Origin of the sequence: Bradyrhizobium sp. SZCCHNR1017 (assembly GCF_032381375.1) — a bacterium.
Taxonomy (GTDB): Bacteria; Pseudomonadota; Alphaproteobacteria; order Rhizobiales; family Xanthobacteraceae; genus Bradyrhizobium.
Window position 1 is genome coordinate 1 of the sequence record NZ_JAUHIR010000020.1, and the last position, 113,359, is coordinate 113,359.

Annotated in this window: 103 protein-coding genes, 2 tRNA genes and 3 pseudogenes; 57 read left to right on the plus strand and 51 right to left on the minus strand. The window is 66.5% G+C overall.

The genetic code is table 11. From position 1 onward, the window contains the following. Positions 1-203: 203 nt before the first annotated feature. Entirely contained in the window at positions 204-965 is a 762-nt protein-coding gene (locus tag QW863_RS31640; protein WP_315717954.1) for a carbonic anhydrase family protein, read from the minus strand. Positions 966-1,218: 253 nt separating this feature from the next. Here QW863_RS31640 and QW863_RS31645 point away from each other — a divergent pair, with 253 nt between their 5' ends. Both QW863_RS31645 and QW863_RS31650 read left to right on the plus strand, forming a co-directional pair. Beyond that, the gene (locus tag QW863_RS31645; protein WP_315717953.1) at positions 1,219-1,563 is read left to right on the plus strand and encodes a DUF952 domain-containing protein; all 345 of its coding nucleotides are present in this window, start codon (positions 1,219-1,221) and stop codon (positions 1,561-1,563) included. Further along, on the plus strand, positions 1,560-2,654 hold the full coding sequence (locus QW863_RS31650; protein ID WP_315717952.1) for a quinone-dependent dihydroorotate dehydrogenase: 1,095 nt from the start codon (positions 1,560-1,562) through the stop codon (positions 2,652-2,654). The genes QW863_RS31645 and QW863_RS31650 overlap by 4 nt, the downstream gene beginning before the upstream one ends. A 71-nt stretch (positions 2,655-2,725) precedes the next feature. Here QW863_RS31650 and QW863_RS31655 read toward each other — a convergent pair whose 3' ends face one another. The 5 genes from QW863_RS31655 to QW863_RS31675 form a co-directional block, all read right to left on the minus strand. Then, positions 2,726-4,021 (minus strand): MATE family efflux transporter, encoded by a 1,296-nt coding sequence (locus QW863_RS31655; protein ID WP_315717965.1) that lies wholly within the window; start codon positions 4,019-4,021, stop codon positions 2,726-2,728. Between the two features lie 107 nt (positions 4,022-4,128). Then, a complete protein-coding gene (locus QW863_RS31660; protein ID WP_315717951.1) occupies positions 4,129-4,863 on the minus strand; it encodes an MBL fold metallo-hydrolase in 735 nt (244 codons plus the stop codon). Positions 4,864-4,876: 13 nt separating this feature from the next. After that, a complete protein-coding gene (locus QW863_RS31665; protein ID WP_315717950.1) occupies positions 4,877-5,185 on the minus strand; it encodes a DUF6460 domain-containing protein in 309 nt (102 codons plus the stop codon). A 121-nt stretch (positions 5,186-5,306) separates the two neighbouring features. Further along, a complete protein-coding gene (locus QW863_RS31670) occupies positions 5,307-7,181 on the minus strand; it encodes an ATP-dependent DNA ligase (RefSeq protein WP_315717949.1) in 1,875 nt (624 codons plus the stop codon). Continuing rightward, positions 7,178-8,224: a ligase-associated DNA damage response exonuclease gene (locus QW863_RS31675; RefSeq protein ID WP_315717964.1), complete on the minus strand. Its 1,047-nt coding sequence runs from the start codon at positions 8,222-8,224 to the stop codon at positions 7,178-7,180. Before QW863_RS31675 ends, QW863_RS31670 begins: the two co-directional genes overlap by 4 nt. A gap of 115 nt (positions 8,225-8,339) precedes the next feature. On the opposite strand from QW863_RS31675, the gene QW863_RS31680 reads away from it, so the two are divergent. The 4 genes from QW863_RS31680 to pdeM all read left to right on the plus strand — a co-directional run bounded on the left by QW863_RS31680 (position 8,340) and on the right by pdeM (position 14,305). After that, positions 8,340-9,266, plus strand: coding sequence for a class I SAM-dependent DNA methyltransferase (locus tag QW863_RS31680; protein WP_315717948.1), 927 nt, complete (start codon positions 8,340-8,342; stop codon positions 9,264-9,266). 108 nt (positions 9,267-9,374) lie between these two features. Further along, a complete protein-coding gene (locus QW863_RS31685; protein ID WP_315717947.1) occupies positions 9,375-10,604 on the plus strand; it encodes an ABC transporter substrate-binding protein in 1,230 nt (409 codons plus the stop codon). 292 nt (positions 10,605-10,896) lie between these two features. Continuing rightward, positions 10,897-13,602 carry a ligase-associated DNA damage response DEXH box helicase gene (locus QW863_RS31690; RefSeq protein WP_315717963.1) on the plus strand — a complete coding sequence of 902 codons (2,706 nt, stop codon included), beginning with the start codon at positions 10,897-10,899 and terminating at the stop codon, positions 13,600-13,602. A 49-nt stretch (positions 13,603-13,651) separates the two neighbouring features. Next, the gene (gene pdeM, locus QW863_RS31695) at positions 13,652-14,305 is read left to right on the plus strand and encodes a ligase-associated DNA damage response endonuclease PdeM (RefSeq protein ID WP_315769738.1); all 654 of its coding nucleotides are present in this window, start codon (positions 13,652-13,654) and stop codon (positions 14,303-14,305) included. Between the two features lie 246 nt (positions 14,306-14,551). Here pdeM and QW863_RS31700 read toward each other — a convergent pair whose 3' ends face one another. Beyond that, entirely contained in the window at positions 14,552-15,418 is an 867-nt protein-coding gene (locus tag QW863_RS31700; protein WP_315717945.1) for a LysR family transcriptional regulator, read from the minus strand. Positions 15,419-15,515: 97 nt separating this feature from the next. Between QW863_RS31700 and QW863_RS31705 the strand changes: the two genes are divergently transcribed. Together QW863_RS31705 and QW863_RS31710 are read left to right on the plus strand one after the other, a co-directional pair. After that, positions 15,516-16,436, plus strand: a complete 921-nt coding sequence (locus QW863_RS31705) for a DMT family transporter (protein WP_315717944.1) — start codon at positions 15,516-15,518, stop codon at positions 16,434-16,436. Continuing rightward, the gene (locus QW863_RS31710; RefSeq protein ID WP_315717943.1) at positions 16,433-17,212 is read left to right on the plus strand and encodes an MBL fold metallo-hydrolase; all 780 of its coding nucleotides are present in this window, start codon (positions 16,433-16,435) and stop codon (positions 17,210-17,212) included. The genes QW863_RS31705 and QW863_RS31710 overlap by 4 nt, the downstream gene beginning before the upstream one ends. Before the next feature lie 11 nt (positions 17,213-17,223). Here the strand turns inward: QW863_RS31710 and QW863_RS31715 are convergent, their stop codons facing one another. The 5 genes from QW863_RS31715 to QW863_RS31735 form a co-directional block, all read right to left on the minus strand. Then, positions 17,224-18,003 (minus strand): TIGR02186 family protein, encoded by a 780-nt coding sequence (locus tag QW863_RS31715; RefSeq protein WP_315717942.1) that lies wholly within the window; start codon positions 18,001-18,003, stop codon positions 17,224-17,226. Next, the gene (locus tag QW863_RS31720) at positions 18,000-18,926 is read right to left on the minus strand and encodes a sulfite exporter TauE/SafE family protein (RefSeq protein WP_315717941.1); all 927 of its coding nucleotides are present in this window, start codon (positions 18,924-18,926) and stop codon (positions 18,000-18,002) included. Before QW863_RS31720 ends, QW863_RS31715 begins: the two co-directional genes overlap by 4 nt. Positions 18,927-19,085: 159 nt before the next feature. Next, positions 19,086-19,919 (minus strand): hypothetical protein, encoded by an 834-nt coding sequence (locus QW863_RS31725; RefSeq protein WP_315717940.1) that lies wholly within the window; start codon positions 19,917-19,919, stop codon positions 19,086-19,088. 156 nt (positions 19,920-20,075) lie between these two features. Beyond that, complete coding sequence (locus tag QW863_RS31730; protein WP_315717939.1) at positions 20,076-23,597, minus strand: hypothetical protein; 3,522 nt, start codon at positions 23,595-23,597, stop codon at positions 20,076-20,078. A gap of 188 nt (positions 23,598-23,785) precedes the next feature. After that, on the minus strand, positions 23,786-24,373 hold the full coding sequence (locus tag QW863_RS31735; RefSeq protein WP_315717938.1) for a PadR family transcriptional regulator: 588 nt from the start codon (positions 24,371-24,373) through the stop codon (positions 23,786-23,788). Positions 24,374-24,510: 137 nt separating this feature from the next. Here QW863_RS31735 and QW863_RS31740 point away from each other — a divergent pair, with 137 nt between their 5' ends. The 4 genes from QW863_RS31740 (at position 24,511) to QW863_RS31755 (ending at position 30,503) form a co-directional block, all read left to right on the plus strand. Then, on the plus strand, positions 24,511-24,909 hold the full coding sequence (locus QW863_RS31740; RefSeq protein WP_315717936.1) for a nuclear transport factor 2 family protein: 399 nt from the start codon (positions 24,511-24,513) through the stop codon (positions 24,907-24,909). Positions 24,910-25,038: 129 nt separating this feature from the next. Beyond that, positions 25,039-26,829: an acyl-CoA dehydrogenase C-terminal domain-containing protein gene (locus QW863_RS31745; protein WP_315717935.1), complete on the plus strand. Its 1,791-nt coding sequence runs from the start codon at positions 25,039-25,041 to the stop codon at positions 26,827-26,829. 83 nt (positions 26,830-26,912) lie between these two features. Then, positions 26,913-28,121 (plus strand): acetyl-CoA C-acetyltransferase, encoded by a 1,209-nt coding sequence (locus tag QW863_RS31750; protein ID WP_315717934.1) that lies wholly within the window; start codon positions 26,913-26,915, stop codon positions 28,119-28,121. A 168-nt stretch (positions 28,122-28,289) separates the two neighbouring features. Next, positions 28,290-30,503, plus strand: coding sequence for a 3-hydroxyacyl-CoA dehydrogenase NAD-binding domain-containing protein (locus QW863_RS31755; protein ID WP_315717933.1), 2,214 nt, complete (start codon positions 28,290-28,292; stop codon positions 30,501-30,503). A 188-nt stretch (positions 30,504-30,691) separates the two neighbouring features. Here QW863_RS31755 and gstA read toward each other — a convergent pair whose 3' ends face one another. Further along, positions 30,692-31,306, minus strand: coding sequence for a glutathione transferase GstA (gene gstA / locus QW863_RS31760; protein WP_315717932.1), 615 nt, complete (start codon positions 31,304-31,306; stop codon positions 30,692-30,694). Positions 31,307-31,453: 147 nt separating this feature from the next. Between gstA and QW863_RS31765 the strand changes: the two genes are divergently transcribed. The 3 genes from QW863_RS31765 to QW863_RS31775 all read left to right on the plus strand — a co-directional run bounded on the left by QW863_RS31765 (position 31,454) and on the right by QW863_RS31775 (position 34,285). Further along, positions 31,454-31,942 carry a helix-turn-helix domain-containing protein gene (locus QW863_RS31765; protein ID WP_315717931.1) on the plus strand — a complete coding sequence of 163 codons (489 nt, stop codon included), beginning with the start codon at positions 31,454-31,456 and terminating at the stop codon, positions 31,940-31,942. A gap of 96 nt (positions 31,943-32,038) precedes the next feature. Continuing rightward, a complete protein-coding gene (locus QW863_RS31770) occupies positions 32,039-33,409 on the plus strand; it encodes a glutamate--cysteine ligase (protein WP_315717930.1) in 1,371 nt (456 codons plus the stop codon). A gap of 234 nt (positions 33,410-33,643) precedes the next feature. After that, the gene (locus QW863_RS31775) at positions 33,644-34,285 is read left to right on the plus strand and encodes a PAN domain-containing protein (protein WP_315717962.1); all 642 of its coding nucleotides are present in this window, start codon (positions 33,644-33,646) and stop codon (positions 34,283-34,285) included. Between the two features lie 269 nt (positions 34,286-34,554). Here the strand turns inward: QW863_RS31775 and QW863_RS31780 are convergent, their stop codons facing one another. From QW863_RS31780 to tldD, 4 genes are all read right to left on the minus strand, one after another. Then, positions 34,555-35,124, minus strand: a complete 570-nt coding sequence (locus QW863_RS31780) for a nucleotidyltransferase family protein (RefSeq protein WP_315717961.1) — start codon at positions 35,122-35,124, stop codon at positions 34,555-34,557. A gap of 76 nt (positions 35,125-35,200) precedes the next feature. Beyond that, entirely contained in the window at positions 35,201-35,539 is a 339-nt protein-coding gene (locus QW863_RS31785) for an MmcQ/YjbR family DNA-binding protein (RefSeq protein WP_315717929.1), read from the minus strand. Between the two features lie 10 nt (positions 35,540-35,549). Next, on the minus strand, positions 35,550-36,338 hold the full coding sequence (lepB, locus tag QW863_RS31790) for a signal peptidase I (protein ID WP_409977988.1): 789 nt from the start codon (positions 36,336-36,338) through the stop codon (positions 35,550-35,552). 11 nt (positions 36,339-36,349) lie between these two features. After that, positions 36,350-37,774 (minus strand): metalloprotease TldD, encoded by a 1,425-nt coding sequence (gene tldD, locus QW863_RS31795; protein ID WP_315717927.1) that lies wholly within the window; start codon positions 37,772-37,774, stop codon positions 36,350-36,352. 84 nt (positions 37,775-37,858) lie between these two features. Here tldD and QW863_RS31800 point away from each other — a divergent pair, with 84 nt between their 5' ends. Then, a complete protein-coding gene (locus QW863_RS31800) occupies positions 37,859-38,359 on the plus strand; it encodes a GNAT family N-acetyltransferase (RefSeq protein ID WP_315717960.1) in 501 nt (166 codons plus the stop codon). 84 nt (positions 38,360-38,443) lie between these two features. Here the strand turns inward: QW863_RS31800 and QW863_RS31805 are convergent, their stop codons facing one another. Next, positions 38,444-39,070: an invasion associated locus B family protein gene (locus QW863_RS31805; RefSeq protein ID WP_315717926.1), complete on the minus strand. Its 627-nt coding sequence runs from the start codon at positions 39,068-39,070 to the stop codon at positions 38,444-38,446. 480 nt (positions 39,071-39,550) lie between these two features. Between QW863_RS31805 and coxB the strand changes: the two genes are divergently transcribed. The 10 genes from coxB (at position 39,551) to QW863_RS31855 (ending at position 47,394) form a co-directional block, all read left to right on the plus strand. Beyond that, entirely contained in the window at positions 39,551-40,387 is an 837-nt protein-coding gene (coxB, locus tag QW863_RS31810) for a cytochrome c oxidase subunit II (RefSeq protein ID WP_315717925.1), read from the plus strand. 68 nt (positions 40,388-40,455) lie between these two features. Further along, positions 40,456-42,069 carry a cytochrome c oxidase subunit I gene (ctaD, locus tag QW863_RS31815; protein ID WP_315717924.1) on the plus strand — a complete coding sequence of 538 codons (1,614 nt, stop codon included), beginning with the start codon at positions 40,456-40,458 and terminating at the stop codon, positions 42,067-42,069. 146 nt (positions 42,070-42,215) lie between these two features. Then, complete coding sequence (locus QW863_RS31820; protein WP_315717923.1) at positions 42,216-43,154, plus strand: heme o synthase; 939 nt, start codon at positions 42,216-42,218, stop codon at positions 43,152-43,154. Positions 43,155-43,174: 20 nt separating this feature from the next. Further along, a complete protein-coding gene (locus tag QW863_RS31825; protein WP_315717922.1) occupies positions 43,175-43,351 on the plus strand; it encodes a CoxF protein in 177 nt (58 codons plus the stop codon). Between the two features lie 8 nt (positions 43,352-43,359). Beyond that, entirely contained in the window at positions 43,360-44,019 is a 660-nt protein-coding gene (locus tag QW863_RS31830) for a cytochrome c oxidase assembly protein (RefSeq protein WP_409977986.1), read from the plus strand. A gap of 87 nt (positions 44,020-44,106) precedes the next feature. Continuing rightward, on the plus strand, positions 44,107-44,964 hold the full coding sequence (locus QW863_RS31835; RefSeq protein ID WP_315717921.1) for a cytochrome c oxidase subunit 3: 858 nt from the start codon (positions 44,107-44,109) through the stop codon (positions 44,962-44,964). Between the two features lie 166 nt (positions 44,965-45,130). Then, positions 45,131-45,520 (plus strand): DUF983 domain-containing protein, encoded by a 390-nt coding sequence (locus tag QW863_RS31840; RefSeq protein ID WP_315717920.1) that lies wholly within the window; start codon positions 45,131-45,133, stop codon positions 45,518-45,520. Positions 45,521-45,725: 205 nt separating this feature from the next. Further along, positions 45,726-46,487, plus strand: coding sequence for an SURF1 family protein (locus tag QW863_RS31845; RefSeq protein ID WP_315717919.1), 762 nt, complete (start codon positions 45,726-45,728; stop codon positions 46,485-46,487). An 84-nt stretch (positions 46,488-46,571) separates the two neighbouring features. Beyond that, on the plus strand, positions 46,572-47,051 hold the full coding sequence (locus QW863_RS31850; RefSeq protein ID WP_315717918.1) for a MerR family transcriptional regulator: 480 nt from the start codon (positions 46,572-46,574) through the stop codon (positions 47,049-47,051). Further along, the gene (locus QW863_RS31855; protein ID WP_315717917.1) at positions 46,990-47,394 is read left to right on the plus strand and encodes a carboxymuconolactone decarboxylase family protein; all 405 of its coding nucleotides are present in this window, start codon (positions 46,990-46,992) and stop codon (positions 47,392-47,394) included. The genes QW863_RS31850 and QW863_RS31855 overlap by 62 nt, the downstream gene beginning before the upstream one ends. Before the next feature lie 25 nt (positions 47,395-47,419). Here QW863_RS31855 and QW863_RS31860 read toward each other — a convergent pair whose 3' ends face one another. The 4 genes and pseudogenes from QW863_RS31860 to QW863_RS31875 form a co-directional block, all read right to left on the minus strand. After that, complete coding sequence (locus QW863_RS31860) at positions 47,420-48,001, minus strand: NADPH-dependent FMN reductase (protein ID WP_315717958.1); 582 nt, start codon at positions 47,999-48,001, stop codon at positions 47,420-47,422. A gap of 86 nt (positions 48,002-48,087) precedes the next feature. Further along, positions 48,088-48,920 (minus strand): annotated as a pseudogene (locus QW863_RS31865) (PhzF family phenazine biosynthesis protein). A 267-nt stretch (positions 48,921-49,187) separates the two neighbouring features. Then, positions 49,188-49,415, minus strand: a complete 228-nt coding sequence (locus QW863_RS31870) for a hypothetical protein (protein ID WP_315717916.1) — start codon at positions 49,413-49,415, stop codon at positions 49,188-49,190. Continuing rightward, a complete protein-coding gene (locus QW863_RS31875; RefSeq protein WP_315717915.1) occupies positions 49,412-49,735 on the minus strand; it encodes a heavy metal-binding domain-containing protein in 324 nt (107 codons plus the stop codon). The genes QW863_RS31870 and QW863_RS31875 overlap by 4 nt, the downstream gene beginning before the upstream one ends. A gap of 242 nt (positions 49,736-49,977) precedes the next feature. On the opposite strand from QW863_RS31875, the gene QW863_RS31880 reads away from it, so the two are divergent. The 5 genes from QW863_RS31880 (at position 49,978) to QW863_RS31900 (ending at position 56,041) form a co-directional block, all read left to right on the plus strand. Next, a complete protein-coding gene (locus tag QW863_RS31880; RefSeq protein ID WP_315717914.1) occupies positions 49,978-50,466 on the plus strand; it encodes a hypothetical protein in 489 nt (162 codons plus the stop codon). Positions 50,467-51,874: 1,408 nt separating this feature from the next. Then, positions 51,875-53,290, plus strand: a complete 1,416-nt coding sequence (gene thrC, locus QW863_RS31885; RefSeq protein ID WP_315717913.1) for a threonine synthase — start codon at positions 51,875-51,877, stop codon at positions 53,288-53,290. Beyond that, entirely contained in the window at positions 53,290-54,579 is a 1,290-nt protein-coding gene (locus tag QW863_RS31890) for a pitrilysin family protein (RefSeq protein WP_315717957.1), read from the plus strand. Before thrC ends, QW863_RS31890 begins: the two co-directional genes overlap by 1 nt. Before the next feature lie 114 nt (positions 54,580-54,693). Beyond that, positions 54,694-55,281, plus strand: coding sequence for a GNAT family protein (locus QW863_RS31895; RefSeq protein WP_315717912.1), 588 nt, complete (start codon positions 54,694-54,696; stop codon positions 55,279-55,281). 142 nt (positions 55,282-55,423) lie between these two features. Next, the gene (locus QW863_RS31900; RefSeq protein ID WP_315717956.1) at positions 55,424-56,041 is read left to right on the plus strand and encodes a hypothetical protein; all 618 of its coding nucleotides are present in this window, start codon (positions 55,424-55,426) and stop codon (positions 56,039-56,041) included. A 106-nt stretch (positions 56,042-56,147) separates the two neighbouring features. On the opposite strand, the gene QW863_RS31905 is transcribed toward QW863_RS31900, so the two are convergent. The 5 genes from QW863_RS31905 to QW863_RS31925 all read right to left on the minus strand — a co-directional run bounded on the left by QW863_RS31905 (position 56,148) and on the right by QW863_RS31925 (position 58,719). Continuing rightward, complete coding sequence (locus tag QW863_RS31905; RefSeq protein WP_315717911.1) at positions 56,148-56,639, minus strand: ATP F0F1 synthase subunit B; 492 nt, start codon at positions 56,637-56,639, stop codon at positions 56,148-56,150. Next, positions 56,639-57,214: a F0F1 ATP synthase subunit B' gene (locus tag QW863_RS31910; RefSeq protein WP_315717910.1), complete on the minus strand. Its 576-nt coding sequence runs from the start codon at positions 57,212-57,214 to the stop codon at positions 56,639-56,641. The genes QW863_RS31905 and QW863_RS31910 overlap by 1 nt, the downstream gene beginning before the upstream one ends. 28 nt (positions 57,215-57,242) lie before the next feature. Then, the gene (locus tag QW863_RS31915; RefSeq protein ID WP_006615622.1) at positions 57,243-57,470 is read right to left on the minus strand and encodes a F0F1 ATP synthase subunit C; all 228 of its coding nucleotides are present in this window, start codon (positions 57,468-57,470) and stop codon (positions 57,243-57,245) included. A 40-nt stretch (positions 57,471-57,510) separates the two neighbouring features. Then, positions 57,511-58,254 (minus strand): F0F1 ATP synthase subunit A, encoded by a 744-nt coding sequence (locus QW863_RS31920; RefSeq protein WP_315717909.1) that lies wholly within the window; start codon positions 58,252-58,254, stop codon positions 57,511-57,513. Positions 58,255-58,341: 87 nt separating this feature from the next. Next, positions 58,342-58,719 (minus strand): AtpZ/AtpI family protein, encoded by a 378-nt coding sequence (locus QW863_RS31925; protein ID WP_315717908.1) that lies wholly within the window; start codon positions 58,717-58,719, stop codon positions 58,342-58,344. Between the two features lie 286 nt (positions 58,720-59,005). Between QW863_RS31925 and QW863_RS31930 the strand changes: the two genes are divergently transcribed. The 3 genes from QW863_RS31930 to QW863_RS31940 all read left to right on the plus strand — a co-directional run bounded on the left by QW863_RS31930 (position 59,006) and on the right by QW863_RS31940 (position 60,790). After that, complete coding sequence (locus QW863_RS31930; RefSeq protein WP_315717907.1) at positions 59,006-59,629, plus strand: 2-hydroxychromene-2-carboxylate isomerase; 624 nt, start codon at positions 59,006-59,008, stop codon at positions 59,627-59,629. A 102-nt stretch (positions 59,630-59,731) separates the two neighbouring features. Next, positions 59,732-60,298 (plus strand): hypothetical protein, encoded by a 567-nt coding sequence (locus tag QW863_RS31935; protein ID WP_315717906.1) that lies wholly within the window; start codon positions 59,732-59,734, stop codon positions 60,296-60,298. Between the two features lie 24 nt (positions 60,299-60,322). Continuing rightward, positions 60,323-60,790: a secondary thiamine-phosphate synthase enzyme YjbQ gene (locus QW863_RS31940; protein ID WP_315717905.1), complete on the plus strand. Its 468-nt coding sequence runs from the start codon at positions 60,323-60,325 to the stop codon at positions 60,788-60,790. Positions 60,791-60,898: 108 nt separating this feature from the next. Here QW863_RS31940 and QW863_RS31945 read toward each other — a convergent pair whose 3' ends face one another. Then, positions 60,899-62,569, minus strand: a complete 1,671-nt coding sequence (locus QW863_RS31945; protein WP_315717904.1) for an MFS transporter — start codon at positions 62,567-62,569, stop codon at positions 60,899-60,901. Positions 62,570-62,921: 352 nt separating this feature from the next. Here QW863_RS31945 and QW863_RS31950 point away from each other — a divergent pair, with 352 nt between their 5' ends. Both QW863_RS31950 and QW863_RS31955 read left to right on the plus strand, forming a co-directional pair. Further along, positions 62,922-63,596 (plus strand): response regulator transcription factor, encoded by a 675-nt coding sequence (locus tag QW863_RS31950; protein WP_315717903.1) that lies wholly within the window; start codon positions 62,922-62,924, stop codon positions 63,594-63,596. A gap of 374 nt (positions 63,597-63,970) precedes the next feature. Further along, positions 63,971-65,347, plus strand: a complete 1,377-nt coding sequence (locus QW863_RS31955; RefSeq protein ID WP_315715219.1) for an IS30 family transposase — start codon at positions 63,971-63,973, stop codon at positions 65,345-65,347. 786 nt (positions 65,348-66,133) lie between these two features. Here QW863_RS31955 and QW863_RS31960 read toward each other — a convergent pair. Further along, entirely contained in the window at positions 66,134-66,508 is a 375-nt protein-coding gene (locus QW863_RS31960; RefSeq protein WP_315717902.1) for an alpha/beta fold hydrolase, read from the minus strand. A 26-nt stretch (positions 66,509-66,534) separates the two neighbouring features. Continuing rightward, the gene (locus QW863_RS31965) at positions 66,535-67,506 is read right to left on the minus strand and encodes an alpha/beta hydrolase (protein ID WP_315717901.1); all 972 of its coding nucleotides are present in this window, start codon (positions 67,504-67,506) and stop codon (positions 66,535-66,537) included. Positions 67,507-67,609: 103 nt separating this feature from the next. Between QW863_RS31965 and QW863_RS31970 the strand changes: the two genes are divergently transcribed. Further along, positions 67,610-68,542: a LysR family transcriptional regulator gene (locus tag QW863_RS31970; RefSeq protein WP_315717900.1), complete on the plus strand. Its 933-nt coding sequence runs from the start codon at positions 67,610-67,612 to the stop codon at positions 68,540-68,542. Between the two features lie 14 nt (positions 68,543-68,556). Here QW863_RS31970 and QW863_RS31975 read toward each other — a convergent pair whose 3' ends face one another. The 6 genes from QW863_RS31975 to QW863_RS32000 form a co-directional block, all read right to left on the minus strand. Continuing rightward, positions 68,557-72,075, minus strand: a complete 3,519-nt coding sequence (locus tag QW863_RS31975; protein WP_315717899.1) for a PAS domain-containing hybrid sensor histidine kinase/response regulator — start codon at positions 72,073-72,075, stop codon at positions 68,557-68,559. Positions 72,076-72,344: 269 nt separating this feature from the next. Further along, positions 72,345-73,574 carry a 5-aminolevulinate synthase gene (hemA, locus tag QW863_RS31980; RefSeq protein WP_315717898.1) on the minus strand — a complete coding sequence of 410 codons (1,230 nt, stop codon included), beginning with the start codon at positions 73,572-73,574 and terminating at the stop codon, positions 72,345-72,347. 209 nt (positions 73,575-73,783) lie between these two features. Continuing rightward, on the minus strand, positions 73,784-74,842 hold the full coding sequence (locus tag QW863_RS31985; RefSeq protein ID WP_315717897.1) for an MBL fold metallo-hydrolase: 1,059 nt from the start codon (positions 74,840-74,842) through the stop codon (positions 73,784-73,786). 274 nt (positions 74,843-75,116) lie between these two features. Next, positions 75,117-77,255, minus strand: a complete 2,139-nt coding sequence (locus QW863_RS31990) for a methyl-accepting chemotaxis protein (protein WP_315717896.1) — start codon at positions 77,253-77,255, stop codon at positions 75,117-75,119. A gap of 243 nt (positions 77,256-77,498) precedes the next feature. Continuing rightward, positions 77,499-78,233, minus strand: a complete 735-nt coding sequence (locus QW863_RS31995; protein ID WP_315717895.1) for a porin family protein — start codon at positions 78,231-78,233, stop codon at positions 77,499-77,501. Positions 78,234-78,452: 219 nt separating this feature from the next. Continuing rightward, positions 78,453-78,764 (minus strand): hypothetical protein, encoded by a 312-nt coding sequence (locus QW863_RS32000; protein ID WP_315717894.1) that lies wholly within the window; start codon positions 78,762-78,764, stop codon positions 78,453-78,455. Positions 78,765-79,050: 286 nt separating this feature from the next. On the opposite strand from QW863_RS32000, the gene QW863_RS32005 reads away from it, so the two are divergent. Next, on the plus strand, positions 79,051-81,039 hold the full coding sequence (locus tag QW863_RS32005) for a methyl-accepting chemotaxis protein (RefSeq protein WP_315717893.1): 1,989 nt from the start codon (positions 79,051-79,053) through the stop codon (positions 81,037-81,039). An 80-nt stretch (positions 81,040-81,119) separates the two neighbouring features. On the opposite strand, the gene QW863_RS32010 is transcribed toward QW863_RS32005, so the two are convergent. Genes QW863_RS32010 through QW863_RS32020 form a run of 3 tightly spaced genes read right to left on the minus strand, consistent with a single transcriptional unit; the run spans position 81,120 to position 84,923 of the window. Continuing rightward, the gene (locus tag QW863_RS32010; RefSeq protein WP_315717892.1) at positions 81,120-83,384 is read right to left on the minus strand and encodes a xanthine dehydrogenase family protein molybdopterin-binding subunit; all 2,265 of its coding nucleotides are present in this window, start codon (positions 83,382-83,384) and stop codon (positions 81,120-81,122) included. After that, positions 83,374-84,432, minus strand: a complete 1,059-nt coding sequence (locus QW863_RS32015; protein WP_315717891.1) for a xanthine dehydrogenase family protein subunit M — start codon at positions 84,430-84,432, stop codon at positions 83,374-83,376. Before QW863_RS32015 ends, QW863_RS32010 begins: the two co-directional genes overlap by 11 nt. Further along, a complete protein-coding gene (locus QW863_RS32020) occupies positions 84,429-84,923 on the minus strand; it encodes a (2Fe-2S)-binding protein (RefSeq protein ID WP_315717890.1) in 495 nt (164 codons plus the stop codon). Before QW863_RS32020 ends, QW863_RS32015 begins: the two co-directional genes overlap by 4 nt. Before the next feature lie 196 nt (positions 84,924-85,119). On the opposite strand from QW863_RS32020, the gene QW863_RS32025 reads away from it, so the two are divergent. Next, on the plus strand, positions 85,120-85,710 hold the full coding sequence (locus tag QW863_RS32025; RefSeq protein WP_315717889.1) for a TetR/AcrR family transcriptional regulator: 591 nt from the start codon (positions 85,120-85,122) through the stop codon (positions 85,708-85,710). A 281-nt stretch (positions 85,711-85,991) separates the two neighbouring features. Here QW863_RS32025 and QW863_RS32030 read toward each other — a convergent pair whose 3' ends face one another. The 3 genes from QW863_RS32030 to QW863_RS32040 form a co-directional block, all read right to left on the minus strand. Then, positions 85,992-86,288 (minus strand): zinc-ribbon domain-containing protein, encoded by a 297-nt coding sequence (locus tag QW863_RS32030; protein ID WP_315717888.1) that lies wholly within the window; start codon positions 86,286-86,288, stop codon positions 85,992-85,994. Positions 86,289-86,334: 46 nt separating this feature from the next. Next, positions 86,335-87,036, minus strand: a complete 702-nt coding sequence (locus tag QW863_RS32035; RefSeq protein ID WP_315717887.1) for an alpha/beta hydrolase — start codon at positions 87,034-87,036, stop codon at positions 86,335-86,337. Between the two features lie 807 nt (positions 87,037-87,843). Further along, positions 87,844-88,644, minus strand: a complete 801-nt coding sequence (locus QW863_RS32040; protein WP_315717886.1) for an IclR family transcriptional regulator C-terminal domain-containing protein — start codon at positions 88,642-88,644, stop codon at positions 87,844-87,846. Positions 88,645-88,855: 211 nt separating this feature from the next. Between QW863_RS32040 and QW863_RS32045 the strand changes: the two genes are divergently transcribed. Both QW863_RS32045 and QW863_RS32050 read left to right on the plus strand, forming a co-directional pair. Continuing rightward, on the plus strand, positions 88,856-90,214 hold the full coding sequence (locus QW863_RS32045; RefSeq protein WP_315717885.1) for an aromatic ring-hydroxylating dioxygenase subunit alpha: 1,359 nt from the start codon (positions 88,856-88,858) through the stop codon (positions 90,212-90,214). A 193-nt stretch (positions 90,215-90,407) separates the two neighbouring features. Then, positions 90,408-91,847: a glutamine synthetase family protein gene (locus tag QW863_RS32050; protein WP_315717884.1), complete on the plus strand. Its 1,440-nt coding sequence runs from the start codon at positions 90,408-90,410 to the stop codon at positions 91,845-91,847. Between the two features lie 15 nt (positions 91,848-91,862). Here the strand turns inward: QW863_RS32050 and QW863_RS32055 are convergent, their stop codons facing one another. Further along, positions 91,863-92,567, minus strand: coding sequence for an SDR family oxidoreductase (locus tag QW863_RS32055; RefSeq protein ID WP_315717883.1), 705 nt, complete (start codon positions 92,565-92,567; stop codon positions 91,863-91,865). Between the two features lie 257 nt (positions 92,568-92,824). Between QW863_RS32055 and QW863_RS32060 the strand changes: the two genes are divergently transcribed. Beyond that, positions 92,825-93,862, plus strand: a complete 1,038-nt coding sequence (locus QW863_RS32060) for a magnesium and cobalt transport protein CorA (protein ID WP_315717882.1) — start codon at positions 92,825-92,827, stop codon at positions 93,860-93,862. A 207-nt stretch (positions 93,863-94,069) separates the two neighbouring features. On the opposite strand, the gene QW863_RS32065 is transcribed toward QW863_RS32060, so the two are convergent. Next, on the minus strand, positions 94,070-95,353 hold the full coding sequence (locus tag QW863_RS32065; protein WP_315717955.1) for a hypothetical protein: 1,284 nt from the start codon (positions 95,351-95,353) through the stop codon (positions 94,070-94,072). A 120-nt stretch (positions 95,354-95,473) separates the two neighbouring features. On the opposite strand from QW863_RS32065, the gene QW863_RS32070 reads away from it, so the two are divergent. The 3 genes from QW863_RS32070 to QW863_RS32080 all read left to right on the plus strand — a co-directional run bounded on the left by QW863_RS32070 (position 95,474) and on the right by QW863_RS32080 (position 98,772). Next, the gene (locus QW863_RS32070) at positions 95,474-96,202 is read left to right on the plus strand and encodes an SDR family oxidoreductase (protein ID WP_315717881.1); all 729 of its coding nucleotides are present in this window, start codon (positions 95,474-95,476) and stop codon (positions 96,200-96,202) included. A gap of 16 nt (positions 96,203-96,218) precedes the next feature. Next, a complete protein-coding gene (locus QW863_RS32075; protein WP_315717880.1) occupies positions 96,219-96,566 on the plus strand; it encodes a hypothetical protein in 348 nt (115 codons plus the stop codon). A 130-nt stretch (positions 96,567-96,696) separates the two neighbouring features. Further along, positions 96,697-98,772 carry a HAMP domain-containing methyl-accepting chemotaxis protein gene (locus QW863_RS32080; protein WP_315717879.1) on the plus strand — a complete coding sequence of 692 codons (2,076 nt, stop codon included), beginning with the start codon at positions 96,697-96,699 and terminating at the stop codon, positions 98,770-98,772. Positions 98,773-99,237: 465 nt separating this feature from the next. On the opposite strand, the pseudogene QW863_RS32085 reads toward QW863_RS32080, so the two are convergent. Then, positions 99,238-99,784: pseudogene (locus QW863_RS32085) on the minus strand (IS3 family transposase); the annotation flags it as partial. Positions 99,785-99,948: 164 nt separating this feature from the next. On the opposite strand from QW863_RS32085, the gene QW863_RS32090 reads away from it, so the two are divergent. Then, entirely contained in the window at positions 99,949-100,122 is a 174-nt protein-coding gene (locus QW863_RS32090; RefSeq protein ID WP_315717878.1) for a hypothetical protein, read from the plus strand. A 113-nt stretch (positions 100,123-100,235) separates the two neighbouring features. Here the strand turns inward: QW863_RS32090 and QW863_RS32095 are convergent, their stop codons facing one another. The 5 genes and pseudogenes from QW863_RS32095 to QW863_RS32110 form a co-directional block, all read right to left on the minus strand. Further along, positions 100,236-100,589, minus strand: a complete 354-nt coding sequence (locus tag QW863_RS32095) for a response regulator transcription factor (RefSeq protein ID WP_315717877.1) — start codon at positions 100,587-100,589, stop codon at positions 100,236-100,238. A 196-nt stretch (positions 100,590-100,785) separates the two neighbouring features. After that, positions 100,786-101,472, minus strand: a complete 687-nt coding sequence (locus QW863_RS32100; protein ID WP_315717876.1) for a response regulator transcription factor — start codon at positions 101,470-101,472, stop codon at positions 100,786-100,788. Then, the gene (locus tag QW863_RS32105; RefSeq protein WP_315717875.1) at positions 101,453-102,187 is read right to left on the minus strand and encodes a sensor histidine kinase; all 735 of its coding nucleotides are present in this window, start codon (positions 102,185-102,187) and stop codon (positions 101,453-101,455) included. The genes QW863_RS32100 and QW863_RS32105 overlap by 20 nt, the downstream gene beginning before the upstream one ends. Positions 102,188-102,676: 489 nt before the next feature. Next, positions 102,677-102,850, minus strand: a pseudogene (locus QW863_RS36055) (nuclear transport factor 2 family protein); the annotation flags it as partial. 636 nt (positions 102,851-103,486) lie between these two features. Then, positions 103,487-103,561, minus strand: a tRNA-Thr gene (locus tag QW863_RS32110). 352 nt (positions 103,562-103,913) lie between these two features. On the opposite strand from QW863_RS32110, the gene QW863_RS32115 reads away from it, so the two are divergent. From QW863_RS32115 to QW863_RS32165, 11 genes are all read left to right on the plus strand, one after another. After that, positions 103,914-104,096: a hypothetical protein gene (locus QW863_RS32115; protein ID WP_315717874.1), complete on the plus strand. Its 183-nt coding sequence runs from the start codon at positions 103,914-103,916 to the stop codon at positions 104,094-104,096. Positions 104,097-104,139: 43 nt separating this feature from the next. Then, on the plus strand, positions 104,140-105,840 hold the full coding sequence (locus QW863_RS32120) for an FAD-dependent oxidoreductase (protein ID WP_409977987.1): 1,701 nt from the start codon (positions 104,140-104,142) through the stop codon (positions 105,838-105,840). Positions 105,841-105,989: 149 nt separating this feature from the next. After that, positions 105,990-107,279 carry a UDP-N-acetylglucosamine 1-carboxyvinyltransferase gene (gene murA, locus QW863_RS32125; protein ID WP_315717872.1) on the plus strand — a complete coding sequence of 430 codons (1,290 nt, stop codon included), beginning with the start codon at positions 105,990-105,992 and terminating at the stop codon, positions 107,277-107,279. 24 nt (positions 107,280-107,303) lie between these two features. Next, positions 107,304-107,753 (plus strand): DUF2948 family protein, encoded by a 450-nt coding sequence (locus QW863_RS32130; protein WP_315717871.1) that lies wholly within the window; start codon positions 107,304-107,306, stop codon positions 107,751-107,753. A gap of 87 nt (positions 107,754-107,840) precedes the next feature. Continuing rightward, positions 107,841-109,136, plus strand: a complete 1,296-nt coding sequence (gene hisD / locus QW863_RS32135; RefSeq protein ID WP_315717870.1) for a histidinol dehydrogenase — start codon at positions 107,841-107,843, stop codon at positions 109,134-109,136. Beyond that, the gene (locus tag QW863_RS32140; protein ID WP_315717869.1) at positions 109,133-109,639 is read left to right on the plus strand and encodes a UPF0262 family protein; all 507 of its coding nucleotides are present in this window, start codon (positions 109,133-109,135) and stop codon (positions 109,637-109,639) included. Before hisD ends, QW863_RS32140 begins: the two co-directional genes overlap by 4 nt. 54 nt (positions 109,640-109,693) lie before the next feature. Beyond that, a complete protein-coding gene (locus QW863_RS32145) occupies positions 109,694-110,164 on the plus strand; it encodes an arsenate reductase ArsC (protein ID WP_315717868.1) in 471 nt (156 codons plus the stop codon). 181 nt (positions 110,165-110,345) lie between these two features. After that, positions 110,346-110,975: a Maf-like protein gene (locus tag QW863_RS32150; protein WP_006613056.1), complete on the plus strand. Its 630-nt coding sequence runs from the start codon at positions 110,346-110,348 to the stop codon at positions 110,973-110,975. A gap of 51 nt (positions 110,976-111,026) precedes the next feature. Next, the gene (yacG, locus tag QW863_RS32155; RefSeq protein WP_315717867.1) at positions 111,027-111,233 is read left to right on the plus strand and encodes a DNA gyrase inhibitor YacG; all 207 of its coding nucleotides are present in this window, start codon (positions 111,027-111,029) and stop codon (positions 111,231-111,233) included. Between the two features lie 174 nt (positions 111,234-111,407). Further along, positions 111,408-111,483: transfer RNA gene (locus QW863_RS32160), tRNA-Phe, on the plus strand. Between the two features lie 203 nt (positions 111,484-111,686). Next, on the plus strand, positions 111,687-112,976 hold the full coding sequence (locus QW863_RS32165) for a tyrosine-type recombinase/integrase (protein WP_315717866.1): 1,290 nt from the start codon (positions 111,687-111,689) through the stop codon (positions 112,974-112,976). On the opposite strand, the gene QW863_RS32170 is transcribed toward QW863_RS32165, so the two are convergent. Further along, on the minus strand, positions 112,973-113,323 hold the full coding sequence (locus tag QW863_RS32170; protein WP_315729377.1) for a hypothetical protein: 351 nt from the start codon (positions 113,321-113,323) through the stop codon (positions 112,973-112,975). The two genes, QW863_RS32165 and QW863_RS32170, sit on opposite strands and share 4 nt — an antisense overlap. Positions 113,324-113,359: the final 36 nt, after the last annotated feature.

Sequence of the window (113,359 nt, forward strand, 5' to 3'; positions counted from 1 at the left end):
GCGCCAAGGACCCAACGGCTTCCCGCCCACCATCATCATGGCAGACTTTCCAGACACAGGGACCCATAACCACCGGCCGTCGTGAGGCGGCTGATATCCGCCACCTTCCAAGACAATCAAGCTTCCGCGGCATGGGTCCCGGCGTTCGCCGAGACGACGGCGGAATGCGCGGCGGCGCCTTCGCCCGCTGCGCGGCCTGCGTCCTACGCCCCCTGCAGCACGAAGCGGCGGTCGAGCTTCTGCACCGGGCGGGCGTTCATCGGATACAGCTTGGCGAATTTCGCCACGTCCGCTTCCGCGACCGAGACCGGCTCGCTCAGCAGCAGCCATTCGACCACCTCTGAGCAGGGCGGCGTCGTCAGCGAGCCGGCATAGCGATAATAGGAGCGGCGCGCCGGCAGCATCATGTTGGGGTTGATACGCGGATCGGCCTTGACCGCGGGACCCTCCTTGTCCGGCATCGTCGCGACGATCTGAGCGAAGGCGGGGTTCGGACGCCCGGTGGTCATGAGAACACCGACGACGGCGAGGCCGCCGGAGGCGGCGCGGTGCACGAAATGCGCCTCCATCGGATAGTTCTTGCCGCCGATCTGATGCTCGCTCGGACGATGGAAATGCACCTGCAGCAGCTTGTAGGTGGTGCCCTCGAGCTTCATGGTGCTGCTGCCGTCGGCGAAGTTGAGCTGGATGGTGTGACCATTGTTGACGATGGTGTCGGCGGTCCTGGCCCAGCTCAGTCGGAAGTCGGGAAGCTGGGCCCGGGTCGAGTGCTCGATGTCGATGGGCGATTGCTGGGTGCCGACGCTGCAGACCTTGTTGGCCGCATCGAGATCGCCCCATTTGGCCGGCCCGGTCGCGCCCTCATAGCTCCAATGCGGGGCGCCTTCGGCGGCAAAGCCCGGGGTAGCGCAGACGGGGCACAGGGCGAGCCCCGCAAGGGCCTTCAAGACGTGGCGGCGGTCCATGACAATCTCCAAAGGTTCAAGCGCGGGCATGATCGGTTGCGAATCGCGCGCAACAGGAAAGCCGAATCAGGTTAACTCTTGCTGAGGAACCGGTTGCATCCCCGCGAGCTCGCATCACTCGGATACAACCTGAGCGGGTCGGCCGCCGGACTGTCCCGGGCAAACGATGCTTGAGTTCGCTGCCCCCTGCCGATACGGTCGGCCGCTCCCGAAAACATCAGCAAACTCAAGCTCAAGCCAGGACCGCGCAAAGGTGCCCAAAATCTACAAAATCTGCTCAGCTTCGGCCTGGCGCGAGGCGGAGCGGCTGGGCGTCTACCGCGGCAGCGCGGACGATCTGCGCGACGGGTTCATCCATTTTTCGACCGCCTCCCAGGTGCCGGAGACGGCGCGGAAGCACTTTTCAGGGCAGAGCGCGCTGTTCCTGGTCGAGGTCGAGGCGGACGCGCTCGGCCATGCGCTGCGTTGGGAGCGTTCGCGCAATGACGAGCTGTTCCCGCATCTGTATGGCGAGCTCGATCTCGGCGCCGTGACCGGCGTTCACCAGATGCACAGCCGTGCCGATGGCGGCCACGACATTCCGGACCTCAAGCCGTGATTCGCGCCTTCGACCAGCTTTCGCTGCCGCTGCTCCGCTGGCTCGACGCCGAGGATGCGCACCGGCTTGCCATCCAGGGCCTGAAGCTGCTGCCGGCGATCAAGCCGCGACCGGATGATGCCAAGCTCGCGGTGCGCGCCTTCGGCCTGAACTTCCCGAATCCGGTCGGCATGGCCGCCGGCTTCGACAAGAACGCCGAGGTGCCGGACGCGCTGCTCCGGCTCGGCTTCGGCTTCGTCGAGATCGGTTCGGTGACCCCGCGGCCGCAGAGCGGCAATCCGCGCCCGCGGCTGTTCCGGCTGGAGCGCGACGAGGCGGTCATCAACCGCATGGGTTTCAACAATGACGGCGCCGAGATCGTGCTGCGGCGCCTGGCCGGGCGCGCCCACCAGGGCGGCATCGTCGGCGTCAATGTCGGGGCCAACAAGGATTCGGTCGACCGTGTCGCCGACTACGTCCGGCTGATCGAGACCTTCGCGCCGGTGGCGAGCTATTTCACCGTCAACATCTCCTCGCCCAACACGCCGGGCCTGCGCAACCTGCAGCAGGCGTCTCAGCTCGACGAGCTGCTGTCCAAGGTGCTCGAGGCGCGCGACCGCGTGCGGCGGAAAGCTGGCGATACGCCGGTCCTGCTCAAGATCGCACCCGATCTCAGCCTCGCCGAGCTCGACGACGTCGTCCATGTCGCCCGCTCGCGCGGAGTCGACGGCATGATCGTGTCGAACACGACGCTCGCCCGGCCCAGCTCGCTGCGCGAGCAGTTGCGCGCCAAGGAGCAGGGCGGCCTGTCCGGGCGGCCGCTGTTCCGGCTGTCGACCCGCATGGTGGCCGAGACCTTCGTGCGCGTCGAAGGTGCGTTCCCGCTGATCGGCGTCGGCGGCATCGACACCGGCGGCGCCGCGCTCACCAAGATCCGCGCTGGCGCCAGCCTGATCCAGCTGTATTCCTCGCTGGTCTACAAGGGCCTCGGCCTGGTCGAGAGCATCAAGGCCGACCTGACCTCGACCCTGCTGCGCACGGGACGCGATTCGCTGTCGGAGATCGTCGGTGCGGACGCCGCGACGATCACCGCCGAGGATTGGCCGGTTTAGACGCGCTTGATCGTCGGCGAAGAGTGTAGGGCGAGCGAGATCGCAGAGCGAGCTGCGCGATACAGCGCCCTCTACAAACTCTCTTTGTTGCCGAACGACGCCCGCAGCAGCGCCGGATAGCGTGCGGCCTGGAAGCCGCCGCGCGCTGCGTAGAAGCCGAGCATCGCGATCCACAGGCCCGTATTGCCCAAGCCGCGCAGCGCCAGCCAGGTGCCGAGGAAGACGACCAGCGCCGCTACCATGAGGTTGCGCATGTCGCGCGCCCAGGTGGCGCCGATATAGACGCCGTCGAATGCGAAGGCGAATACCGACAGCAGCGGCGACGCCACCACGAACGGCAGATAGTCGCGCGCCGCGCGGCGCACCGCATCGCTTGCCGTCATCACGTCGATCAGCACCGGCCCGAACAGCGCGAAGATCGCGGCCACCGCGAGCGCGAAGCCGAAGCCCCAGGCGAGCACCAGCCTTGTGGCGCCGGTAAAGGCGTCGCGGTTGCGCGCGCCGAACGCATAGCCGCAGAGCTGCTCGGCGGCGTTGGCGAGGCCGTCGAGGAAGAACGCGGCCACCAGCAGGAAATTGTTCAGCACCGCGTTGGCGGCCAGCGTCGTGTCGCCGGCGCGCGCGCCCTGTGAGGTGAAGAACAGGAAGGCGACGATCATCGCCGCGGTGCGGATCATGATGTCGCGGTTGACGGCCATCATGTGCATCAGCTTGGCTCGGTCGAGCAGCGCCGCGCGCGACATCCGGGCGTCGGCCTTGACCAATCGGCGCGCCAGCACGAGGCCGATCGCGACACCGACCGTCTCCGCGATGACGGCGGCAATCGCCGCGCCGGCGATGCCGGCCTGCAGCACCTGGACGAACAGAATGGTCGCGGCCATGTTGATCAGGTTGATCGCGACCTGAATGCCCAGCGCCAGCCGTGCGCGTGCCAGTCCGACGAGCCAGCCGAGCAGCACGTAGTTGGCGAGCGCCAGCGGCGCCGACCAGATCCGGACCATGAAGTAGGTGCGGGCCGCGCCGAGCACGGCGTCGCTGCCGCCCATGAGGTCGAAGATGATTGCCCCCAGCGGCAGTTGCAGCGCGATCAGGCTGACGCCGATCAGCGCGGCCAGCGCCAGGCCGCGGATCAGGACCATCAGGATCTCGTCGGTCTCGCCGGCGCCGAGCGATTGCGCGGTGAAGGCGAGCGTGCTGGCGCGCAGGAATGCGAACAGCCAGAACAGGCAATCGAAGATCACCGAGGCCATGGCGACGCCGCCGAGCATGGCCGCTTCGCCGAGCCGGCCGATCGCCGTGGTCGAGACGATGCCGATCAGCGGCGTCGTCAGGTTGGCGATCATCGCGGGCCCCGCGATGTCGAACACCTGCGCAGTCGTGACTTTGGCTGAAGCGGTCAAGAATGGCCCGTTGATCGGCAGAGCGCGCGGCACGCGCGTCTCTGCCGTTCTTAGCGGCCTTTCGCGCCTCCCGGCTAGAGGTCGATGCTCATGCCGTCATGCGCGGCCACATGGCCGATGCGGTCCAGCCGGCCCAGCATGTCGTCGCTCATATGGGTGAGGACCAGCCGCTTCGGCCGGATAGCATCGAGATGCGCCTCCAGCACCGCGAGGCTGAGGTGGTTCTTCACCGCCTTGTCGTAGGTGTAGGCCTCGGCGATCAACAGGTCGGCGTCGCGGCCGAGCGGGATCAGGCTCTCCGTCCATTCGGTGTCCGCGGTGTAGGCGACGACCTTGCCCTCCGCCTCGATCCGGTAGCCGAGAAACGGCCCGCCCGAACTGCCGTGGACGACTGGAAACGGCGTCACGCAGACCTCGCCGAAGCGCGTCGTCTGCTCCGGTTCAAGCTCGATCACGGACAGTTCGAATTTCCGCGGCGTGCGCGACGAATGCTCGAACAGCGTTTCCATCACCTGCGTCAGCCGCGCCGCGATGCCGGCCGGACCGGCGATCACCAGCGGCTGCGTCCGCCTCGAGAACTGCGCATCGAGCAGCAGGAAGGGAAGCCCGGCGAAATGATCGCCATGGAAGTGCGTGATCAGGATCAGTTCGATGGCGTTGCTGGCGATGCCGAGCCGCTTCAGCGCCGGCAGCGACGAGGCGCCGCAATCGATCAGGAGATTGGTGCGCGAGCCGGTCAGATGGAAGCAGGTGTTGGACCTGCCGCCCGAGCCGAACGCGTCACCGCAGCCGACGAAGCGGAGCTGCATCGGCTGCGGCTCTCTACCGGCCGCGCGGGGCGAACAGCCGCGACAGGAGCCAGACCGGGATCACGATCACCGCGCCGAGCAGGAAGTAGCGCCACAGCCAGTTGAAGGCGTCGAAGCCGAGCTCGTAGAGCCGGATGAACAGCAGCCGGATGCTGTGCAGGATGTTCAGCGGATCGAAGCCGATCGCCGACAGCACGACGCCGACCAGGATCGACAGCAGCACCAGCCGGAACGCCACCGACAGCGGCGAGCCGCCGAGAAAACGGTACAGGCCATCCGAGCTGCGGGCGCGGGCCGGATAGTCCCTGACGTCGTTCGACATGGCATCGTCTCCAGGCGGGTTCGTCGGATTCGCGAGCCCGATTATAAGGCACGGCAGGGCAGGTGGGGAACCCGGCTCAGCGCCGCAAGCCGGTTACCGGCAATTAATGTTCCCGGCGCTGTCACGCCGGCGCCTCGCTCTTCAACATCCGCTCCAGGGTCTCCAGCCGGTCGGCCTCGCGCGGCGGCTTGTCCCAGCGCAGCCGGCTGATGCGCGGAAAGCGCATCGCGATGCCGGATTTGTGCCGCGGCGAGCGCTGCAGGCCCTCGAACGCCACTTCGAGCACAAGGCCCTGCTCGGGCTCGTGCACGACATGCCGCACGGGACCGAACTTCTCGGTGGTGTTGCGGCGGACGAAGCGGTCGATCTGCAAGAGCTCCTCGTCGGTGAAGCCGAAATAGGCCTTGCCGACCGGCACGAGCTGATCTCCGCCGTCTCCCGCCGTCCAGACACCGAACGTGTAGTCGGAGTAATAGGAGGAACGCTTGCCGTGGCCGCGCTGAGCATACATCAGCACGGCATCGATGATGTGCGGATCGTGCTTCCACTTCCACCATTGTCCCTTGGGCCGGCCGGGCAGATACAGCGCGTCGCGCCGCTTCAGCATCACGCCTTCCACCGCGTCGGCATCGTCTCCTGCGCCGGCAGATGCGGGATTGGCGCGCGCGGCCTTCAGCTCGTCCCAGGTGGAAAACGCGATGGTCGGCGACAAGTCGACACGCGGTTCGTCGAGTCGCTTGATGAAAGCCTCGAGCCGTTCACGCCGCTCGGCGAACGGCAGCTCACGCAGATCGTTCTCCTCGTCGCCGAGCAGGTCGTAGGCGCGCAGGTGGATCGGGTACTCCTTCATCAGCTTCGGCGACACCGTCTTGCGGTTCAGCCGCTGCTGCAGCACGTTGAAGCTCTGCACGCGGTGATCGCGCACCACCAGCAGCTCGCCGTCGAGCGCGCCGGGCAGATGCAGCGACGGCAGCAGGTCCGGGAAACTCGCCGTGATGTCCTCGCCGCTGCGCGAATACAGCCGTGTGACGACGCGGCCGTCGGCCTCGCGGCCGCTCACCGCCTGCACGCGGATGCCGTCCCATTTCCATTCCGCGATGTAGTCGGCCGCGTTCATGCCGGCGAAGTCGTCGTCCTCGACGGCATGTGCCAGCATCACCGGCCGGAACGGCGCGGGATCGCGATTGACCGGCTTGTCGCCGCGGCCTTCCAGCCAGGCGAACAGGTCGAGATAGGGCGGCGACAGCCCCGGCCAGATTAGCTCGACCTCGTGCGGGTCCTTGTTGCCGAGCGCGGCCGCTGCGGTCTTGGCCAGGCGCGCGGAGATGCCGATGCGCAAAGCGCCGGTGACCAGCTTCAGCAGTGCCCAGCGCCCGGTCTCGTCGAGCTCATCTAGCCACTGCGCGAGTTGCCGCGGCATCTCGGTCTTGCCGAGGGTGCGCAAGGTGGTGACAACCTCGGTCAGCGTCGGCGGTGGCGGGTTGTTGTGGCCGGGTGTGGGGTCCCTCGTGAGACCGCCCGTGGGGTACCCCCCTCCCTGCCCCTCCCCCACAAGGGGGGAGGGAACGGAGAGAGCGGCTGTGGGGAACGAGAGACGTGAAGGGGGAGCGATGCTCGATGCAGACCGAAACAGCAATTCCGAACGCGTCAGCGCTCCCTCCCCCCTTGTGGGGGAGGGGTGGGGAGGGGGGTACCCAGGAACGAGCTGCTGATGATGCGCCCTGTCCTTCGGCCACATCAGCGCGACGGTCTCCGAGAGATCCCCCACATAATCATACGACAGCGCGAACAGCACCGGATCGGTGCGCGCGGCGATCAGGTCGCGGATCAGCGCCGGCTTGGCGTGCTTGAACGACAGCGCGCCGGTGAGCGCACCCAGCGCGTAGCCGCGATCGGGATCCTCGACCTCGCGGAAATACGACGTCAGCAGGCGCAGCTTGTTGTTGCGGCCGGGCTCATAGGTGAGGCGGTCGAGCAGCTCGGCGAAGCGGTTCATGCCTCGGCGTCCTCCGTGGCCACCACCTCGCTTTCCTCCTCGTCGCCGTAGCCGACCAGATCGAGCGGCCGGGCCGCGAGTCCCTTGGCTTGGCACCAATGCACCAGCGCGTCCTCCTGCCCATGGGTGACCCACACCTCGCTTGCGCCGGTCGCGGCGATGGTGGTGGTGAGCCCGTCCCAGTCGGCATGATCCGAGATCACCAGCGGCAGCTCGATGCCGCGCTGCCGGGCCCGGGCGCGCACCCGCATCCAGCCCGAGGCGAAGGCGGTGACGGGATCGGGAAAGCGGCGGGTCCACAGGTCGGAGGTCGCACTCGGCGGCGCCAGGGTGATGGTGCCGGCAAGCTCGGCCTTCTTGACGCCCTTCACGGGCCGGAGCTCGCCGAGCGCGATTCCCTTGTCTTGATAGTAGCGCGTGATCTTGTCCATCGCGCCATGCAGGTAGATCGGCCGATCATAGCCGGCCTCGCGGATCAGCGCGATGACACGCTGCGCCTTGCCGAGCGAGTACGCGCCGACCAGGTGCGCGCGCTCGGGAAACAGCACCACCGAGGCCAGCAGCTTGTTCACCTCCAGCGCCGCGTCGCCGTGACGGAACACGGGCAGGCCGAACGTCGCCTCGGTGATGAGGACGTCGCATTGCACCAGCTCGAACGGTGCGCAGGTCGGATCGCGCGCATCCTTGTAGTCGCCGGAGGCGACGATGCAGGTGCCGCCGCAGGACACCTTGATTTGCGCCGAGCCCAGCACATGGCCCGCAGGGTGGAAACTGACGGTGACGTCACCCAGCCTGATCCGCTCGCCATAGCCGATCGCCTGCGTGGAGCCTGCAAAGTTGTCGCCATAGCGCAGCCGCATGATGTCGAGCGTTTCCTGGGTCGCCAGCACCGCGCCGTGGCCGGGGCGGGCGTGGTCGGAATGGCCATGGGTGATCAGCGCCCGCTCGACCGGGCGCACGGGATCGATGTGAAAGCCGCCGGCCTTGCAGCAGAGGCCGGACGGAACGGGCAGCAGAATGTCTTGCGGACGCATGTGGGTCATATAGGTCATGCAAGACGCGTTTTCAGGCCGTGCCCGTTTCCATCTCGTCAGGCGCGGGCTTGACCCGCGCATCCATCTCCTCGATGAGAAGTTCGCATTGACGACGATGGTTCCCATGCCCCACCGCCTGTTCCTGTCCTCCGGCGATCTGATCGCCGACCGCCGCTACGAGTTCGCCCGCGACCTGCAATTGAAGGGCGACCTGGTCGCGGCCGCCGAGGTGATGGAGCAGGCCATCGAGGTCGCCCCCAACTTCGCCTCGGCCTGGTTCGAGCTCGGCAAGATCCGTCTCGGTCTGGGCGAAACCGACAAGGCGATCTCGGCCTTCCAGAACGCCTGTGCCGCCGATCCGGATGATCGTCACGGCGCCGCCGTGCATCTGATGCAGCTCGGCGCCGCGCCGCTGTCGGACATGCCCAAGGCCTATGTGCAGTCGCTGTTCGATCAGTATGCGCCGCGCTTCGAGGCCGAACTGACCGAGCGGCTCAACTACCGCGCGCCGGCGATCCTGTTCAAGGCGGTGCTCGCGGCGCGCGCGGCCGAGCGCAAGCCGGCCTACTTCAAGCGCGCGATCGATCTCGGCTGCGGCACCGGGCTGGGCGCGGCGGCGTTCGCCAAGAACGTCGACAGCATCATCGGCATCGACCTGTCGGCCGGCATGATCGCGGAAGCGCGCGCCACCGGGCTCTACGCCGGGCTCGAGGTCGACGACATGACCGCAGGGCTGCAGCGCCAGGACGATGCGTCTGCGGATCTCATTCTTGCTGCCGATGCGATGGTCTATGTCGGCGACCTCGGCCCGGTGTTGCGCGAGGCGCAACGTGTGCTGAGGCCGGGCGGACTGCTGGCCTTGACCGTCGAGACCCATGACGGCGACGGTGTGATCATGGGCAAGGGGCTGCGCTATGCCCATGGCGCGGAATATGTCCGTGGCGTGATCGCAGCCGCGGGATTGAAGCTGGCCCATCTCGCGCCGGCGTCGCCGCGGACCGAGGAGCAGTTGCCGGTGCGCGGGCTGGCCGTGGTCGCGGCCAGGACTTGAGTCTAGACGCTATTGAATGCGCTGCACGCGGCGTCCAATGCGGCAACTTCGCTCTTGCCGCAGCTCTCCCGATGCAAAAAAATGTCGGCAGTCTAGGGAGAGACAAAAATGAAAAAACATCTGACGCGGCGCGATTTCTGCGCCACCGCGCTTGCGACCATCGGCGCCTCGACGATCGCTTCGCCCTATGTCTGGGCCGCCGAGAAGAAATATGATGCCGGCGCCAGCGATACCGAGATCAAGATCGGCCAGACCATTCCGCATTCCGGCCCCGGTTCGCTGTATGGCGTGCTCGGCCGTGTCGGCGAGGCCTATTTCCAGATGCTCAACGAGCAGGGCGGCATCAACGGGCGCAAGGTCAAGTTCCTGACGATGGACGATGCCTATAGCGCGCCGAAATGCGTCGAGGCGACGCGGCGGCTGGTCGAGCAGGACGAGGTGCTGGCGCTGTACGGCTCGCTCGGCACCGCGCCGCAGACCGCCGTGCACAAATACCTCAACTCCAAGGGCGTGCCGCAGCTCCTGCTCAACACCGGCGCCTCGAAGTGGAACGACCCCAAGAACTACAAATGGACCATGGCCGGCCTGCCGCTGTATCCGACGGAGGCGCGCATTCTCGCCAAGCATGTGCTGAGCGTGAAGCCGGAAGCCAAGATCGGCATCCTCTATCAGAACGACGATTTCGGCCGTGACTTCCTGGGGCCGTTCAAGAAGGTGCTGGCCGACGCCGGCGGCAAGGCGCAGGTGATCATGGAGCAGACCTACGATCTCACCGAGCCGACGGTGGACTCGCAGCTGATCAACCTGTCGAAGTCGGGCGCCGACGTGTTCTACAACATCAGCACGGGCAAGGCCTCGTCGCAGTCGATCCGCAAGGTGGCCGAGCTCGGCTGGAAGCCGCTGCAGCTGTTGTCGGCGGGCTCGACCGGCCGTTCGATCCTGTCTGCCGCCGGCCTCGAGAATGCCAAGGACATCGTCGCGATCCGCTATTCCAAGGACGCCGGCGTGCCGCAATGGAAGGACGATCCCGACGTCAAGGGCTTCGAGGCGCTGCGCGCCAAGTACCTGCCCAACATCGATCCCGACAACACCATCGCCTATGCCGGCTACGGCCAGGCGGTGTCGATGGGTGAGATCCTGCGCCGCTGCGGCGACACGCTGACCCGCGAGAACGTGCTCAAGCACGCCACGACACTCGCCGGCTTCCACTCGCCCTTCTTCCTCGATGGCGTCAATTACGCCTACACGCCGGACGACTATACGCCGATGAAGACGCTCTACATCTCGATCTTCGACGGCAAGGACTGGAGCATCTCCGAGAAGCCGATGACGGAGTAGGGATTTTCCCTCCATCGGATGATGACACCGGAGCTGTGGCCGCACTCTCCGGTGTCGTCCCTGCGAACGCAGGGAACCATACCGCGGAATCTATCGGTGAGGCGTCACTGCAAGTCATCGTCCCACAAAAGCCGGTGGCTATGGGTCCCTGCGTTCGCAGGGACGACAACGGAGTTTGCTGAGGCGCCGGTGCGCTCCAACATGGGCTGGGCCGACGGCGGAGGTGGTCGAGGCAGTCGCGTGTTATCGCCCGACCCTCGACGAACCGCGCGTGACTGCCTACCTTCCCCCGGTGCCGCCCCGCGTCTCACCAGTCCCACCCGACGACAGCGCCCCGCTGCCCGACCATTTCACCGAATGGTTCGCGGCGCGCGGCTGGGCGCCGCGCGCGCATCAGCTGGCGCTGCTGGAGAAGGCTCGCGCGCAACGCTCGGCGCTGCTGATCGCCCCGACCGGCGCCGGCAAGACGCTCGCCGGGTTCCTGCCGACCCTGGTGGAGCTCGGCTCCGCCGTCGCGCCGAAGCATCGTTCTGTTCTTGCCAAGCCATCCGCTCTCTCCGCTCCCTCCCCCCTTGTGGGGGAGCGGCGGGGAGGGGGGCCTCCGGCGGCGGTGTCGATGGTGACACCCGGCACTAAGCCGAATGCACTGGCCGAGCTCGCGAACACGGAAAAGAGCAAGCAGACGGCGAACCGCATCCCGCGACCCGCCGGCCTGCACACGCTCTACATCTCCCCGCTCAAGGCGCTCGCGGTCGACATCGCGCGCAATCTCGAGGCGCCGATCTCCGAGATGGGCCTGCCGATCAAGGTCGAGACCCGCACCGGCGACACGCCGGTGTCCCGCCGGCAGCGGCAGCGCCGCTATCCGCCGGATATCCTGCTGACCACGCCGGAGCAGATGGCGCTGCTGCTGTCGTCCGACGATGCGCCGTTCCTGTTTTCCTCGCTGAAGCGCGTCGTGCTCGACGAGCTGCATGCGCTGGTCACCTCCAAGCGCGGCGATCTCTTGTCGCTCGCGCTGGCGCGGCTGTGGCGGCTTGCGCCGGACATGCGCATGATCGGCCTGTCGGCGACCGTCGCCGAGCCGGAGCAACTCGCGCGCTTCCTGGTGCCGCAGCCGTGCGGCGGCATAGCCGCGGCCGACGTCGTGGTCGCCGGCGGCGCCGCGCCGCCGGTGGTCGAGATGCTCGATACACAGGAGCGGCTGCCGTGGGCCGGCCACAGCGCGCGCCATGCGCTGGCCGAGATGTACGAGCTGATCAAGCGAAACAAGACCACGCTCGTGTTCGTCAACACCCGCAGTCAGGCCGAGATGCTGTTCCAGGAGTTCTGGCGCATCAACGACGACAATCTCGCCATCGCCCTGCATCACGGCTCGCTCGACGTCGCGCAGCGCCGCAAGGTCGAGGATGCGATGTCGGCCGGCAGGCTGCGCGGCGTCGTCTGCACCTCCTCGCTCGATCTCGGCGTCGATTGGGGCGACGTCGATCTCGTGATCAATGTCGGCGCGCCCAAGGGCTGCTCGCGGCTGATGCAGCGCATCGGCCGTGCCAATCACCGGCTCGACGAGGCTTCGCGGGCGGTGCTGGTGCCGGCCAACCGCTTCGAGGTGCTGGAATGCTCGGTCGCGATCGATGCCATCGCCGACAATGCGCAGGACACGCCGCCTTTGCGTACTGGCGCGCTCGACGTGCTGGCGCAGCACGTGCTCGGCTGCGCTTGCGCCGAGCCGTTTCTCAGCGACGAGCTCTATGTGGAGGTCATCACGGCGGCCCCCTATGCGTCGCTGTCGCGCGCTGATTTCGACGATGTCGTCGACTTCGTCGCCACCGGCGGCTATGCGCTGAAGACTTATGAGCGGTTTGCCCGCATCAAGCAGGATGCGAGGGGACGCTGGCGCGTCGCCAATCCCAAGGTGCGGCAGAGCTATCGCCTGAACGTCGGCACCATCGTCGAGGAGGCGATGCTGAAGGTGCGGCTGGTGCGCTCGCGCGGCGGGGCCAAGGGCACGACCGGCGCGATCGCGCGCGGCGGACGGCTGCTCGGCGAGATCGAGGAGGCGTTCATCGAAGGCCTCACCCTCGGCGATACGTTCGTGTTCAGCGGCGAGATCGTGCGCTATGAGGCGCTGGCCGAGGACCAGGTCTATGTGTCGCGCGCCAATGATTCCGATCCGAAGGTGCCGTCCTACATGGGCGGCAAGTTTCCGCTGTCGACCTATCTCGCCGAGCGCGTGCGCGGCCTGCTCGACGACCGCACCGCCTGGAGCGCGTTGCCGGAGCAGGTGCGCGACTGGCTGTCCTTGCAGAAGGACGTGTCGCGCATCCCGGCCCGGCGCGAGCTTTTGGTCGAGACCTTCCCGCGCTCCAACAAGCACTACATCGTCTGCTATCCGTTCGAGGGCCGGCTCGCGCATCAGACGCTCGGCATGCTGCTGACGCGCCGGCTCGAGCGGGCGCGCGCCCGGCCGCTCGGCTTCGTCGCCAACGAATATGCGCTTGCGGTGTGGGGGCTCGGCGACATGTCGCTGATGGTCAAACAGGGGCGGCTCGATCTCGCCGCGTTGTTCGACCCGGATATGCTTGGCGACGATCTCGAGGCGTGGCTCGCCGAATCCGCGCTGATGAAGCGCACGTTCCGCTCGTGCGCCATCATCTCCGGCCTGATCGCGCGGCGGTCGACGACCGAGGAGAAGACGCGCCGCCAGGTGCTGTTCTCGACCGATCTGGTCTATGACGTCCTGCGCCGGCATCAGCCCGATCACATGCTGTTGCGCGCGGCGCGCGCCGATGCCGCCACCGGCCTGCTCGATCTGAAGCGGCTCGGTGATATGCTCCAGCGCATCGAGGGACGAATCACCCATCGGGAACTCGATCGCGTCTCGCCGCTGGCGGTGCCGGTGATGCTGGAAATCGGCCGCGAATCCGTCTATGGCGAGGCCGCCGACGAGCTCCTGGCCGAGGCTGCCGAGGAACTCGTGAAGGAAGCGATGGGGTAGATCGAGAAGCGAGGCGGACTTGCGGGGGACTTTCTGCGCATCGGGCATGATGGACGTCGCCGGCACCGCGCTGCGCGTCGATCTCTCCGGCGCGCTGGTGTGGGACGAGCAGCGTCTGCTCGTCGTCTCCGATCTGCATCTGGAAAAGGGCTCGAGCTACGCGTCGCGCGGCACCCTGCTGCCGCCGTTCGATACCGTGGCGACTCTCAATCGCCTCACAGCCGTGATCGCCCACTACAATCCGCGCGTCGTGATCGCGCTTGGCGACAGCTTTCACGATCGCGATGCGCATACGCGTCTCACCGGCGACGACCGCGCCTGCATCGCCAACCTGCAGGTCGGCCGCGACTGGGTCTGGATCACGGGCAACCACGATCCGGCCCCGCGCGGCATCGGCGGCGAACTGGCCGACGCGGTCACGCTCGGCGCGGTGACGTTCCGTCACGAGCCCTCCGGCGCGCGCGGCGAGATCGCCGGCCATCTGCATCCGAAGGCGCGCGTCGCGACACGAGCGCGCACGCTGGAGCGGCGCTGCTTCGTCTGCGATGGCGAGCGCGCCGTGATGCCGGCGTTCGGCGCCTATGCCGGGGGCCTGAGCGTGCGCGACGCGGCCTTCGCCAAGCTGTTTCCGAAGCGCGCCTTCATCGCGCATGTGCTGGGAGATAGACGCCTGCACAGCATCGCCGCGGCGCGGTGCTATTAGTTGGATGATGGAAATTCATTAGTTGGATGAGTGATCAGAGGTCGAACGGATCATTCGAAGTTGGACTGATCATGCCCGCCGCGCGCATCGCTGTGCTCTCTCCCTCGCTTGCGGGGGAGAGTTGGAGAGGGGGCGCCAAGCGCAGCGCCGTCGGAACGGCCCCTCCCTAGCCCTCCCCCGCAAGCGGGAGAGGGAACGCAGCGTCCTCGTGGCGTCATGGTCGCCGGAGCCGCGGACGAATGCCCGTCAGGCCGCCTTCGCCTGCACCTTCTCGCAGAACTCGGCCAGCCGGTCGGCCAGGCGCAGCGTCGCCGGGCTGGCGTCGGGCGAGGCGACCAGCGCGACCTCGGTGCGCTCGATCGGCGCAAAGCCCTCGCGGGCGGTCAGCACGCGGTGCTCCGACTGCACCGACATCTCGGACAGGATGCTCAGCCCCATGCCGGCGGCGACCGCGGCCTGGATGCCGGCGAGGCTCGACGAGGTGTAGGCCATGTGCCAGGCGCGTCCCTCGCTCTCCAGCGCATGGATCGCGCGGGTGCGATAGATGCAGCCGAGCGGGAAGCCGATCAGCGGCAGCGAGCGGGCCTCGAGGTTGACCGGATGGCTCTTGCTGGTCACCCAATAGACCTGCTCCGGCCATGCCGCGATCGCTGCGTGTGCGTCGTCGGCACCGCGCTTGAGCAGCGCCAGATCGAGATCGCCGCGCTCGATGTCGCGCTTGAGGTTGAGGCTCTGGTCGGCGCGCACGTCGAGCCGCAGATCGGGGTGGGCGCGCGAGAACGCGGCGAGCAGCTTGGCGAGCCGGTAGGCCGCGAAATCCTCGGGGATGCCGAGCTTCACCGCGCCGTCGGGTCCGGGCCGCGCCACGACGTCGCGGGCCTCCTCGGCGAGCGCGAGCAGGCGGCGGGCATAGGACAACAGCCGTTCGCCGGCCTCGGTCGGCGTGACCTCGCGGCCGTCGCGGTTGAGCAGCGTCTGGCCGAGGTCGTCCTCCAGCCGGCGAATCTGCTGGCTGATCGTCGACTGCGTGCGGTGGACGCGCTCGCCCGCGCGGGTGAAGCCGCCGGCCTCGACCACCGAGACGAAGCTGCGCAACAGGTCCAGATCGAGCACGCGGGACCTCCATTCGGAAAACCACTGAGTGTCAGTCTATCATTTAATTTCCAAATGGGAAAGAACAGCCCTACACCGGCGGCGAAGGAGACCTCCGATGTCGTCCGTATCCTCCGTTGCCGTGAGCCCCGAGAAGTCCAACCTGCTGCCGCTCGAAATCGGCCTGTTCTGCCTGTTGTGGAGCTTTGCCTTCGTTGCCGGCAAGATCGGGGTGACTTATTGTCCGCCGCTGCTGCTGCTCGCGGCGCGGTTCTCGCTCGCTGGTGTCCTCATTCTTGTGGTGCCGGCGGTCCGGGGCGAGCTGCGCATGAGCTGGCGCGATGCGGCCGTGTTCGCGATCATCGGCATCGCCAACAACGCGCTGTATCTCGGTCTCGGCTACACCGGGCTGCAGACCGTGTCGGCGGGGCTCGGCGGCCTGATCGTCTCGGCCAATCCGGTGTTCACCGCGGTGTTCGCGGCGCTGCTGCTGGGCGAGCCGCTGACCCTGCGCAAAATCTCAGGCCTCGCGCTTGGCACCATCGGCGTCGCCATGATCGTCTGGCACCGTATGTCCGTCGGCACCGACCAGCTCGAAGGCATTCTCTATACGCTGGCGGCGCTGGCCTCGATCGTGACCGGCACCATTCTGTTCAAGCAGCTCGCCCCGCAGGGCAGCCTGTGGGTCGGCAACGGCATCCAGAACCTCTCAGCCGGGCTGGTGTTATGGCCGGTCGCGCTCGGCGTGTCGCACGTGGGCGAGATCGTGCCGAATGCGCAATTGATCGGCGCGTTCGCCTTCCTCGTGCTCGGTGGCTCGATCCTGGCCTATGTGCTCTGGTTCCATCTCTTGAAAGTATGCGGCGCGACCGCGGCCAGCGCCTATCATTTCGTGATGCCGCCGCTCGCGATGATCTTCGCCTTCCTGGTGCTCGGCGAGCACGTGGCGCTGCAGGACCTGCTCGGCGTCGTTCCCGTCGCGCTCGGGATCTATCTGGTCACGCGGGCGCCGGCCCGTACCATTGGAGCATCGTCATGAGTGTTGCGATCACCCTGATCGGCGGCCCGACCGCCCTTATCGAAATCGATGGCTTCCGCCTGCTGACCGATCCCACATTCGATGCTCCCGGCCGCTATGAATTGCCGCATGTCGTACTGGAGAAGCTCACTGGACCAGCGATGACCGCTGAGGCGATCGGGGAGGTCGATGCGGTGCTGCTGAGCCATGATCAGCACTCCGACAATCTCGACCATGGCGGCCGCGCCTTCTTGAGACGCGCACCGCGCGTGCTCCCGACGGAAGTCGGCGCAAGCAGGCTCGGTGCGCTGGCGGAAGGATTGGCGCCGTGGCAGACGACGCAGCTCAGCAAAGGCGGCAGGACATTCACGGTCGCGGCGACGCCGGCGCGCCATGGTCCCGCCGGCATCGAGCCGCTCGCGGGCGATGTGATCGGCTTCGTCCTGATCCCGCAGCACGGCGCGCCCGTCTATGTCAGTGGCGACACGGTGTTCTATGACGGCGTGGCGGAGGTGGCGCGGCGTTTCAAGCCTGGTGTCGTGATGCCCTTTGCCGGAGCGGCGCAGACACGCGGGCCGTTCCACCTCACCATGGACACCAACGACACGATCGAGACCGCGCGCGTGTTTGCCGAGGCCGCCATCGTTCCGGTTCACACGGATGGCTGGGCGCATTTCCGCCAGAGCGCGCAGGACCTGCGCAAGACCTTCGATGCGCTCGGGTTCGGTGCGCGGCTGAAGCTTCTGGAGCCCGGTGTGCGGACGGTGATCGCCTCGCCACCCAGCTCCTCCCCCTGATGAGAAAAAGATCAATCCCGACGGAACACGATCGACGCCATCCATCCCGTCATCAGCGCCATCGCGGCGGTGACGAGGCCGTAGACGAAGCCGCTCTGCCGCGCCGAGTTCGCGACGAACTGCTCGAAGCCGACCTTGACGATCTCGAACGCGGTCTCCGTCTTGGTGACCAGCGCGCCGTCGGCGAGCAGCTTGATCTCGACCTCGTAGGTGCCGATCGGCACCGCAGCGGGGAGCGGAATGCCGGTGCGGAACAGCGTCGGCGTGAGGAAGGTCACCGCGGACGTATCCTCGCGGTACAGGCCGTGCTGCGATTGCAGCCGCACGAAGGCGCTGCGGAACGCGTCGTTCGGGACCACGTCGGCATAGTCGGGACCGACGCGCTGGGTCAGCAGCACGTTGTTGAGTCCGAGCTGCTGCCGGCGCAGCACCTCGGGCGCGGCCATCGCGTCGAACTGGCGGTTGGCGAACAGCGCCAGATAGCCGGGCACCTTGAGGAACTGGCGCGAGTCGGTGTTGATCCAGATGCCGAACTTGCGCTCCTTGCGCCGCGTCACCATGTCGGCCCGCGGGCCCCGGACGGTGACGACGAGGTCATAGGCGGTGCGACCCGGCGGGGTCTGGGTGTCCTTCTCGACCGAGCCGAACAGCACCAGCTCCTCCCCGGAATAGTTCGGCGTCACCGTCACGCGATGGTTGGAGACCGAGACGATCAGCCGCTCGGCGCGCGCCGATGCGGCGCCGGCAAGCAGCAGCATGAAGGTGAGGCTGGCGAGGCGGAGCGGCGTCATCTGCTGATCTCGGTCTCGCGGATCGTGAACAGGTCGTCGGGCTTGATCACGAGCTCGATCGCGAACCGGATGCCGACGGCGAGGATCAGCAGGCCGAGCAGCAGCCGCAGCTGCTCGCCGCGGATCATCTGGCCGGCGCGGGCCCCGAACTGCGCGCCGGTGACGCCGCCGACCATCAGGATCAGCGCCAGCACGGCGTCGACCAGATGATTGCTCATCGCGTGCAGCATGGTCGCGATCATCATGGTCGCGAGCGTCAGGACCATCGAGGTGCCGATGACGGTCGAGGTCGGCACGCGCAGCAGGTAGATCAGCAGGGGCACCAGAATGAAGCCGCCGCCGATGCCCATCACGGCGCCGAGGAAGCCGATGATGAGGCCGATGGCGATCACCGGAATGACGGAGACATAGATCTTCGAGCGCTTGAAGCGCATCTTCAGCGGCAGGCCATGGATCCAGACATGGCTGCCCGGACGCCGCACGGTCGCGACCGCGCCCTGGCGCGCGCGCATCATCGCCCGCAGACCCTCCCAGAACATCGTGCCGCCGACGCTCGTCAGCAGGACGACATAGGACAGCGCGATCATCAGGTCGAGCTGGCCGAGCGACCGCAACAGGGTGAAGGTGGCGACGCCGAGTCCGGTGCCGAGCGCGCCGCCGATCATCAACACCGCGGCCAGCGAGGGATCGATGGCGCGCCGTCGCCAATAGGACAGCGCCCCGGAGAACGAGGAGGCGGCGATGTGGCTGGAGACCGAGGCGACCGCGACCGCGGGGGTGATGCCGACGAAGATCAGGAGCGGCGTCATCAGGAACCCGCCGCCGATGCCGAACATGCCGGAGACGAAGCCGACGGCCGCGCCCATCGCCAGCAACAGGAAGATGTTGACCGGGATGTCGGCGATCGGAAGATAAATCTGCATCCGCGCGGCCTCTGCGATCCTTCGAGCGAGCATCCCGCGCATGCGACGCAGGATGCCAAGCTCCTGCATAACCGAAAATGGCAGCGAAGGGATCAGTCATTCCCGCCCGAAGTCGACGTCACATCCACCGACGCCGAACGTGGGGGTCTGGGCGCTCCGTCAAAGGGCCTTGAGCGGCGCGGTCACCAGCCTCATGGCCTCGGCATCGCCCGGATCGAGCCAGCGGATGTCGCGGGTCTGCGACATCGCCTCGATGACCTGCGACGATACGCCCATGCGCGTCATGTAGCCGAGGATGGCGCCGGTGACGCGCTGGGTGTCGGCGACCGCGTCGGCGCCACGGGCCTCCGACGTGAAGCGGTGCACGCCGAGCGCCGAACCATCGAGGCCGTAGCGGGTCTGCCCGCCGGCAAAGGCGAACACGCAGGCGCTGGCGCAGAAGCCCGGACGGATGCGGCCGGCATTGTCGGCCACGCCGACGGCGGTAGCGAGTCCATGGGCGCGGATGATCTCGCCCATCAGCACCCCCTGGTCGAGGTTGCCGCCGGGCGAGGACAGCAGGATCACGTCGCCCGGCTTGAGACGGGCCTCGCTGATCCGCTCGCGCAGCCAGCCGGCCGCCGCTGGCCCGATGGGGCCGCTGACGGCGAGCACGGTGCGCCTGCCGCCCAGCCCGGCAAGCGCGGGGTCGGCGACCAGCGCCGCCGACAGACTCGGCGAGATGTACTGATCCTTCCAGAACGACCAGGCGTCGGGTCGCGACAGGTCGCGGTAGGCGCGAATGCCTCCGCCGAGCACGATTGCAACGAAGAAGATGACGGAAGCCAGCCGGCGCCATCGGAACGCCGCAGGATAGCCGTCGGTCACTTGCTGCATTCGTTGGCGAGGAGGCGGAGCAGCGGCGACGTTCGCCGTAGTCCGCGGCGGCACGCGGGGGCCCGTCGGCGACTGCAGGAAGCGCGCGCCGTCCTGTTGGTCGTTCCCCGCTGACACCCGTCGATGCTCCCTCGCGGCGCTCGTGATGATCCGCCGCGACAACCTATATCGATCGACCGCGCGACACTATGGCGGCGCGATCGCAAGCCGGGAGGATTTTTCAGGCTGTGCGCGGACGCTCGTCCATGTCGAAAGAGGGGCGCTATGCCCGTGTCAGCGCGGCGCCGTCGCAGCCGCGCGCTTCGCCAGCGCCGCCTTGGCCGCGGCTGCCTTGGCGATCGCCTGCGTGCCATCCCAGCCGCCGACGGGCGCCGGCACGTTCACGGCGTCGTCGGGCTGCGGTTCGACCGTGAAGGTCTGGATCGCGAGCTTGGCCGCGGCGAGCGACTGGACATCGAGCCGCTTGGCGACATCGTCGCGCTTGCGCCCCGCGTCGACGTCACCCTGCGCTGCGGCCAGGGTGAACCATTTGTAGGATTCGGCGAGGTTCTGTTCGACGCCGATGCCACGGGCATAGAGGATGCCGAGGTTGAACTGGCTATCGGCGACGCCGCGCTCGGCGGCCTTGCGGAACCATTGCGAGGCGCTCTTGTAGTTCGCGCCCTTGCCGCCGCCGTCGGCGTCCAGCACGGCGAGATTGTGCATCGCCTTGGCGTTGCCGCGCTCGGCGGCGACCACGTAGTAGCGGCGGGCGATGTCGGCGTCCTTCTTCACGCCGAGACCCTTCTCGTAGAAGGTGCCGAGACGGAAGACCGCCGGGATCAGCCCCGCCTGCGCGGCGCGGTCATACCACTTCGCGGCTTCCTCATAGTTCGCCGCGACGCCCTTGCCCTCGGCAAAGCGCACGCCGACTTCGTAGGCGGCGGTCGGATCACCCTTCAGGGCGGCATTGCGCAGCGCCAGTCCGCCGATGGCATCGGGCAGCTTCTCGGAGGCGGGCACCTGCACCAAGCCGAGCTTCTGGCCGTTGGCAGCGGTTGGGATCGTGCCGGTGATATCAGTGGGGACGGCAGCAGGTAATGTGGCTGGCTTTTCGACGTCCTGCGGGATCGCGAGCATTGCGATCGTCTCCGCTTCGCTCGGCATGGCCCGATTGTAGGACTGACGGTCGATCGGCGTCGGCGACGTCAACGACGGCACGCTCTGGTCGGGCGTCGTCGGCCGCGGCGACAGGCTCGGCGAGGCCGACGGCATCTGCGCGCGCGGCGCCTCGCCCTGGGTTTCCATCGGCGAGATCGGTGGCGGCGTGCTGCCGCTGTCGAGCAGCGACATCGCGAATTTGAAAGTGCCGAGCACGATCACGACGACGCTGGCCCCGACCAGGAGCGAGCGGATCTTCGACCCAATGGTCGAGACTTCCTCGTCACCCTCGGCGGTGAGAGCGAACGTCGGCTTGTCCTTGGGTTTGGCCTTGGGCTTGACAGCGTCGCTGGCGACGTCCTTGGGGAGGTCTTTCGGCGGTTCCTTGGCCTTCTCCTTCGGCTTGTCCTTCTTCGCCTTCTTGGCGTCCACGGGCTGTGCAGCCGCCGCGGCCTGCGCCGCGCGGCGCGCAGCCGCGATGAAGCTCGACGTCGACACCGGCTCCCGCTTGCCGGCGGGAAGCTCGCTCAGCGCATCCTCGGACGCGGCGATCCGCTCGGCGGGCGATGCGGTCCGGCCAGGCGGACGGGTGCCGGGTTCGAGCGGATGATCCGGCGGCAGCTCGGGGACGATGACGGTCGGGCGGGGCGCCTGTGCTGTGTGCGGCTCGAGGATGTCGGCGATCGCCTTCGGCGGAATCGGCGGCGGCATGGTGGCCGCCGTCGCCTGCGCGGCGTGGAAGTCGCGCGAGGCGGCCGCGAACGCCTGTTGACCCGCGGCCGGAGCGACAATCTGTCCCGCTGGCTGCTCGGCCGCCGGATTGGGCAGCTCAGGCCGGTAGGCGGGCTCTGGCCTGGCCGGCTCGGCAAAGGCCTGGGGCGCCGGCGCGCGTGCGGCCGGCATCGGCGACTCGATTGGCGGTGCCAGCGGCGGCAGCGCGGCCGGCGGGCTCGCGGTGGCGCGCACATTGCGCAGGTCGCCTTCGATCATGGCGAGGCGGTCGACGACGTGCCCCAGCGTGTTGTGGACGGCCTCGAGCGAGTCCTGGGTGTTGCGGTCGGTCTCGGTCTGGCTGAAGCGGATGTCGGACAGCTCGCGCTTGACCATGTCGATCAGGCCGCCGTCCTGCGACGTTTCGCGCTGCGACCGGCTCTCCGCCAGCGCTGCGAAGGTCGCCTGCTGCCGTTCGAGATAGCGCAGGATGTCCTGCAGGCCGTCCTCGACGCGGGTCATGTTGCCGCCGCGCGGGTCGTTGGCGGCCTCGAGCCGCTCCAGCAGATAGCTGATCCGCTGTTCGAGATGGGTGATCGCCGATGAGCCGTCGTTGCCGACCTGCAGGCGGTCGATGCGGTCGGACAGGCCGCGCAGCGCGTCCTCGATCTGGGCAGTGTGGTCGGGCGCGGCCGCCGGCGGCTCGCGGCTTTCCAGGGTCGAGGTCAGCGCGGCAATGCGCTGTTCGAGCGCCGCAAACGACTCGTGGAACGAGTCGTGATTGTCGCGCGCCTGTGTGACCTGGTCGACCTTCGACGACAGCTGGCGGAGATCGTCCGACAGTCGTTCCAGCGCGTCGTTGGAGGCGACATTGGCGACGATCGCACGCAGCGCCGCGATGGCGCTTTCGAGCTGCTGCACGGTGCCAGGGTCGTCATTGGCGCGCAGGATCAGGTCGAGCTTGGCGCCGAGATTGCGGATCGCCTCGTCATAGACGGCGAGCTGCTCGGCAGGCTTCAGCGAGCCGACGACCTCGCGGATGTCGGTCAGCGCGCGCTCGATCCCGGCCAGTGCGTGGCCGTCGACGCCGGTGTTGCGGTTCTCGTCGATACGGCGCGACAGCGAGCGAATCTCGTTCTCGATCGACTCGATCGCCCGGCGCGGCATCGCCTCGGTGATGGCGTGACGAATTTCGGAGAGCTCGTTGCGGAAGCCGGCGATCGACTGCTCGATGCCGTCGTCGGGGCGATGCAGCGCCTCGATCTGGCTCGTGATCTTCAGCAGATGGCGTTCGAGCAGCGAGAAATCGGGAGTGGGGGCTGCCGGTTGCGGCGGCGTCAGCGGCGCGCTGATCGGAGTCATCAGCGGCGCTGCTGCGGATGCCATGGCAGGCGCGGTCGGCGGTGCCTGGTGCGGCGGCAGCGGGCGCGCATTGTCGAGCTCGCTCTGGCGGGCGCTGATCTCGGCCACGGCCACGTCGAACGAACCCGCGCTGAGCGGCTGGGCGGGCCGGTAGAGCTGCGCAGCGGCGCGCTCGACGCCGTCAGGACCACGATAGCGGTCCTCGGTGTCCGGCTTGCGCAGCGGCGTCGAGATCTGCGACAGGCGGGCGTCGAGCCGCGAGATCGCGTCGTTCAGCTGACGCGCGACGCCCTGCTCGTCGCGTGGCCCATCCTTGCGCGCGACGGGGCGCGACATTTGCTCGATCTGCCGTGCGATGGAGTCGAGCCGCTGATGGATGTCGGTCACCTCGCGGGCATCGCGGCTGACGGTCGGCGTGCTGCGTGGCGCGGGGCTGCCGCGGAAATCGGGCGGGGTCGATGCGCCGAGCGTGGAGTTGATCCAGTCGTTCAGCGTCATTCCGGCGCGTTGCGCCGCGGCCTCGGCCCTCTCGCGGACGGACGGGTCGATGCCTTCATTACTCCACGGTACGCGCGAATTCATGTCTCGTCCGGTTCCGCTTCCAGCGCTCCACCAAGCGCCTCCAGCCTCCCCACGCGTCCCGGACATGAACATGAACGGGTCCGCGCAGATCGTCTGCTCCAGGTCCCGACTTTTGACTTTTACGGTAAATAACGCGTTAAGTTTACCGCCGGCGCGGCCAGAAGTTTTGCCCTATCAAACGGCGGGTATCAGCCGGCATTTTCACGTGATGATGGGTCGAGCGGTCGCACGCTGCTCGCGCCGGATATCGTCGACAGCGCGGTGATCGCTTCCTCGCACCATTCCGCCACCATGCGTTCGTGGCGCAGGCCGAGACGCAGGTTGAGGAGCTTGCCCATATCGGCCGGGGCCACGTTGCCGTCCGCATAATGCTTCTTGAGGATGCGATCGTAACGCTCGGCGCGGTCGCGATGATGCTCGAGCCGCGCCATCAGGTCGGCCCGGATCGGCCCGATGTCGGCGGCGCCCAGTGCATAGAGCCGGACGAGAAGATCGTCCTTCGTCGAGGCCGGCGTGCTCGGCCGCGCCGCCCAGCTGCGAAACGCCGCGCGGCCCTCCGCGGTCAATGTGTAGACCAGCTTGTTGGGCTTGCCGGTCTGCACCACCTCGCGCCCCTGGATGTAGCCGCGGTCGCGCAGCCGCGACAGCTCGCGGTAGATCTGCTGGTGGTCCGTCTTCCAGAAGAAGCCGATCGAGGAGTCGAACGTCTTGGCGAGCTCGTAGCCCGTCATCGGATGTTCGGTGAGGCAGGCGAGGATGGCGTCGCCGAGGGCCATGGCCGGAAACTGCTCCCGTTTTTCTGATCGTGTTCTGCCCCGCTCCACGCTTGACATTATGCACACTGGCGCATATGCGTCAATGTGCATATGGGGTGGTTGTGGTGCTGGCCTGTTCCGCCCCGAGGAGACGCCCAATGACAATGACCGGCCTCGATGGATGGTACGGCTACATGAGGTCTCACGATCTCGGCGCTTTGCGGGAGCTGCTGCATCCCGACGCCGTGTTCGAAAGTCCCGTCGTGCACACGCCGCAACGCGGCCGCGACATTACCTTCAAATATCTCGCGAGTGCTGAGAAAGTCTTAGGCGGTCCCGGATTCAAGTATGTCGGGGAGTGGCGTAACGCCACGGGCGCCGTGCTCGAATTCGAGAACGAGATCGAAGGGATCAAGCTCAACGGCGTCGACATCATCAGCTTCGACGACGCCGGTCTGATCACACATTTCAAGGTCATGGTGCGCCCGCTCAAGGCGATCAATTTGCTGCACCGCCTGATGGGCGAACAGCTCGCCGCCATGAGCAAGCCGTCGTGACGCGACCGACAGTCGCAAACTAACGGCTGCCGCAAGCCTTGAGAAATCGCTACAGTCCGCGGCCTGCATTGCCTGCCGCGTCCGTGGAATTCCCCGTCTGAAACTTCAGCCTTCCTGCCGGAGACGCCAATGCCGATCTACAAAGCCCCCGTGGAAGATGTCACCTTCCTGCTCAACGACGTGTTCCAGATCGACCGCTACGACAATCTGCCGGGATTCTCCGATGCTTCGGCGGATGTCCGCGAGGCGATCCTCGGCGAAGCCGCCAAGCTCGCCGAAGAGGTGCTGCATCCGCTGAATCGCGTGGGTGATCTCGAAGGCTGCAAGCGCCATGACGACGGCAGCGTGACCACGCCGAAAGGCTTCAAGGACGCCTACAAGCAGATCGTCGAGGGCGGCTGGCTCGGCCTGTCGGCGCCAACCGAATATGGCGGGCAGGGCCTGCCGGTGACGCTCAGCCAGACCGTCAACGAATTCCAGTGCTCCGCCAACATGGCGTTCTCGATGTATGGCGGCCTCACCATGGGCGCCACCGCCGCACTCATCGTGCATGGCAGCGAGGAGCAGAAGAAGACCTACGTGCCGAAGATGGTCGCCGGCGAGTGGACCGGCACCATGAACCTCACCGAGCCGCATTGCGGCACCGACCTCGGCCTGCTCCGCACCAAGGCGGTGCGCCAGGCCGACGGCAGCTTCAGGATTTCCGGCACCAAGATCTTCATCTCGGCCGGCGAGCATGACTTGGCTCCCAACATCATCCACCTCGTGCTCGCCCGCATCGAGGGCGCGCCGGCCGGCATCAAGGGCGTGTCGCTGTTCGTGGTGCCCAAGTTCATGGTCAATCCCGACGGCACGGTGGGTGCGCGCAACGGCGTCACCTGTGGCTCGATCGAGCACAAGATGGGCATCCACGGCAATTCGACCTGTGTGATGAACTACGACAACGCCACCGGCTGGCTGATCGGCGAAGAGAACAAGGGCATGCAGGGCATGTTCGTGATGATGAACGAGGCCCGGCTCGGCGTCGCCGTGCAGGGTCTCGCGCAGTCCGAGGTGGCCTATCAGAACGCGGTCGCCTATGCGCGCGAGCGCATCCAGGGCCGCTCGCTGACTGGGCCCAAGGCGCCCGACAAGGCCGCCGATCCGATCATCGTGCATCCCGACGTGCGCCGGACCCTGCTGTCGATCCGCGCCTTCAACGAGGCCGCGCGCGCCATGGTGGTGTGGACCTCGCTGAAGAGCGACGTCGCGCACCGCTCGCAGGACCCGAAGGACCGCCAGGCCGCCGACGACCACATGGGCCTGATGACCCCGGTCATGAAGGGCTACATGACCGACATGGGCTTCGCCAACGCGGTCCAGGCGCAGCAGATGTATGGCGGCCACGGCTACATCGCCGAGTGGGGCATGGAGCAGTTCGTGCGCGATGCGCGCATCGCCATGATCTACGAAGGCGCCAACGGCATCCAGGCGCTGGATCTCGTCGGCCGCAAGCTGCCGCGCGACGGCGGCCGCGCCGTGATGGCCTTCTTCAACGAGGTCGGCTCGTTCGCCAAGGAGCAGGGCGGCAACGATGCGATGAAGCCGTTCGTAGCCCCGTTGTCGACCGCGCTCGGCCATCTGCAGCAGGCCACCACGTGGCTGATGCAGAACGCGATGACCAAGCCGGACAATGCCGGCGCCGCCGCGACCGACTACATGCATCTCTTTGCGCTGGTCACCTTCGGCTACATGTGGGCGAAGATGGCGAAGGTGGCGCAGGACAAGATTGCGGCCGGCGACGGCTCGACCTATCTCACCACCAAGCTGGTGACGGGTCGCTTCTTCATGGAGCGCGTGCTGCCCGAAACGGCGGCGCATCTCGCCCGCCTCCAGGCCGGTTGTGCGACCGTGATGGAACTGCCGGCGGAAGCCTTCTGAGGATCAGACGACAGCCGGTGCGCGCCGCGCGCGGGCTCCGTCGTCAATGCGAACAACAAATCTGACCAGATGAGGAGGGCGTGATGCCTGAGGCCTTTATCTACGACCACGTACGGACTCCCCGCGGCCGCGGCAAGGCCGACGGCAGCCTGCATGAGGTGACCGCGCTCGCGCTCGCCACCGTGCCTTTGAAGGCGCTGAAGGACCGCAACAACATCCCCGAGGACGCGGTCGACGACGTCGTGCTCGGCGTGGTCGATCCGGTCGGCGAGGCCGGCTCCGACATCGCGCGCTTCGCCGCGCTGAATGCGGGTCTCGGCGATGCCGTTCCGGGCATTCAGATCAGCCGCTTCTGCGCCTCCGGCCTCGACGCCGTGAACTTCGCCGCGGCGCAGATCATGAGCGGCCAGCATGAGCTGGTCATCGGTGGTGGTGCGGAATCGATGAGCCGCGTCGGCATCGGTGCGTCCGGCGGCGCCTGGCCGATGGATCCGTCGATGGCGGTGCCGTCCTACTTCATGCCGCAGGGCGTCTCGGCGGACCTGATCGCGACCAAATACGGCTTCTCGCGCGACGACGTCGACGCCTATGCGGTGCAGAGCCAGCAGCGCGCGGCGAAGTCCTGGGAGGAAGGCCGCTTCGACAAGTCGGTGGTGCCGGTCAAGGACATCAACGGCCTGACCATCCTCGCCAAGGACGAGCACATGCGTCCCTCGACGACGATGCAGTCGCTGGCGCAGTTGCAGCCGTCGTTCGTGCAGATGGCGCAGATGGGCGGCTTCGACGCGGTGGCGATCCAGTCGCATCCGGAGATCGAGCGCGTCAACTACGTGCATCACGCCGGCAACTCCTCGGGCATCGTCGACGGCGCCGGTGCGGTGCTGCTCGGCAGCAAGGAGGCAGGCGCGAAGTACGGCATGAAGCCGCGCGCGAAAATCCGCGCCTTCGCCAATATCGGCTCGGAGCCCGCGATGATGCTGACGGGCCCGGTCGACGTGACCGAGAAGCTGTTCGAGCGCTCGGGCATGAAGAAATCCGACATCGATCTGTTCGAGCTCAACGAGGCGTTCGCCTCGGTTGTGCTGCGCTACATGCAGGCGTTCGAGATCGACAAGGACAAGATCAACGTCAATGGCGGCGCGATCGCGCTCGGCCATCCGCTCGGCGCCACCGGCGCGATGATCCTCGGCACCGTGCTCGACGAGCTCGAGCGCACCGGCAAGGCGACCGCGCTGGTGACGCTGTGCATCGGCGGCGGCATGGGCACCGCGACCATCATCGAGCGGGTGTGACGGTGCGCTCCCTCCCCCCTTGCGGGGGAGGGTCGGGGAGGGGGGTGCCACGCGCTCCACTGCCCGTGAGGACCCCCACCCCCGACCCCTCCCCGCAAGGGGGAGGGGAGACGAAACATCGGGGCTGACGCAGCACAGACGCGCCCCTGCCAAATCTGGGAGCACCACATGGCCTACAAGAACTTCAAGCTCGAAACCGATGCCGACGGCATTGCGCTGATCACCTGGGACATTCCGGGCCGTTCGATGAACGTGCTCGACGAGACCTCGACCAACGAGCTCGAGGCCCTCGTCAAGGAGACCACTGCGGACGCCGCCATCAAGGGCGTCGTCATCACCTCGGCAAAGGAGGCGTTCTGCGCCGGCGCCGATCTGTCGATGCTCGAGGGCATGAACCGCATCTATCTGGACGTGCTGAAGAGCAAGGGCGAGGAAGCCGCCAACCAGATGCTGTTCGACACCAGCCGGCGGTTCTCGCTCATCAACCGGGCGATGGAAACCTCCGGCAAGCCGTGGGTCGCTGCGATCAACGGTCTTGCGCTCGGCGGCGGCTTCGAGATCACCCTGTCGTGCCACTACCGTGTCGCGGCCGAGAATCCGAAGACCCGGCTCGGCCTGCCCGAGATCAAGGTCGGCCTGTTCCCGGGCGCCGGCGGCACCCAGCGCGTGCCGCGCATCGTGCAGCCGCAGGACGCGATGAACCTGCTGTTGAAGGGCGAGGCGCTGACGCTCGACAAGGCCAAGGCCATGAAGCTGGTCGATGCGATCGTGCCGGCGGCCGACCTCATCAAGGCCGCGAAGGATTGGATCAAGGGCGGTGGCAAGGCCGTCGCACCGTGGGACGAGAAGGGCTTCAAGCTGCCCGGCGGCCCGGTGTTCTCGAAGAACGGCATGATGATGTTCCCGGCCGGCAACGCCATCTATCGCCGCGAGACCTACGACAACTACCCGGCCGCGCGCGCGATCATGAGCTGCGTCTATGAAGGCCTGCAGCTGCCGATCGATGCCGCGCTGCGCGTCGAATCGCGCTACTTCACCAAGATCCTGCGCTCGAAGGAAGCGGCGGCGATGATCCGCAGCCTGTTCCTGTCGATGCAGGAGCTCAACAAGGGTGCGCGCCGCCCGGCGGACGTGCCGGCGACCAAGATCAAGAAGATCGCCGTGATCGGCGCCGGCTTCATGGGCGCCAGCGTCGGCTACGTCTCGGCCCGCGGCGGCCTCGAGGTCGTGCTGATCGACCGCGATCAGGAGAGCGCCGACAAGGGCAAGGCGCATGCGCAGAGCGTGATCGACGGCCTGGTCAAGAAGGGCCGCGCCAAGCCGGGCGAGGCCGAGGCGATCATGGGCCGCATCACTGCGACCGCGGACTACGCGGCGCTGAAGGAATGCGATCTCGTCATCGAGGCCGTGTTCGAGGACCGCAAGGTCAAGGCCGAGACCTACGCCAAGGCGCAGGCCTATCTGAAGGACGGCGCGATCTTCGCGTCGAACACCTCGACCCTGCCGATCACCTCGCTGGCCGAGGAGTTCAAGGACCAGGGCCGCTTCATCGGCATCCACTTCTTCTCGCCGGTCGAGAAGATGATGCTGGTCGAGATCATCATGGGCAAGAACACCGGCGACGTCGCGCTGGCGACCGCGCTCGACTACGTCCGCGCCATCGGCAAGACGCCGATCGTGGTCAACGACTCCCGCGGCTTCTTCGCCAATCGCTGCGTGATGCGCTACATCGCGGAAGGCAACGAGATGTTCCTCGAAGGCGTGCCGCCGGCGATGATCGAGAACGCCGCCAAGATGGCCGGCATGCCGGTCGGCCCGCTGTCGCTGTCGGACGAAGTCGCGCTCGATCTCGGCCTCAAGATCATGAAGGCGACCGAGCATGATCTCGGCCCCAACGCGATCAACCAGGACCACAAGAAGCTGATGGTCGAGCTGGTCGAGAAGCAGGGCCGCTTCGGCCGCAAGAACGCCAAGGGCTTCTACGACTATCCCGAGAAGGGCAAGGGCCAGAAGAGCCTGTGGCCGGAGCTGCCGTCGTTGCAGCCGAAGCATCTCGATCCCGACACGCTCGATGTCGAGGAGCTGAAGCAGCGCTTCCTGGTGGTGCAGGCGGTGGAAGCCGCGCGCACCGTCGAGGACCACGTCATCACCGACGTGCGCGAGGCCGATGTCGGCTCGATCTTAGGGTTCGGCTTCGCGCCGTTCACCGGCGGCACGCTGTCCTACATCGACTTCATGGGGACGAAGAAGTTCGTCGAGCTGTGCCACAAGTTCACGGCGAAGTACGGCTCGCGCTTCGCCCCGCCGAAGCTCTTGGAGGAGATGGCCGCCAAGGGCGAAACCTTCTACGGCCGCTTCCCGCCGAAGAAGGCGGCGGCTTGAGACCGGAATGCTAGGCGGAAGCGAGCCGCGCTTGCTGTCCATTCCCTCCCCCCTTGTGGGGGAGGGTTAGGGAGGGGGGTAGCCACAGGCACCAGCGCTTGTGGCTACCCCCCTCTCTATCTCTCCCCCACAAGGGGGGAGAGAACACACTGCCCGAGAAGCAACAGCGAGTTCTTTCAAGATCTCGCTCACCCCGCCTTCATCAGCCCTTCCTTGGTCAGCGCCTCCTGCACCTTCGGCCGTGCGGCGACGCGGTTCTTGTAGGCCACGAGATTCGGCATCGCCGACAGGTCGAACTTCATCCGGTCCGCCCAGGTCAGGATGGTGAACAAATAGCCGTCGGCCACCGTGAATTGCTGGCCCATCAGGTAGTCGCGGCCGGCGAGCTGGCTGTCGATGTATTTGAACTTGCCCATCACGCGGTCCTTGAAGAACGCCTTGGCGTCGTCGGCGAGCACCGGTGAGAACATCGGGCCGAAATTCTTGTGCAGCTCGGAGGTGATGAAGTTCAGCCACTCCAGCAGCTTGTAGCGCTCGCCGCTGTCGCGCGCCGGGGCGAGGTTCTTGGTCGCCGCCTGGTCGGCGATCATCTGGACGATCACCGGGCCTTCGGTCACGATCTCCCCGCTCGGCAACCCCAGCGCCGGCACCTGGCCCTTCGGATTGATCTTCAGGTAATCGTCACCATTTTCCAGGGTCTTGGCGCGCAGATCGACCTTGACCAGGTCGTAGGGCAGGCCGGCCTCGAGCAGGGCGATATGGGGCGAGAGCGAGCAGGCGCCGGGTGAATAATAAAGCTTCATCTTGTATTCCCTCCGTGAGACCGTTTTTGTCCTTGGAACCTATCGAGCGGTCACACCCGCCCTTACATGCAGGTGCATGGAATAGTCAAGATTGATGCAGCTGCATCGAATGCGCTAGACTGCGCATCCGAGGATACGAGCCGGCCCATGAAACGCAAACCATCGACCGAGGCGACCGCCGCCTGGATCCGCCTGATGCGGGTCCAGAGCCGGGTGCTGGACTGCGTCGAGCAGGAGCTGAAGAAGGCCGGTTTTCCGCCGCTCGCCTGGTATGATGCGCTGTTGGAGCTGTCCCGGGCGCCCGCGGGCGAGCTGCGCCCGGTCGAGCTGGAGCGGCAGATGCTGATCCCGCAATATTCCACCTCCCGGCTGATCGACCGGCTGGTCGACGAAGGTCTGGTCGTCCGGCGCGAATGCAAGATGGACAAGCGCGGCCAGTTCGTCGAGATCACCGAGGCCGGACGCGAGCTGCAGAAGCGGATGTGGTCGGCCTATTCGGCCGCGATCGAGAAGCATGTCGGCTCCAAGCTGTCGGATACCGACGCTGCCAAGCTTTGCATGCTGCTGGATCGCCTTGGCTGCTCCTGTGGTCAGGCCGCTCCGTTGGCGGCTGGAGAGGGCGCGGCGACCCGATGAAGCATCCGTTCCCATTCACATCCGCGGCCCCCTGGGGTCCGCGGCCCTTCCTGTCACCCCGCGCGACCCTCGAAGCGCTTCTGAACCGAGACTCCCATGGCGCGTGACCAGATCGATATGACCCCGCTGCAGTCGCGCGACGAGCTGGTGGCGTGGATTGCGGCCGGCGTGAAGCCGCCGTCCGCCTTCCGCATCGGGACCGAGCACGAGAAGACGCCGTTCACGCTCGACGGTCACCGCCCCGTGCCCTACGAGGGCGCGCGCGGCATCGGCGCGCTGCTCGAAGGCATGAAGCTCCTGCTCGGCTGGGAGCCGATCATGGAGCGCGGCAACATCATCGGGCTCTATGACGTGACCGGCGGCGGCGCCATCTCGCTGGAGCCGGGCGGGCAGTTCGAGCTGTCCGGCGCGCCGGTCGAGACCGTGCACCAGACGCATGCGGAACTGATGGCGCATCTGGCGCAGGTCCGCGAGATCGCGACTCCGCTCGGCATCGGCTTTCTCGGCCTGGGCATGACGCCGTCCTGGTCGCGCGCCGAAATTCCCGTGATGCCCAAGGGCCGCTACAAGATCATGACCAGCTACATGCCGAAGGTCGGCCGCTACGGTCTCGACATGATGTACCGGACCTGCACCGTGCAGACCAATCTCGACTTCTCTTCCGAAGCCGACATGGTCAAGAAGCTCAGGGTCTCGGTGGCGCTGCAGCCGATCGCGACCGCACTGTTCGCCAATTCGCCGTTCACCGAAGGCAAGCCGAACGGCTTCCTGTCGTTCCGCTCCGAGATCTGGCGCGACACGGACAATCAGCGCTCGGGCATGATCCCGTGGGCGTTCGAGGATGGCATGGGTTTCGAGCGCTGGGTGGACTACGCGCTCGATGTTCCCATGTATTTCGTGAAACGCGAGGAGACCTATATCGACGTCTCCGGCACCTCGTTCCGCGACTTCTTCGCAGGCAAGAACCCGGCGATGCCGGGCGAGCGTCCGACGCTGTCGGACTGGGCCAATCACCTCTCGACGATCTTCCCGGAGGTGCGCTTGAAGCGCTACCTGGAAATGCGCGGTGCCGACGGTGTGCCATGGGGCCGGCTGCCGGCGCTGCCGGCGTTCTGGGTCGGCCTGCTCTACGACGACGTCAGCCTCGACGCGGCGTGGGACCTGGTCAAGACCTGGACCGCGTTCGAGCGCCAGAACCTGCGCGACGACGTGCCGCGCCTCGGCTTCAAGGCGCGTGTTCGCAACCGCTACGTGTTCGAGATCGCCAAGGAATGCCTGACCCTGGCGCATCTCGGCCTCCGCCGGCGCAGTCGCATCGACCATCTCGGCCGCGACGAGAGCCGCTTTCTCGAGCCGCTCGATCAGATCATCGATTGCGGCCGCTCGCCGGCCGAGGAGATGCTGGAGAAGTTCGACGGCCCGTGGGGCGGCTCGGTGGAGCCGGCCTACGACGAATATGCGTTCTGATCGGAACGGCCGAGCCTGCAGGTTCGCTGCGTCGCCTGTTCCGCGTTGAGGCGGCACGGGTCCGCTGTTTTTTGTTGCTATTTGTGTCCCAGGTTCGATTCAGCGCCTGGGCGCCGCTGCTTTGCCTTCCGCAGCTCCCGCCGGTCCGGGCCGTTCATCCGCCATACAGGTTCGTGGCGATCAAATGACTGCCTAAAAACTCGTAAGAAAACTCGAACATTAACAATGGGTCGGATGGTTCAGCGGCGGCGCGTGGGGCGCTTCATCGGGGCATGGCTGAGGGTACTGGCGTGCCTGTTCGCGGCTGCGTGCCTGACGCCGGCTTCAGCCCAGACCTATTCCGATCGTCCCGGCGGCGACTACATGAGCGCGCCGATCGCCTCCGGCGACCCGGCGGACTGCGCGCTGCTGTGCGAGCACGACCGGCGCTGCCGCGCCTGGAGCTTCAACTATCCGACCGTGATGGAAGCGGGCGCGGTGTGTTGGCTGAAGAACAGCGTGCCGGCGCGCGTGCCGGACAATTGCTGCGTTTCCGGCGTGCGCGGTGCGGGCGTCGTCGAAATCCGCAACGATGCGGTCGAGACGTCGATCGACCGTCCCGGCGGCGACTACCGCAGCTTCGACATCAAGACCACCGATCTGAAGGGCGGCGAGAAGGCCGCTGACAAGGGCAGCGACAAGGCGGCGGACAAGAAGGAAGAGAAGGCCGCCGACGCCGAGGACATCTGCAAGGCCGCATGCACCGGCGACAACAAATGCCGCGCCTGGACCTTTGCGCGGCCCGGCTATGCCGGCAAGGAAGCGCATTGCTTTCTGAAGAAGGAAATCAAGCCGCCGCGCCGGCGGGCGGGCTTTACGTCGGGCGTCGTGCGATAGTGCGCGACGATGAGTCTCGCTCCTTCTTGTCGATCGTCAGAGCCACCGTTATTGCGAGCTCTCGCAATGATGCCAACTGAAGATGCGATGTCGAAGAAGCATCGTGCACCGGTGGCGCGCCAAACTCAGTCGTCATTCCGGGACGTGACGCGCAGCGGCACGGGCCCGGAATCCATAATCACGATGGTGGTTATGGATTCCGGGCTCGCGCTGCGCGCGCCCCGGAATGACGGATGAGAGAGGGGGCTCCCGATCCTGTCTGGTCGCGCTCAATCCGCCGCGGCTATCACTGTGATCTCCGGCCACAGCGTCTTCCAGCGCGTCGCCTTGGCCGCATAGTTCGTCGCCGAAAAGTTGGCTGTATAGTTTGGCCGCACGATCATCTGCGCGATGTCAGCGAGGCCCCTGGGCGCATAGAGCTCGTATCCATCGGTAACGGGGCGGAGCCCGACCTGCGTGTTGACGGTGAGAAACCGGTCGATTCCATCGGTTGATCGCGACACGGCGGGGTAGGGACGACCGTGCTTGGCGGGATACCAGAGATGGACGCGGGCCTGGTTGCGCACCTCCACCTTGGCTTCGATGTCATGGAGGTAGGATGCGATGCGCCGGATGACGGCGTCCTCAGCATCCCACGACGTATCCGGATCGAAATAGAAGATGTCGTAGTCGTTGATGCCGTGGTCGATCGGACGGCCGGTCCGCACGTTCCAGACGCTCTGAGTCAGGCAGCCGGCGACGACCCAGGCATCGGGCACGGCCGTTTCACGCATCACGTGCATGATCGCGGCGTTGACGGGGTTGCGCAGCGCGGCTGCGATGAAATCGTCCTTGGTCATGATGGTCGAAGGCATCAGAACATGGGTGCCGTCGACACGTTCAATACACGAGATGGAGGACGGCGTGCAGCCCGTTTCAGCTGCGATCGAACACGGCGAGCGCCTTCTTCGAGGCCAATGCCCGCCACTGCCGGCGCAACAGCGGCTCTGCGTCGGCGCGCCTCGCCTTCGACAGGCGCAGCAGCACGATCGGATAGTCGCGGTAGTGATCGGTGACGTAGAACAGCTTCGGCCGGCTTTCCACCAGCATCGCGCGTTCGTCCGGCGGCACGCCTGGAAGGACGAGACTGTCCCCGTCCTCCTTCAGGCGCGCCAGCATCTTCTTGCGCACCTTCAGCGCGGGTGTCCCATAGGACGTGCCGGCCTCGACTTCCGGCCATGCCAGCGCAAGCGCCCTGACATCGTCGAAGGTCATCGGCGTTCGCTCAGCGCACCGCGGTGAAGAAGCGATCGAGCCGGAAGCCGGACAGCCAGGCCCAAACCGGCTGGTTCTTGAAGCCGAGGTCCCAGGAGCCGACCACGGCATCGGCGCGGCCGACGAGGTTGTCGATCGGCAGCAGGCCGACGCCGCCGTCGCGCAAGGCCACGCGGCTGTCGGCGGAGTTGTCTCTGTTATCGCCGAGCACGAACAGCTTGCCGGGCGGCACCGTCACCTCCGGCGTGTTGTCGAGCCGGCCGTTGTCGCGCATCTTGAAGATCAGGTGCGACACGCCATTCGGCAGCGTCTCGACGTAGCGATAGGCCGGCTCGTTGCGGCCAGTGTCGTCCTCGGCATCGCCGATGCCGTCGGGCTTGAGCGCCGCGGCCTGGCCGTTGATGTAGAGCTGGCCCTGGCGCATCTGGATGCGGTCGCCGGGCAGGCCGACGACGCGCTTGACCCAGGCCTGCGAGTTGTCGCCCGGCCAGCGGAACACGACGACGTCGCCGCGCTTCGGCGTCTCGCCGAACAGGCGGCCGGTCTCGGGCAGCGTAATCTGCATCGGCAGCGACGAGGTGCCGTAGCCATAGGGGAATTTCGACGCCAGCAGGGCGTCACCGATCATCAAGGTCGGCTCCATCGAGCCCGACGGCACGTAGAACGGCTCGGCGATGGCGCCCTTGGCGACGAACACCACCATGACGACCGCGACGAGCTGCGCGAGCTGGCCGCCCCAGGTGCTTTCCTTGCGGACGCCGCCCGCGCGCGTCGCCTTGGTGGTCTTGTCCGTGGACATCTTCTCAAGGCTCATCGGCCCGTGCCTCCCACCGTAATGCGATCCATGCGAAGCGTCGGCTGACCGACGCCGACCGGCACGCCCTGGCCGTTCTTGCCGCAGGTGCCGATGCCGGTATCGAGCGACAGATCGTTGCCGATCATGCTGATGCGGTTCAAATCCGTCGGGCCGTTGCCGATCAGCATCGCGCCCTTCACCGGCGCACCGACCTTGCCGTTCTCGATCCTGTAGGCCTCGGTGCACTGGAAGACGTATTTGCCCGAGGTGATGTCGACCTGGCCGCCGCCGAAATTGACGGCATAGATGCCGTTCTTGACCGAGGCGATGATCTCGGCCGGGTCGCGCTCGCCGGCCAGCATGTAGGTGTTGGTCATGCGCGGCATCGGCACGTGCGCGTAGCCCTGACGGCGGCCGTTGCCGGTCGGCGCCATGTTCATCAGCCGCGCGTTCTGGCGGTCCTGCATGTAGCCGACCAGGATGCCGTCCTCGATCAGCACGGTCCGGCTGGTCGGCGTGCCCTCGTCGTCGATCGACAGCGAGCCGCGGCGCGAGGCCATGGTGCCGTCATCGACCACGGTGACGCCCTTGGCGGCGACCGGCTTGCCCATCAGCCCGGCGAAGGCCGAGGTCTTCTTGCGGTTGAAGTCGCCCTCGAGGCCGTGACCGACGGCCTCGTGCAGCATCACGCCGGGCCAGCCGGCGCCGAGCACGACGTCCATCTCGCCGGCGGGAGCGGGGACCGATTCCAGATTGACCAGGGCCTCGCGCAGCGCGCCGTCGGCGGCCTCGCGCCACGCCTTGGTCTCGATGAAGCGGGCATAGGCCTCGCGGCCGCCATAACCCTTGCTGCCGGTCTCCTGGCGATCACCCTGGCCGGCGACCACCGAGACGTTCACGCGCACCAGCGGGCGGATGTCGCGATAGCTCTCGCCGTCGGGCCGCAGGATCTCCACGACCTGCCAGGTTGCGCCGAGGCTCACGGTCACCTGGCGCACGCGCGGATCCTTGTCGCGCAAGTAAGCGTCGATCTCGCCGAGCAGCTTGACCTTGCTTTCGAACCCCGGAGCATCCAGCGGATTATCGTCGCCATAGAGCCGGACGTTGGTGTGCGGCGGCGGGCTCGCGAACGTGCCGGAATAGCCGCCGCGCACGGCGCTGACGGCATCGGCTGCGCGCATCAGCGCCGGCAGCGAGACGTCGGAGGAATGGGCATAGCCGACTGCATCGTCCTTCACCGCGCGCAGGCCGAATCCCTGGCTGGTGTCATAGGTCGCCTGCTTCAGCCGGCCATTGTCGAAGGTCAGCGCTTCGGTCTGGCTGTATTCGAAGAACAATTCGCCGTCATCGGCGCCGGCCAGGCCACGCGCGACCTCGCTCCGGACCGCATCACGGTCCAGATTGGCGCGTTCGAGCAGGGAAGTGGTGGGAGCAGTCATGGGTCAATCCGTTGTCGGAGCGTTCATTCCAAGATAGTTGTTTTGACGCCGGGGCGCGAGGGGCTGGATGATTACCGAACTGACATGGTTGAGATCGTTCCCATCACGTCCGCTCACATCGAGAGCTTCCACCGCACGCTCGATTACGTCGCGCGCGAACGGCGCTATTTGTCGTTCGTGCAGGCGCCGCCGCTGGAGTCGACGCGCGCCTTCATTCTGAACAACATCCACGAGGGATATCCGCAATTCGTCGCTCTCTCGGCCGGGGAGGTGGTCGGCTGGTGCGATGTGACGCCCAAATCGGGGCCAATCGATGCCCGGATCGGGGTGCTCGGCATGGGCCTTATGCCGCAGTTCCGGCACCAGGGCCTGGGCAGACGACTGATGGCGGCGGCGCTCGAGGCGGCGCGGGCGGCCGGCTTCTCGCGTGTCGAGCTCACGGTTTACCGCAGCAACACCAACGCCATCAGGCTGTACCAGAAGGCCGGATTCCTGCTCAAGGCGGTGCAGCCGCGGGAGCCCGGCGATGACGGGTTCGACAAGACCCTGCTGGTGATGGCGCTGGCGCTCGACGGGCGGCGCTGAGGCCGCGGGCGCGCATTCAGACGCGCGAACTCACGGCTCGATCACGGCATCGTGCTGCGAAGGGTCTGTCAATCGCAGTCGACGTCAGGGCAGCTTGTCGAAGCCTTCGGCGAGGCCGTTGAGGCTCAGCGGGAAGCCGATGCCTTCCTCCGGCGTCTCGAAGATGATGAAGGTCGCGGTCTTCGCCGTCTTGAGCTGGCCGAGCAGCTTGTCCTCCAGCACCACCTCGGCGACGCAGCCATTGGGCAGGCAGCGCACGAAGCCGGCGCGGCCGACGTCCTGGTTGTCGAGCTTCAGGCCGAGGCCGGACGGCAGCAGCACGCCGAGTGGCGCCACCACGCGCATCAGCCGGCTCTTCTGGTCTGCGGTCTTCAGCATGATCACGGTGAGGCCGGCATTGGAACGGTCCTCGGCCACGACGCTCTGGATCAGCGCGCACTGCTCGCTCTGCGCGCCGGGCGGCGTGTCGCAGCGGATCTGCCAGTCGCCATGCACCGAGCGCACCGCGCCCTGCGCCAACGCCGCGTGCGGCGCGCCGATCACCGTCGCAGCGATCATCGCGACCGCGGTCGCCGCGGAGGTCATCGCGGCAACACGCGCGAGTCGCGCACGCACCGCGCTGAATCGGTACAAACGGCGCGAGTCATTCGCAGCTGGGGTCGACATGTCAGCTGTCCTGTCCGTTGAAACCCTGATCCGGGTCGGTGCCATGACAATTTCCTGTGGGTGATCTGCGCGTCCGACGCCATGATACGGCAATGATGGCGTCTTGAGGACAGCGTCACCGGCGTACGGCACGAAACGATACCAAATATGGCCGCACCCTGGTGGGCGCTGCCGCTGCGCCTCGCCGAATCAGCCTCGCAAACGGCCGTGTCCCGTTTGCCTACATCGCGCCGCACGCCTGTCAAGCGCCCGTTGCCCGCGAAATCACGGCATGCGGCAATCTCCCGGAAAATACGCTTGTCGCGACGAACAGCGCCGCGCGCGATATCCGGCGCAAGACTGCATTGCGATAGATCAAGAATTATGGTTTGAGAAGAAAGATTTCGTCATTCCAGTGAACTGGCCCAGGTGCTTTTCTATGCATCCGCCCGAAGGCCATTTGTCAGGAGAGCGGATCGAACGGCGCGCCGCTGCGTGAAGCGGGCGGTGCGCTGAGGGGGAAAGTTCTGAAGGGAGCGCGACGGCATGAAGATGTCGAGAGGCCAATTGAGCGCCTTGCTGGGGTTGGCTGTAACGGGCATGACGCTCGTGTCGGGTGGAGCGGCGTTTGCTGAAACGGGCCAGCCGGCGCCATGGGAAGTCAAGCTGCAGGAGGCTGCGACGCCGGTGATGGAGAACATCACCTGGTTCCACGGCCTGCTGCTGACGATCATCACCATCATCACGCTGTTCGTGCTGGCGCTGCTGGTCGCCGTGGTGGTCAAGTTCAACGCGCGCGCCAACCCGGTGCCGTCGCGGACGACGCACAACACGCTGATCGAGGTGGCTTGGACGCTGATCCCGGTGCTGATCCTGGTCATGATCGCGGTGCCGTCGTTCCGGCTGCTGTTCCTCGAGCTGGATGTGCCGAAGGCCGATATGACCATCAAGGCCACCGGCAAGCAGTGGTACTGGAGCTACGCCTATCCCGACAACGGCAAGTTCGAGTTCGACTCGCTGCTGGCGCAGGACAAGCAGCCGCGCTTGCTCGCCGTCGACAACGAGATGGTCGTGCCGGTCAACAAGGTGATTCGCGTCCAGACCACCGGCGCCGACGTGATCCACTCCTGGGCGATCCCGTCGTTCGGCGTCAAGATCGACGCCATTCCCGGCCGCCTCAACGAGACCTGGTTCAAGGCGACCAAGGTCGGCATGTATTACGGCCAGTGCTCGGAGCTGTGCGGCAAGGACCACGCCTACATGCCGATCGCGGTGCGCGTCGTGAGCGACCAGGAATTCACCGCCTGGGTCGAGGACGCCAAGAAGAAGTACGCCAGCGCGCCCACGAGCACCTATGCGTCGGCTGCGGGCGTGTCGCAGTAGCCGGGCGGGGATGAACGCTGAGATTGAGGGCCGCCTTGGCGGTCCACGGGGACACTGAGGATTGGACAATGGCGACGAACGCGACGACCCTGACCGGCCATGACGATCACGCGCACGACCATCCGACCGGATGGCGGCGCTGGATCTATTCGACCAACCACAAAGACATCGGCACGATGTATCTGATCTTCGCGGTGTGCGCCGGCATCATCGGCCTCGCCATGTCGGTCGCGATCCGCATCGAGCTGATGTATCCGGGTGTGCAGCTGTTCCACGAGAACCACACCTACAACGTGTTCGTGACCTCGCACGGCCTGATCATGATCTTCTTCATGGTCATGCCGGCGATGATCGGCGGCTTCGGCAACTGGATGGTGCCGCTGATGATCGGCGCGCCGGACATGGCGTTCCCGCGCATGAACAACATCTCGTTCTGGCTGCTGCCCGCCTCGTTCGCGCTGCTTTTGACCTCGACCTTCGTCGAGGGCGAGCCCGGCGCCAACGGCGTCGGCGCCGGCTGGACGATGTATGTGCCGCTGTCGACCTCGGGCCATCCCGGACCGGCGGTGGATTTCGCGATCCTGTCGCTGCACCTTGCCGGTGCGTCGTCGATCCTCGGCTCGATCAACTTCATCACCACCATCTTCAACATGCGCGCGCCGGGCATGACCCTGCACAAGATGCCGCTGTTCGTGTGGTCGATCCTGGTGACGGTCTTCCTGCTGCTGCTGTCGCTGCCGGTGCTCGCCGGCGCCATCACGATGATGCTGACCGACCGCAATTTCGGCACCACCTTCTTCGATCCGGCCGGCGGCGGTGACCCGGTGCTGTTCCAGCACCTGTTCTGGTTCTTCGGCCATCCGGAAGTGTATATCCTGATCCTGCCCGGCTTCGGCATGATCAGCCAGATCGTGTCGACCTTCTCGCGCAAGCCGGTGTTCGGCTATCTCGGCATGGCCTACGCCATGGTCGCGATCGGCGGCATCGGCTTCGTGGTGTGGGCGCACCACATGTACACGGTCGGCATGTCCTCGGCGACGCAGGCCTATTTCGTCGCCGCCACCATGGTGATCGCGGTGCCGACCGGCGTGAAGATCTTCTCCTGGATCGCCACGATGTGGGGCGGCTCGATCGAGTTCCGCGCGCCGATGCTGTGGGCCGTGGGCTTCATCTTCCTGTTCACGGTCGGCGGCGTCACCGGCGTCGTGCTGGCGAACGCCGGCGTCGACCGCGTGCTGCAGGACACCTATTACGTCGTCGCGCACTTCCACTACGTGCTGTCGCTCGGCGCCGTGTTCGCCATCTTCGCCGGCTGGTACTACTGGTTCCCGAAGATGTTCGGCTACATGTACAACGAGACGATCGCGAAGGCGCACTTCTGGGTCACCTTCGTCGGCGTCAACCTGGTGTTCTTCCCGCAGCACTTCCTCGGCCTGTCGGGCATGCCGCGCCGCTACATCGACTATCCCGATGCCTATGCCGGCTGGAACCTGGTCTCGTCGATCGGCTCCTACATCTCGGCCTTCGGCGTCCTGATCTTCATCTATGGGGTGGTCGACGCCTTCATGCGCAAGCAGCAGGCCGCGAACAATCCGTGGGGACCGGGTGCGACGACGCTGGAATGGACCCTGTCCTCACCGCCGCCGTTCCACCAGTTCGAGGTGCTGCCGAAGGTGCAGTGAGCCTGATCTCTCCGACGCGGCGCCATCCGGCGCCGCGTCGATCTCTGCCGGTGGCGCGCCTGGTGCCGCGCCGGAAGCGCGGTTTTGGCACTGCCTGTCCCAGAGCCTTTTGAATTGAAGTCTGTGAATTGAAGTCTGGATTCGCCGTGTCGGTCATCGATCAGAACGCCATTGCCGTCGGCCCGCGGATTTCCGAGGCCGATGTGGGCGATTATCTCGCGCTCCTGAAGCCGCGGGTGATGTCGCTCGTGATCTTCACGGCGCTGATCGGCCTGCTGATCGCTCCGGGCCATTTCCACCCGGTGCTCGCCATCACCTCGCTGCTGTGCATCGCGGTCGGGGCCGGCGCCTCCGGTGCGCTCAACATGGCGCTGGAAGGCGACATCGACGCGCTGATGTCGCGCACCGCCAACCGCCCGATCCCGCGCGGCCGCGTCACCCGCCAGGAGGCGCTCGCCTTCGGCATCACGCTGTCGTTCTTCTCGGTGCTGACGCTCGGCATCCTCGTCAACTGGTTCGCCGGCGCGCTGCTCGCCTTCACCATCTTCTTCTACGTCGTCATCTACACGCTGTGGCTGAAGCGCTGGACCGCGCAGAACATCGTCATCGGCGGCGCCGCCGGCGCCTTGCCGCCGGTGGTCGCCTGGGTGTCCGCCACCGGCTCGATCGCGCCGGAGCCGCTCTGGCTGTTCCTGATCATCTTCTTCTGGACCCCGCCGCATTTCTGGGCGCTGGCGCTGTTCCGCAGCGATGATTACGCCCGCGCCGGCGTGCCGATGCTGCCGGTGGTCGCCGGCCCCGATGCGACCCGGCTGCAGATCCTGCTCTACACCATCGTCCTGGTGGCGATCGCCGCCGCGCCGTGGCCGCTCGGCTATTTCGATGCCGTCTACGGTGTCGTCTCGCTGGCGCTCGGCACGGGCATGCTGTGGCTCGCGGTCGAGGTGTTCCGGAAGCGCGAGCGCAGCGCCTCGCTACGCGCCAACCGCAAGCTGTTCGCCTTCTCGATCCTTTATCTGTTCGTGCTGTTCGCTACGCTCGGACTCGAAGCGGTCGCGCGCATGATCGCGCCGCTGATCTGGTAAGAGGCGCGAGACTGGAAAACATGGCGACCACGATGGCAGATCCGAACGAGCAAGAGGGCATCGTCCTTACCGAGGCGCAGCTGCGCAGCCGCCGTCGCCGTTCGATCGCGATTGCGCTCGCGCTCGGCGTGCTGGTGGTGCTGTTCTTCGCGGTGACCATGGTGAAGGGTCCCGCGGTGCTGAATCGGCCGATGTAGAAGACGTGATGCAGGACGGGACGAAGCAGACCGCGATGGAGACAACCGACCAGATCGTTCCGGCGACCGCGCCGGCCGCGCCCCGCCGCGGCCTCAGCCGCGATGCGCTGGTCGGCGGCATCTGCGGCGCCGTCGTGGTGCTGATGGTCGGCGCGTCCTATGCTGCCGTGCCGTTCTACAACTGGTTCTGCCGCGCCACCGGCTTCAACGGCACCACGCAGGTGGCGACATCAGCGCCATCCTCGGCGCCGCTGGCGCGCCGGATCTCCGTGCGCTTCGACTCCAATGTCGCCGGCGGTTTGCCCTGGAAGTTCGAGCCGGAGAAGACCGAGATCGAGGTCGCGATCGGCGAGGTGGTCACGGTCTACTACACGGTCACCAACCAGTCGGCGCGCACCACCATGGCGCAGGCGGCCTACAATGTGTCGCCGCTGACATCGGGCGCCTACTTCCAGAAGATCAACTGCTTCTGCTTTACCGAGCAGACCATGGCGCCGGGCGAGACCCGCGAGATGCCGGTGGTGTTCTACGTCGATCCGGCGATAACAGCCGATCACGAGAACGACAGTTTGAAGACGATCACGCTGTCTTACACCTTCTATCCCGTCCGCGACGCACCGAAGCCGGTCGCGGCGGGCGAGCCGGACAAACCGCGGGGCAGCCTATGACCGCGCGGACGTCCGATATTCGGGGACCATCGCCGTTGAACGACACCGTGCCGGCGCGACCGGCATCGATCTGGGGAGAGACTTGCCATGGCTGAGGCGCACGCCAAGCATCACGACTACCATCTCGTCGATCCGAGCCCTTGGCCGTTCGTCGGCTCGGTTTCGGCCTTCATCATGGCGTTCGGTGCGATCGGCTGGATGCACAAGATGTTCGGCGCCGCGCCGATCGTGTTCGGCATCGGCACCATCGGCGTGCTCTACACCATGGCGAGCTGGTGGGGCGACGTCATCAAGGAAGCGCAATACAAGGGCGACCACACCCGCGTGGTGCAGCTCCATCACCGCTACGGCATGATCCTGTTCATCGCCTCCGAGGTGATGTTCTTCGTCGCCTGGTTCTGGGCCTATTTCAATGCCGCGCTGTATCCGAACTTCGAGGTGCAGGCCACCCGCGAGGCCCTGTTCGGCGGCGTCTGGCCGCCCAAGGGCATCGAGACCTTCGATCCCTGGCACCTGCCGCTGCTCAACACGCTGATCCTGCTGACCTCGGGCACCACGGTGACCTGGGCGCACCACGCGCTGCTCGAGGGCGACCGCAAGGGCCTGAAATATGGCCTGATCCTCACCATCCTCCTGGGGGCCACCTTCACCTGCGTGCAGGCCTATGAGTACAGCCACGCAACGTTCTCGTTCGCCGGCCACGTCTACGGCTCGACCTTCTTCATGGCGACCGGCTTCCACGGCTTCCACGTCCTGGTCGGCACGATCTTCCTGACCGTCTGCCTGGCGCGCGCCTATGCCGGCCACTTCACGCCCAAGCAGCATCTCGGCTTCGAGTTCGCCGCCTGGTACTGGCACTTCGTCGACGTGGTCTGGCTGTTCCTGTTCATCTGCATCTACGTCTGGGGCCACGGCGCCGAGACGATGGCCCACGGCGCGCACTGAAGCCGGCGCGCACCGGTTCCGTCGAACGTGCTAAGAAGGGGCGGCCGTCGGGCCGCCCTTTCTCGTTGCAGCGGCGCCCGGCGGTTGATCGAAATGTGATCCGCTCTCGTCGCCTCCGGTTGTATCACCATGAGGCGTCGCCCGGCCGCCCAGGGGGCAAGACACCATGACCACCCATCCGCCCGTCACTTTGGCCCAGACCGTCCTGCGCGGGCTCGCCTGCCGCTGCCCGCGCTGTGGCCAGGGCAAGCTGTTCGACGGCTTCCTCAACCTGCGCAAGCGCTGCGAAGCCTGCGATCTCGACTATGCCTTCATCGACACCGGCGACGGTCCGGCGATCTTCATCATGATGCTCGCCGGCGCCATCGTGGTCGGCGCCGCGCTGATCGTCGAGGTGAAGTATCAGCCGCCGTTCTGGGTCCATGCCGCGCTCTGGGGACCGCTGATCCTGGTGACGACGCTGCTGCCGTTGCGCGCGATGAAGTCGCTGCTGATCGCCCTGCAATTCCACCACAAGGCCGCCCCTGGCCGCCTAGTGGACAAGACGCCGCGATGAGCCGGCGCCTGCGCGTGCGAGTTGCACATCTGAGCGGCGCCGAAGGTGCGCTCCCTCCCCCCTTGTGGGGGAGGGCCGGGGAGGGGGGTAGCCCTAGTGGCAGTCTCTGTTGGGGTACCCCCACCCCCAACCCCTCCTCGCAAGGGGGGGGGGGGCGCACCGTTCGCTCCGGCAAAGCGTTCACCTCGCCGCGGACATCTCCGCAATGACGAGTGCGCCCAGCCGCAAGACGTCCTCCCGCGCCTTCGCCGCCTTCACCGTCGTCATGGTCGCGCTGTTCGCAGGCCTCGGCATCTGGCAATTGCAGCGCCGTGCGGAAAAGCATGCGCTGATCGCCGCGCTCACCGATCGCGTTGCTGCTGCGCCCGCACCGCTGCCGCCACAAGACGAATGGCGTATGCTCACTCCGGAACGCGACGAATTTCGTCGCGTCAGCTTCACCGCGACCTACGCCGGACTGCCCGATGCGATGGTCTACAGCGCCGGCTCTGCCGTGCGCGAGGACGTCTCGGGCCCCGGCACCTGGGCATTCCTGCCGGCGCGGCTGCCCTCCGGCGAGACCGTCGTGATCGACGCCGGCTTCGTCGCCAACACGATGCAGGAACGCGCGGTGCAGGACCGCGCCACCGCCAAGCTCGTCACCAGCGAGCCCGTGACCCTGACCGGCTATCTGCGCTTTCCCGAGGCTGCCGGTTTGCTCACCGCTGCCGAGAGCCGCGAAAAGCGGCTGTGGTTCACGCGCGACCATCGCGCGATGGCCAAGACGCTCGGCTGGGGCGAGGTCGCGCCGTTCTACATCGATCTGGAATCTCCGGTGCCCGACAATGGCATTCCCAAGCCCGGCCCGCTGTCGCCGCATCTGCGCGACGAGCACATGCAATACGCGATCACGTGGTTCTCTCTGGCCGCCGCGTTGATCGTCGCGTTCGCGGTGTGGGCGCGGGGCCGGCGCGCAGCGAACCGATGAGCCCGTAGCCCGCGAAACGTCGCTTGACTTAGAGCGCACTCGAACCCGTAGCCTGCGTGGCGTCGTGAATGGAGATAGGGGCGCATGAAGATCGGCGAACTGGCCAGGCAGTCGGGGCTGACGCCCCATACGATCCGCTACTACGAGCGGATCGGGCTGCTGCCCAGGGCCGATCGCGATCATGCCCGCCAGCGGGACTACGACGCATCGATCCTGACCTGGATCGAATTCCTCGGCCGTCTCAAGGCCACGGGAATGCCGATCCGGGACATGCTGCGCTACGCCGAGCTGCGTGCGGGCGGCGCTGCCACGGAGCCGGAACGACGCCGGCTCCTGGAGCGGCATCGCGACGCGGTCCGGGCGCGCGTCGCCAGCCTGCAGGACTCCCTTCTCGTTCTCGACGGCAAGATCGCCGGCTATGCCGGCAGCAGCGAGAGGACGAACGATGATGACGCGATCCACGCCCAACCAGGCCACGACGACGAGCCCGATGCCGGGCGGCATGCCATCCGGCGCCAACAACGATCAGGATCGGCTGGCGCGCGGCCGGCGCGCGCTCGATAGCATCGACGGCGAGGCCGGCCGCAATGTGATCGCGGCGCTCGCCGACATCGCGCCGGATTTCGCGACCTACGTGATCGAGTTTCCGTTCGGCGACATCTATTCGCGCCCCGGCCTCGATCTGCGCAGCCGCGAGATCGCGACCATCGCAGCGCTGACCGCGCTCGGCAACGCCACCCCTCAGCTCAAGGTGCACATCCATGCGGGTCTCAATGTCGGCCTCAGCCGCGACGAGATCACCGAGGTGATCATGCAGATGGCGGTCTATGCCGGCTTCCCCGCCGCGCTCAACGGCCTGTTCGCGGCCAAGGCGGTGTTCGCGGAAGCGGACGCGAAGCCCGCATGAATTCGGGCGCCCGCGGTGAGCCCAGTCATGACGATGTGTTCTCATCGCCTGCGGACGCGGCCAAGGCCAGTGCGGCGATCGCATCCGCGATGGCCGCACGCATGTCGGGGGCCGCGATGCGACCATCTGCGGTCATTGCCGTCGGCGGCACCGGTACGGCGACGCAAGCCTCATCGACGATCGTCGCGCCCGCGCGCTCCAGCACCCTGCGCAGGTCGGCATGGGCGTCGTGCGCGCCACCATGGGCCGAGCAGTTGATCCAGCCGATCGGCCGTTGATAGAGGCTGCCGGCACTGACGGTCCAATCGATCATGTTCTTGAAGCTGCCCGGCAGCGAGCCCGCATATTCCGGGGTCGACAGCATGACGGCGCGGGCGCCGCCGAGCAGCTTGCGCAAGCGAATGACCGGCTCGGGCAAGGGATCGCAATCGTGGTCGGGATTGAAGTGCGGCAGCTCGCTCAGCCCGACGTAGATCGCCGGCGTGACATCCGCTGGCGCCAGCTCGGCCGCGGCGACGATCGCTGCACGGCAGGCCGATCGGGCGCGCAGGCTGCCGCTGATCAGAACGATGAGCGATGTGTCCTGCTGCATCTCGGTCGACATCATCACGGCGTGCTCCGCTGGCGAACGAAGCGCTCGTTCTTGCAGCCCGCGCACTATGGCAGCCAAGCGCCCCGGGATTTCAAATCAAATCACGCGTGAATCAACCGGGCTCGCCCGGACACCCGGACCGGCGCGCCTGGAGGGCCGTCGAGATCGACCTGCAGGCAGCAGGGCACGCCCATGTCCTCGCCCTGGCGGATCACGATCGGCCGCTCGGTCGCCCAGGCGAGCTCGCGCAGATAGCCGGCCAGCGCCGCGGCCGCAGCGCCCGTCGCCGGATCCTCGTAGACCCCGCCGAACGGAAACGGGTTGCGGGCGTGAAACAGCTGCGGCGTCTCGGCGTGCACGAGGGCGAAGGTGCAGAAGCGCTCACGCTGTGCCAGCACCTGGCCTCGAGCGAAGTCGTAGCTGATGGCAGCCAGGCGGCTGCGGTCGCGCAGGGCAATCACTGGATGATCCATGCCGGCGTGAGCGATCACCGGCGGGATCCGCTCGTCGAGTTCGTCTTGCGACAGCCCGAACAGCGCCAGGATCTTGTCGAGCGCCGCAGATGGCAGGGCCCGGGTCAGCTCGGCGGCGATCGAAACGCCGCGCTCCAGTCGGTCGCCGAATGATGCCCGTCGACAGTGATTTCGGCATGGTTGAGCGTCAGTGCGAACGTGCCGGAGCGCTCGTGCCTCGCCAGCGCCGCGCCGAGCGCAATCGTCGCGTGGCCGCAGAAATCCACCTCGTCCTGCGGCGCGAAATAGCGCACCCGCCATTTGTCGCCGATGGGCGCCGCGAACGCCGTCTCCGAATAGCCGATCTCCGCCGCCGTCGCCTGCATGGTGGCGGCCTCGGGCAGCGCCTCGCAGATGACGACCCCGGCCGGATTGCCGCCGCGTGGGCCGTCGGTGAAGGCTGCGATGTGCTGGATGATCATGGAGGTCTCGCGCTCGATCTCTGTGTTGGCGATGCTAGGCTTTCAGCGCTCGCAAGTGAAGATGTGCAAGACGTGACTCCACGCACCGCTGTCGTCCCTGCGAACGCAGGGACCCATACCGCGGAATCTATCGGTGAAGCGCAACTGCCAGTCGTCGTCCCACCGAAGCCGGTGGTTATGGGTCCCTGCGTTCGCAGGGACGACGGCGGAATGTGACGCGGCTTCCCTGTGTCGTCGGTGCGATGGTCTCCCGCGTTCGACCGCGGTCTACACGGATCGGCCCGCCCTCACATACGCCCGCTCGCCGGTCCGCGGATGAAACCACACGTCCAGCGTCTCGCCGCTGGTGGGATCGACGAAGCGCTCCTCGGTCTTGATCCAGTCCGGGCCTGGCGGCGCCGCCAGCGCATCGCGCTTGTAGCCTCCCTGGCGGAAGACGAACCACACCAGGACGACCGCTGATATGACCGCGAGCCAGAGCACGAGATCGATCACGGCGCGGGTTCGATGACGGCGGCGGTGCCATAGGCGACGATCTCGCTCATGGTCTGGCCGATCTCGGCGCTATCGAAACGCATCATCAGAATGGCGTTGGCGCCCATCGACGTGGCGTTGGAGACGAGCCGGTCGAGCGCATGGCGCCGCGCCTCCTCCAGCATCTGCGTGTACTCGTGGATCTCGCCGCCGACGATCGAGCGCAGGCTGGCCACCAGATTGCCCCCGAGCCCGCGGCTGCGCACCACCACCCCAAAACACTGCCCCAGCATCCGCACCGTGCGGTGGCCGGTCACGTTTTCCGTCGTTACGACGATCATGGGGGGCTCCATCTGATACTGGCCCGCTCGGGCAGGGGCGCTTGGATTTGACAACCCAGCCACGGTTCCGGTTCAAGGGAGCCACAAGTCTTGCCAGGGCGCCACGGCCAGACGGTGTTACAGCCCATAAACTGTTGAGCTTTGTTAACACTGAGTTTGGGCGTATTCGTTCCGTCGAACGCAAGGCATGCAGGCCGCTAGGCTCTCACTGCCCTATTGGAATCGATGACGGATCATAGCTCATGCCGATGAAGATGATCGCGCTCGCCGGAGCCCTGTGCCTCCTGCTCTCCAGTTCGATGGCATGCCGCGCGAACTCTGGTCCGTGGTGCAGGCCTGACGCTGCAATCCTGAGCTTCAAGAACCAACAGGGGCACGATCTCGCAAGGATCGAGCTGCGCGCCCTCAAGCCCAACTGCAACCGAAATCCGGAGAAGCTTGGCGCAAGCGTGGAAAGATCGATGCGCATCGAGCATGGCGGAGGGTGGACAGATGTTCCGGCGGAGTGCGTAGCCGGTGTTTCCTTTGAAGCAGATGGGTTGGCGCTGTCGGGCGACGATTCGGGACTTGGCATAGCGCTCGCCGGGAAATCGACTGACACGGCCGAGCGCGTGAGGCTCGTCATTTATAAGTCGCGTGAAAGGACCGCCTGCTTTCGCATCGAGCCATGTCCGAGCGCCGAGGATCAGTCGGACGAAGTCCGCGAGTGCTACAGAGAGTTGACGCGCTAAGCCCGCTCGGCCTGCGGATGACTGCAGACCGAGAGCGTCAGGAGACCTCTATCCCCGCCATTGCGAGGCATCGTTGCGCCGACGCAATCTGTGGATGGAGCCGGGTTGTTTCGTTCATCCGGCCGCGCGATGCGCGACCGGATGGCTCGCAATGACGGCTGCCGACTGCGTCTTACTCACCTGGGCGCGTAACCCGGCATGTCGCTGCGCTCATGCGGGCTACTGACCAGCGCCCCCAAAACTCCGCTGTCGTCCCTGGTCGGCATCCGTCGATGCATGCGCGTCGTCGGGCTTCCACGGGACGACACCGGGAGTGAAGCTGCTCTGCGGTCTGCATTGCGGAGCAGCGCCTGCCGCACTCGTCTGAGTCGCCCGACGGGCTGCCAGGATCTAGGCCCGAGCGCACCGCGAACTAATACGCCTGGCTGCTCCGAAACTTTCTTTTGGCGAGCAGGTCCAACGCCATCAGCCAATCCAGTCCAGTCTGCGCGAAAATTCCTCTTTCACATTTTCCGAAATCGTGGTTGTCTTTGTCTATCCCGCCTCGTCGCGAGGGGCGTACGCGTCGTCACGGACGTGAGGTGGGGTGCGATGGACGGGTCGGCTGCAACTGACGAGTGCGGCCGGCGCGGACGGCGAAGTCGCGTGGTCCTGATACCCCGACGCTGGTATCAAGTTGGCGCTGGTGCCGATGCATCGCGTCGATGACGGTGGCCAACAAGCCCGGTGCACCGAGGAGATCGCGTATAAGTCGTAAGCCATCGCGCAGGGAAGGCCGGGTCGCTCTGGCTGAACCTGTGGTTCCTGCCCCGTGCATTCTTGTTCGCACGGGGGCCGCGGGTGCCAGCCGGCATCCGGTCTTCCCTGCGCCCTCCGATTCGGAGGGAGGTATGCTTGCAAAGCTCGGGCGCTCATCGCGCCGCGAGAACGCTTCTCCACGCACCGCCGTCATTCCGGGGCGCCCGCAGGGCGAGCCCGGAATCCATACTCCCGGTCGTGGTTATGGATTCCGGGCTCGCGCTCCGCGCGCCCCGGAATGACGAGGTGGAGAGATCGTGCCGATATCCCATGGTTCGTTCGCGTGTTCGAAGTACCCGGCCGGAAGCCGAAGGCACCGCCGTCATCCCCGCGAAGGCGCCCGGTTAACCGGGCGATGACAGCGGTGGGGCGGATGGTCCGCTGGACCGGCCCGGGTCAGCCGTTGCGACCCAAGTCCCGTAACCGATGCCCCCTGACCCATGCTCCGTAACGCCGCCGTAACCCGCAGCCGGGACCATCGCTGCGGCAACAACCGGTTTCGCAACAAGGTCAAAACCATTATGGTGCCGGACCATGTTGCCGCCGGGCGGTTCCGATTTCGAATTCAATCAACGGGTTATGGCCTGGTGACGCAGGTCAGGAGAGCGGTTTGACGCGCTATGTTTCGACCCGCGGGGAAGCCCCCGCGCTCACCTTCTGCGATGTGATGCTGACCGGGCTCGCCCGTGACGGCGGCCTCTACGTGCCCGAGACCTGGCCGCAGCTGACGCCCGCGACGATCGCGTCGTTTTTCGGCCGGCCCTATTGGGAGGTCGCCGTCGAGGTCATCAAGCCGTTCGTCGCCGGCGAGATTTCCGACGAAGAGCTCGGCCGCATGGCCAACGAGGCCTATGCGACGTTCCGTCACCCCGCCGTGGTGCCGCTCGACCAGATCGCGCCGCATCAGTTCGTGCTGGAGCTGTTCCACGGCCCGACCTTGGCGTTCAAGGACGTGGCGATGCAGCTGATCTCGCGGCTGATGGACCACGTGCTGGCCAAGCGCGGCGAGCGCACCACCATCGTCGTGGCGACATCAGGCGATACGGGTGGCGCGGCGGTCGAGGCCTTCGCCGGCCGCGACAATGCCGACCTCATCGTGCTGTTCCCGCATGGCCGCATCTCCGAGGTGCAGCGGCGGATGATGACGACGTCGGGCGCGGCCAACGTCCATGCGCTGGCGATCGAAGGTCATTTCGATGACTGCCAGGCGATCGTGAAGGGCCTGTTCAACCATCACGGCTTCCGCGATTCGGTCAGGCTGTCGGGCGTCAACTCGATCAACTGGGCGCGCGTCGTCGCCCAGGTGGTCTACTACTTCACCTCGGCGGTCGCGATCGGGGCACCCCACCGCGCCGTCGACTTCACCGTGCCCACCGGCAATTTCGGCGACGTCTTCGCCGGCTATGTCGCCAAGCGCATGGGCCTGCCGGTGCGCACGTTGCGCGTCGCGACCAACGTCAACGACATCCTCGCCCGGACGCTGACGACCGGCATCTACGAGGTGCGCGAAGTGCATGCGACGGCTTCGCCCTCGATGGACATCCAGGTGTCGTCGAATTTCGAGCGGCTGTTGTTCGAAGCCGGCGGCCGCGACGCCGGCACCGTGCGGCGGCTGATGGACAGCCTCAAGCAGTCCGGCCGCTTCGTGCTGCCGGATGCCATGCTGGCGGCGATCCGCGCCGATTTCGACGCCGGCCGCGCTGACGAGACCGAAACCGCGGCGGCGATCCGCGCCGCCTTCCGCGAGGCCGGCGATCTCGTCGATCCGCACACGGCGGTGGCGCTGGCGGTGGCCGATCGCGACGGCACCGATCTGTCGGTGCCGAACATCGTTCTGTCGACCGCGCATCCCGCCAAATTCCCCGATGCGGTCGAGGCCGCCTGCGGGATGCGGCCGCATTTGCCGGTGTGGCTCGAAGGGCTGATGAGCAGGCGCGAGGACATCAGGATCATGCGGAACGACCAGGCCGAGGTGGAGAAGTTCATCCGCTCGGTCAGCCGGGCCGCCAAGCAGGGAATTGCATGATGGGCGTGGAAGTCACCAAGCTGCCGACGGGGTTGACGGTCGTCACCGACACGATGCCGCATCTGGAGACGGCGGCGCTCGGGGTCTGGGCCGGCGTCGGCGGCCGCGACGAGAAGCCGGACGAGCACGGCATCTCGCATCTGCTCGAGCACATGGCGTTCAAGGGCACGACCACGCGCAGCGCGCGCGAGATCGTCGAGACCGTCGAGGCCGTCGGCGGCGATCTCAATGCCGGCACCTCGACCGAGACCACGGCGTACTACGCCCGCGTGCTGAAGGCCGACGTGCCGATGGCGCTCGACGTGCTCTCCGACATTCTCGCCAATCCGTCCTTCGTGCCGGAGGAGCTGGAGCGCGAGAAGAACGTGATCGTGCAGGAGATCGGCGCGGCACAGGATACGCCCGACGACGTCGTGTTCGAGCATCTCAACGAGCTCTGCTTCCCGGACCAGCCGATGGGCCGCTCGCTGCTCGGCACCGCCAAGACGCTCGAGGCGTTCGATCGCGACAAGCTGCACGGCTATCTGTCGACGCATTATCGCGGGCCCGACATGGTGGTCGCCGCGGCCGGCGCCGTCGATCATCAGCGCGTGGTCGAAGACGTGACGAAACGATTTGCCAGCTTCAATGGCGGCCCGGCGCCGAAGCCGCTGCCGGCGGCGTTCGGCAAGGGCGGCTCGCGCGTCGTGCATCGCGATCTCGAGCAGGCGCATCTGACGCTCGCGCTCGAGGGCGTGCCGCAGGCCGACCCGTCGCTGTTCTCGCTACAGGTCTTCACCAACATCCTCGGCGGCGGCATGTCGTCCCGGCTGTTCCAGGAGGTGCGCGAGAACCGGGGGCTCTGCTACTCCGTCTACACGTTCCACGCGCCCTATAGCGACACGGGATTCTTCGGCCTCTACACCGGGACCGATCCAGCCGACGCGTCCGAGATGATGGAGGTCGTGGTCGACATCATCGGCAATGCGGTGGAGACCTTGAGCGAGGCCGAGGTCGCCCGCGCCAAGGCGCAGATGAAGGCCGGGCTCTTGATGGCGCTCGAGAGCTGCAGTGCCCGTGCCGAGCAATTGGCGCGGCATATCCTGGCCTATGGCCGGCCGCAGACGTTGCAGGAGATGGTCGCCAAGATCGAGGCGGTCAGCGTCGAGAGCACGCGCGATGCGGCGCGGGCGCTGCTCGCACGCAGCAAGCCGGCGGTCGTCGCGCTCGGCACCGGCAGGGGTCTGGACACGGCGGTCACTTTCGCCGAAGGTCTGACCGGTTCGAGATCGAAAGCCCAACTGCACTGAACGTGGTGCGGCTCGGTGCGGTCCGCGCATTGCAATCCGCCAGCGCTCGGCATCGGAGATCTGGGGTGGGTCGGAGCAGGCTTCGACCCGGAAAGAGCAGGGGGAGCATCACAGATGGCCCTGTTTCGCTTGCCATCCAACGGACCGGCTGCGCTGGCTCCGCGCGGCCAGGGCCTGCTGTTGCGCGCGCCGCAGATGGCCGATTATGCGCAATGGGCGCGGCTGCGCGAGATCAGCCGCGACTATCTCACGCCCTGGGAGCCGATCTGGCCGTCCGATGACCTGACGCGCTCCGGCTTCCGCCGCCGGCTGCGCCGCTATGCCGAGGACATCTCGGCCGACCGCTCCTATCCGTTCATCGTCTTCCGCGAGCAGGACGGCGCCATGCTCGGCGGCATCACGCTCGCCAATGTCCGCCGCGGCATCGTTCAGGCCGGCACCATCGGCTACTGGATGGGGCAGCCGTTCGCGCATCATGGCTACATGACGGCGGCGCTGCGGCTGCTGCTGCCGACCCTGTTCGGCGAGCTCAATCTGCACCGGGTCGAGGCGGCCTGCATCCCGACCAATACGCCGTCGATTCGCGTGCTGGAGAAATGCGGCTTCACCCGCGAGGGCCTGGCGCGTCGCTACCTCTGCATCAACGGGGTCTGGCAGGACCATTACCTCTACGGCCTGTTGCACGAGGATTTCCGGGGGTAGCAATCGTGATCGGGATCACCGCGGGAGTGGCCGATCGGGGCTGGTTCCGGCCTCTGAAATGGGTATAGACGCCTGGGCTGGGCGACCGAGTTGCCGGGGATATCAGACGATGCGAGAGACGAGCGTGATCAGGGCTGGAACGTTGGCAGCCGTGCTGCTGGCCTTGGGAGCCGCCGGCGCGGCGCCGCCGGCCGCCGCCCAATCGCTGACCGACCGCTTCAAGAGCCTGTTCGGCGGCGGCTCCGACAACAAGGGGCAGGAGAACCTGCCCGCCAGCGGCGGACCGCCGGTCGATCCGACCGAGGGCCTGACCTGTCCGCCGGTCAGCATTCGCGCCGGCGCCTCGACCTACGCCGTGGCCGCGCCCGGCAAGCAGGCCGTCGGCAACGACGTCCGGTTCCAGGCGTCGATCACCAAGACCGCGCGCGAATGCAGTCTCAACGGGGCCGAAATCACCGCCAAGATCGGCATCCAGGGGCGCATCGTTGCCGGCCCCGCGGGTGCGCCGGCGAGCGTCGACATTCCGATGCGCATCGCCGTGGTCCAGGGCGGCATCGGCGAGAAGGTGATCGCGACCAAGTCGTATCGCACCACGGTGCAGATGACCGAGGACGGCAGCGTGCCGTTCACGATCGTCGCGGAGGACATGGTCTATCCGGTGCCGCCGCCCGGCGCCAATGCCGACAATTACGTCTTCTACATCGGCTTCGACCCGCAGGCGCTGACCCCGGAGCGGCCGCACGGCAAGAAGCGGCGGTGACGATTGCCGTGGCGCGAGGCGCTCGCCGGAGAGCGTGAATAGCAAAAGGCCGGTGCGATGGGATCGCCCCGGCCTTTTGAAGTTGATGGATGAGATGGACTGCCGCTCAGTTCAGCTTGCGGCCGACTTCCGCGATGCCTTTAGCGACGAGGTCTTCGCCAAGAGCGCCCTTGACCGACTGCGACAGCACGGTCGCGGCGGCCTGGACGGCAGCCTCCGCCGCAGCGGACCTGACGTCGGCGAGAGCCTGGGCCTCGGCGAGGGCGATCTTGCCCTCGGCGGCCTTGGTGCGACGGGCAACGAAGTCTTCCATCTTGGCCTTGGCCTCCGCCGCGATGCGCTCGGCTTCCGCCTTCGCGCTGGTGACGATCTCCTCGGCCTCGCGTTCGGCGCTGGCGCGGCGGGACTTGTAATCGGCGAGCACTTTGGCCGCCTCTTCCTTGAGCCGCTTGGCCTCTGCCAGCTCGGATCTGATGCGCTCGGAGCGATTGTCGAGCGCCTTCAGGACCGTGCGGTGGACGCCGAGATAGGCGAACAGGCCCATCAGGATCACGAAGGCAATCGCAACCCAGGTTTCCGGATCAGCGAGCAAATGCATCAGGCTGTTCCCTTCAACGATGCATCGACCGCAGCCTCGACCGTCTTGGCCGCGGGGGCCTTGCCGGTGAGCTGCTTCACGATCGCGCTGGCTGCGTCTGCGGCGATGCCGCGGACATTGCTCATTGCGGTCGTGCGCGTGGTGGCGATGGACTTCTCAGCCGCCGCGAGCTTGGCCGCGAGGCTGTCTTCCAGCGCCTTGCGCTCGGCGTCCGAAGAAGCCGCGAGCTTCTCGCGGGTCTCCGCTCCGATCGCCTGGGCACGGGCACGAGCCGTCGCCAGCTCGCTCTCATACGCCTTCATCGCGGCTTCGGATTCATCCTTCAGCCGCTGCGCTTCAGCCAGATCGCCGTCGATCGACTTCTGGCGGGCGTCGATGACGGCCCCGACCTTCGGCAGCGCCACACGCGAAACGATCACGTACAGCGCCACGAAGGCGATCACCAGGGAGACGATCTGGGAGGGAAAGGTTTCCTTCTGGAAGGGAGGGAAACCATGCCCGCCATCGGCCTCAGTATGGGCGCTTGCGGTGCCCTTGGCCTCGCCGCCCTTGGCCTCGCCATGACTTTCAGCCACGGGCTTCTCCTGTCCGGCTCAGGCCGTCTTAGACGGCGTACAGCAGGAGCAGGGCGATCAGCAGCGAGAAGATGCCGAGCGCTTCGGTCACCGCGAAGCCGAAAATCAGGTTGCCGAACTGGCCCTGAGCGGCCGACGGATTGCGCAGAGCGGCCGACAGGTAGTTGCCGAAGATGATGCCGATGCCGGCACCCGCGCCACCCATGCCGATGCAGGCAATGCCCGCGCCAATGTACTTCGCTGCAACCGGATCCATGAAACGAACTCCTTTGAGGGGTTTGGTAGAGAGGGCCGGATCAGTGGCCCGGATGGATAGCATCGTTGAGATAGATGCAGGTGAGGATCGTGAAGACGTAGGCCTGGAGGAACGCGACCATCAGCTCGAGGCCGGTCAGCGCGACCGTGAGGCCGAGCGGCAGCAGCGCGCCAACCTTGCCGACGAAGCCGAGCGCGCCGAGCATGGTCACGAAGCTCGCGAACACCTTCAGGGTGACGTGGCCGGCCAGCATGTTGGCGAACAGACGGACGCTGTGCGAGATCGGGCGGGAGAAGAAGGAGATGATTTCGATCACGACCACCAGCGGCAAGATCACCGCGGGGATGCCGGACGGCACGAACAGCTTAAAGAACTTCAGGCCGTTCTTGTAGAAGCCGTAGATGATGACCGTCAGGAACACCAAGAGCGCCAGCGAGAAGGTGACGATGATGTGGCTGGCGACGGTGAAGGTGTAGGGGATGATGCCGACGATGTTCGAGACGAAGATGAACATGAACAGCGAGAACACCAGCGGGAAGAACGTCATGCCGTGCGAGCCGGCGCTGGTTCTGATGGTGTTGGCGACGAATTCGTAGGACAGCTCGACCACCGACTGGAACCGGCCCGGCACGAGCGCGCGCCCGGCGGCCATCATCATGACGGCGATCAGCACGACCGCGAGCAGCATGTACGCGGACGAGTTGGTGAAGGTGATCTCCTGATTGCCGATATGGCCGATCGTGAAGATCTTGTTGAGGTGGAATTGATGGATCGGATCGATCATCCGCGTGGCGTCTCATTGTTCACCGGCCACGCCGGCGCTTTGCAATTCACTCGTTGGTCTTCCGCGCCGAGGTCTTCCGCGCATGTCTCACTGGCGGGGCCTGTCGGGAGCTATGCCTGCGGATCTCACCACGTTCAACACGCCGGCGGCGAAGCCGAGCAGGAAAAACACGATGAATCCGAAGGGCGATGTCGACAGCAAGCGGTCGAAGCCCCATCCAAGCACCGCGCCGACGAGGACACCGGCAATCAACTCGGACGACAGTCGCAGGCCACGCGCCATGGCCGAAGCCCTGGCTGCAGTGTCACCGCTGCCGATTCCAGGTTGATCAGTCCCGATCGAGCGGCCGTCGCGAATTTCGGACAACCGTTGGTCGAGACTTCCGAGCCTTGCGGAAAGCGCAACCTCATCGGGCGACTTGTCGCGATCCTTGTGTCCGCTGCTCTCGTTCGTGTCATCCGCCATGTGCCATCCGCCACGTGTGGAGACCCGACCCGGTGCCGCGAGTTTCAGGAATTAGCGCCCCATCGCCCTATAAAGCCGGGCGGACCATACTGACCGCATCCCCCCAAGTCAAGATTGCGTGTTGAACTGTTAGGTGCCTGAATTTACACGTTTTCTCGGCTTTTTCGTCAGATCGGTCGCGCGTGTCACCGCGCCGCATCAACAGTGTTGTGTGCGGCTGCGATCTTGCACCTGTCAATGCCCTCTGATCCGATGTCGCTGACCTCCGACCGGCACGGGAACCCGCATGTCGCGCCAGATCGATTACTATTTCTCGCTGCAGTCGCCATGGGCCTATATCGGCCACCGGCTGTTCCGCGACATCGCCGCGCGTCACGGCGCGACCGTCAACCTCAAACCGGTCATGCTGGTGGATCTGTTCGCCGAGACCGGCGGGCTTCCGCTGGCCAAGCGCCATCCGGCGCGGCAGCGCTATCGCATCGTCGAGCTCAAGCGGTGGCGCGACAAGCGCGGTCTCGATTTCCACATCCAGCCGAGCAACTGGCCCTTCAACGCCCGGCTCGCCGACGGCGTCGTCATCGCGGCGCAGCAGGCCGGCCTCGATCCGGAGCCCTATCTGCAGCGCGCCTTCCCTGCCATCTGGGAGCAGCAGCTCAACCTTGCGCATGCCGAGGTGATCGCCGGCTTGGCCGATGCAGCCGGGCTGCCGGGCCGCGATCTCGTGACGCAGGCGGCGACGGACGTGGTCGGGGCGGCCTACGAGCAGAACCGGCAGGACGCGATCGCGGCCGACGTGTTCGGCTCGCCGGCTTATGTGCTGGACGGCGAGATCTTCTGGGGGCAGGACCGCCTCGAGCTGCTGGCGGACGCGTTGAAATCCGGTCGCTCCGCCTATACGTCCGAAACATAGGTGCGGCCTGTGGCAGGGGATCGCACCTGAGGCAACGTCATGGCCGCGACACAATGTCGGCGTGCATGGCGGCGGTTGCGAATGCGCCTGGGAGAGCCAGCCATGAGTCTCACGAAGCCGTACCGGCCGTCCCTCCTCGCGCTGCTGGCGTTGAGCTGCCTGGGCGGAGAGGCGTTTGCGGTCGAGGACACCGCGCCTGACGGCGACAAGGGACGCTATACGATGTCGACGACATCGGACGGCGTGATCCGGCTCGATACCAAGACCGGTGCGGTCTCGATGTGCAACAACAGCAGTGGATCGGGCTTTGCCTGTTACGCGGTGCCTGATGAGCGCGCCGCGCTGGACGCCGAGATCGGCCGTCTGCAGGCGGAGAATGAAAAGCTCAAGGGCCAGCTCGCGTCGCGCGATCAGAGCATCTCCGGCAAGATTGATGAGCCGCTGCCGAAAGATCAGGCGCTGCCCAAGTCCGATCAGTTGAGGAAAGCCGAACCCAAGACGGGGGACAAGCCGGGTGAATCGAAATCCTCCGATGGAACGCGCAAGCTCGAGATCCCGCTGCCCAGCGACCAGGACATGGACCGCATGATGGGGTTCCTCGAGCAGGCCTGGCGCCGGCTGCTCGACATGGCAACACGGGTGCAGAAGGACGTCTCGGGCAGGATCTGAGACCGCTTCGAGGAGGCTGTATCCATGTCGGCACGATCGGCCTCGCGCACGGCACTTTCGGTCGTCGCGATCGATACGGTGGCGACGTCGATCCTGACGGCGCAGACTTCGGGCCGCGGCTTCACCGATCTCACGCGCGAGGTCGAGGCGTTTCTGCGTGAAGTATCCGCCAGGGAAGGCGCGGTGACCCTGTTCGTTCGCCACACCTCGGCGTCGCTGACGATCCAGGAGAATGCCGATCCCACCGTGCTGCACGATCTCACCACGGCGCTGGCGCGGCTGGCGCCGGAGGATGCCGGCTGGATGCACGACACCGAGGGGCCGGACGACATGCCGGCACACGTCAAGACCATGCTGAGCGCGGTCTCGCTGCAGGTGCCGGTGCAGGACGGACGCATGATGCTCGGCACCTGGCAGGCGCTCTATCTGATCGAGCATCGTGCGCGTCCGCATCGGCGCGAGGTGGTATTGCAGTTCATCGGCGCGGCCTGAGGCCATAAAGAGAAAACCCGCGGGTCTGAAATGCGGAACGGCCGCGGAGTGATCCGCGGCCGCTCGTCGTTGGAGGCAGATGCGAGCGGGGTGCCGCTCGCCTCGTGATCAATTGGCCTGGATGTCGACGTCCTTGGTTTCCGGCAGGAACAGGAAGCCGACCACCGCAGTGATCACGGCGAAGAAGATCGGGTACCACAGGCCGGCATAGATATCGCCGGTCGAGGCCACGATCGCGAAGGCGGTTGCGGGCAGGAGGCCGCCGAACCAGCCGTTGCCGATGTGATACGGCAGCGACATCGAGGTGTAGCGGATCTTGGTCGGGAACAGCTCGACCAGCATCGCGGCGATCGGGCCGTACACCATGGTGACGAAGATCACCAGGATGAACAGCAGACCGATGATGGCGGCCACCTGCGGACGGAAGATGTCGAACGGATGCGCCATCTTGACGATCCCGGCGTCACCCGCCTTCGGATAGCCGGCCTCGCCGATCGCGGCCGTCAGCGCCGGGTTGCTGGTCTTCGCATCGGTGTAGGGCACTTCCTTGCCGTTGAAGGTGACCTTCACGCCGGAGCCGGCCGGGCCATAAACGGTCGAGTACCTGACCGAGGACTGGGCCAGGAAGGCGCGGGCGGTGTCGCAAGGCGCGGTGAAGACGCGGGTGCCGACCGGGTTGAACAGATCGCCGCAGCCGGCGGGATCAGCCACCACTTCCACCTTCGTCGCCTCGATCGCCTTCTCCAGCGCCGGATTGGCGTTGGTGGTGATCATCTTGAAGATCGGGAAGAAGGTCAGTGCCGCGATCAGGCAGCCGCCCATGATGATCGGCTTGCGGCCGATCTTGTCGGACAGCATGCCGAACACGATGAAGAAGCCGGTGCCGAGCAGCAGCGACCAGGCGATCAGCAGGTTGGCGGTGTAGCCATCGACCTTCAGGATCGATTGCAGGAAGAACAGCGCGTAGAACTGGCCGGTGTACCAGACCACGCCCTGGCCCATCGTGGCGCCGATCAGCGCCAGCAACACGATCTTGGCGTTGCCCCAGTTCGCGAACGCTTCCGTCAGCGGCGCCTTCGAGCTCTTGCCCTCGTCCTTCATCTTCTGGAACACGGGCGATTCGTTCAGGCGCAGACGGATCCAGACGGAGACGCCGAGCAGCAGCACGGAGACCAGGAACGGAATGCGCCAGCCCCATTTGGCGAAGTCGGCCTCGCCGATGATGGTGCGGGTGAACAGGATGACCAGCAGCGACAGGAACAGGCCCATCGTCGCCGTCGTCTGGATGAAGGAGGTGTAGTAGCCGCGCTTGCCCATCGGGGCGTGCTCGGCGACATAGGTCGCGGCGCCGCCATACTCGCCGCCGAGCGCGAGGCCCTGCAGCAGGCGCAGGCCGATCAGGATCACCGGTGCCGCGAAGCCGATGGTCTCGGCGTTCGGCAGCAGGCCGACGATGAAGGTCGACAGGCCCATGATCAGGATCGTGACCAGGAAGGTGTATTTGCGGCCGACGATGTCGCCGATGCGGCCGAACACGATCGCGCCGAACGGGCGGACCAGGAAGCCGGCGGCGAACGCGAGCAGTGCGAAAATGTCGCGGGTGGCTGCCGGATAGCCGCTGAAGAACTGCGCGCCGATGATCGAGGCCAGCGACCCGTAAAGATAGAAGTCGTACCACTCGAAGACGGTGCCGAGAGAGGAGGCCAGAATGACGAAGCGTTCGTCCTTCGTCATGCCTCCCGATCTCGCTTGTGTGGCTACCATTGTTGACATCGGCATTCGCTCCCCATGATTGTTGTGATGATGGCTTTCGCCTCCGCATGCCGGACTTGGACGGCGCAGGTCGCGGAGACCTTGCTCTTCAGTAACATTGCAGTGAAACCCGCCCCAATACGACTTTCGGCTCTGCCCTCTGCGGCGCGCGGGAAAGATGGGGACATTGCGCCGGATCAAGTTCGGTGAGCGGCCGTCGCGCTACCGATGTTGCGTTGCACAAGGTTCGGATTAACCGCCTTCCCTGCAAGTGGAATTGGACGCTTGCATGCAACCGGTGGCCGGGCGAGTATTTCCGGAAAACCGGGCGCGTGCAGTTGCAGCACGTCGTCGGTCTCGCAAGGTCAAGTCTGGATTCATGGCGGCTGCCAGCACCCATCTCGTCATTGCCGATGATCACCCGCTGTTCCGCAACGCTTTGCGGCAGGCGGTCGCGAGCGTGCTCGCGGAGGCCGTGGTCGACGAGGCCGGTTCGTTCGAGGACCTCACCGCGCTGCTGGAAAAGGATTCCGAGGTCGATCTCGTACTTCTCGACCTCACCATGCCCGGCATCTCCGGCTTCTCGGGCCTGATCTATCTGCGCGCGCAATATCCGGCGATCCCGGTCGTCATCGTGTCGGCGAGCGACGATGGCGCGACGATCCGCCGCTCGCTCGATTTCGGCGCCTCCGGCTTCATCCCGAAGCGGTTCGGCGTCGACACGCTGCGCGATGCCATCAAGAAGGTGATGGACGGCGACGTCTGGGTGCCGCCCGACACGGACTTGGCGGCCGGCGCCGATCCGGAGATGACCAGGCTGCGCGACCGTCTGGTGACGCTGACCCCGCAGCAGGTGCGGGTGCTGATGATGCTGTCGCAGGGGCTGCTCAACAAGCAGATCGCCTACGAGCTCGGTGTCTCCGAGGCGACCATCAAGGCGCATGTGTCGGCCATCCTGCAGAAGCTCGGTGTCGAGAGCCGGACGCAGGCGGTGATTGCGGCGGCGAAGATCGCGGGCAGCGCCTGGCGGCAGGACGCGCCGACGGGGAAGTAAGCGACGGGAAAATCTGGATGAGTCGTCATTCCGGGTTCGGCTCTGCGAGCCGCCCCGGAATGACGACACCCCGCAGCGGTCTGCCGGAGGCGCCATTGGCCGGCGCTTGATGCCGTCTTGCAGTGTATGTGGACAGCGTCCATTCCGCACGCCTTCTGCTTCACTCGCGACACACCTTCACGGCCTCGCGGCGCATCGCGCGTCCGAGCTTTGCCGATCATCCACCCTCTTGAACAGAGGGCGCAGGGAAGGCCGGGCGCTGGCCGCGCCCGTGGCCCGCCTGCAGAAAAAAGCAGGCGGCAGTCACCACAGGTCTGGCCGAACACACCCGGCGGATTCAATTGGTCGTCGCAACACTCGATGAGGAGGTTGCGATGGGCATTCGAAAGAAACGGTCAACGCGGGGCAAGCTGGGATCATTGGGGCGCCCACCAGTTGCGGGGCGTGCGGAACAGCAGAAATTTTGGCGTGGGATTGCCGCTGGGTTGAACAGCGAGAATGCTGCGCTGGCTGCTGGATTATCGGATGCTGTCGGCCCCCGATTATTTCGAAAAGCGGGCGGCGTGGCACCGGCAATGTTCCGACCTTCAGCGAAGCCGCTCTCCGGACGGCACCTCTCTTTTTCTGAGCGCGAAGAGATTGCGCTGCTGAATGCGCAGCGCCATTCTGTACGAGAGATAGCGCGGCGTCTCAATCGATCTCCCTCGACCATCTCCCGTGAACTCGATCGCAATGCGGCCACGCACGGCGGCAAGATGGCCTATCGGGCGACGGCCGCCCAGTGGCATGCAGATCGATCGGCCCGGCGTCCTAAGCCGAGCAAGCTTGCAAGCAACGCCGCCTTGCGCGCTTATGTTGAAGAGCGGCTTGCAGGGTTTGTCGCACCTCCAGGCGGCGTTCGGCGGAAGGCCGGTCGTGCGGGCTCTAGCCAGGATCAGGGGTGGACGAAAGCGTGGAGTCCCGAGCAGATTGCCCGGCGCTTACCGATCGACTTCCCGGATGACGAGGCGATGCGCATCAGCCACGAAGCCATTTACCAGGCGCTTTTTGTTCAGGGCCGAGGAGCGCTGAAACGCGAGTTGTCGTCCTGTTTGCGAACGGGACGTGCGCTGCGCGTGCCCCGAGCGCGTACGCGGAAGCGCAGCAAAGGCTTCATATCGCCAGAGATCATGATCAGTGAGCGTCCGGCCGAAGTCGCGGATCGAGCTGTGCCGGGACATTGGGAAGGAGATCTGATCGTCGGCTCCGCCAGCTCGGCAATCGGCACGCTGGTCGAACGCAGCACGCGGTTTACAATGCTCCTGCACCTTCCACGGCTGCCGGGGTTTGACGATGGCCCACGTACGAAGGATGGGCCTGCGCTCTCCGGACACGGAGCTGAAGCGGTACGCGATGCGATCACGCGCACCATCGTCACCTTGCCCAAAGAACTCCGCCGCTCGCTAACCTGGGATCAGGGGACCGAAATGGCTCAACACAGTGACCTCAAGATCGATACAGACCTTCAGATCTACTTCTGCGATCCAAGAAGCCCCTGGCAACGTGGCACGAACGAGAACACGAATGGCCTGCTGCGGCAGTACTTCCCGAAAGGTACCGATCTGAGCGTCTACGATGCTGACGAGATCGCCGCCGTGGCCGCAGCGCTCAATTCCCGACCGAGAAAGACGCTAGGATGGAAAACTCCAGCAGAAGCGCTTGACGAGCTGCTGTCACGAATGAAAACACTTGGTGTTGCGACCACCGCTTGAGCCCGCCCCCGGCCCTCCCTGCGCGATGGTTTTGACGGCTGCTCCGAGCTCTCCCCGGGGACCGGCGTTCTTGCCCCCGTCGTCGGCAACATCGTCGTCACCGACTTGGCATCAGCACCGGGATGCCAGGACCACACGGCTTGACCGTGCGCGCCGGATCGTTCGTCGGCATGAATGATCACGCTGCGACCCGACGCGCCCACCGCGTCCCGCACCCCACGTTCGTGACGATCGCGAAGCGCCCCTCATGACGAGCACGGGACGACTCAAGGGGTAGCACGATTTCGGGGAAAAAGAAAGTCTGTATCTAGGGGGACGCAGAGCAAAGTGCGCAAGCTTCGCTTAGGCCCATCTCCGTGCAAGTCTCCCCAAAGCCACGGTAAGATTCCGCAGGTGTGCCGAGGCGCCCTGCCGCGAGGTTTGCGACGTTGAGTTTTGTTGGACTGTTACCGAGGCCTTCCAGTCTTGTGGAGCAAGTGACGCCTTGTTGGTCCGTACATCAATCCGGTCGGCTAGACCTGATCTTTGAGATCGAGTGTAGCAATCTCCTCCCTCACTTCGTCGCTAAGATAATTGGGATTGACCGTTCGCAGATATCGAAGTGCTTCTACGTCATTGGCCTTGTACTCCAGGCGTCGCTTGTAAAATGTTAGGCGACCTTCGGATTCCGAGATTATCTGACCCCAGGTCTTTACCCAAACTCGAACCTTCGGCTCGTCATACTCGGCCACTAAGCCGCGTGCTTTGCCAGTCTGGCGCGTCTCAATTTCGGCGTCGCGAGTCAAGCTATTCGATATTGCAACGAAGTCCCATTCCACATTGGGAGCCTTGAACCTGTCGTCCGAAGCAACTGCCTTTGCGTACGAGGATCTGCGCGATCAGGCCGCCGAAGGAATGGCCGATGAGGGCGGGGCGCCGGTCGAGTGCGCCCGCGATCGCGGCGAAGTGCGCCGCTACCTCGCCGATGGTTTCGGGCGCGGCGGCGCCACCCATCTCCGCCGGCCAGCCGGGCGCCAACCCGGCGTAGCCGGCGGCGTCGAACAGCTCGACCCACCGATCCCACGAGCCGGGCTTCAGCCACAGGCCGTGGATGAAGATGATCGCGCGCCTTTGCGAGGCGTTGGCCCCGCCGATCGCATCATCGCATGTGTGGGTCGACATGATCGGCGCCCTTCTGCTGCGTTGGATCAGTTGCGCGGCGGCGTGGCGGCGGACTGCCCGTTGAGGAAGGCGTCGATCGCAGCGACCGTCGCGGCCGGCTGCTCCTCCATCAGCCAATGGCCGGAGCCGGGGATGACCTGCTCCTGCACGTTGGACGCGCCGGCCCGTGCCACCACCGCCATGGTCGGGCCGAAGGACGCCGCGCCACCGATCGCCAGCACCGGCATCGTCAGCTTGCCATGCGCCGCGAGCCAGGCGCGGTTGTCGATCGCGTCCTGATCGAAGGCGGCGAACTGGCTGAAGCCCGCATGCATCCGCCCCGGGCCGGCATAGAGCTGCGCGTAATGGACGCGCGCGGCCTCCGGGAAGTGGGCAGGGTTAGCCGAGAACTCGTTCCAGAAGCGGTCGAGATAGATGCGCTCGCGCCCCTCCACCAGGCGCTCCATGTCGGGGCCGCCGAAGCGGAAGTGCCACAGCAGCGGGTTCTTCAGGATCTCCTCCCACGGGCCGATGCCCGGCACCGGCGCATCCATCAGCACCAGCTTGGTCACGCGGTCGGCGTGCCGCGCCGCCAGCGCATAGGCGACCATGTTGCCGATGTCGTGCGCCACGACCTCGGCGGTGCGCGCGCCCAGCGCGTCCATGACGCCGGTGATGTCCTCGGCCTGGTTGGCCTTCTCAAAGCCCCTGTCGGCGCGGGCGGACAGGCCGAGCCCGCGCAGGTCGGGCACGATCACGGTGTGGTTCTCGGCGAGCTTAGCGGCGAGCGGCACCCACATGTCGCCGGTGTCGCCATAGCCGTGCAGCAGGACGACCGCCGGTCCGCTGCCGCCGACGCGGACATGGATCGTGGTGCCGTTGGTCGGGATCTCCTGGGTGCGGAAGGTCTTCGGGAAATTGCCGGGCGCGTCGGTTGCGTCGGCGAGGGCGGCGCTGGTCAGCATCGTGAGCGCGCTGGCGGCGAGGGCGGTTCGTTGCAGCAGGCGGGGAAGGGTCATGGCGATCTCCTCATTGGGCGTGTTGATGCACGCAAAGCTAGACGAGGGAGGTGCGCGGTATTAGAGGGTAGCCGCGCCAAGGATTTTTGATCGGGACGCAAAGATGGTACTGGCCAGCGCGGATCGTGCCAGGGATCTCGAAGTGTTCTGCGCCGTCGCCGGCAGCGGCAGCTTCTCGGCCGCTGGTCGCAGTCTCGGGCTGACGCCATCGGCTGTGAGCCGGACGCTCGACCGCATCGAGGCGCGGCTTGGCGCGCGGCTGCTGTTGCGAAGCACGCGGGCGCTGACGCTGACCGCCGAGGGGCAGTCCTATCTCGCGGCCGCCCGTCGCATTCTCGCCGACCTCGACGAGGCCGAGCAGGCGATCGCAGACCAGGGCGCGCCGCGCGGGCGCATCCGGGTCAGCGCCGCCCTCTCGCACGGCCGCGTCTGCATCGTCCCTCTGCTCGGCGAGTTCGTGCGGCGCTATCCGAACATCCTGGTCGACATCAATCTGAGCGACGGGCTCGTCGACGTGGCGGCGGGGCAGGCGGACGTCGCGATTCGCGGCGGTCCGCTGCCCGACAGCGCGCTCACCGCGCGCCGCCTCGGCGACAACGGCCGCACCATCGTCGCCTCGCCCGACTACCTGGCGCGCTGGGGCGTGCCGGAGGCGCCGGAAGACCTCTACAACCACAATTGCCTGAACTTCAGCTTTCGCCGCGCCGAGCCGGTGTGGCCGTTCCGCCGCGATGGCGTCGACTATGCGCTGAAGGTGCGCGGCGCCGTCGAAGCCAACAGCGGCGACACGCTCAGCCAGCTCGCGCTCGATGGCGTCGGCATCGCCCGCGTCGGCGATTTCAGCCTCGGCAACGCGATCGCAGAGGGGCGGCTGGTGCCGCTGCTCGAAGCGTTCAATCCCGGCGACAGGGAGGTCTTTCACGCCGTCTTCGTCGGCGGCGCCAACACGCCCGCGCGTGTTCGGGTGTTCGTGGACTATCTGGTCGAGCGGATGGGGGACAGTCCCGGCAAGGCAGCAACGCGGCGAGGGTCGTGACTTGGCAGCCGCCCTTACTCCGCCGCCACCATCTGCTGAATCCGCCACTGTCCCAACAACGCCCGCAGCGACGCCGGCTTCAGCGGCTTGTTGAGCACGGCGATGTTGTCGTCGCGGGCGGCAGCGCGGACGTGGGGGCTGCGGTCGGCGGTGATCAGGATCGCGGGCAGCGCCTCGTTGAAGCGGCGGCGGATGTCGCGGATGGCGGCGATGCCGTTGCCGCGGTCGAGATGGTAGTCGACGAGCAGGCCGGTGACGGCGCCGTCGCGCGCCGCGATCGCCTCCATCGCGGACTCCGGATCAGGGACGGCGATCACCTCGGCGTCCCACGCCGTCAGCAGGGTCTTCATGCCGTCGAGGATCGCCGGATCGTTCTCGATGCAGACGATCAGGGCGCCCGCAATCGGCGTCGTCGCCAGCGGGGTCGCGGTGGTGACGGCGGCGGTGTGGTTGATCGCCTTGGCGATCGGCACCGTCACTGAGAACACCGAGCCGCGGCCGGGCCGCGAGTCCAGCGCAATGCCGTGGTTCAGCACGCGCGCGATGCGCTCGACGATCGACAGCCCCAGGCCGAGGCCGCGCGCGATCCGCGCGCCCTGCTCGAGGCGGTGGAATTCCTTGAAGATCTCGCCGCGCTTGACCGGGGGGATGCCGACGCCGGTGTCGTAGACGCCGATCTGCAGCGACTGGCCGTGGCGGCGGCAGCCGACCAGCACGCGGCCCTTGGGGGTGTACTTGATGGCGTTGGAGATGAAGTTCTGCAGCAGCCGGCGCAACAGCAGACGGTCGGACTCGACCGGCAGCGACGACGGCACGAACACCAGCTCCAGACCCTTGGCGCGCGCGGCGGGCGCGAACTCGATCTCCAGCGAGCGCATCAGGTCGGCCATCTTGAAGCTCGAGACCTGCGGCGTCATCGCGCCGGCATCGAGCCGGGAGATGTCGAGCAGCGCGCCGAGAATCTCCTCGATCGCCTCGAGCGAGTCGTCGATGTTCTCGACCAGGCGCGAATCCTCGCCGGCCGTCTGCCGCTCGACGAGGCTCGTCACGTAGAGCCGCGCCGCGTTCAGCGGCTGCAGGATGTCGTGGCTGGCCGCCGCAAGGAAGCGCGTCTTGGAGATGTTGGCGTCCTCGGCGGCGCTCTTGGCCAGCGCCAGCTCCGAATTCAGCCGCGTCAGCTCCTCGGTGCGGTCGCGGACGCGCTTCTCCAGCGTCGCATTGGCGCGCTCCAGTGCCTCGGCGGCTTCGAACGAGGGCGTGACGTCGGTGAAGGTGATGACGAGGCCGCCATCCGGCATGCGGTTGGTGCGGACCTCGATCACCATGTGGCGGTCGGCGAGGCGTTCCAGATAGGGCTCGCCTTCGGTGGTGTAGGCGGCGAGCCGCCGCGCCAGCAGCGCCTCGCCGTCCTCATAGGTGGGCGCGCCGATCGTGCCCATGAATTCGAGGATCTCCTTCAACGGACTGCCGATCTGCACCAGATCCGGCGGCAGCCCGAGCAGGTCGACGAACTGGCCGTTGGAGCAGATCAGTTGCAGGTCGGCGTCGAACACCGCGATGCCCTGGCGCACATGGTTCAGCGCGGTCTGCAGGATCTCGCGGTTGAAATGCAGCGCGGCATGGGAATCGTCGAGCAGCTTGAGCGCGGCCTTGGCCGACACCGTGCGCTTGCGCAGGAGCAGCGACATCACAAGGCGCGACGACGCCGCGCCGATCGAGGAGGCGATCAGGTGCTCGGCATGGCGCAGCAGCTCGAAATCGGCCGGCGCGGCCGGATCGAGCGGGAGGTTGCGCTGGGCGGCGAACGCCTCGAACGAGGCGCGGGCACGGTCGGGACCGAGATATTGGCCGACCGTGCTCTGGATGTCCTGCACCGTCACGGTCGAGCGCCAGCGCCGGAAGCTCGGCGCACTCGGCGTCAGCTCGGCCGGCACGAAGATGTCGGCCTGCAACAGCTCGATCGACGACGGCTGCCGCGCCAGCGACAGCACGACGTAGGTCAAGAGATTGAGCGACAGGCTCCACAGCACGCCGTGCAGCAGCGGCGGCAAATCGGTGCCGAGCAGCGCCTGCGGCCGCAGCGGCTCGAAGCCGAACGGACCGTGCTGCAGGAACAGGATGCCGGCGGTGGAGGTGTCGAGGAAGCTCGGGATGAACAGCGTGTAGAGCCAGACGGCGAAGCCGACCAGCATGCCGCCCATCGCGCCGCGCGCGGTCGCGCGCCGCCAGAACAGACCGCCGAAGAAGCTCGGCGCGAGCTGCGCGATGGCGGCGAACGACAGCAGGCCGATCGCGGCGAGCTGGGTGTTGCCGAGCGCGCGGTAGTAGAAATAGGCCATCACCATGATGGCGAAGATCGCGATGCGGCGGGTGCCGAGCAGGAAGCCGGCGAAGTCGCGGCCGATCTCGCGCTGCTCCTGGCGCTGCAGCACCAGGGGCACGACGATGTCGTTGCACACCATGATCGACAGCGCCACGCATTCGACGATCACCATCGCGGTCGCCGCCGACAGGCCGCCGACGAAGACCAGGATCGACAGCCATTGCGAATTGGCTTCGATCGGCAGCGCCAGCACGTACATGTCGCTGTCGACGGCGCCGAACGGGAAGGTGATGAGGCCGGCGAGAGCGATCGGGATCACGAACAGATTGATCGCGATCAGATAGAGCGGAAACAGCCAGCGCGCACGCGACACCTCGGCATCGTCGGCGTTCTCGACCACGCTGACATGGAACTGGCGCGGCAGCAGCATCGCGGCGCAGAACGACAGCAGGGTCATGGTGAGGAAATTGCCGATGCCCGGCACATATTCCAGCGCGCGCTCGGCCTCCGGCGATTTCATGGCCCGCTCGATCAGCTCGACCGGCGAGAACATCCAGAAGGTGACGAAGGCGCCGGCGGCGATGAAGGCGACCAGCTTGATGATCGACTCGGTCGCGACCGCCAGCATCAGGCCGTGCTGATGCTCGGTGGCGTCGGTCTGCCGCGTTCCGAACAGCACCGCGAAGACAGCCATCGCCAAGGTGACCATCAGCGCCATGTCGCCGACGAAGGGGATGTGGGCGAAGGCGCGGTCGTCGATCAGGATGGTCTGCAGCGACGAGGCGACGGCCTTGAGCTGCAGCGCGATGTAGGGCACCGAGCCGATGATCGCGATCAGCGCCACGGTGGCCGCCACCGCCTGGCTCTTGCCGTAGCGGGCGCCGATCAGGTCGGCGACGGAGGTGATGTTCTGCGACTTGGCGAGCCGGATCACCCGGCGCAGCAGCGGCGTGCAGGCGCCGACCATCAGGATCGGCCCGAGATAGATCGCGAGGAAGTCGACGCTGGTGCGGGAGGCAAAGCCGACCGAGCCGAAGAAGGTCCAGGACGTGCAGTAGATCGCCAGCGACAGCGGGTAGATCAGCCCGGCCAGCCGACCGCGGCTCTCTGCCGGCCGCCGTTCGCCGGCCCGGTTGCCGCGGCTGGCGACCAGGAACAGGAACCCGATATAGCCGAACGCGGCCAGGATCACGCCCCAGTCGTGCAGCATCTCCTACGCGTCTCCGACGTCTTCCTCGAAGGCTCCGGGCTGATCCCGTTGTCCGGGAAATCTAGCCCGTTGCTGGAGGCAGGGCGATAGCGATCTTGCCGAGAGAGCGCGGAGCTGGAGTCATCGTTAGCGCGGGAGACCCCGCAGTCTCCGCCGTCATTCCGGAGCGCCCGCAGGGCGAGCCCGGAATCCATGTCGCCTGATGCCGTGCTGCCCGATGGATTCCGGGCTCGTGCTTCGCACGCCCCGGAATGACGGAGAGAGCGATGCTACTCCGCCGCGAGCGGCTTCTTGTGCAGCGCCAGGCCGAGCCGTTCCCAGACCTGCAGCAGGGCCTCGGCCAGGCGATCGATCAGGCCGTCGTCGTGGTAGGGCGAGGGCGTGATGCGCAGGCGCTCGGTGCCCTTGGCGACCGTCGGGTAGTTGATCGGCTGGATGTAGATGCCGTGCTCTTCCAGCAGGAGATCGGAGGCCTGCTTGCACTTCTCGGGATCGCCGACGAACAGCGGCACGATGTGGGTGTCGTTGGTCATCACCGGCAGGCCGGCGGCATTGAGGACCGCCTTCACCCGTGCGGCGCGGTCCTGGTGGCGCTCGCGCTCCCAGCTCGACGATTTCAGGTGCTTGATCGCAGCCGTGGCGGCCGAGCAGATCGGCGGCGGCAGCGCGGTCGTGAAGATGAAGCCCGGCGCGTACGAGCGAACCGCGTCGATGATCTCGCCCTTCGCGGCGATGTAGCCGCCGAGGCAGCCGAACGCCTTCGCCAGCGTGCCTTCGAGGATGTCGATGCGGTGCATGACGCCATCGCGCTCGGCGATGCCGCCGCCGCGCGGGCCGTACATGCCGACCGCGTGCACCTCGTCGACATAGGTCATCGCATTGTAGCGCTCGGCGAGATCGCAGATCGCCGCCAGCGGCGCGACGTCGCCGTCCATCGAATACAGGCTCTCGCAGGCGATCAGCTTCGGCCTGTTAGGACCGGCGGCGATCAGGAGCTGTTCGAGATGGGCGAGATCGTTGTGGCGCCAGATCTGGCGCTCGCAGCCGGACTGGCGCACGCCCTCGATCATCGAATTGTGGTTCAGCGCGTCCGACAGGATCAGGCAGTCGGGAATCAGCTTGGCGAGCGTGGCGATGCCGGTCTGGTTCGACACGTAGCCGGAGGTGAACAGCAGCGCCGCTTCCTTGCCGTGGAGGTCGGCGAGCTCGGCCTCGAGCTGCACCAGGGGATGATGGGTTCCGGCGATGTTGCGGGTGCCGCCGGCGCCGGTGCCGACGCGGGTTGCGGTCTCGACCATCGCGCCGACCACCTTCGGGTGCTGGCCCATGCCGAGATAGTCGTTGGAGCACCAGATCACGACATTGCGCGGTCCGCTCGGCGAGTGCCAGGTCGCGTGCGGGAACCGGCCGGCGATGCGTTCGAGATCGGCGAAGACTCGGTAGCGACGCTCATCATGCAGGCGACCGAGGGCGGCACTGAAGTACTGGCTGTAGTCCATCACGAAACCCGAACTGGCGCGCTGCAGTGCAGCACCTGAAGCGAAAACCTCGCGGCATGCGTGGCGTAAGGTCTTCTTAGAGCGTTTCCAGAGCGGCTGTCGAGCCGGAATCCCAAGGCGGGAATTGGGCGATTTGTCCAAGGGGGGAGTGATCTCGGCCGAACGGCGCCGGGATTGCGGCGACGCGGCGGCGTCGCGGCCCCGCAGCCTCAGGTGGTGCGATAATGCAGCACGCCGTCGATGGTCTGGCTGGTCAGGCGGCCCTCGACCAGCATGTAGTTGACATGGGCGATCAGCTCGCCGGCGGCGAAGCCCATCTGGTGCGGGTCGAGCACGTGCTTGTGGAACACGACCGGCACGAGCTGCGCCGAGGTCTTCGGCTCGTCGCGGCAGGCGTCGGCGATCATCCGGCAGCGCTCCTCGTGGTGGTCGGCGAGCTGCTTGATGCGCGTCTTCAGCCCGTAGAACGGCACGCCATGGCCTGGCAGCACCAGCACGTCATAGGGCAGGGTGGTGGTGAGGCTCGCCAGCGAGGCCAGATATTCGCCGAGCGAGTTCTGGTCGGGCTCGACCGCCCAGACGCTGACATTGGGCGAGATCTTGCTCAGCACCTGGTCGGCGGACAGGAACAGCTTGTCGGCGGCGCAGTACAGCATGACCTGGTCGAGCGCGTGCCCGCCGCCGGTGATGACCTTGAAGCGCCGGCTGCCGATTTGGATCTCGTCGCCATGGGAGATGCGGCGGTAGGAGGCCGGCAGCACCGAGACGCGCTGCAGATATTCCTGGCCGCGGCCGAGCAGCTTGTCGGTCAGGGTCTCGTCCATGCCGTGGCGGCGGAAGAACAGCCGCTGGGCATTGCGGCGCTCCTCGGTGCCGCGGTTCTGGTGATAGACCGACTGCAGGTACTCGACCTGCGACATCACCAGCGGGCAATTGAAGCGCTCGACGATCCAGCCGGCGAGCCCGACATGGTCGGGATGCGAATGCGTCACGATCAGCCGGCTGATCTTGACGTGTTTGAGCGGGCCATCGAGCAGCCGCGTCCAGGCGGCGATCGACTCCTCGTTGCCGAAGCCGGAGTCCACCGCGACCCAGCCATCGCCATCGGCGAGCAGATAGATGTTCACATGGTTGAGGCGGAACGGCAGCTTCAGGCGCAGCCACAGCACGCCGGGCGCGACCTCGACGACCTGATCCTCACCGGGATGCTGCTCCCAGGGATAGCGCAGGGCTTCGGCGGAGGAGTGAACGGTGTCTGTCTTCGTCATGCCTCATCGATTAACGGCCGCCGCGCGCGAGCGCCAGCCGAAAAACACATGGCTGGACGGCATTCCGGGGTACGGAAGCTGCGTCGGGTCGCGCCAGCATGACCTGCCTCGACGCCTTCTGCTTCGCCACGCCCCCGTCATTCCGGGGCGAGGCCGCAGGCCTCGAACCCGGAATCGCGAGATTGTCTTGCGCTCATCAGCTCGAGATTCCGGGTTCAATCGCCAATGCGTAAAGCGCATTGACGATTGCCCCGGAATGACCGGCGAGTAGCAACTACGCCGCCCGGATGTTGGTCAGGAACGCATCGACCTCGGCGCGCAGGGTGTCGGCCTCGCGCCGCAGCGCTTCGGAGGCACTGAGCACCTCGTTGGCGGAGGTGCCGGCCTGGGCCGAGGCGCTGGAGACGCCTGTGATGTTGTTGGAGACCTCGGTGGTGCCGGAGGCCGCCTGCTGGATGTTGCGGGCGATCTCGTGCGTCGCGGTGCCCTGCTGCTCCACGGCGGCGGCGATCGCGGTGGTGACGTTGTCGATCTCGGCGATGGTCTCGCCGATGTTGCGGATCGCCGACACCGCCGACGAGGCGACCTGCTGCATGCCCGCGATCTGGGTGCGGATCTCGTCGGTGGCCTTGGCGGTCTGGCTCGCCAGGCTCTTCACCTCCTGCGCGACCACCGCGAAGCCGCGGCCGGCCTCGCCGGCGCGCGCCGCCTCGATGGTGGCGTTGAGCGCGAGCAGGTTGGTCTGCGAGGCGATCGCCTGGATCAGGTCGACGACGACGCTGACGCGGCTCGCGTTGTCGGCGAGCCCCTGCATCGTCGAATCGGTGGCGCCGGCTTCCTCGACCGCCTTCTTGGCGATCTGGGCCGAGGTCACGACCTGGCGGCTGATCTCCGCGATCGACGACGACAATTGCTCGGTGCCGGCCGACACGGTCTGGACGTTGACCGAGGTCTCCTCGGCAGCCGCCGCGACCGCATTGACCAGCGAGTTGGACTGGTCGGCGGTCTGTGACATGCTCTGCGCGGTCGCCTGCATGGCCGTGGCGGAGTTCTGCAGCGTGCCGAGGGCGCTGCGCACCGTCGCCTCGAACGTGGCGATCTGGGCCTCCATGCGCGCGGCGCGCTCGGCCTTGGCGGCATTCTCGCGGTCCTGCTCGGCGGCCAGGGTGCGGGCACGGACCATGTTCTCGCGGAACACCTGCAGGGTGTCGACCATCGCGCCGATCTCGTCGCGCTGCTTCGAGGCCGCAATCTCGGTGTCGAGATCGCCGCTCGACAGCGTCTGCATCGCCTGCTGCAGCCGCTTGATCCGGCGCAGGATGTTGCCGCCGACATAGAGCCAGACGAACAGCACCGAGCCGAGCAGCGTGGCTGCGCCGGCACCGGCCATGCCGAGCGTTGCCAGCTCGATGTCACGGCCCGCCGTGCCGGTGGTGCTTTCGGTCGACTTGCGCACGCCTTCGACGAGCTGCTGCACGCTGATGTCGAGACCGACATTGAGCTTGCGCGTCTCCTCCAGCACGGTCTGCCCGTAGTCGTTGGCGTCGAGCTCCTTCTCGCGCGTCTTGAACACGCGGGCCTTGCCCTCGCCGAGCGCGGCGAGCTTCAGCGCGGCATCGTGGATTGCCTTGGTGCTGCGGCCGGTCGGCAGCAATTCGAGATTGGATTTGAGCTGCGCCACCGCCTCCTTGAACTGCCGCTCGATCGTCTCCAGCGTGTCGCTGTCGTTGGCCGATAGCGCGGCAGCCATCTGCGCCACCAGCAGGTTGCCGGACGCGATCACATTGCCGAGCTGCTCGACGAACCGTGCGGCTGCCGTCGCGTCGTCTGCCGACACCTCGGCTGCGCCGAGCACGGCGTTGAGCTGCGTCTGGGCATCCAGCATCGGCTCGTTGGCGGCGGCAGTGAAGTCCGCCTGCGCCTTGCGCAACGCGTCGTACTGCTTGTTGTGCAGGGCCGCGACTTCGAGACGCTCGCGTGCGGCGGACACCAGGCTCTGATTGGCCTCGTTGATGTTCTTGATGGTCTCGGCGAGCGGCGCCACCACGCTCTTCGCGGCGCCGAGCGCGCTGATCTCGCTCAGGCGCTCCTGCGTGGTCTTCTGGATCTCCTGCATCTTCTTCAGGCGCTCGTTGAGCGCGTCCTCGCTCTGGGACTGCAGCAGCGCCGGGCCGAGGCTGGCCAGGCCGGAGCTCTGCGCCAGCAGCTGCAGGCTCGAGGTCAGGCGCGGAATCTCGCGGCCCGAGAGTTCGACCATGGTGCCGCCGACGTGTCGCAGCATCAGTCCCGCAGCGACGCTGATCGCGATCGCCATGCCGGCGATCACTGCGAAGGCTGCGAACAGGCTGCCGCGGACGCCCCACCTGGGCCGCAGGACTCCGAGCACCCTGCTGAAGCTGAACCGAATCGCCATCTCTGGTGTCCCCCGATATGCACTACTTGGAGCTGTTGCTTGCAGGCAGTATCGCGGCGGGCGGTTAACAAATCCGGGAAACTACTCGGGCAGTGCTGAGTTTTCTCGCATTTTCGCATTTCACCGTGCGGCATTTAACGGGACGGAAGGGATTGTTGGGCCGCGCTTTCGATAACCTATGACAGAAAAGGCCGGCATCGCTGCCGGCCTTCCCGTCGTTTGTTGTTATTTGACGCCTGCGGATCAGTAGCGGGCCGCGAGCGGAGCGCCCCAGTTGAAGCGGTAGTTCACGCCAGCCTTGAAGGTGTGGTCGTCGGTGGTGAAGCTGCCGGTCGGCACCAGCGCGGCGGGCGCCGTGAAGGTGGCGCTGCCGAAATTGTAGTACTGATACTCGGCCTTGGCCGACCAGTTCGGCGCGAACATGTATTCGAGTCCGCCGCCGACGGTCCAGCCGTTGCGATGGTCGCCATTGGTCGCGAAGCCGACCGGCGTGCCGGCGAACGTCACCTTCTCGTTGTTGTCGGAATAGGCGTAGCCGCCCTTCACGTAGAGCAGGCCCGGACCCCAGGTATAGCCGAAGCGGCCGGTGATCGAGCCGAGGCCGCGCTGGCTGTTGGTGTAGACGAGGCCGCCGGGGAAGGCGGCGCCGACGCTGCCGCTCAGCCAGCTGTACTGGCCCTCGGCGCCGATCACCCAGGTCGGTGCGAACTGCCAGTCGGCGCCGACCTGCAAGCCGCCCAGGAAGCGGCCGTTGGAGTTGTTGCCGGTGGCGAGGCCGGAGAAGTTGTTGTCGCTCGAGAACGCGCCGCCGAGATGGGCGCCGAGATAGAAGCCGGTCCAGTTGTAGATCGGGGCGGCGTAAGCCGGCGGCGCCTTGGTGGCGTAAGGATAGGTCCGGGCGCCGAGATCGGCGGCGACAGCGGACTGGGCCGAAGCCAGCGCGGCGACGGCAACGGTTGCGAACAGGATCTTCTTCATGGCGGGTCTCCGATACTCAACTAACAAGGCTCGCGCATCGCGCGCCGTCGATGCATCGGAGATAGATCGCTTTTGAATAAAATGCTGTCACTCCCGCAGCACACCGGCCTCCAACCCGACCTTCTCCGGGCAAAGGTTCTGGCGTAGTTAGTAATGCACTAACGAAGGCTGAACCGGGAGTTAACGCCGGGCCCCTTTGTGCCGCCGCGGCGCAACCGGTTAAGGCGCGTTAAGAGCTCGATGCAGAGCCGCGACTGCGTCGCGCAGCTGCTCGCGATGAACGATGTCGTCCTTGGGCATCGAAGCGATGCCGGCGGCGAGCTCGTGCAGAATCGCGGCGAGCAGTCCGAAGTTCAGGTGCATATGGATCGACTTGCGGACGTCCTCTGGGCCGGGCCGCTCCAGGGTCAATGCCAGGCCGGATGATTCGAGATGGGCTTCGAACCGCGAGGAATGCTCGAACGTGCCGGCATAGAACTTGTCGGGATATTCGAGCGCGATCTCGGCCTTGTCCGGGATGGGTTTCGACATGGTGGCTCCTGAAGCGGCGATGCATGAATGTTCGCAGATCCGCCTCCCGCCGCCTTGCGCCAGGTCATAGTGGGAGGAGCGTCTGCATCCTCGGCCGAAACGGGCTGGACCGCATTTCTACGGAGGCGGAAATTTACCTTCCCTGAGAAAAGGTTGTGCACGCTGGATCAAATTAACGACTCGATGCCGGTCGTTCCGGACGGACCAGCTCCATGCAAGCGAGCGGAGAGGGCTCCGGCGGGGCGACGGCGGGTGCAGTCCACCCTCCAGCGAATGTGCCGCCGACATGAAGATGCGTCTCTCCATTTCCACGTTCATTGCGGCTTTTGGCCTTGTGCTCGCACTCGGCTTCGGTGCGGTCGTGCTGACCAGCGCCTATGCGCTGCGCGAGCTCAAGGTCGGCGGGCCCCTCTACGACAAGATCAAGCTCGGCAATGATCTGGTGGCCGACATCCTGCCGCCACCTGAATATGTGCTCGAGGCCTATCTCGAGGCGACCCTCGCACTCCGGACGCCGAACGACCTCGACACGCACGTCAATAAGCTGGCGCAACTGAAGAAGGACTATGAGGATCGCAAGACGTTCTGGACCGGCTCGGCGCTGCCGTCCGATCTGAAATCGCTGCTGGTCGAACGATCGGACGGCGAGGTCCGGAAATTCTGGCAGGCCCTGGAGGCCGAGTTGATCCCGGCGCTGCGCTCCGGCGACATGGCGAAGGCCGATGCCGCCTATGTCCGTCTGGCCGAAGCCTACGCCGCCCACCGCGCGGTGATCGATACGCTGGTCGACAAGGCGAACAAGCTGAATTCGGACATGGAGGCGACGGCGGCGACCCAGGATCGCAGCATCTCCATCATTGTGTGGACCGTGTCCGGCATCGTTCTGGCTCTGGTCGTCGCCGGCATGTCGGGGCTGGTGATCGGCGTCGTCCGTCCGCTGTCGCGCATGACCGGGCTGATGCGGCGGATCGCCGAGGGCGATCTGTCGGCCGACATTTCCTATTCGGAACGCGGCGACGAGATCGGCGCGATGGCGGGCGCGCTGAGCATCTTCAAGACCAACGCGCTCGAGAACGCGAGCCTCCGCGACAGGCAGGAGCGCGATCGTGCGGCCGCCGAGGAGCATAAGAAGCGCGCCATGCTCGACATGGCCGACGTGATCGAGCGCGAGACCGAGACGTCCGTCGAAGCTGCGGCCGGCGCATCGCGCCAGGTCGAGGCCGTCGCCGCAGGCCTCTCGAAACTGGCCGAGGAACTGTCGACCGATGCGCAATCGGTGGCCGCAGCCTCGGAGAAGTCGCTCTCCAATGCCCAGACGGTCTCGTCGGCAGCCGAGCAACTGAGCTCGGCGATCCGCGAGATCTCGAGCCAGGTGGCGCGCGCCAGCACGATCACCAAATCGGCGGTGACCGAGCGCGAGAAGGCGAAGAACACGATGCTCTCCTTGTCCACGGCCGTGGACAAGATCGCCGAGGTCTCCAACCTGATCGGCGGCATTGCCGAGCAGACCAACCTTCTGGCGCTCAATGCCACCATCGAGGCCGCGCGCGCCGGCGATGCCGGCCGCGGCTTTGCCGTGGTTGCGGCCGAGGTCAAATCGCTGTCGGATCAGACCGCCAAATCGACCGAGGAGATCTCGCGGCTGATCGGCGAGGTGCAGACCACCACGCAGGCGACCGTCGACGTCGTCGAAGGCATCGGCAGCCAGATTTCCGAGATCGACGAGGTCGCAGCCTCGATCGCCGCGGCGATGGAGGAGCAGCACGCGGCGACCCAGGAGATCAGCCGCTCGGTCCAGTCATCGGCCAGCGCGGCGCGCGACGTGTCGTCCAAGATCGGCAATGTCGGCAGGGACGCCGGCATGGTCAACGATCGGGCCGCCGAGGTGCGCAACGCCATCGGCTCCGTGGCAACGGGCCTGACCTCGCTCCGTGCCACGCTGGTGAAGGCCGTCAGGACGGCGACCGCCGAAGCCGATCGCCGTCAGTCGCCGCGGTTGAAGTCGAGCCTGTCGATCAAGGTCGTCGACGATCGCAGGGGCACGGTGAAGGCCGATCTGGTGGACATTTCCGAAGGCGGCGCCTGGTTCCGGTTCGACCCCGAACCGGGCATCGGCGATCGCGGCGTCATGGAATTCAGCGGCTTCGACGGCAGCGTGCCGTATCGGGTTCGCGCCCGTGAAAAGGACGCGCTGCATGTCGAGTTCGACCCCGGCCAAAATCGCGAGGCGTTCCTGGCATGGTTCAGGCGGACCTTCGCACGGCAGGCGGCGTAGACGAGCGAGGTCGCCTGCCTCCGCTCTCGGTCGGGAGAACGGAGGCATTGCTTCGAACGGGCTTCGTCAAACCGCCAATGTCATTGGCGCGAGACCAGATCGCTGATCCGCACCGGAAAGCGCCTGATCCGAATGCCGGTCGCGTGCGCCACCGCGTTGGCGACCGCCCCGGCAGAGCCGGTGATGCCGATCTCGCCGACGCCCTTGACGCCGAGCGGGTTGACGAACGGATCGTGCTCCTCGACCGTGAAGGCCTCGATCGCCGGAACGTCGGCATTCACCGGCACATGATACTCGCCGAGATTGGCATTCATGATCCGCCCGGTGCGGCGATCGGTGACCGCCTCCTCGTGCAGCGCCAGCGAGATGCCCCAGATCATGCCGCCGACGAGTTGGCTCTTCACCAGCTTCGGATTGATGATCCGTCCCGCCGCGAACGCGCCGACCATGCGCGTGACGCGGACCTGGCCGAGATCGGGATCGACCTTCACCTCGGCAAAGACAGCGCCATGTGAATGCATCGCATATTGCTCGTTGGCCGCAGGGTCCGGCATGCCGCTGCCGGAGCCCTCGACCTGGTCGAGGCCGGCGCGGGCGAGGATGTCGGCGTAGCTCTCGCCGCGGCCCTCGTCGTCGCGCCGAAGCAGCCGACCGTTGCGCGCGATCACGCCGGCGTTGCCGGCGCCGAACAGTGGCGAGCGCTGGTCTGATGTCGCGAGCTCGGCGAGCCTGGCGATGACGGCGGCGCCCGCATTGTGGATCGCAGTACCGACCGTCGCCGTATGTGCCGAGCCGCCGGCGATGCCGGCATCCGGCAGGTCGGAGGTGCCGGCCTTGAACGTCACCCGGTCGAGTTCGAGCGCGAGCGAATCTGCCGCGATCTGTGCGAAGGCGGTCCAGGCGCCCTGGCCCATGTCGTGCGCGCCGCTCTCCACGACGCCGGTGCCGTCGCGCCGGATCACCGCGCGGGCCTGGCCCGCGAACATCAGCGCATGGAACGTCGCCGTGCCCATGCCCCAGCCGACCAGGAAGCCGTCCTTGTCGCGCATCATCCGCGGCTTCAGCGGCCGCTCCCACCAGCCGAACCGCTCGGCGCCTTGCGTGTAGCACTCGCGCAGCGCCTTGGATGAGAACGGTTTGCCCGTGGCCGGCTCGACCTCGGCGTAGTTCTTGACCCGGAAGGCGAGCGGATCGAGGCCGCAGGCTTCCGCCATTTCGTCGACGGCGCTCTCCAGCGCGATCGATCCCGGCGCGATTCCGGGGGCGCGCACGAACAGCGGCGTGCCCGTGTCCATGCGTACCGCGTCATAGGTCGTCGCGATCGCCGGCGCGGCATAGAGCGTGTGCGTCACATGCGCCGCCGCTTCGTAGAAGTCCTCGAAGCTGGAGGTTGCGATCCTCGCGTGGTGACGGATCGCCGACAATTGTCCGGTGCTGCTGGCGCCGAGCTGCAAGGTCTGCCGGGTCGGCGAGCGATGGCCGAACGGGCCGTAGAGCTGCTCGCGCCGCGCCACCAGCTTCACCGGGCGGCCGACCATCCTGGCGGCGAGAATGCCGAGGACCTGCGGCCCGGCCATCAGGCCCTTGCCGCCGAAGCCGCCACCGAGATAGGGGCTGCGGATCAGGATGTTCTCAGGCGCGATGCCGAACAGCTCGGCAAGGCGGCCGCGCATCATCACCAGGCCCTGGGTCGGCGTGTCGATGATGAGCCTGTCGCCCTGCCACTCGGCGACGATCGCGTGCGGCTCCATTGCGTTGTGATAATGCGGCGGGGTCTCGTAGATCGCGGTGATCTGCTTGTCGCTGCCCGCCAGCGCGGCCTCGACATCGCCGTGATGGCTCTCGGCGGGAAAACCCATGCCGACGACAGGCGGCACATAGGCGTCGGCGGCATCGAGACCGATGCGGGCCGGCTCGGCCTCGTAGCGCGGCGACAGCAGCGCGGCGCCCTCGGTCGCGGCTTCCAGGCTTTCGGCAATGACCAGCGCGATCGGCTGGTTGGCGTAGCGCACATGGTCGTTCTGCAGCGCCTCGAAGCGGAATGCGAACGGGTTCGGCTTGCCGTCGGGATCGGCGTGCAGCGGCGGCCGGTTGGCGGAGGTCATCACCTCGACCACGCCGGGATGCGCCTTGGCGGCTTCGACGTCGAGCGCGACGACGCGGCCGCGCGCGATGCTGGAGACGGCGAGCACGGCATAGAGCAGGCCGGGCGGATTGTTGTCGGCGGCATAGCGCGCCGTGCCGGTGACCTTGGCACGGCCATCGACGCGCGACAGCGGCTGGCCGATGTTGGAGCCGTGTCTGATATGGGCGGGATCGCGGGAGAGATTGAGCTCAGGCGTCATGAAGTGCTCCTGGAACGGCGGAGAAGGGAGAGGCCGGCAGCGCCGGCACGCGCGACGGCGTGCCTTGCGCAGCGGCGGCAAGCGCGCGCATGATCAGGCTGCGCGCGAGAGGGATCTTGTGGGCGTTGTCGCCGGATGGCTTTGCATCGCGCAGCGCGATGTCGGCAGCCTGCTGGAATGTGTGCGGCATAGCCGGCTGGCCTGCGAGCAGCGCTTCGGCCTGGTGGGCGCGCCACGGCTTGGCAGCGACGCCGCCGAGCGCCAGACGTGCGTGCTTGATCGCGCCGTTCTCGATCACGAGACCGGCCGCGGCGGAGACGACGGCGAACGCATAGGAATTGCGCTCGCGCACCTTCAGATAGCGCGCGTGCCTTGCGAACGCCCGCGCCGCCGCGGGCAGCCGGACCGCGACGATCATCTCGCCCGGCGCGAGCACGGTCTCGCGCTCCGGCGTGGTGCCGGGCAGGAGATGCAGCGCCTCCAGCGCGACCTCGCGCCGGCCGGAGCCGCCTTCGATCTCGACGATCGCATCGAGCGCGGCGAGCGGCACGCAGAAGTCCGAGGGGTTGGTGGCGATGCAGGCCTCGCTCCAGCCGAGCACGGCGTGCTGATGGGTGTCGCCGCCGCGCGCGTCGCAGCCTGCGCCGGGCGTGCGTTTGTTGCAGGCCGAGGCCGGATCATAGAAATACGCGCAGCGCGTCCGCTGCAGCAGATTGCCGCCGACGGTGGCCGCATTGCGCAACTGTGCCGAGGCGCCCGACAGCAGCGCTTCGGCGACCGCCGGGAAATCGCGCGCGAAGGCCGCGTCATGCGCAAGGTCCGCATTGCGCACCAGCGCGCCGATCCGGACGTCGCCATTGCCGAGCGTCTCGATCCGCGTCAGCTCCTTGATCTGCGAGATGTCGACCAGCCGCGCCGGCCGGACGACATTGCCCTTCATCAGATCGAGCAGGTTGGTGCCCGAAGCGAGATAGGCCGCGCCGGGCGCGCTGGCCGCTGCGACCGCCTCCGCGACCGTCGACGGCTTCACATAGTCGAACCGGTTCATGCCGCGCGCTCCTTGTCCTCGGCGAGCGTCGCCTGGGCGTCGAGCACCGCCTCGACGATGCCGACATAGGCGCTGCAGCGGCACAGATTGCCGCTCATGCCTTCGCGCACGCGCTCCGGATCGCCGCCGGCGTGACCTTCGTTGATGAGCCCGACTGCGCTCATGATCTGGCCGGGCGTGCAGAAGCCGCATTGCAGGGCATCGTGGGCGATGAAGGCTACCTGCACCGGATGGAGCTGGTCGCCTTGAGCGAGCCCTTCGATGGTGGTGATCGCCGCGCCGTCGAGGCTGACGGCCAGCGTCAGGCAGGAATTGATGCGGCGGCCGTCGACCAGGACGGTGCAGGCGCCGCACTGGCCGCGGTCGCAGCCCTTCTTGGTGCCGGTGAGGTGGAGGCGCTCGCGCAGCAGGTCGAGCAGGGTGACCCTGGGGTCGTCGAGCGCAAGCGTTCGCGGCTCACCGTTGACGGTGAGTCTGACAGTCCAATTCATGCGTTGTTCCGATCGAAGCGATGGCCTAATCGGATCGCAGCGGGCACCGCCTTACGGGCGATGGTCCGTCCAGATCCAGCGACCGCGGGACGACAGCTGAGGAAGGTTGGCTGTCCCGGGTGGCAGGTCTATCTATACGGAGGGTTCCTCCGTTTAGCAAGGGGACATGAACGGTCCGTCATCAAGAGCTGGTGAGATGGAGACGAAACCACAAGACCGCCATCGCAAGCCGCGCGCCGATGCGCAGCGCAACCGCGAGCGCGTGCTCGAGGCGGCCAAGGCGGTGTTCAGCGTCGGCGGCGCCGAGGCCAGCCTGGAGGCGGTGGCGCGCCAGGCCGGCGTCGGCATCGGCACGCTGTATCGCCATTTCCCCACCCGCGAGGATCTGTTCGAAGCGGTGTACCGGCGCGAGGTCGAGCAGCTCGCCGAGCTTGCGGAAGAGCTGAAGAGCGAGCCGTCGGCGGTCGAGGCGCTCCGCCGCTGGCTGCGCTCGACGGTGCAGTTCGTCGCCACCAAGAAGGGCATGATGGCCGCGCTCGCGATCGTCATGAACGCGAACTCCGAGCTCGCGGCCTATTCGCACGGCCACCTCACCCGCTCGATCGGCGCGCTGCTGGCGCGTGCCGTCGCGGCCGGCGAGATCCGCAGCGACATCAGCGCCGACGATGTCCTGCGCGCCCTGATCGGCATGTGCTACATGCACGACCAGACCGGCTGGCAGCAGAGCGTGCTGCGGCTGTTGGATGTGTTCGTGGATGGGCTGCGGGTGGGGAAGGGGCGGGCGTGAGATTGCCTCACGCTGCGTATTAGCCGCTCATTGACTTGCCCGGGCCGACACGTCCGACGGCACTCTCGTCCGGGCGATACTCCGTAGATCCGGATGCTCCCTCCATCGTCATTCCGGGGCGCGCGAAGCGCGAGCCCGGAATCCATAACCACGTTCTGTTGCTGAAATTCGCAGTGCCTCTGTACGGCCCTCTCGCTCCACAACCAAGACCTGTGAGTATGGATTCCGGGCTCATTCGCTGCGCGAATGCCCCGGAATGACGAAGTTGGCGTGGGGTGATGCTATGAAACCGGCGTCCCGCAGGCGGCGCAGAATTTCGCGCGGGGTGTTCTCAACGGCTTTCCACACGACGTGCACGCCGGACCGAAATCACTTCGTCGATGGTGCCAGATCGCAAGGGCATTCGTCTCGTCAAAGCCGGTCAGTTCACGGTAGCGCTGCAGCACGCCCGCTTTGCTATCGACCGCAGCGGTGGCTTGCCCGAGAGTACATTCATTCAACCGCCGGTAGTCTTTGATGTCGTCGATCCGTTTCCTCAGGAGAGGCTCGATCTCCACCCACTCCTTCTCATCGAGCATGGGCACCTCGATGCCACAACGCCAGCAATATACTGTGATGGCCATCTCACCCCCGCAACCATTCCATCAGCGCCTGCGCCGTTTCCTCCGGCTGCTCGGGCTGCGGCAGGTGGCCGCAATTCTCCAGCACGACCAGCCAGCTGCCGTCGATGCCGTCGGCCATCTCCTTCGACAGGCTGTTCGGGATGGTGTTGTCGGTGTCGCCGGTGAGCACCAGGGTCGGGCAGCGGATCGCGGTCAGTGTCGGCCGCGAGTCCGGACGCGACATGATGGCCGTCAGCTGCCGGATGAAGCCGATGACGCCGACCTCCTCGGCCATGTCGTGCACGAGCTGGCGCAGCCGCGGATCGTCCTGGCGCGACGGATGCACGAAGCCTGAGAACAGCTCGTCGACCACGCCGTGATAGTCGCCCTCCTTGGCGCGGGTGATCATGGTGCGGCGGCGGGCGCTCGCCTCCGGCGTGTCGGGCCGCGCCTGGGTGTTGATCAGCGCCAGCCGACCCACGCGTTCCGGCGCCTGGCGCATGATCTCGAGCGCGATGTAGCCGCCCATCGAATGTCCCGCGAGCGCGAAGCGCGGCGGCGCCTCGGCCAGGATGCGGCGGGCGATCGCGGCCATGCTGTCATCGCGGATGTGGTTGGCCACCATCACCGGCCCGAGCCGCCACAGCGCCGGGATCACCGGCGTATAGATGCGGGGCGACGAGATCAGGCCAGGCACCAGCACGAGCGGCAGCGCATCAGTCATGGGTCTTCCCCCCGGAAACGGCATTCACCTGCAGGTCCGGGTGTTGTCCGCCCGGCATGCCATTTACGCGCGAGGGGCGGCCGATGTCCAACGATGTGCTGCGGCTCGCGCCCGCCGCCCAGGGCGACGACCACGTCCCCAGCCGTGACCTGGCTCCTCCTGCGCCTCTTCGCGGCAGCGGGGGGCCGGTCGGATGATCGCGGTGATCGGGTCGCCCGCGATGCTGCTTGGGCCGCGGCGCCTTCGGCTTTCGTGATTGCGGCGCCATTCGCGGCAATCTGGTGGCGTCGTCCGCAATTCGCGCGTGAGATCGGAGATCGAACTACTTCCGCTCCGGATCATGCCACCATCGCATGCAGCGCGATGATACCTGGACGGACCATCAATCGTGGCAAACAGGGTCGGGCGTCACGATAATATCACGTAATGGGCGTGGGCCGCGGCGTCGCAAGGCCTGCGACCACAACGATTAGTTCGTGCGGCCGGTAACTTCACGTGGCCGGCGATGGCCGGCTCTCTCGTGCTGCTGCGGAGATAAGTTGGTAGCACCGCGCTGTCGGTGATGACATCGGAACGAGTGTCGCGCGAAGTCCGGCTCTCACGAGAACGGCGAGTGCGCCGATCCGCGATGCAGCGAGGGGCGGGACGACGTGCTCGATCAGCGGCGCGACGATGCCTCCCGGCGATGTCGCTGCCGGATGGAGCAGCGGCGCTCGTGGTCGCGAGTTCGATGCGAAGGTTGCGGTGGCGTGACCTGATGCGCGAGCGAGAGCCAGCGCGCCGGCGGCCGAGGCCTCTCCCCGACGATCAGACGAGCAGAGGCTGCGCCGTCGCCGCGAGCTTCTTCAGCAGCGGCAGGAAGCGCTCCTTCATCTCGTCGACGCCGATGCGATCGACGTGGCCGCCGATGTTGGCGGCGGCGATGATGCCGCCGTCATATCGGCGAATCGGCACTGAAATCGAGCGGAAACCCTGCTCCGCCTCACCGTCGACGAGCGAGTAGCCGTCGTCGCGGACGGCGATGATCGACGCGAGCAATGCTTCCTTGTCGGTGATCGTCTGCGGCGTCATCTCGGTCAGCGTCATGCGCTCGACGGCCTGGCGCAACTGATCGTCCGGCATCCGGCTCAGCAACACGCGGCCGACCGACGTGCAGAACGCCGGCAGCCGATAGCCGATTTCGAGCCCGGTCGAGAACATCCGCGTCGAGGTCGCGCGCGCGATGAAGACGACCGACTCGCCGTCGAGGACGGCGAGCGAGCAGACCTCGCGCGCCTCGCCGGCCGTGTTGTCCATCAACGGCTGCATCACGCTGTTGATCTGGTTGGAGGCGAGATAGCTGGAGGCCAGCAGCAGCACGCGCGGGGTCAGCGAGAACAGCCGGTCGTCGCCATGGACGAAGCCGGAGGCCTTCAGGGTCAGCAGAATCCGTCGCACCGTGGCGCGGGCGAGGCCGGTGAGTTCCGCGGCCTTGCTCAGCGTCATCGGCCGGCCCTCGCGGCTGAAGGCTTGTATCACCCGCAGGCCGCGATCGAGCGCTTCCACGAACTCGGGGCCGTCGCCCCGAGCCTGCTTCTTCTCCTCATCAGTGCGCTTCAGTTTCGGCATCGGCCTGACATGATCCGCTGTTGTTGTTTTCGGCCGCAGTGAAGCTGCAGTCCGTTGGCCCCTCGGCTTCGGTTGTAGCTTTTTCACTTGCGCTTCTCCCCACTTAAAGCGAATCTAATCTGGGCGAACATGTGTTCGTCTAGCGAACATTATTAGATGATCGCGTGACGCTCAACGCCCGACTTGCGACGGAACAGGAGAGACGGCCATCATGATGAGCCAGGAGCAGAACGACCTGATCACGCGCGTCGGACCCGGCGCGCCCGCCGGTAAACTAATGAGGATGTACTGGCAGCCGGCCGCGCTGGTCGATGAGCTCGCGGGCGAGCGGCCGGTGCGCGCGGTGAAGCTGCTCGGCCAGGACTTCGTGCTCTTCAAGGATGCGCAGGGCCGCTACGGACTACTTGATCGCGATTGTCCGCATCGCGGCGCAGATCTCGCCTTCGGACGGCTGGAGAACGGCGGGTTGCGTTGCGCCTTCCATGGCTGGCTGTTCGACGCCGACGGCAATTGTCTGGAGACGCCGGCCGAACCGGCGGGCTCGCCGCTGTGCAAGAACGTCAAGCAGCGCGCCTATCCCGTGGTCGAGAAGGGCGGCATCCTCTGGGCCTGGCTCGGCGACGGCGCCGCCCCGGCGTTCCCGGATCTCGACTGCTTCACCGCGCCAGACGCCTACACCTTCGCCTTCAAGGGCCTGATCGAGTGCAACTGGCTGCAAGCGCTGGAGGTCGGCATCGACCCCGCGCATGCCTCGTTCCTGCACCGCTTCTTCGAGGACGAGGATACGTCGACCGCCTATGGCAAGCAGTTCCGCGGCGCCTCCGCCGACAGCGAGCTGCCGATGACCAAGGTGCTGCGCGAATACGATCGTCCGATCATCAATGTCGAGGGGACCGAATACGGCCTGCGCATCATCGCGCTGCGTGAGATCGATGCCGAACGCACCCACGTGCGCGTCACCAATCAGCTGTTCCCGCATGCCTTCGTGATTCCGATGAGCACGGAGATGACGATCACGCAGTGGCACGTGCCGGTCGATGACGAGAGCTGCTATTGGTACGCGATCTTCACCAGCTATGGCGCGCCGGTCGACCGGGCGAAGATGCGGGCGCAGCGGCTCGAGCTCTATGAGCTGCCCGACTATCGCTCGCGCAAGAACAAGAGCAACGACTACGGCTTCGATCCACGGGAGCAGGCGACCGCGACCTACACCGGCATGGGCAACGACATCAACGTGCACGACCAGTGGGCGGTGGAGTCGATGGGCCGGATCCAGGACCGCACCCGCGAGCATCTGGGCCAATCCGACAAGGCGATCATCCAATATCGCCGGCTGCTGCGCGAGCAGATCGAGAAGGTCGCGAGCGGCGAGCCGCCGATGCTGTTCCTCGATGCCGCCGAGGCCCGCAGCGTGCAGGGCCCGGCGACGATGGACGGGATCGGTCCGACGCGCGGCTGGGAGACCTATTGGATGGAAGTCGACGTCCGCCGCCGCCGCAACGCCCCCTGGGCCCCGCCGGTGCCCGCGGATATCGTGCGGCGGGCCCCGCATCTGAGCGCGGCGGAGTAGCTCCTTTGCTCCGAGCTGCCGTAGGGTGGGCAAGGCCGGCGGAACGGCGCAGCGTGCCGTCCGACGGCGCGCCCACCATTCACGCGCACCGTCGCGGCGGTGGGCGCGTCGCGTTCGCAGTGTCCACTGGCGCAACAGCGGAGGCAGCGCCGCGAGCGCGCCTTTGCCCGTCCTACGATTCGAGGAGCCATCGTTGAGTTTCGTCGACAAGCATCAGCTGTGGACCGCCGAGCAGGCCGAGGCCGCTGTGCGCATGCGCCGCCTCGCCGAGGAGCACGGCCTCGCCACCATCCGCTTCTCGTTCCCGGACCAGCACGGCATCCTGCGCGGCAAGACGCTCACCGTCGATGCTGCTTTGTCCTCCCTCGAGGACGGCTGCTCGATCACGACGACCCTGCTCGCCAAGGACACCTCGCATCGCACCGTGTTTCCGGTGTTCACCGCCGGCGGCGGCTTCGGCATGGCCGAGATGCAGGGCGGCAGCGATGCGCTGATGGTGGCCGATCCGACCACGTTCCGGGTGCTGCCCTGGGCGTCCGGCACCGGCTGGGTGCTGTGTGATCTGTACTTCGCCAACGGCACACCCGTCCCGTTCGCCACGCGCAATCTCTATCGGTCGGCATTGGCGACGCTCGAACAGCGTGGCTATCAGTTCATGGCCGGCCTCGAGGTCGAGTGCCACATCTTCAAGGTCGAGGATCCCAGGCTCGCGCCCGGTGATGCCGGCTCGCCCGGTCAGCCCGGCGTGCCGCCGACGGTCAGCCTGCTGACCCAGGGCTATCAATATCTCACCGAGCAGCGCTTCGATCAGATGGAGCCGGCGCTCGAGATCATCCGGGCGAACCTCGTCGCGCTGGGCTTGCCGTTGCGCTCGATCGAGCTCGAATACGGGCCGAGCCAGTGCGAATTCGTGCTGCAGCCCGGGATCGGCCTGGCGCCTGCAGATACGATGGTGCTGTTCCGCAGCGCCGTGAAGCAGATCTGCCAGCGCCACGGCTATCACGCCACCTTCATGTGCCGGCCGCGCATTCCCAACGTGATGTCGTCGGGCTGGCATCTGCACCAGTCGCTGGTGGCGCGCGACGGCAGCAACGCCTTCATGACGGAGGATGCCGAAGGTCTGTCCGCGCTCGGCCGCCACTACATGGCGGGTCTGCTCGCGCATGCGCGCGCCTCCGCACTGTTTTCGACGCCGACGATCAACGGCTACCGGCGCTACCGCGCCTATTCGCTGGCGCCGGACCGCGCGATCTGGGGCCGCGACAACAGAGGCGTCATGATCCGCGTGCTCGGCGGCCCCGGCGATCGCGCCACCCGGCTGGAGAACCGCATCGGCGAGCCGGCCGCCAATCCCTATCTCTACATGGCCTCGCAGATATCAGCCGGCCTCGACGGCATCGACCGCAAGCTCGATCCGGGACCGTCGGCGGATGTGCCCTATGAGACCAAGGCGAGCCTGCTGCCGAAATCGTTGCGCGAGGCGGTGGATGCGCTGAAGGACGACGCGTTCTTCCGCGAGGCGTTCGGTTCGACCTTCATCGACTACTACACCTTCATCAAGAACGCCGAGCTCGAGCGCTTCCAGCAGGAGGTCTCCGACTGGGAGCAGCGCGAATATTTCGAGATGTTCTGACGGCGCGGTGGCCCCTCACACGCTGCGCGTCAGCCCGCCGTCGACGCGGATGTTCTGGCCGGTGATGTAGGCGGCACCCTCGGAGGCCAGGAAGGCGATGGTCGCGGCGATCTCCTCGGACTTGCCGTAGCGGCCCATCGGCACCGTCTTACGGCGCTCCTCCGTCGCCGGCAGGCTGTCGATCCAGCCCGGCAGCACGTTGTTCATGCGGATGTTGTCGGCCGCGTAGGTGTCGGTGAAGATCTTGGTGAAGGATGCGAGCCCGGCGCGGAACACCGCCGAGGTCGGGAACATCGAAGACGGTTCGAAGGTCCAGGCGGTCGAGATGTTGATGATCGCGCCGCCCTTATGCGCCTGCATGATCGGCGTCACCAGGCGTGTCGGGCGGATGACGTTCAGCAGGTAGGTATCGAGGCCCGTGTGCCACTGCTCGTCGGTCAGCTCCAGGATCGGCGCTCGCGGGCCGTGGCCGGCGCTGTTGACGAGCACATCGATGCGGCCCCAGCGGTCCATCGCGCCGTCGACGAGGCGTTTCAGATCGTCGCTGGACGTGTTGGAGCCGGTGATGCCGAGGCCGCCGAGCTCGGCCGCCAGCGCCTCGCCCTTGCCCGACGACGACAGGATCGCGACGTGGAATCCATCAGCGGCAAGCCGGCGCGCGGCCGCTGCGCCCATGCCGCTGCCGCCCGCGGTGACCAGTGCGACACGTTGTGTGGCCATGACGATGACTCCTGCCTTTCACGGATGACGACGGCGATCATGTAGCGCCGTTCTCCCGGTGGCGTCGAGCAAAACACAGGAACGCGCCGGTCGCCATGACGGCGAGCGACAGATCATCAACAAGCCGTATCGGCACCGATCTGATCCGGCGCGTTGCTTGACCGGCGGCTGCAACGCGCCGAAAATCGGAAACAGGCCGGTGCAACGGGAACGCGCCACCGCGTGGATCCGTTCAGACCGGACAGCAGGGAGGCACGATGCGCCACGTGACGACGCAGACACCGGCCGATACGCCGGCCGTTCAGGTTCGCGGCGCGTCGCGCGAGCCCGGCGTGGTCGCGGCGAGCGCCTATGCCGATGGCCGCCGCGTCGCCGACGTCGCGATCGAGGAGGCCGGCGCCTGGAGCAGGCGGCCGGGCCATGTGGTGTGGATCGGGCTGCACGAGCCGGATGCGGCGCTGCTGCAGCGCGTCGCGGATCAGTTCGGGCTGCACGAGCTCGCGATCGAGGATGCGTCGAAGGCGCATCAGCAGCCCAAGGTCGAGCGCTACGGCGACGCGCTGTTCGTCGTCGCCCGCACCGCGCAGCTCGTCAAGGAGCACATCGTGTTCGGCGAGACCCACATCTTTGTCGGCCCCGGCTTCGTGGTCTCGGTGCGCCACGGCGCCTCGACCTCCTATGGCGCGGTGCGCGAGCGCTGCGAGAGCTGTCCGGGCTCGCTCGCCAAGGGCGAGGACTACATCCTCTATGCGATCCTCGATTTCATCGTCGACAACTACCGGCCGGTGACCGAGAGCATCATGGCCGAGGTCGAGACGCTGGAGGAGGTGGTGCTGCAGCGGCCGCTCGCGCGCCACGAGGTCGACCTTCTGTATCGCCTGCGGCGCGACTTGCTGCGGCTGCGCCGCGCCGTCGGCCCCGTGGTCGACGTCTGCAAGCGGCTCGAGCATGTCGACAACGTCGCGATCGACGCCGAGATGGCGCCGCTGTTTCGCGACGTCCTCGACCACGCCAAGCGCGCCGAGGAGGATGCGGATTCCTTGCGCGAGATCCTCGCCTTCGTGTTCGAGGCCAGCATGATGGCCGGCCAGGCGCAGCAGACCGACATCGCCCGTCGACTCACGGCCTGGGCGGCGATCCTCGCGGTGCCGACGGCCGTCGCCGGCATCTACGGCATGAACTTCGAGCACATGCCGGAGCTGAAATGGCAATACGGCTACTACGCCGTGCTGGGCTTCATCGCCACCGTGTGCAGCGTGCTGTACTGGCAGTTCCACCGGCGCGGATGGCTGTGAGGGGAGGGGCCGTCGGTCCCTGCTCGCGAAGCGGGTTCAGCCACTTGCGAACGGCGCGAAGGCGTTGCTCCAAATCTCCTGCGCCCAAGCGAGGCGCGGTGCCAGGGCGCTGAGTGCGGTGGCGCCGCGACCGCCGGGCACGACGTGGCGCGTGTGGCATCGAAATCGTTTGCCGTTGAGGAGGCAAGGCGTGCCATGGCGCAGCGGTCACGCCGCGGCGGATCGCCCCTGGTGCGCGGACCACCACGCGGCGATCGCGTCCGTCAGTTCGTCCCAGGTCGCGGTCGGCAGGTCGGGCACGGCGACGCGCACGCTGTAGCGATCCGTGGTGGCGTCGTGAAACCATTCCGTCGCAGCGAAATCGAAGCCGAAGCTGCCGGCGTGGCGGATCGGCAGCCCGGCGCGCCGGAGATCGTCGCTCATGGCGGTTGCGGCTTGCCGCGCGGTGGCCTCGTCGAGCGGCGCGCGGCCGGCGAGCGTGACGTAGAGCCCGTGCGCGAAGTCGAGCTCCGCGGTCAGGCCGTGCAGCGCGGTCGCGAATTGACGCCGCGCGCGCCGGCTGTTGCGCAGGATGGCGGCGACGCGCCGCGCGGTCAGTTCGCGATAGGCGGGCAGGCCGACATAAGGCGGGAAATGCGCCGGCAGCGCCGCGCCGCCGAGCAGCCTGACGGCATTGCGCGTCTCGTCCGGCAGCGTCTGAAGCACAACGCGGCCCGCGGCGGCGGCCTTGCTCCAATCGATGAAGGCGACCGAGCCGAGCCGGCCGTATTCGGCGCCGAGCGAGTCGAGCTTGGTGTGGCTGCGCACCATCACGACCGGCACGTCCCAGCGTCGCGCCCAGGCCAGCACGCGGCGAACGCGGCCGGAGCCGTTGGCAAAGCAGGTGGTGTCGAAGATCAGGAGATCGATCACTGGGCGGTCGCAATTCAGTACGGCTTCGAAGCGCGGCGCGGTCGCGCTGGAATCGATCAGCAGCAGCCGCGGCGCGGGCGAGGGCTGCGCCAGCGCGGCGGCAAGGTCACGGGTCAGCGTCACCGGGCGCAGATGCCGCGCATGCGCCGCGACCAGCTCCTGCGTCTCGCCATAGGAGCCCGGCAGCATCAGCAGGTCCGCCGTACCGAGAACGGGCCGCGTCGCCAGCAGCAGTGCCGCGATCGCCGCCATGCCGGAGATGGTGTAGATGGTGTCATGACGGCTTTCGCCCGCCGCATAGAACGACGGCCCGCGCACGTCGAGATCGGCGCGCTGATAGTCGTAGCTGAAGGCGAACGGGCCGGCGCGATGATCGTCCGCATCCGCCCAAGCCGTCTCGGTCGCGGTCCAGTCGCTGAGCGCGTGCTCGGCCTTCAGCGCGGCCGCGAGCTGAAACTTGCGCCGGACGACCTCCATCACGGAGCGCGGCGCCGGCAGCGCATGCGGTCGCCGCAGGCAGCAATTCAGGAGCCGCAGCTCCTGATGCTTGCGGGCGAGATAGGCTTCGATCGTCTCCATCGGGCTCTTCATGGGTGATGCTGGCGGCCGGGATGCAACGCGCAGGGATTGCGATGGGTCCAACGGAGTGCGGCAATGCCGCGCGGTTTGCTGTAGTCTGGCCGGACAAGGAGGAGATGAATGGGCAGGGAACTCGAAGGCAAGGTGGCGGCGGTCACCGGGGCGGCGTCGGGCATCGGCCTCGCCAGCAGCGCGGCGATGCTGGCCGCCGGCGCGCGCGTCGTCATGATCGATCGCGACGCCGCGGCGCTGGCGAGCCTGCGCGAGCGGCACGGCGAGGCCGTGATCCCCGTGGTCATCGACCTGCTCGATCCCACGGATTGCGCCACCCTGCTGCCGCGCGTCCTCGATGCGGCCGGCCGGCTCGACATCCTTCACGCCAATGCCGGCAGCTATCTCGGCGGCGATCTCGTCGACGCCAGGACGGACGCGATCGACCGCATGCTGAACCTCAACGTCAACGTCGTCATGAAGAACGTGCGCGACGTGCTCCCGCACATGATCGCGCGCGGCTCCGGCGACATCATCGTCACCAGCTCGCTCGCCGCGCATTACCCGACGCCGTGGGAGCCGGTCTATGCGTCGTCGAAATGGGCGATCGACTGCTTCGTGCAGACGGTGCGCCGCCAGGTCTTCAAGCACGGCATCCGCGTCGGCGCGATCTCGCCAGGCCCGGTGGTCACCGCGCTGATCGCCGACTGGCCGGCCGAGAAGCTGAAGGAGGCGCGCGAGTCCGGCAGCCTGCTGGAGCCCTCAGAGGTCGCCGAGGTGATCATGTTCATGCTGACCCGTCCGCGCGGCATGACCATCCGCGACGTCGTGATGCTGCCGACGAATTTTGATCTGTAGGGACATCCAAATTTTCATGAGCTGGAATCAGCCCCAAGTGATCGCCGCGCGCCAGGACATCCTTCAAGTGGCGCGGGATGTCCTGTCCGGCGCCGTGTCTCCGATCGAGGGTGCGCGAAGCATCGCAAGGCTTCGCTTCACCGCGCGGCTCGAGACCGATGTCGACATTCTTCCCCTGGTTGGAATCGACTCCGAAACGGACGCGCTCCCGCTTGGCCGCGATCGCGAGCACTGGCAGGCGCAAGCGCTGATCGACCTGCAGGGGGCGATCGATGACGCGCAGCGCTGGGCGCGCGACGTGGCAGACAGCCGTTGCCGAAGCCTTCTGGCTCGCTCGGACAGTCTGTTGCGCTGGCCGGGTTGACGGCCGTTCCAGGCTGCCGCCTTCACAGCGTCCGCGTATGACGATGAGTCCGGGAAACTACGGGGGCCGAATTAAGCGCAACCTTAATCATAAGGAACCTAGCGTGAGCCCGCGCAATCCGGGGGCAATAATGAAGATCGGCCGACTTTTTGCAATTTCCATGCTGTCGGTGACGGCTTTGGCCGTCCTGCCTGCTGCTCAAGTCGTGATCGAGCAGGTCAGGGCTGTCAGCCACAAGGCCGAGGCGATCAAGACGGTCGAGGCGTTCGGCGCCGTGCTGCTCTACGCGCAGGACGTGGTCGGCCATCGCGCCCCCTACATCACGCCGATCTTCCAGGATACTCCCGCCACGCCCGCGCAGCTCGAAGGCGTGCGCAAGATCAGGCAGTCCGCCGACGCATCCTTCGCCAGGGCGCGCGCGCAGCTGGCGAACGTCTCCAACAGCGAGGCGATCACGCGCAGCCTGGACCAGGCCTCGTCCAAGCTGAACGAGATCCTCGCCAAGGTGGACCCCGCGCTGACCGCGCCGCTGACCGCGCGCGATCCGGCCGTCATCAAGAGCTTTCTCCCCGGGGTCACCCAGGTCGCCCTGGCAATCGAGCCGATCCTGAACCAGCTGCAGAACCGCATCGCCAATGCCGACGCGTCGCTGACGACGCTGCTCGACGTCGCCCGCACCGCGCAGGACCTGCGCGTGACCGCCGGCGGCCGGGCTGCCGCGCTGTCGCCGGCGCTCAGCGCCCGCCGCGCCGTGGCACCGGCCGAGAAGGCGGCGATGGATCGCGCCCAGGGCCGCACCGAGGCCGATCGCGAGCGCCTGGATGCCGGCATCGACCAGCTCGGCAATCCGGAGCGGCTGCTGACGGCGTTCAAGGAGGCCCGTGACGCCTATTTCGGGCGCGCCGTTCCGATCGTCGACAAGGACATCGCAGCCGGGCTCGGCGATCTCAACTACGCACTCACCGCCGACAGCCTGGCCGAGGCGGTCGTCCCGGCCGTGCAGAAGTTCTTCGTCGTGCGCGACGCCGCGATCGCCGAGGCCCGCGAGCGTGCCGTCGCGGCGCGCGATGCGGCCTATCTGATGCTCGCGCTGGCGACGGCGGTGGTCGCGGCCCTCGCCGGCATTCTCGTGTTCGTCACCATGCTGCTGCGCCGCCGCGTGATCAACCCGATCGTGAACCTGACCGGCCTGATCGGCGAGATGGCGGCCGGCCACGACGACGTGGCGATCCCGACGATCAATCGCGACGACGAGATCGCCGCGATGACCGGCTCGCTGCAGACCTTCAAGGAGGCGCTGCTGGAGAAGAAGCGCGCCGAGCAGGCGGCCGCGGCCGACGCGCAGGCCAAGATCGAGCGCGGCCAGCGTGTCGAGCGCTTCACGCGCGAGTTCGAGATGGCGATCGGCGAGGTCGTCGGCGTCGTGTCATCAGCGTCGGCCGATCTGGAGCGCTCCGCCGCCACGCTGACGACGACCGCCGGCCGCTCGCTGGAGCTCGCCACCGTAGTGACCTCGGCCTCCGAGGAGGCCTCGACCAACGTGCATTCGGTCGCCGCGGCCGCCGAGGAGATGAGCTCGTCGGTCAACGAGATCAGCCGCCAGGTGCAGGACTCCGCGCGCATCGCCAACGAGGCGCTGGCGCAGGCGCGCAAGACCAACGACAACGTCGCGGAGCTTGCCAAGGCGGCGGCGCGGATCGGCGACGTCGTCGAGCTGATCAACGCGATCGCCGGCCAGACCAATCTGCTCGCGCTCAACGCCACCATCGAGGCCGCCCGCGCCGGCGAGGCCGGCCGCGGCTTCGCGGTGGTCGCCTCCGAGGTCAAGGCGCTGGCCGAGCAGACCGCCAAGGCCACCGGCGAGATCGGCCAGCAGATCGGCGGCATCCAGGCGGCGACCCAGGAGTCGGTCGGCTCGATCAAGGAGATCGGCGAGACCATCGCCCGGATGTCGGAGATCGCGTCCGCCATCGCCTCGGCCGTCGAGGAGCAGAGCTCGGCGACGCGCGAGATCTCGCGCAACGTCCAGCAGGCGGCGCACGGCACGCAGCAGGTGTCGGCGAACATCGCCAGCGTCCGGCATGGCGCCGACGAGACCGGCTCGGCCTCCTCGCAGGTGCTGTCCGCCGCGAAGTCGCTGTCCGGCCAGAGCAGCCGCCTCCGCGACGAGGTCAGCCGCTTCCTCGACTCGGTGCGCGCGGCGTGAGGGTGCATTATGCGTGGCCTCGACGAGGGCCGCGCATCGCCACCCGATCGCAGCAGCTATAGCCCGCATGAGCGCAAGCGACATGCGGGGCCAGCCCCCTCAGATATCGGTGCCGCTCATCCGGGCTACAGCTACTCAGATCTGCGCTGCTGCCGATGCTCCGCGATCGGACCGATCGCGCCCTTTGTTCTTCTCGGCTGCCCCGCTCTCCCGCGAACGCGGGAATCCATAACCCCAGGCGGATGTTAGCTTGCGAGACACGTTCAACTGAAGTGGACCCCACGCACGGGACCATGGATCGCCGAAAATTAAGGTGTGATCGCGCCTGCCCTGTCGTTCAAATCAAGCAGCTTCCTGCTGCTGCGTCTGGGCCTGCTGTGGGTATGTGGGCAACGCGTTTGCGTTGTCCAAGCGAAGCGGCATATCCACAGTCTGGGCCGCCTCGATCACATCCATGCCGGCGCGCCATGCCGCCATGGGAAACTGATTGTTCATCGCCTGGTGCGGGCGGCGATGATTATAAAAGGTCATCCATGAGCCGATGCCGTCTCGCGCTTCGCGCCCGTCAGCATAGGCTTTCAGATGCACTTCCTCATACTTGATCGAGCGCCACAATCGTTCGATGAAGATGTTGTCCATGAAACGGCCGCGTCCGTCCATCGAAATCGCAATGCCTGCAGCCTCCAGCCTGCCGGTGAAGGCTGAGCTGGTGAACTGCGCGCCCTGATCGGCGTTGAAGATCTTAGGCCGGCCGTGACGCGCCATCGCCTCGTCGAGCGCAGCGATGCAAAAGCCCGTATTCATCGTGTTCGACAAGCGCCACGCCAGCACCGCCCGGGTGGCCCAGTCGATGATCGCCACCAGATACAGGAACCCCTGCGCCATCGGAATGTAGGTGATGTCGGCCGCCCAGACGTGATTGGGCATCGGTGATGCTGACGCCGCGCAGCAGATAGGGATGGATCTTGTGGCCGGAGGCGGCCTTGCTGGTGCCGGGGCGCGGGACCAGCGCCAGTACCGTTAACGGACCGCCGGACAATGGTTGAAGTTTCCGATACAGGTGCTCTTTGAGTTTTGCTTCCAACCCTCTCCCTTTGAGGGGTTTCCAAGACATGTCTTGCAAGAAGTGGTCGACGTAGCGCCCTTGCAACCTAAGTTTTTGTAGCAGGTGCCCGCATGGACGGTCCAAGGAATGAAAACAATCGCGACTATTGCGGCGGCGGTGCAGATATTTCTCATCGTTTTTTCCCATTTGAAGCGGTGATGGTCTCGATCGAGCCGATAAGCGAAGGGCTCGACCAGCATTTCAGTCGTCAAAGCGGGCACGGCATTGGTAGCTACCAATGCTAACGCTGGAGACTTAAACTGACATCGGGGTCGCACCCCGTTTTCGCATTGGGAGAATCCCCCATGGGCCGCCCAGCTTCGCACGCGTCAACTTGCCGGACGCAGACGGGCATGGATCAAGGCGCCGGTGCGCCGTAAGGGTCGCCGAGCAGCACGCTGCGGATCGCCACCAGAAGGTCTTCTGTCATCTCCTGCTTGGCGACGTAGTCGTCGGTGCCGGATTCGAAAGCGCGGCGGACGTATTGCGGCGAATCATGCCTGCTCAATCCAGGTAGCGGCAGACGAACAAAGCGCGCGCGAACGTCTCTCACCAGATCCAAACCATTGCTATCGCCAAGGAACAGATCGACGATCCCTAGATCGGGTTTCGTGGCCGCGATGGCCACGAGCGCATCCCGTTGGGTGGCCGCCAAGGCACATACGACAAGACCGGGCTCAGCATTGATCAGCGCGGTCAGCCTGCGCCGCATCAGGGGTGACTGTCCACAATGAGCAGACGCCGCGTGCGCCGTGCTGATTGCGCAGTCCGCTTTAGCACCATGGCCCAGACCGCGTGTTCGGCCGTCGCGCTTGCCGGAGAGGGGCTGTGCCTGCTTGGTCGAGAAGTCATCGGCGGCATGGCAGACGTGTATGACACTAGCCGCGCACTTGGGCGAACTTTATGACTCAACCCAATCGGCCGATTGTAACCCATTGAGCCGCGCGTTGGGCGAGTTCAGCAGCCGATTCGATCGCCAGCTTATTCTTGATGTGCTCAAGATGGGATTCTACCGTTTTGACGCTGCGGTTCAGTAGACCAGCGATCTGCCGCGTGGTTCGGCCCTGACCAACGAGCCGAAATACCTGCAATTCCCGATCGCTCAGCGTGCGCACCGGCGAGGCGGTCTCGAGCGGTCGCGCGCCGACGCATCGTTCAGCCAGCCGCCGCTGCAGAGCCTCGCTCATGTAGGTCTCGCCTGCAAGCACCCGACGAATGGCAGCGATCACGGTCGATTCGAGCTGTTGTTTGGTGACATAGCCGAGGGCGCCGGCGCAAAGCGCGCGCTCGGCGAACACCTCTTCGTCGTACATCGAAAGCACCAGCGAGCGAACGCCGGGATGACGCGCTTTGATTTCCTTGACGAGATCTAGGCCGTCCTCGTCGCCGAGAGCAAGGTCTACGATCACCAGATCAGGGCGACTGATCGCGATGGTCTTGAGCGCGGCCACACGCGTACCGACCGCGCCGTGAACGGCGAGGCCGTTTTCCGCCTCGATGAGGGCGATCAACCCGCGGCACAGCACGGGATGATCGTCGACGACAAGCAGCCTCTTCCGCACCGCGTCCGCGGCTTCAGCCAGGCAAGTGGGCATCGCCGATACTTTCCTGCCGTTCGTAATTCGATAACAGCGGAAACGCGCACGCAACCATGACGCCGCGACGGGCCTGCGGCTCCACAGTAAGAGAACCGCCGATCGCCCGCGCGCGGTAGTCCATGGTATAAAGCCCGATGCCGTCATGATCGCGCCATTTTTCGGGAAGCCCGACACCGTTGTCCCGGATGCTCAATAGTCCCGAGCCTGCAGTGCACGCCAGACGGATCTCGATTTCGTCGGCTCGGCCGTGGCTGACCGCATTGCGGACGGCTTCTTGGGCGATACGCACGAGGTGGCTCGTGGTTTCGCGGCCAAGATCGGGACAAGGGTTATCTTCCACAAACGCACAAAAGGCGCCATGAGCGGCGCTGACGTTGCGGGCGAGGCTCTCAAGGGAGCCGACAAGATCCGCGCTATTCAGACCGATCGAGCTGAGCCCACGAGCGAGGTCACGCGCCTCGCCGATGGTCTCGTTCAGCAATCGTACGAGTTCGGCCGCGGCCGCGGCGGGACCCGGTTGGCCGCTCGCCGCCAAACTTCGCCACAGCGCCGCAGCTAGCGCCGCTAAGCCGGCGAGCGATTGGCAGAGCCCGTCGTGGAGTTCACGCCCAATGCGCTGTCTCTCGCGAGAGGCAATCGCAAGAATTTCACGTTCAAGAATTTCTTGTTGCCCAATATCGCGAGTTATGGCTTCGATCTGCTCCCGTTGCATCGAAGACCAGCCAGGTTTTCTCGTGACTAAGATACACCCTTAGGATGTATCAGCAGTATGATCGAGTCAACTTCAAAGATCGATTTAAACCGCATAACTTTATGTACATTAAAGCTACGCGCCGCACCGTTGTAATTGTCGATCGGCAGGGCGTCGATGAAGCTCATCGCGTCGACGGAGAACACCGCGCCGCCATTCGCCGTCTTTCCCGACGCTAGCATGAGTCAGTGGACGCTGAGCCTTGCAGCTTCCATACGCATGAAATGTGGACGTGAGGTGAAGGTCTCACAGGCGTTGAATAGCGGGCAGCGGGTTTATCCTCATTCATGATTGATCGCCTCGGCAACTCTGTTGAGGCAATCTCATGACAGGCAAGATCAAACCAATCTCGATCTGTCTCGCGGGCGCCCGACCGCAAGGTACGACCGCCGTGCTTCCACGTCAGTTGCGCGAAACGGAAATGCAACGCCAGCGGTCGCCACGCTTCCATTAGACGTCCGTGTAGCAGCCAGTCCCCCGGCTTCCGTCGGGTTTGGTGAAGTGCGTGCGTGCATTCACGACACCGATGTCTCCAAGGACCCTGATCTGGATGTCGCTGCCGGAAATCTCGGTGACCGGCGACTTCCGGGCGACTTGCCGCAGGAAGCCGGCGCGGTCGAGGACGGTCCCGTCCGGGGATTACGGTGACGCTGCACCAAACAAAGCCCCCTCCGCCGCCCGTATCCCAGCTCTGCTGAAACTGCCCGTCGTGCCACTCTGCCGCACCCATTCCCCTTGTGCCGTCGGGCAAATCACCTGCACATTTCCGGCCGTCCCGTGCTCATCGAAGAGGGGCGTTCGCGAGTCGCCACGAGCGTTGGGTGTGGGATGCGATGGCCGGGTCGGAGTTGCAGCGCGCATTCGCGAGCGGACGAACAACTTCGATACGGACGGTGAAGTCGCGTGGTCCCGACCTCCCGACGCTGAGGTCAAGCTCGCTGGTGTGCGTCAGTGCATCGCGGGTGATGGGGGCAACAAAGCCCGGTCCCCAGGGAGAGCGCGTATAGATCGTAAGCCCATCGCGCAGGGAGGGCCGGGTGTGTTCGGCCAGACCTGTGGTGACTGCCGCCTGCATTCTTTTTCTGCAGGCGGGCCACGGGCGCGGCCAGCGCCCGGCCTTCCCTGCGCCCTCTGTATCGAAGAGGGCGGTCTCCCAGCAAAGCTCGGACGCAAATTGCGCCGCGAGGCCGACGACGTGCATCTGCGCGTGGCCTGTGGTCCCGAGGCGTCGCCAAAGATCATGTTTGGGGAAGAACGCCCTGGTGCTGCCGGACAGGATTGAACTGTCGACCTCTCCCTTACCAAGGGAGTGCTCTACCACTGAGCTACGGCAGCAAAGGGACTGGCGGGGACCGGCCCGAAGGCCGCGACCGAACGCGGGCGGTTCTTGCCACAAGGTCCCCGCCTGCGCAAGCGCGGCTCGCCCGGTTTTCCGGGAAAGACGTCAGCGTGATGTATCGAAACGGAGCGAAAGACCTCCGAATCGGAGCGAAATCGCCCGTTCGCGGCGGATTTTCGCGGTTTGCCGCTCGAGGTGCCCAACTGGCCGCAGCTGCGGCGGCAACTCCCCATCCGGGCAGGCGACGGCCGGCCGGGCGGAACCTAGCGTCTGCGTCGCCAACGCCTCTTGGCTTTCGCATCTGCGGCCCCAATTGTGCTTCTGGTATGGGGTGACCGGGGGAAGGGGATGGCGGAGAAGACCGGGAAGGCGGCGCCGAAGGGCGCGCGCGAGGAGCGGCTGAAGCAGGCGCTGCGCGAGAACCTGAAGCGGCGCAAGGCGCAGAGCCGCGAGCGCAGCCAGGCGGGGACGGTCGAGAAGGACGGCTTGGACGAGGCCGCTGCCGACGGCGCGGACGATTCGAAGCATTGAGCAGATTGCAGGCAGGGTGGGCGTGATGGCAGCGGATGAGGGGATGACGGCGGATGCGGCGGCACAACGGGCAGAGCTCGCGAAGACGTTGCCGCGCTTCGACCAGACTTTTCCGGAGCTGACGCCGCCGGAGATCGCGCGTCTGCGCGGCTTCGGCGAGATCCAGACCTATCGCGACGGCGACCTGCTGTTCGAGACCGGCAAGCCCGGCCCCGGCATGTTCGTGATTCTCAAGGGCCATGTCGCGATCACCCAGCGCGATGGCCTCGGTCACGTCACCCCGGTGATCGACCAGGGGCCAGGGCAGTTTCTGGCCGAGATCGCCCAGCTCTCCGGCCGGGTCGCGCTGGTCGACGGCCATGCCGAGGGCGACGTCGAGGTCATCCTGATTCGGCCCGAACGGCTGCGGGCGCTGCTGATCGCCGAGGCCGAGCTCGGTGAGCGCATCATGCGGGCGCTGATCCTGCGCCGTGTGAATCTCATTCAGGGCGGCGCCGGCGGCCCGGTCATGATCGGCCCGCCGCAATCGGCCGCGATCGCGCGGCTGCAGAGCTTCCTCACCCGCAACGGCTTTCCGCACCATCTGCTCGATCCCGCCGTCGATCACGACGCCGCCGACCTGATCGCGCGCTATTCGCCGACCCCGGCCGAGCTGCCGCTGGTGGTGGTGTCCGACGGCAGCGTGCTGCGCAATCCCAGCGAGACCGAGCTGGCGCGTGCCGTCGGGATGATCGGCGGGCCGCGCGGCGAGAAGATCTACGATGTCGCGGTCGTCGGCTGCGGCCCGGCGGGCCTGGCCACCGCCGTGTATGGCGCCTCCGAAGGTCTTTCCGTCGCGGTGCTGGACTCGCGTGCGTTCGGCGGCCAGGCCGGCGCCAGCGCGCGCATCGAGAACTATTTCGGCTTCCCGACCGGCATCACCGGCCTCGCGCTGACCGCGCGCGCCTTCAACCAGGCGCAGAAGTTCGGCGCCGAGATCATGATCCCGGTGTCGGTCAATGCGCTCGACTGCGAGCGCAAGGCCGGCGCCTTCGTGCTGGCGCTCGAGGGCGGCGACGAGGTGCGGGCGCGCTCGGTGGTGGTCGCCAGCGGCGCGCGCTATCGCCGGCCTGATCTTGCCCGGCTCAAGGAGTTCGAGGGGCGCGGCGTGTGGTACTGGGCCTCGCCGATCGAGGCGCGGCTGTGCGCGGGGCAGGAGGTCGCCCTGGTCGGCGGCGGCAATTCCGCGGGGCAGGCCGCGGTGTTTCTGTCGGGGCACGTCAAGAAGGTGCGAATGATCATCCGTGGCGGCGGGCTTGCCGCGTCGATGTCGCGCTATCTGATCGAGCGCATCGAGGCGACGCCGAACATCGAGCTGTTGTTCAACACCGAGGTCGTCGCGCTCGATGGCGGCGCCGACACCGGCCTCGAACGCATCACCTTGAAGAGCCGGCTGTCCGGCGAAGAGACGCCGGCCGACATCAGCAATCTGTTTCTGTTCGTCGGCGCCGATCCCGCCACCGGCTGGCTCGACGGCTGCGGCGTCACGCTCGATCGCGCCGGCTTCGTCGTCACCGGCGCGCAGTCGGAGCAGAATGCCGGGCGGATGGTGTCGCCGCTCGAGACCTCGGTGCCCGGCGTCTATGCGGTCGGCGACGTCCGCTCCGGCTCGGTCAAGCGCGTCGGCGGTGCGATCGGCGAGGGGGCCCAGGTCGTCGCCGCGCTGCACGGGTTTCTGGCCGATGCGCTGGTCCCGCCGGTCTGATTCGCGCCTTTCCGCCGCGGGGGCCGTACCGTCAGGGGATGAATTCCCGGCGGCTGCGACCTGCCGTTGCGAACTCATCAAATCGCCGTAATGTCGGTCCTGTTGCGCCGACCTTAGCCCAATTTCCCGGCCAGCCCCACAGGACCAGCATGGATCGCATTCGCATCGTCGGCGGCAACCCGCTTCGCGGCACCATCCCGATTTCGGGCGCGAAGAACGCCGCCCTGCCGCTGATGATCGCGGGTCTTTTGACACCGGAGACGCTGATCCTGGACAACGTCCCCCGCCTCGCCGACGTCGCGCAGCTGCAGCGCATCCTCGGCAATCACGGCGTGGACATCATGGCCGTCGGCAAGCGTCCCGGCGACGGCCAGTATCAGGGCCAGACGCTGCAGATCTCGGCGGCCAACATCATCGACACCACGGCGCCGTATGAGCTGGTGTCGCGGATGCGCGCCAGCTTCTGGGTGATCGCGCCGCTGCTCGCGCGCATGCACGAGGCGCGGGTGTCGCTGCCCGGCGGCTGCGCCATCGGCACGCGGCCGGTCGATCTCCTGATCATGGCGCTGGAGAAGCTCGGCGCCAGCATCGAGATCGATGCCGGCTACGTGGTCGCCAAGGCGCCGGGCGGCCTGCGCGGTGGCACGATCGATTTCCCCAAGGTCACCGTCGGCGGCACCCATGTCGCGGTCATGGCCGCGAGCCTCGCCAAGGGCACGACCGTCATCGCCAACGCCGCCTGCGAGCCGGAGATCACCGATCTCGCCGACTGCCTCAACAAGATGGGCGCGCGCATCACCGGTGCCGGCACGCCACGCATCGAGATCGAGGGCGTGGCGTCTCTGCACGGCGCGCGTCACACCGTGCTGCCCGACCGCATCGAGGCCGGCACCTATGCGATCGCCGCGGCGATGACCGGCGGCGATGTCCGGCTCGCCGGCGCGCGGCCGGAGCTGTTGCAGTCCGCGCTCGACGTGCTGACCGAGGCCGGCGCCGAGATCACGAGCGACGCCGAGGGAATCCGCGTCGTCAGAAACGGCCACGGCATCCGCCCGGTGCAGGTGACGACGGCGCCGTTCCCCGGTTTTCCGACCGATCTGCAGGCCCAGTTGATGGCGCTGATGGTCTGCGCGCAGGGCGCCTCGGCAATCACCGAGACCATCTTCGAGAACCGATTCATGCATGTGCAGGAACTCGCACGGTTCGGCGCGCGTATCAGTCTCGACGGCGAGACCGCGCGGATCGAGGGCACCTCTCATTTGCGCGGCGCGCCCGTGATGGCGACCGATCTGCGCGCCTCGGTGTCGCTGGTCATTGCCGGGCTTGCTGCGGAAGGCGAAACCATGATCAATCGCGTCTACCATCTCGATCGCGGCTTCGAGCGGCTGGAGGACAAGCTGAAGGCCTGCGGCGCCACGATCGAGCGCATCCGCGAGTGAAGGCGCTGCCAAGAGGATGAGACCGTGACCGACCGGCTCAAACTGATCGCGCTCGATGCCGACGATCTCGCCGTCATCTCCGCCCATGTGCAGGACGCGCGGGTGCAGGCGGCCGACATCATCTGGCGCCAGGCCGAGAAGCGGCTGGTGATCGGCATGAACCGGCTCGACTGGGATCAGGCCCTGCATGGTGAGAGCGAGCCGCGCCGGCTGCTCGCGGCGTTGCGGTTCGACCGGGTGCTGGCCTGCAAGTCGCGCCGCATCGACCTCGCCGCGCCTGACGCCGTGCTGGAGCTGATCGGCATCGAATTCCATGCCGGCGCCGAGCCGCCCGCCGGCAGCGCGCTGCTGCTGTTCTCCCATGGCGGCGCATTGCGGCTCGATGTCGAATGTCTCGAATGCGAGCTGACCGATCTTGGCGAGGACGATCTCGGCACCAGCGATATCGATGGCGGTCCGCCGCTGACCGGGTAGGCGCCGGTTCAAAGGGTTGACGGCCCCGCGCTGCCGCGCCATTGAGCAGGGGGTCGGGGGCAGCCACCCCTTCGGAAAGTGCCAGAGATGCCCATTCGCCTGTCCCGCGCCAGCACCGATTTCGACACTCAGTTTCGGCAGTTTCTCGCCGCCAAGCGCGAGACCTCCGCCGACGTCGAAGCCACCGCCCGCGCCATCGTCGACGACGTCGCCCGGCGCGGCGATGCGGCGCTGCTCGAGGCGACGCGCAAGTTCGACCGGCTGGAGCTCGATGCCTCCTCGCTGCGCGTGACGGCCGCCGAGATCGAGGCCGCCTTCAAGGCCTGTGACGCCGCGACCTTGGATGCGCTGAAATTCGCCCGCGGCCGCATCGAGGCGTTTCATCTCAAGCAGCTGCCGGCCGACCAGCGCTTCACCGACGAAGCCGGCGTCGAGCTCGGCTGGCGCTGGAGCGCGATCGAATCCGCCGGTCTCTACGTCCCCGGCGGCACCGCGGCCTATCCGTCCTCGGTGCTGATGAATGCCATTCCCGCCAAGGTCGCCGGCGTCGACCGGCTCGTGATGGTGGTGCCGACGCCGGACGGCAAGCTCAATCCGCTGGTGCTGGCCGCCGCCCATCTCGGCGGCGTCTCCGAGATCTACCGCGTCGGCGGCGCCCAGGCCGTGGCCGCGCTGGCGCATGGCACCGCGACGATCGCCCCGGTCGCCAAGATCGTCGGCCCGGGCAACGCCTATGTCGCCGCCGCCAAGCGGCTGGTGTTCGGCAAGGTCGGCATCGACATGATCGCCGGCCCCTCCGAGGTGCTGGTCATCGCCGACGACAGCGGCAATGCCGACTGGATCGCCGCCGATCTGCTCGCCCAGGCCGAGCATGACGCCAGCGCGCAATCGATCCTGATCACCGACAGCCGCCGCCTGGCCGATGATGTCGCCCGCGCCGTCGAGGGCCAGCTCAAGACCCTGCCGCGTGCCGCGATCGCCGGCGCGTCGTGGGCCGATTTCGGCGCCATCATCGAGGTGGATTATCTCGACCAGGCCGTGCCGCTGGCGGACGCCATCGCCGCCGAGCATCTGGAGATCATGACGGCCGATCCCGACGCGTTCGCGGCCCGTGTCCGCAATGCCGGCGCCATCTTCCTGGGCGCGCACACGCCGGAGGCGATCGGCGACTATGTCGGCGGCTCCAATCACGTGCTGCCGACCGCGCGCTCGGCGCGGTTCTCCTCAGGTCTCGGCGTGCTCGACTTCATGAAGCGCACGTCGCTGTTGAAATGCGGCCCCGAGCAGTTGCGCGCGCTGGGGCCAGCGGCGATGACACTGGGCAAGGCCGAGGGTCTCGACGCCCATTCACGCTCCGTGGGAATACGCCTCAATCTGCCATGACCCAGCACCCGCCAGGCGACGACCGGACCAATCGCATCGTGGCGGTGACGCTCGACGAGGAGTCGATCGGCCGCTCCGGCCCGGACATCGAGCATGAGCGGGCGATTGCGATCTACGACCTCGTCGAGGAGAACCTGTTCGCGCCCGAGGGCGCCGACGGCGCCGGTCCCTTCACCCTGCATCTCGGTATCACCGCCAACCGGCTGATGTTCGACATCCGCAAGGAGGACGGCACGCCGGTGGTGACGCATCTGTTGTCGCTGTCGCCGTTCCGGCGGATCGTGAAGGACTACTTCATGATCTGCGACAGCTACTACCAGGCGATCCGCACCGCGACGCCGGACAAGATCGAGGCCATCGACATGGGCCGCCGCGGCATCCACGACGAGGGCTCGCGCACCCTTCAGGAGCGGCTGAAGGGCAAGGTGCGGGTCGATTTCGAGACCTCGCGCCGGCTGTTCACTTTGATCACGGTGCTGCACTGGAAGGGCGAGGGCCAGTGATGCCGCGGGCCGCCACGCGCGCGTCCCAGCTTTCGGCCAAGGGCGCCTAGGCGCATGGCCGAGGGGCCGCCGCGCGCGCGCCAGCCGCAGGCGGTGCTGTTCGCCTGCGGCCAGAACAGCGTCCGCTCGCCGATGGCCGAGAGCCTGCTGCGCCAGATGTATCCGCAGGCGCTCTATGTCCGCTCCGCCGGCGTCAAGAAGGGTGAGCTCGATCCGTTCGCGGTGTCGGTGATGGCCGAGCTCGGCCAGGACATCTCGCAGCACAAGCCGACCACCTTCGAGGAGCTCGAGGACTGGGAGGGGCTGAATTTCGACCTCATCATCACCCTCTCGCCCGAGGCCCATCACAAGGCCCTGGAGCTGACCCGCACCATCGCCGCCGACGTCGAATACTGGCCGACGCCCGACCCGACCGGCACCGACGGCAATCGCGAGCAGAAGCTCGCGGCCTATCGCGAGGTCTGCGACGGGCTGTTCACGCGGATCCGCAAGCGTTTCGGCAAGCCCGGTCCGGCGGGCCTGTAGGTTCCCGGTTCCCCCGCAGGTGTCATCGAACCGAAATACCAACGTCGTCCCCCGCTCAAATTCGCGCCGTAGAGCAGGCCCGTCGCAGCCTTGTCGCAGCCTTCGGGTTGTGGAATGACAGCCCTTCCGATAGGTTCCGCGCGCACGCCCCGCCGCTTCCGAATCCCCCAGCGAAATCAGCATGCTCGGCCGTCCCAAAATCGTTCTTGCATCCGGCTCGCCGCGGCGTCTGGCGCTGCTCAACCAGGCCGGCATCGAGCCCGATGCGCTGCGCCCCGCCGACGTCGACGAGACGCCGAAGCGTGGCGAGCTGCCGCGCGCCTGCGCCAACCGGCTGGCCCGCGCCAAGGCCGATGCCGCGCTCAAATCGGTCCAGCTCGACGACGAGCTGCGCGGCGCCTTCATCATCTCCGCCGACACGGTGGTCGCGGTCGGCCGCCGCATCCTGCCGAAGGCCAATCTGGTCGACGAGGCCTCGCAGTGCCTGCGCCTCCTGTCCGGCCGCAACCATCGCGTCTACACCGCAATCACCCTGGTGACGCCGAAGGAGGCGTTCCGCCAGCGCCTGGTCGAGACCCGCGTCCGCTTCAAGCGGCTCAGCGAGGACGACATCCAGGCCTATATCGGCTCCGGCGAATGGCGGGGGAAGGCCGGCGGCTACGCCGTGCAGGGCATCGCCGGCTCGTTCGTGGTCAAGATGGTCGGCTCCTACACCAACGTCGTCGGCCTGCCGCTCTACGAGACCACGACCCTGCTTGCCGGCGAGGGGTTTCCGATCCGCTTCGGCTGGCTCAACACCGTCGGCGTCTGACGCCATCCTCGAGGAGGTGCATCGCGCGGCGCGGGCGCCTAGATAGCGGCCATGTCCCAAGAATCGACCCGTTCGACCAGCTCCCCATCCGCCGCCTCCGCCAAGCCCGCCGGCCGCTGTCCGATCTGCCGCCGGCCCGCAGCCGAGGCCGTCCGCCCATTCTGCTCGCCGCGCTGCCGCGACGTCGACCTGCATCGCTGGCTCAGCGGCTCCTATGTCATCCCGGCCACCGAGGGCGACGAGGACGACGTCGAATAGGGCCGTGTTTTCATGGCTTTGCCCCGGCGGAGCTGGCCGTCCGGCGGCGGCCCCGGGGCCTTCCGCGCAACTGCGAAAGGAATGTGAAAACTTCGCCTCAGGGCGGTAGACAGCGCCGCCTGCTCTGACTATAACCCGCCGGCTCGCCGGGCTTTTTTGCCCTTCACGAGACCTGCCCAGGTAGCTCAGTTGGTAGAGCATGCGACTGAAAATCGCAGTGTCGGTGGTTCGATTCCGCCCCTGGGCACCATCATCCCCTCCGAACCCGTTCGTTGTCGTTCGCGCGGGTTCGCGGCGCGACGATAATCGCCATAAAATCAAGCGCTTCCTTTGATATTGTCGCCCGGTACGGTTCGCGACCGTTCGGGAGCATCCGGCGTTTTCGGGTACACTGTGGGTACACTGAAACGGCCGGGTACACTGGCGGGTCGCTCGATGGCGGGGGACCTTCCCATGGATGAGCTGAGCGACACGAAGATCCGGAACGCGACGCCGGCGGCCAAGGAATACGCGCTTGCCGACGGGCAAGGCCTCAGCGTCGTCGTTCGGCCCAATGGCACCAAGCTCTGGCTGTATCGCTACCGTTTCGGCGGCAAGCGCAAGAACATGTCTTTCGGCACGTTCCCCGGCGTTGGCCTGAAGGCCGCGCGTGACAAACGCCATGGCGCCGAGAAGCTGCTCGACCAGGGCCAGGACCCGGTCGCAGTGCGCGAGGCCAAACGGCAGGAAGACGAAAAGCTCGAGCACACCTTCCGCGCGGTCGGGGAAGAATGGGTGCGCACGAAGCTCGAAAAGGAGAACAAGGCCAAGGCAACGATCAAGCGCGAGCGCTGGAATCTCGATCAGCTCAATCGTGAGATCGGCGACCGGCCGCTCTGTGAGATCGCTCCGCCTGAACTGCTGACAGCACTGCGTCGGGTCGAGGCGCGCGGCAGGTTCTACACCGTCGGGCGCCTACGATCGACCGCTTCGCGGGTGTTTCAATTCGGCGTCGGAGCCTCCTACTGTAACAGCGATCCGACCCGCGACTTGAAGCACGCCCTGACCAAGGCACCAAAGGGCAATCCGCGCCCGGCACTGACCGATCCTGACGCCGTCGGCGAGCTGATGCGCCGGATAGAGGTCTACGACGCCAAGAACGGCGGACTGGTCCGCTACGCGCTCAAATTGATCGCTTTGACCATGGTGCGGCCCGGCGAGTTGCGGCTGGCCGAGTGGACTGAGTTCGACGAGAAGAACCGCATCTGGCTGATCCCCGCCGAGAAAATGAAGATGCGCGAGGATCACGAGGTGCCGCTCTCTCGCCAGGCCCTTGCGATCCTCGCTGAGCTGCGGCCTTTGACTGGTCGCGGCCGCTATCTGTTCTCCCATGACGATGATGTGCCGATGTCAGACAACACCATCAACAAGGCGTTGCGGATCATGGGCTACGACACCGGCCCCGGCGGGGACCACTGCGCGCACGGCTTTCGTTCCAGCGCCTCAACCTTGCTCAACGAAGAAGGCGTTTTCGACGGCGATGTCGTGGAAGCTCAGCTCGCCCATGAAACGGACGAAAAGAAAAGGCGGCGCCGCGACGAGGTGGTGCGGCGCCAGCTCGCCAAAGGCGACAAGAACAAGATTCGCGGTATCTACAATCGAGCCGCCTATTGGAGCGAACGCGTGCGTCTGATGCAGCATTGGGCCGATCGGCTCGATGGGCTGCGCAAAAAGGTTGCCGGGCCGCTGCGCAAGTCGGCCTAAAGCGCAGCGCGGGATTCGACCGGTGGCAGCGAGGCATGATACTCATCGACGCTGTCGAGATCGATGAGTGTCTTGCCTCCCATCTTGTAAGCCCTGATCCGCTCCCGTGCGATCAACTCATACGCTTTTGTTTTGCCGAATTTGCCATAGCGGCAGCCGTCCCTGAATTCGACAAGCCGGCGCCGCTTGTTGTTGTCAGTTTCTGCCATGGTCTTAGCGACTTTGATCTTGACGATACGAAGCGTACCGGACCGGTTGCGAGAGGAAGCGACTTCCCTTGCCAGGTTCGGAGCGTGCTGACTTTGTCGTGCCAATGATAACGAACAAAAGGCTTGTCGATGGAGCATCGAACTATCGCGTACAGAAGAGTAAGATCGGCGCTC

Bases quoted from the DNA above. Each gene is read 5' to 3' on its own strand.
- QW863_RS31640 (WP_315717954.1), bottom strand. From the start codon at position 965: ATGGACCGCCGCCACGTCTTGAAGGCCCTTGCGGGGCTCGCCCTGTGC.
- QW863_RS31660 (WP_315717951.1), bottom strand. From the start codon at position 4,863: ATGCAGCTCCGCTTCGTCGGCTGCGGTGACGCGTTCGGCTCGGGCGGC.
- QW863_RS31665 (WP_315717950.1), bottom strand. From the start codon at position 5,185: ATGTCGAACGACGTCAGGGACTATCCGGCCCGCGCCCGCAGCTCGGAT.
- QW863_RS31670 (WP_315717949.1), bottom strand. From the start codon at position 7,181: ATGAACCGCTTCGCCGAGCTGCTCGACCGCCTCACCTATGAGCCCGGC.
- QW863_RS31675 (WP_315717964.1), bottom strand. From the start codon at position 8,224: ATGACCCACATGCGTCCGCAAGACATTCTGCTGCCCGTTCCGTCCGGC.
- QW863_RS31680 (WP_315717948.1), top strand. From the start codon at position 8,340: ATGCCCCACCGCCTGTTCCTGTCCTCCGGCGATCTGATCGCCGACCGC.
- QW863_RS31685 (WP_315717947.1), top strand. From the start codon at position 9,375: ATGAAAAAACATCTGACGCGGCGCGATTTCTGCGCCACCGCGCTTGCG.
- pdeM (WP_315769738.1), top strand. From the start codon at position 13,652: ATGGACGTCGCCGGCACCGCGCTGCGCGTCGATCTCTCCGGCGCGCTG.
- QW863_RS31705 (WP_315717944.1), top strand. From the start codon at position 15,516: ATGTCGTCCGTATCCTCCGTTGCCGTGAGCCCCGAGAAGTCCAACCTG.
- QW863_RS31710 (WP_315717943.1), top strand. From the start codon at position 16,433: ATGAGTGTTGCGATCACCCTGATCGGCGGCCCGACCGCCCTTATCGAA.
- QW863_RS31715 (WP_315717942.1), bottom strand. From the start codon at position 18,003: ATGACGCCGCTCCGCCTCGCCAGCCTCACCTTCATGCTGCTGCTTGCC.
- QW863_RS31720 (WP_315717941.1), bottom strand. From the start codon at position 18,926: ATGCAGATTTATCTTCCGATCGCCGACATCCCGGTCAACATCTTCCTG.
- QW863_RS31730 (WP_315717939.1), bottom strand. From the start codon at position 23,597: ATGAATTCGCGCGTACCGTGGAGTAATGAAGGCATCGACCCGTCCGTC.
- QW863_RS31735 (WP_315717938.1), bottom strand. From the start codon at position 24,373: ATGGCCCTCGGCGACGCCATCCTCGCCTGCCTCACCGAACATCCGATG.
- QW863_RS31740 (WP_315717936.1), top strand. From the start codon at position 24,511: ATGACAATGACCGGCCTCGATGGATGGTACGGCTACATGAGGTCTCAC.
- QW863_RS31745 (WP_315717935.1), top strand. From the start codon at position 25,039: ATGCCGATCTACAAAGCCCCCGTGGAAGATGTCACCTTCCTGCTCAAC.
- QW863_RS31750 (WP_315717934.1), top strand. From the start codon at position 26,913: ATGCCTGAGGCCTTTATCTACGACCACGTACGGACTCCCCGCGGCCGC.
- QW863_RS31755 (WP_315717933.1), top strand. From the start codon at position 28,290: ATGGCCTACAAGAACTTCAAGCTCGAAACCGATGCCGACGGCATTGCG.
- gstA (WP_315717932.1), bottom strand. From the start codon at position 31,306: ATGAAGCTTTATTATTCACCCGGCGCCTGCTCGCTCTCGCCCCATATC.
- QW863_RS31765 (WP_315717931.1), top strand. From the start codon at position 31,454: ATGAAACGCAAACCATCGACCGAGGCGACCGCCGCCTGGATCCGCCTG.
- QW863_RS31770 (WP_315717930.1), top strand. From the start codon at position 32,039: ATGGCGCGTGACCAGATCGATATGACCCCGCTGCAGTCGCGCGACGAG.
- QW863_RS31775 (WP_315717962.1), top strand. From the start codon at position 33,644: ATGGTTCAGCGGCGGCGCGTGGGGCGCTTCATCGGGGCATGGCTGAGG.
- QW863_RS31780 (WP_315717961.1), bottom strand. From the start codon at position 35,124: ATGACCAAGGACGATTTCATCGCAGCCGCGCTGCGCAACCCCGTCAAC.
- QW863_RS31785 (WP_315717929.1), bottom strand. From the start codon at position 35,539: ATGACCTTCGACGATGTCAGGGCGCTTGCGCTGGCATGGCCGGAAGTC.
- lepB (WP_409977988.1), bottom strand. From the start codon at position 36,338: ATGTCCACGGACAAGACCACCAAGGCGACGCGCGCGGGCGGCGTCCGC.
- tldD (WP_315717927.1), bottom strand. From the start codon at position 37,774: ATGACTGCTCCCACCACTTCCCTGCTCGAACGCGCCAATCTGGACCGT.
- QW863_RS31800 (WP_315717960.1), top strand. From the start codon at position 37,859: ATGGTTGAGATCGTTCCCATCACGTCCGCTCACATCGAGAGCTTCCAC.
- QW863_RS31805 (WP_315717926.1), bottom strand. From the start codon at position 39,070: ATGGCACCGACCCGGATCAGGGTTTCAACGGACAGGACAGCTGACATG.
- coxB (WP_315717925.1), top strand. From the start codon at position 39,551: ATGAAGATGTCGAGAGGCCAATTGAGCGCCTTGCTGGGGTTGGCTGTA.
- ctaD (WP_315717924.1), top strand. From the start codon at position 40,456: ATGGCGACGAACGCGACGACCCTGACCGGCCATGACGATCACGCGCAC.
- QW863_RS31825 (WP_315717922.1), top strand. From the start codon at position 43,175: ATGGCGACCACGATGGCAGATCCGAACGAGCAAGAGGGCATCGTCCTT.
- QW863_RS31830 (WP_409977986.1), top strand. From the start codon at position 43,360: ATGCAGGACGGGACGAAGCAGACCGCGATGGAGACAACCGACCAGATC.
- QW863_RS31835 (WP_315717921.1), top strand. From the start codon at position 44,107: ATGGCTGAGGCGCACGCCAAGCATCACGACTACCATCTCGTCGATCCG.
- QW863_RS31840 (WP_315717920.1), top strand. From the start codon at position 45,131: ATGACCACCCATCCGCCCGTCACTTTGGCCCAGACCGTCCTGCGCGGG.
- QW863_RS31845 (WP_315717919.1), top strand. From the start codon at position 45,726: ATGACGAGTGCGCCCAGCCGCAAGACGTCCTCCCGCGCCTTCGCCGCC.
- QW863_RS31850 (WP_315717918.1), top strand. From the start codon at position 46,572: ATGAAGATCGGCGAACTGGCCAGGCAGTCGGGGCTGACGCCCCATACG.
- QW863_RS31855 (WP_315717917.1), top strand. From the start codon at position 46,990: ATGCCATCCGGCGCCAACAACGATCAGGATCGGCTGGCGCGCGGCCGG.
- QW863_RS31860 (WP_315717958.1), bottom strand. From the start codon at position 48,001: ATGATGTCGACCGAGATGCAGCAGGACACATCGCTCATCGTTCTGATC.
- QW863_RS31875 (WP_315717915.1), bottom strand. From the start codon at position 49,735: ATGATCGTCGTAACGACGGAAAACGTGACCGGCCACCGCACGGTGCGG.
- QW863_RS31880 (WP_315717914.1), top strand. From the start codon at position 49,978: ATGCCGATGAAGATGATCGCGCTCGCCGGAGCCCTGTGCCTCCTGCTC.
- QW863_RS31890 (WP_315717957.1), top strand. From the start codon at position 53,290: ATGGGCGTGGAAGTCACCAAGCTGCCGACGGGGTTGACGGTCGTCACC.
- QW863_RS31895 (WP_315717912.1), top strand. From the start codon at position 54,694: ATGGCCCTGTTTCGCTTGCCATCCAACGGACCGGCTGCGCTGGCTCCG.
- QW863_RS31905 (WP_315717911.1), bottom strand. From the start codon at position 56,639: ATGCATTTGCTCGCTGATCCGGAAACCTGGGTTGCGATTGCCTTCGTG.
- QW863_RS31915 (WP_006615622.1), bottom strand. From the start codon at position 57,470: ATGGATCCGGTTGCAGCGAAGTACATTGGCGCGGGCATTGCCTGCATC.
- QW863_RS31920 (WP_315717909.1), bottom strand. From the start codon at position 58,254: ATGATCGATCCGATCCATCAATTCCACCTCAACAAGATCTTCACGATC.
- QW863_RS31925 (WP_315717908.1), bottom strand. From the start codon at position 58,719: ATGGCGGATGACACGAACGAGAGCAGCGGACACAAGGATCGCGACAAG.
- QW863_RS31930 (WP_315717907.1), top strand. From the start codon at position 59,006: ATGTCGCGCCAGATCGATTACTATTTCTCGCTGCAGTCGCCATGGGCC.
- QW863_RS31935 (WP_315717906.1), top strand. From the start codon at position 59,732: ATGAGTCTCACGAAGCCGTACCGGCCGTCCCTCCTCGCGCTGCTGGCG.
- QW863_RS31940 (WP_315717905.1), top strand. From the start codon at position 60,323: ATGTCGGCACGATCGGCCTCGCGCACGGCACTTTCGGTCGTCGCGATC.
- QW863_RS31945 (WP_315717904.1), bottom strand. From the start codon at position 62,569: ATGCCGATGTCAACAATGGTAGCCACACAAGCGAGATCGGGAGGCATG.
- QW863_RS31950 (WP_315717903.1), top strand. From the start codon at position 62,922: ATGGCGGCTGCCAGCACCCATCTCGTCATTGCCGATGATCACCCGCTG.
- QW863_RS31955 (WP_315715219.1), top strand. From the start codon at position 63,971: ATGGGCATTCGAAAGAAACGGTCAACGCGGGGCAAGCTGGGATCATTG.
- QW863_RS31960 (WP_315717902.1), bottom strand. From the start codon at position 66,508: ATGTCGACCCACACATGCGATGATGCGATCGGCGGGGCCAACGCCTCG.
- QW863_RS31965 (WP_315717901.1), bottom strand. From the start codon at position 67,506: ATGACCCTTCCCCGCCTGCTGCAACGAACCGCCCTCGCCGCCAGCGCG.
- QW863_RS31970 (WP_315717900.1), top strand. From the start codon at position 67,610: ATGGTACTGGCCAGCGCGGATCGTGCCAGGGATCTCGAAGTGTTCTGC.
- QW863_RS31975 (WP_315717899.1), bottom strand. From the start codon at position 72,075: ATGCTGCACGACTGGGGCGTGATCCTGGCCGCGTTCGGCTATATCGGG.
- hemA (WP_315717898.1), bottom strand. From the start codon at position 73,574: ATGGACTACAGCCAGTACTTCAGTGCCGCCCTCGGTCGCCTGCATGAT.
- QW863_RS31985 (WP_315717897.1), bottom strand. From the start codon at position 74,842: ATGACGAAGACAGACACCGTTCACTCCTCCGCCGAAGCCCTGCGCTAT.
- QW863_RS31990 (WP_315717896.1), bottom strand. From the start codon at position 77,255: ATGGCGATTCGGTTCAGCTTCAGCAGGGTGCTCGGAGTCCTGCGGCCC.
- QW863_RS31995 (WP_315717895.1), bottom strand. From the start codon at position 78,233: ATGAAGAAGATCCTGTTCGCAACCGTTGCCGTCGCCGCGCTGGCTTCG.
- QW863_RS32000 (WP_315717894.1), bottom strand. From the start codon at position 78,764: ATGTCGAAACCCATCCCGGACAAGGCCGAGATCGCGCTCGAATATCCC.
- QW863_RS32005 (WP_315717893.1), top strand. From the start codon at position 79,051: ATGAAGATGCGTCTCTCCATTTCCACGTTCATTGCGGCTTTTGGCCTT.
- QW863_RS32010 (WP_315717892.1), bottom strand. From the start codon at position 83,384: ATGACGCCTGAGCTCAATCTCTCCCGCGATCCCGCCCATATCAGACAC.
- QW863_RS32015 (WP_315717891.1), bottom strand. From the start codon at position 84,432: ATGAACCGGTTCGACTATGTGAAGCCGTCGACGGTCGCGGAGGCGGTC.
- QW863_RS32020 (WP_315717890.1), bottom strand. From the start codon at position 84,923: ATGAATTGGACTGTCAGACTCACCGTCAACGGTGAGCCGCGAACGCTT.
- QW863_RS32025 (WP_315717889.1), top strand. From the start codon at position 85,120: ATGGAGACGAAACCACAAGACCGCCATCGCAAGCCGCGCGCCGATGCG.
- QW863_RS32030 (WP_315717888.1), bottom strand. From the start codon at position 86,288: ATGCTCGATGAGAAGGAGTGGGTGGAGATCGAGCCTCTCCTGAGGAAA.
- QW863_RS32035 (WP_315717887.1), bottom strand. From the start codon at position 87,036: ATGACTGATGCGCTGCCGCTCGTGCTGGTGCCTGGCCTGATCTCGTCG.
- QW863_RS32040 (WP_315717886.1), bottom strand. From the start codon at position 88,644: ATGCCGAAACTGAAGCGCACTGATGAGGAGAAGAAGCAGGCTCGGGGC.
- QW863_RS32045 (WP_315717885.1), top strand. From the start codon at position 88,856: ATGATGAGCCAGGAGCAGAACGACCTGATCACGCGCGTCGGACCCGGC.
- QW863_RS32055 (WP_315717883.1), bottom strand. From the start codon at position 92,567: ATGGCCACACAACGTGTCGCACTGGTCACCGCGGGCGGCAGCGGCATG.
- QW863_RS32060 (WP_315717882.1), top strand. From the start codon at position 92,825: ATGCGCCACGTGACGACGCAGACACCGGCCGATACGCCGGCCGTTCAG.
- QW863_RS32065 (WP_315717955.1), bottom strand. From the start codon at position 95,353: ATGGAGACGATCGAAGCCTATCTCGCCCGCAAGCATCAGGAGCTGCGG.
- QW863_RS32070 (WP_315717881.1), top strand. From the start codon at position 95,474: ATGGGCAGGGAACTCGAAGGCAAGGTGGCGGCGGTCACCGGGGCGGCG.
- QW863_RS32075 (WP_315717880.1), top strand. From the start codon at position 96,219: ATGAGCTGGAATCAGCCCCAAGTGATCGCCGCGCGCCAGGACATCCTT.
- QW863_RS32080 (WP_315717879.1), top strand. From the start codon at position 96,697: ATGAAGATCGGCCGACTTTTTGCAATTTCCATGCTGTCGGTGACGGCT.
- QW863_RS32090 (WP_315717878.1), top strand. From the start codon at position 99,949: ATGGACGGTCCAAGGAATGAAAACAATCGCGACTATTGCGGCGGCGGT.
- QW863_RS32095 (WP_315717877.1), bottom strand. From the start codon at position 100,589: ATGCGGCGCAGGCTGACCGCGCTGATCAATGCTGAGCCCGGTCTTGTC.
- QW863_RS32100 (WP_315717876.1), bottom strand. From the start codon at position 101,472: ATGCCCACTTGCCTGGCTGAAGCCGCGGACGCGGTGCGGAAGAGGCTG.
- QW863_RS32105 (WP_315717875.1), bottom strand. From the start codon at position 102,187: ATGCAACGGGAGCAGATCGAAGCCATAACTCGCGATATTGGGCAACAA.
- QW863_RS32115 (WP_315717874.1), top strand. From the start codon at position 103,914: ATGGCGGAGAAGACCGGGAAGGCGGCGCCGAAGGGCGCGCGCGAGGAG.
- QW863_RS32120 (WP_409977987.1), top strand. From the start codon at position 104,140: ATGACGGCGGATGCGGCGGCACAACGGGCAGAGCTCGCGAAGACGTTG.
- murA (WP_315717872.1), top strand. From the start codon at position 105,990: ATGGATCGCATTCGCATCGTCGGCGGCAACCCGCTTCGCGGCACCATC.
- hisD (WP_315717870.1), top strand. From the start codon at position 107,841: ATGCCCATTCGCCTGTCCCGCGCCAGCACCGATTTCGACACTCAGTTT.
- QW863_RS32140 (WP_315717869.1), top strand. From the start codon at position 109,133: ATGACCCAGCACCCGCCAGGCGACGACCGGACCAATCGCATCGTGGCG.
- QW863_RS32145 (WP_315717868.1), top strand. From the start codon at position 109,694: ATGGCCGAGGGGCCGCCGCGCGCGCGCCAGCCGCAGGCGGTGCTGTTC.
- QW863_RS32150 (WP_006613056.1), top strand. From the start codon at position 110,346: ATGCTCGGCCGTCCCAAAATCGTTCTTGCATCCGGCTCGCCGCGGCGT.
- yacG (WP_315717867.1), top strand. From the start codon at position 111,027: ATGTCCCAAGAATCGACCCGTTCGACCAGCTCCCCATCCGCCGCCTCC.
- QW863_RS32165 (WP_315717866.1), top strand. From the start codon at position 111,687: ATGGATGAGCTGAGCGACACGAAGATCCGGAACGCGACGCCGGCGGCC.
- QW863_RS32170 (WP_315729377.1), bottom strand. From the start codon at position 113,323: ATGCTCCATCGACAAGCCTTTTGTTCGTTATCATTGGCACGACAAAGT.